Source organism: Rhizobium sp. BR 250 (assembly GCF_047445855.1).
Lineage (GTDB): Bacteria > Pseudomonadota > Alphaproteobacteria > Rhizobiales > Rhizobiaceae > Agrobacterium > Agrobacterium tumefaciens_I.
Genome location: NZ_JARWKW010000015.1, coordinates 57,375 through 140,730, shown reverse-complemented (window position 1 = coordinate 140,730; position 83,356 = coordinate 57,375). Strand labels below are relative to the sequence as shown.

General features: G+C 60.1%; 71 protein-coding genes and 1 tRNA gene. 29 read left to right on the top strand and 43 right to left on the bottom strand.

The window, feature by feature from the left end:
- The first annotated feature begins 559 nt into the window (after positions 1-559).
- Entirely contained in the window at positions 560-2,506 is a 1,947-nt protein-coding gene (locus QD336_RS21715) for a M23 family metallopeptidase (protein ID WP_499172149.1), read from the top strand.
- A gap of 68 nt (positions 2,507-2,574) precedes the next feature.
- Here the strand turns inward: QD336_RS21715 and clpB are convergent, their stop codons facing one another.
- The 6 genes from clpB to QD336_RS21685 form a co-directional block, all read right to left on the bottom strand.
- Positions 2,575-5,199, bottom strand: a complete 2,625-nt coding sequence (gene clpB, locus QD336_RS21710) for an ATP-dependent chaperone ClpB (protein ID WP_499172148.1) — start codon at positions 5,197-5,199, stop codon at positions 2,575-2,577.
- Between the two features lie 363 nt (positions 5,200-5,562).
- The gene (locus QD336_RS21705; protein ID WP_499172147.1) at positions 5,563-6,348 is read right to left on the bottom strand and encodes a DUF4167 domain-containing protein; all 786 of its coding nucleotides are present in this window, start codon (positions 6,346-6,348) and stop codon (positions 5,563-5,565) included.
- A gap of 396 nt (positions 6,349-6,744) precedes the next feature.
- Positions 6,745-7,614, bottom strand: coding sequence for a peptide chain release factor N(5)-glutamine methyltransferase (gene prmC / locus QD336_RS21700; RefSeq protein ID WP_499172146.1), 870 nt, complete (start codon positions 7,612-7,614; stop codon positions 6,745-6,747).
- Positions 7,611-8,690 (bottom strand): peptide chain release factor 1, encoded by a 1,080-nt coding sequence (prfA, locus tag QD336_RS21695; RefSeq protein ID WP_269347267.1) that lies wholly within the window; start codon positions 8,688-8,690, stop codon positions 7,611-7,613. Before prfA ends, prmC begins: the two co-directional genes overlap by 4 nt.
- A gap of 29 nt (positions 8,691-8,719) precedes the next feature.
- Entirely contained in the window at positions 8,720-10,987 is a 2,268-nt protein-coding gene (gene ptsP / locus QD336_RS21690; RefSeq protein ID WP_269347269.1) for a phosphoenolpyruvate--protein phosphotransferase, read from the bottom strand.
- Between the two features lie 175 nt (positions 10,988-11,162).
- Positions 11,163-12,440, bottom strand: a complete 1,278-nt coding sequence (locus QD336_RS21685; RefSeq protein ID WP_003508761.1) for an aspartate kinase — start codon at positions 12,438-12,440, stop codon at positions 11,163-11,165.
- 390 nt (positions 12,441-12,830) lie between these two features.
- Here QD336_RS21685 and QD336_RS21680 point away from each other — a divergent pair, with 390 nt between their 5' ends.
- The gene (locus QD336_RS21680) at positions 12,831-14,678 is read left to right on the top strand and encodes a DEAD/DEAH box helicase (RefSeq protein ID WP_269347271.1); all 1,848 of its coding nucleotides are present in this window, start codon (positions 12,831-12,833) and stop codon (positions 14,676-14,678) included.
- Positions 14,679-14,977: 299 nt separating this feature from the next.
- On the opposite strand, the gene QD336_RS21675 is transcribed toward QD336_RS21680, so the two are convergent.
- Both QD336_RS21675 and nspC read right to left on the bottom strand, forming a co-directional pair.
- On the bottom strand, positions 14,978-16,216 hold the full coding sequence (locus QD336_RS21675) for a saccharopine dehydrogenase family protein (protein WP_499172145.1): 1,239 nt from the start codon (positions 16,214-16,216) through the stop codon (positions 14,978-14,980).
- Positions 16,217-16,275: 59 nt separating this feature from the next.
- A complete protein-coding gene (gene nspC / locus QD336_RS21670) occupies positions 16,276-17,373 on the bottom strand; it encodes a carboxynorspermidine decarboxylase (RefSeq protein WP_499172144.1) in 1,098 nt (365 codons plus the stop codon).
- Positions 17,374-17,654: 281 nt separating this feature from the next.
- Between nspC and QD336_RS21665 the strand changes: the two genes are divergently transcribed.
- From QD336_RS21665 to galE, 3 genes are all read left to right on the top strand, one after another.
- Positions 17,655-17,999 carry an ElaB/YgaM/YqjD family protein gene (locus tag QD336_RS21665; protein ID WP_499172143.1) on the top strand — a complete coding sequence of 115 codons (345 nt, stop codon included), beginning with the start codon at positions 17,655-17,657 and terminating at the stop codon, positions 17,997-17,999.
- 10 nt (positions 18,000-18,009) lie between these two features.
- The gene (locus QD336_RS21660) at positions 18,010-18,447 is read left to right on the top strand and encodes a hypothetical protein (protein WP_499172142.1); all 438 of its coding nucleotides are present in this window, start codon (positions 18,010-18,012) and stop codon (positions 18,445-18,447) included.
- 171 nt (positions 18,448-18,618) lie between these two features.
- The gene (galE, locus tag QD336_RS21655; RefSeq protein WP_269347281.1) at positions 18,619-19,602 is read left to right on the top strand and encodes a UDP-glucose 4-epimerase GalE; all 984 of its coding nucleotides are present in this window, start codon (positions 18,619-18,621) and stop codon (positions 19,600-19,602) included.
- 99 nt (positions 19,603-19,701) lie between these two features.
- Here galE and QD336_RS21650 read toward each other — a convergent pair whose 3' ends face one another.
- Positions 19,702-20,286 carry a PRC-barrel domain-containing protein gene (locus QD336_RS21650; RefSeq protein ID WP_499172141.1) on the bottom strand — a complete coding sequence of 195 codons (585 nt, stop codon included), beginning with the start codon at positions 20,284-20,286 and terminating at the stop codon, positions 19,702-19,704.
- A gap of 237 nt (positions 20,287-20,523) precedes the next feature.
- Here QD336_RS21650 and QD336_RS21645 point away from each other — a divergent pair, with 237 nt between their 5' ends.
- A complete protein-coding gene (locus tag QD336_RS21645) occupies positions 20,524-22,248 on the top strand; it encodes a sensor histidine kinase (RefSeq protein WP_269347285.1) in 1,725 nt (574 codons plus the stop codon).
- A 282-nt stretch (positions 22,249-22,530) separates the two neighbouring features.
- Here the strand turns inward: QD336_RS21645 and QD336_RS21640 are convergent, their stop codons facing one another.
- Both QD336_RS21640 and QD336_RS21635 read right to left on the bottom strand, forming a co-directional pair.
- The gene (locus QD336_RS21640) at positions 22,531-23,514 is read right to left on the bottom strand and encodes a sensor histidine kinase (RefSeq protein ID WP_499172140.1); all 984 of its coding nucleotides are present in this window, start codon (positions 23,512-23,514) and stop codon (positions 22,531-22,533) included.
- Between the two features lie 100 nt (positions 23,515-23,614).
- Positions 23,615-24,409 (bottom strand): response regulator, encoded by a 795-nt coding sequence (locus QD336_RS21635; RefSeq protein ID WP_269347288.1) that lies wholly within the window; start codon positions 24,407-24,409, stop codon positions 23,615-23,617.
- Between the two features lie 138 nt (positions 24,410-24,547).
- On the opposite strand from QD336_RS21635, the gene QD336_RS21630 reads away from it, so the two are divergent.
- Positions 24,548-24,754 carry a NepR family anti-sigma factor gene (locus QD336_RS21630; RefSeq protein WP_499172139.1) on the top strand — a complete coding sequence of 69 codons (207 nt, stop codon included), beginning with the start codon at positions 24,548-24,550 and terminating at the stop codon, positions 24,752-24,754.
- Entirely contained in the window at positions 24,754-25,320 is a 567-nt protein-coding gene (locus tag QD336_RS21625) for an RNA polymerase sigma factor (protein ID WP_080828265.1), read from the top strand. Before QD336_RS21630 ends, QD336_RS21625 begins: the two co-directional genes overlap by 1 nt.
- 65 nt (positions 25,321-25,385) lie before the next feature.
- Here QD336_RS21625 and QD336_RS21620 read toward each other — a convergent pair whose 3' ends face one another.
- Positions 25,386-25,856 (bottom strand): Lrp/AsnC family transcriptional regulator, encoded by a 471-nt coding sequence (locus tag QD336_RS21620; protein WP_080828267.1) that lies wholly within the window; start codon positions 25,854-25,856, stop codon positions 25,386-25,388.
- A 175-nt stretch (positions 25,857-26,031) separates the two neighbouring features.
- Here QD336_RS21620 and putA point away from each other — a divergent pair, with 175 nt between their 5' ends.
- Positions 26,032-29,706, top strand: coding sequence for a trifunctional transcriptional regulator/proline dehydrogenase/L-glutamate gamma-semialdehyde dehydrogenase (putA, locus tag QD336_RS21615; RefSeq protein ID WP_499172137.1), 3,675 nt, complete (start codon positions 26,032-26,034; stop codon positions 29,704-29,706).
- Positions 29,707-29,944: 238 nt separating this feature from the next.
- On the opposite strand, the gene amaB is transcribed toward putA, so the two are convergent.
- A complete protein-coding gene (gene amaB / locus QD336_RS21610; RefSeq protein WP_499172136.1) occupies positions 29,945-31,474 on the bottom strand; it encodes an L-piperidine-6-carboxylate dehydrogenase in 1,530 nt (509 codons plus the stop codon).
- 214 nt (positions 31,475-31,688) lie between these two features.
- Between amaB and QD336_RS21605 the strand changes: the two genes are divergently transcribed.
- The gene (locus QD336_RS21605; protein ID WP_499172135.1) at positions 31,689-32,591 is read left to right on the top strand and encodes a LysR family transcriptional regulator; all 903 of its coding nucleotides are present in this window, start codon (positions 31,689-31,691) and stop codon (positions 32,589-32,591) included.
- A 12-nt stretch (positions 32,592-32,603) separates the two neighbouring features.
- Here the strand turns inward: QD336_RS21605 and QD336_RS21600 are convergent, their stop codons facing one another.
- Positions 32,604-33,584, bottom strand: a complete 981-nt coding sequence (locus QD336_RS21600) for a glutathione S-transferase family protein (RefSeq protein WP_499172134.1) — start codon at positions 33,582-33,584, stop codon at positions 32,604-32,606.
- Between the two features lie 105 nt (positions 33,585-33,689).
- Complete coding sequence (locus tag QD336_RS21595) at positions 33,690-34,577, bottom strand: DMT family transporter (RefSeq protein WP_499172133.1); 888 nt, start codon at positions 34,575-34,577, stop codon at positions 33,690-33,692.
- Positions 34,578-34,959: 382 nt separating this feature from the next.
- Here QD336_RS21595 and QD336_RS21590 point away from each other — a divergent pair, with 382 nt between their 5' ends.
- On the top strand, positions 34,960-36,291 hold the full coding sequence (locus QD336_RS21590; RefSeq protein WP_499172132.1) for a UDP-glucose dehydrogenase family protein: 1,332 nt from the start codon (positions 34,960-34,962) through the stop codon (positions 36,289-36,291).
- An 84-nt stretch (positions 36,292-36,375) separates the two neighbouring features.
- Positions 36,376-37,398, top strand: a complete 1,023-nt coding sequence (locus QD336_RS21585; protein ID WP_269347304.1) for an NAD-dependent epimerase — start codon at positions 36,376-36,378, stop codon at positions 37,396-37,398.
- A gap of 2 nt (positions 37,399-37,400) precedes the next feature.
- On the opposite strand, the gene QD336_RS21580 is transcribed toward QD336_RS21585, so the two are convergent.
- The 3 genes from QD336_RS21580 to QD336_RS21570 are packed head-to-tail and all read right to left on the bottom strand — an operon-like array spanning position 37,401 to position 41,163.
- Positions 37,401-38,447, bottom strand: a complete 1,047-nt coding sequence (locus QD336_RS21580; protein ID WP_499172131.1) for a glutathione synthase — start codon at positions 38,445-38,447, stop codon at positions 37,401-37,403.
- Between the two features lie 11 nt (positions 38,448-38,458).
- A complete protein-coding gene (locus QD336_RS21575; RefSeq protein WP_499172153.1) occupies positions 38,459-40,336 on the bottom strand; it encodes a flavohemoglobin expression-modulating QEGLA motif protein in 1,878 nt (625 codons plus the stop codon).
- Positions 40,333-41,163: an N-formylglutamate amidohydrolase gene (locus QD336_RS21570; protein ID WP_269347306.1), complete on the bottom strand. Its 831-nt coding sequence runs from the start codon at positions 41,161-41,163 to the stop codon at positions 40,333-40,335. Before QD336_RS21570 ends, QD336_RS21575 begins: the two co-directional genes overlap by 4 nt.
- 293 nt (positions 41,164-41,456) lie before the next feature.
- Between QD336_RS21570 and QD336_RS21565 the strand changes: the two genes are divergently transcribed.
- Genes QD336_RS21565 through QD336_RS21540 form a run of 6 tightly spaced genes read left to right on the top strand, consistent with a single transcriptional unit; the run spans position 41,457 to position 45,337 of the window.
- Entirely contained in the window at positions 41,457-41,678 is a 222-nt protein-coding gene (locus QD336_RS21565) for a hypothetical protein (protein ID WP_269347307.1), read from the top strand.
- Positions 41,679-41,696: 18 nt separating this feature from the next.
- A complete protein-coding gene (locus QD336_RS21560; RefSeq protein ID WP_269347308.1) occupies positions 41,697-42,257 on the top strand; it encodes a type 1 glutamine amidotransferase domain-containing protein in 561 nt (186 codons plus the stop codon).
- A gap of 59 nt (positions 42,258-42,316) precedes the next feature.
- Positions 42,317-42,757 (top strand): PPC domain-containing DNA-binding protein, encoded by a 441-nt coding sequence (locus tag QD336_RS21555; protein ID WP_269347310.1) that lies wholly within the window; start codon positions 42,317-42,319, stop codon positions 42,755-42,757.
- Between the two features lie 55 nt (positions 42,758-42,812).
- Positions 42,813-43,673 (top strand): TIGR02587 family membrane protein, encoded by an 861-nt coding sequence (locus QD336_RS21550; RefSeq protein ID WP_269347311.1) that lies wholly within the window; start codon positions 42,813-42,815, stop codon positions 43,671-43,673.
- 7 nt (positions 43,674-43,680) lie between these two features.
- Entirely contained in the window at positions 43,681-44,091 is a 411-nt protein-coding gene (locus QD336_RS21545; protein ID WP_269347313.1) for a TIGR02588 family protein, read from the top strand.
- A gap of 19 nt (positions 44,092-44,110) precedes the next feature.
- Positions 44,111-45,337, top strand: coding sequence for an NAD(P)/FAD-dependent oxidoreductase (locus QD336_RS21540; protein ID WP_499172130.1), 1,227 nt, complete (start codon positions 44,111-44,113; stop codon positions 45,335-45,337).
- Between the two features lie 6 nt (positions 45,338-45,343).
- Here QD336_RS21540 and QD336_RS21535 read toward each other — a convergent pair whose 3' ends face one another.
- The gene (locus QD336_RS21535; protein ID WP_035239298.1) at positions 45,344-45,829 is read right to left on the bottom strand and encodes an MgtC/SapB family protein; all 486 of its coding nucleotides are present in this window, start codon (positions 45,827-45,829) and stop codon (positions 45,344-45,346) included.
- Between the two features lie 172 nt (positions 45,830-46,001).
- Here QD336_RS21535 and QD336_RS21530 point away from each other — a divergent pair, with 172 nt between their 5' ends.
- Positions 46,002-46,502, top strand: a complete 501-nt coding sequence (locus QD336_RS21530; RefSeq protein WP_065657331.1) for a YciE/YciF ferroxidase family protein — start codon at positions 46,002-46,004, stop codon at positions 46,500-46,502.
- Between the two features lie 70 nt (positions 46,503-46,572).
- On the opposite strand, the gene QD336_RS21525 is transcribed toward QD336_RS21530, so the two are convergent.
- From QD336_RS21525 to QD336_RS21465, 13 genes are all read right to left on the bottom strand, one after another.
- Positions 46,573-48,909, bottom strand: coding sequence for a glucose/quinate/shikimate family membrane-bound PQQ-dependent dehydrogenase (locus tag QD336_RS21525; RefSeq protein WP_269347318.1), 2,337 nt, complete (start codon positions 48,907-48,909; stop codon positions 46,573-46,575).
- A gap of 103 nt (positions 48,910-49,012) precedes the next feature.
- Entirely contained in the window at positions 49,013-49,354 is a 342-nt protein-coding gene (locus tag QD336_RS21520; protein WP_269347320.1) for a flagellar basal body-associated FliL family protein, read from the bottom strand.
- A 75-nt stretch (positions 49,355-49,429) separates the two neighbouring features.
- Positions 49,430-49,819 carry a hypothetical protein gene (locus QD336_RS21515; RefSeq protein ID WP_269347321.1) on the bottom strand — a complete coding sequence of 130 codons (390 nt, stop codon included), beginning with the start codon at positions 49,817-49,819 and terminating at the stop codon, positions 49,430-49,432.
- A gap of 31 nt (positions 49,820-49,850) precedes the next feature.
- Positions 49,851-50,894, bottom strand: coding sequence for a helix-turn-helix domain-containing protein (locus tag QD336_RS21510; protein ID WP_499172129.1), 1,044 nt, complete (start codon positions 50,892-50,894; stop codon positions 49,851-49,853).
- 118 nt (positions 50,895-51,012) lie between these two features.
- Positions 51,013-51,798, bottom strand: coding sequence for a 3-hydroxybutyrate dehydrogenase (locus QD336_RS21505; protein ID WP_269347325.1), 786 nt, complete (start codon positions 51,796-51,798; stop codon positions 51,013-51,015).
- 4 nt (positions 51,799-51,802) lie between these two features.
- Positions 51,803-53,758, bottom strand: a complete 1,956-nt coding sequence (locus QD336_RS21500; RefSeq protein ID WP_499172127.1) for an acetoacetate--CoA ligase — start codon at positions 53,756-53,758, stop codon at positions 51,803-51,805.
- Positions 53,755-54,639: a 3-hydroxyisobutyrate dehydrogenase gene (gene mmsB / locus QD336_RS21495; RefSeq protein WP_269347329.1), complete on the bottom strand. Its 885-nt coding sequence runs from the start codon at positions 54,637-54,639 to the stop codon at positions 53,755-53,757. Before mmsB ends, QD336_RS21500 begins: the two co-directional genes overlap by 4 nt.
- 13 nt (positions 54,640-54,652) lie before the next feature.
- The gene (locus QD336_RS21490) at positions 54,653-56,248 is read right to left on the bottom strand and encodes a GMC family oxidoreductase (RefSeq protein ID WP_499172125.1); all 1,596 of its coding nucleotides are present in this window, start codon (positions 56,246-56,248) and stop codon (positions 54,653-54,655) included.
- A gap of 75 nt (positions 56,249-56,323) precedes the next feature.
- Complete coding sequence (locus tag QD336_RS21485) at positions 56,324-57,331, bottom strand: branched-chain amino acid ABC transporter permease (protein ID WP_499172124.1); 1,008 nt, start codon at positions 57,329-57,331, stop codon at positions 56,324-56,326.
- A gap of 1 nt (position 57,332) precedes the next feature.
- A complete protein-coding gene (locus tag QD336_RS21480; RefSeq protein ID WP_269347335.1) occupies positions 57,333-58,220 on the bottom strand; it encodes a branched-chain amino acid ABC transporter permease in 888 nt (295 codons plus the stop codon).
- Positions 58,221-58,222: 2 nt separating this feature from the next.
- On the bottom strand, positions 58,223-58,924 hold the full coding sequence (locus QD336_RS21475; protein WP_464017005.1) for an ABC transporter ATP-binding protein: 702 nt from the start codon (positions 58,922-58,924) through the stop codon (positions 58,223-58,225).
- 1 nt (position 58,925) lies between these two features.
- Positions 58,926-59,711, bottom strand: a complete 786-nt coding sequence (locus tag QD336_RS21470; protein WP_499172122.1) for an ABC transporter ATP-binding protein — start codon at positions 59,709-59,711, stop codon at positions 58,926-58,928.
- Between the two features lie 29 nt (positions 59,712-59,740).
- Positions 59,741-60,949 carry an ABC transporter substrate-binding protein gene (locus QD336_RS21465; RefSeq protein ID WP_269347339.1) on the bottom strand — a complete coding sequence of 403 codons (1,209 nt, stop codon included), beginning with the start codon at positions 60,947-60,949 and terminating at the stop codon, positions 59,741-59,743.
- Positions 60,950-61,161: 212 nt separating this feature from the next.
- Between QD336_RS21465 and QD336_RS21460 the strand changes: the two genes are divergently transcribed.
- Positions 61,162-62,079 (top strand): LysR family transcriptional regulator, encoded by a 918-nt coding sequence (locus QD336_RS21460; RefSeq protein ID WP_499172121.1) that lies wholly within the window; start codon positions 61,162-61,164, stop codon positions 62,077-62,079.
- A 136-nt stretch (positions 62,080-62,215) separates the two neighbouring features.
- Entirely contained in the window at positions 62,216-63,238 is a 1,023-nt protein-coding gene (locus tag QD336_RS21455) for an LLM class flavin-dependent oxidoreductase (RefSeq protein WP_269347343.1), read from the top strand.
- 50 nt (positions 63,239-63,288) lie between these two features.
- Here the strand turns inward: QD336_RS21455 and QD336_RS21450 are convergent, their stop codons facing one another.
- Complete coding sequence (locus QD336_RS21450) at positions 63,289-64,407, bottom strand: mandelate racemase/muconate lactonizing enzyme family protein (protein WP_499172120.1); 1,119 nt, start codon at positions 64,405-64,407, stop codon at positions 63,289-63,291.
- A 229-nt stretch (positions 64,408-64,636) separates the two neighbouring features.
- Here QD336_RS21450 and QD336_RS21445 point away from each other — a divergent pair, with 229 nt between their 5' ends.
- Together QD336_RS21445 and QD336_RS21440 are read left to right on the top strand one after the other, a co-directional pair.
- Positions 64,637-65,311, top strand: coding sequence for a GntR family transcriptional regulator (locus QD336_RS21445; protein ID WP_499172119.1), 675 nt, complete (start codon positions 64,637-64,639; stop codon positions 65,309-65,311).
- A gap of 123 nt (positions 65,312-65,434) precedes the next feature.
- Positions 65,435-66,904 (top strand): mannitol dehydrogenase family protein, encoded by a 1,470-nt coding sequence (locus QD336_RS21440; RefSeq protein WP_499172118.1) that lies wholly within the window; start codon positions 65,435-65,437, stop codon positions 66,902-66,904.
- A 100-nt stretch (positions 66,905-67,004) separates the two neighbouring features.
- Here the strand turns inward: QD336_RS21440 and QD336_RS21435 are convergent, their stop codons facing one another.
- The 8 genes from QD336_RS21435 to QD336_RS21400 form a co-directional block, all read right to left on the bottom strand.
- On the bottom strand, positions 67,005-67,850 hold the full coding sequence (locus tag QD336_RS21435; RefSeq protein WP_269347350.1) for an ATP-binding cassette domain-containing protein: 846 nt from the start codon (positions 67,848-67,850) through the stop codon (positions 67,005-67,007).
- Positions 67,847-68,686: an ABC transporter ATP-binding protein gene (locus QD336_RS21430; RefSeq protein WP_499172117.1), complete on the bottom strand. Its 840-nt coding sequence runs from the start codon at positions 68,684-68,686 to the stop codon at positions 67,847-67,849. The genes QD336_RS21435 and QD336_RS21430 overlap by 4 nt, the downstream gene beginning before the upstream one ends.
- Before the next feature lie 3 nt (positions 68,687-68,689).
- A complete protein-coding gene (locus tag QD336_RS21425; RefSeq protein WP_499172116.1) occupies positions 68,690-69,604 on the bottom strand; it encodes an ABC transporter permease subunit in 915 nt (304 codons plus the stop codon).
- Complete coding sequence (locus QD336_RS21420) at positions 69,601-70,608, bottom strand: ABC transporter permease subunit (protein ID WP_499172115.1); 1,008 nt, start codon at positions 70,606-70,608, stop codon at positions 69,601-69,603. The genes QD336_RS21425 and QD336_RS21420 overlap by 4 nt, the downstream gene beginning before the upstream one ends.
- Before the next feature lie 61 nt (positions 70,609-70,669).
- Positions 70,670-72,274 carry an ABC transporter substrate-binding protein gene (locus tag QD336_RS21415; RefSeq protein WP_269347359.1) on the bottom strand — a complete coding sequence of 535 codons (1,605 nt, stop codon included), beginning with the start codon at positions 72,272-72,274 and terminating at the stop codon, positions 70,670-70,672.
- A gap of 118 nt (positions 72,275-72,392) precedes the next feature.
- The gene (locus tag QD336_RS21410; RefSeq protein WP_499172114.1) at positions 72,393-73,580 is read right to left on the bottom strand and encodes a M24 family metallopeptidase; all 1,188 of its coding nucleotides are present in this window, start codon (positions 73,578-73,580) and stop codon (positions 72,393-72,395) included.
- A 540-nt stretch (positions 73,581-74,120) separates the two neighbouring features.
- Positions 74,121-74,870: an SDR family oxidoreductase gene (locus QD336_RS21405; protein ID WP_499172113.1), complete on the bottom strand. Its 750-nt coding sequence runs from the start codon at positions 74,868-74,870 to the stop codon at positions 74,121-74,123.
- Complete coding sequence (locus QD336_RS21400) at positions 74,867-75,481, bottom strand: nucleoside 2-deoxyribosyltransferase (RefSeq protein WP_499172112.1); 615 nt, start codon at positions 75,479-75,481, stop codon at positions 74,867-74,869. Before QD336_RS21400 ends, QD336_RS21405 begins: the two co-directional genes overlap by 4 nt.
- Before the next feature lie 163 nt (positions 75,482-75,644).
- Here QD336_RS21400 and QD336_RS21395 point away from each other — a divergent pair, with 163 nt between their 5' ends.
- The 4 genes from QD336_RS21395 (at position 75,645) to QD336_RS21380 (ending at position 79,746) form a co-directional block, all read left to right on the top strand.
- The gene (locus QD336_RS21395; protein WP_499172111.1) at positions 75,645-76,271 is read left to right on the top strand and encodes a ribonuclease D; all 627 of its coding nucleotides are present in this window, start codon (positions 75,645-75,647) and stop codon (positions 76,269-76,271) included.
- Between the two features lie 83 nt (positions 76,272-76,354).
- Positions 76,355-77,584 carry a hypothetical protein gene (locus tag QD336_RS21390; RefSeq protein WP_499172110.1) on the top strand — a complete coding sequence of 410 codons (1,230 nt, stop codon included), beginning with the start codon at positions 76,355-76,357 and terminating at the stop codon, positions 77,582-77,584.
- A gap of 48 nt (positions 77,585-77,632) precedes the next feature.
- Positions 77,633-77,941, top strand: a complete 309-nt coding sequence (locus QD336_RS21385; RefSeq protein ID WP_499172109.1) for a hypothetical protein — start codon at positions 77,633-77,635, stop codon at positions 77,939-77,941.
- Positions 77,942-78,207: 266 nt separating this feature from the next.
- Positions 78,208-79,746 (top strand): hypothetical protein, encoded by a 1,539-nt coding sequence (locus tag QD336_RS21380; RefSeq protein ID WP_499172108.1) that lies wholly within the window; start codon positions 78,208-78,210, stop codon positions 79,744-79,746.
- A 237-nt stretch (positions 79,747-79,983) separates the two neighbouring features.
- On the opposite strand, the gene rpsA is transcribed toward QD336_RS21380, so the two are convergent.
- On the bottom strand, positions 79,984-81,684 hold the full coding sequence (gene rpsA, locus QD336_RS21375; protein ID WP_269347375.1) for a 30S ribosomal protein S1: 1,701 nt from the start codon (positions 81,682-81,684) through the stop codon (positions 79,984-79,986).
- 149 nt (positions 81,685-81,833) lie between these two features.
- Complete coding sequence (cmk, locus tag QD336_RS21370; protein WP_499172107.1) at positions 81,834-82,514, bottom strand: (d)CMP kinase; 681 nt, start codon at positions 82,512-82,514, stop codon at positions 81,834-81,836.
- A 199-nt stretch (positions 82,515-82,713) separates the two neighbouring features.
- On the opposite strand from cmk, the gene QD336_RS21365 reads away from it, so the two are divergent.
- A complete protein-coding gene (locus tag QD336_RS21365) occupies positions 82,714-83,100 on the top strand; it encodes a TIGR02300 family protein (protein WP_063947181.1) in 387 nt (128 codons plus the stop codon).
- A 152-nt stretch (positions 83,101-83,252) separates the two neighbouring features.
- Positions 83,253-83,328 (top strand) — tRNA-Ala (locus QD336_RS21360).
- Positions 83,329-83,356 lie beyond the last annotated feature (28 nt).

Genomic DNA, 83,356 nt, shown 5'->3' with positions numbered 1-83,356 from the left:
CCCACGTTTCTCTTTCTTCTCATATTCAATTGTCAAAAAACAGACCACTCAAAGCAGTCAAAAAATCAAACCCCCAAGGCTCAAAACCCCGGAAACCAACAAGCATTCAGCTCATCAACTTGATTTATTTAGAACGAAAGACTTCGTCGCCAGCAGCGCCGCCGCCCTCGTTCAGTGAGCGGACTTATAAGAGAACCGCACCGAACAAGTCAACAGCCCAAATTCGAAAAACTTACAAAAACATACAAAGAACTGAAATTAAAAGGTAATTTCGTTTTTTAGTGATTGCTGCCCTTCCATACCCCCCTGACCGCCGGGGTTTTGCACAGGAGAAGAGCACCCGGACACCCAAGACAGGTGGCGCGCCTTCTTTTGGCCCGGTTCCTCACTAATTGCTTTGTCAACGAAGCGTTAATATCGGGCCGGCCTGCGCATGCCCTTATATAGAGCGTTGCGATGTATCTGCCGCCGCGTCGATGGATTTGACTCACGGCTTTGAAAGTTGCACATCTTCGCCTGAAGTTTCTGGAGAGCGCATGACCGACGGGGCACAGCTAGTATGATTGCGGATCGCAATGTGATCCGGTCGCTAGGCACGGAACCGCCAATTCTGGCGGAAGGGCGCCGTGCACCCGATCGTCGCGAAATTTCGCTCCGATGGCTCTCCGGCACGTTCCTGACCGGCATTACCTCTTCCATATTGATGGGGGTTGCGCTGTTTGCCGCTCTCGACGGTCGCCAGCAGCTTGCCATTCCCGCCGAAGCCTTCGCCAAGGCGGATATGGGCAACAATGCCACGGAAGCCGCGCGTCGCGGCACACGCCTTGTCGCACCGAATATAGCGGCCCGACCGTCCGACCGGTCGATCATGGAAGTTTCCACCGTCATCAACGAAGGCGACAAGGAAGTGGTCCGCAAGGTTCCCTTCTCTCACGTCAAGATTCCGCTGGCGGCAAATTACGCCAAGCAGGACGACTATCCCGCCTTCGATCCTCTGAACATCTTTGCGAGCAATGACGACAAGGATGCGCCCGCGCCGGCCGCAAGCCGAACGGGAACGATCTATGGCTCCGAAGTGGAATCCGAAGTCAGCCTGAAAACCGTCGCTTTTCCCGTCCAGCATTCCAAATATGCCTTTGCCGGCTCCCTGAGCTTCGATGAGGTCGAGGAGGCGGTACGTTCCAACGGCTCGATCCTGACGGACGGTAACGAGCAGGTTGCGGCCCTTTATTACATCGACCCGCGCCGTTTCGATAATGATGAGGGTGATGTCGATATTACCGCCGGCCTTGCCGCCCGTGTTGTCGAACAGAACATGTCGGTTTCGACCCCGCAGTCGGCCTCGGTGCCCGTCAAGGAATATGCCGACGACGTGATCCCTGCCCGTCAGACCGAGACGATCGAGGCCGCCCTGTTCGGCGCCGGCTATTCGAAGGTACAATCGTCGGAAATCGCCGGGTTGCTGTCCCCGCAAATCCAGTCGAACAATGTCGAAAGCGGCGATGTGCTGCGCGTCGGCATTATTCAGGAAGACGAAAAGAGCGACATTGTCCGCGTGAGCCTTTATCGCAAGGGCCGCCACATGGTTACCATGGCCGTCGATGACCGCAAGCGTTTCATCAAGGCCAGCGAACCGCCGAAACTCGATGCGGTTGCGACCGCCTTCGACAGTACGCCGGCACCTGCCGCCGGGCGCGACCTGCCGAGTGTCTATGACGGCGTCTACCGGGCGGCTCTGGCCTACGGCATGAACCAGAGCATGGTTTCGCAGCTCATCAAGCTTCTGGCCAGCAGCGTCGATTTTCAGGCGCAGCTGAAGCCGGCGGATACGCTGGAAGCCTTCTTCTCCGTGGAAGATGCGGATGGCAAGGCGACGGACAAGTCGGAACTGCTCTACGTCAACGCCAAGTTCGGCGACAATGAAACGCGGTTTTACCGATTCCAGAGTCCGGAAGACAATAGCGTCGATTATTTCGACGAGAACGGCAAAAGCATCCGTCAGTTCCTGCTGCGCAACCCGGTTCCGAACGGCCGCATGACATCCGGTTTCGGCATGCGCCGCCACCCGGTTTTGAAATTCAGCCGCATGCACACCGGCACCGACTGGGCGGCCGCGCGCGGCACGCCGATCATCGCGACGGGCAACGGCACGGTCGAAAAGGCCGGCTGGGCCTCGGGTTATGGCAACCAGACCCTGATCCGCCACGCCAATGGCTATGTTTCTTCCTATAACCACCAGAGTGCGATCGCCAAGGGCGTCACCGAGGGTTCCAAGGTCCGCCAGGGCCAGGTGATCGGCTATGTGGGATCGACCGGGCTTTCGACCGGCGCACATCTGCATTACGAGCTGATCGTCAATGGCACGAAAGTGGATGCGATGAAGGTGCGCCTGCCGGGTGGCAAGTCCCTTTCCGGTGAGGCGCTGGCACGGTTCTCCGACGAGAGAAAACGCATCGATAATCTGCTCAACATCGATGAAAAGCCCAATCAGGTGGCAAGCCGCTGATCTGCGGAAAATACCGGATCGACTTCCACGCCATATGAAAAGGGCTCCGTTTCCGGAGCCCTTTCCTTTTATGCCGCGTCGGCGGTTTCGGCTTCGGCTTCACCCTTGGCGGGCTTGACCTTGAAGAGCAGCCGGTCGGTGCCCGAGGTCACCTTGACCCGCGAACCATCCGGGACTTCGCCACCGAGGATCATTTCGGCCAGCCGGTCCTGAACCGATTTCTGGATCACCCGCTTCAGCGGACGTGCGCCATAGGCCGGATCGTAACCCTTGTTGGCAAGCCAGTTGCGGGCGTCCTCATCCAGTTCCAGCGTGATCTTGCGATCGGCCAGAAGCGATACGAGGCGCTTCAGCTGGATTTCCACGATCGCACCCATCTCGTCGCGCCGCAGGCGGTGGAACAGGATGATATCGTCGATACGGTTGAGGAATTCCGGCCGGAAATGCGACCGAACCCGCTCCATGACCAGTTCACGAACCGAATCCACATCGTCATTGTCGCCCATCTGCGTCATGAATTCCGAACCGAGGTTCGAGGTCATGATGATGATGGTGTTCTTGAAATCGACGGTGCGGCCCTGGCCGTCCGTGAGGCGGCCGTCATCCAGCACCTGCAGCAGGACGTTGAAGACGTCCGGATGCGCTTTTTCGATCTCGTCGAACAGCACGACCTGATAGGGCCGGCGGCGTACCGCTTCCGTAAGCGCACCGCCCTCTTCGTAGCCGACATAGCCGGGAGGCGCGCCGATCAGCCGGGCAACGGAGTGTTTCTCCATATATTCCGACATGTCGAGGCGAACCATCGCGGTTTCATCGTCGAACAGGAAGCGGGCGAGCGACTTGGTCAGCTCGGTCTTGCCCACGCCCGTCGGACCGAGGAAGATGAACGAACCGATCGGCCGGTTGGGATCCTGCAGGCCCGCGCGCGAACGGCGAACCGCCTTGGACACCGCCTGCACGGCCTCACCCTGCCCGACAACGGACTTGGCAAGTTCGTCTTCCATGCGCAGCAGCTTTTCGCGCTGACCTTCCAGCATCTTGTCGACCGGAATACCCGTCCAGCGCGACACGACATGGGCGATATTGTCCGCCGTCACCACTTCCTGCACCATCGAACCGGCACCGCTGCTGTCGCGGGCTTCCGCCGCAGCCAGTTCCTTTTCGAGACCGGGAATAATGCCATAGGTCAACTCGCCGGCGCGCTGGAACTGGCCGTTGCGCTGAGCAATCGCCAGTTCGTTGCGGGCCTCGTCGAGCCGCTTCTTGAGGTCTGCGGCATGGCCGAGCTTCTGCTTTTCCGCCTGCCAGCGGGCTGTCAGCGCATCTGCCTTTTCTTCGGTATCGGCCAGCTCATCCTCGAGCTTCTTGAGGCGGTCGACGGAAGACTGGTCGGTTTCCTGCTTCAGGGCTTCGCGTTCGATCTTCAGCTGAATGATGCGGCGATCCAGTTCGTCCAGTTCTTCCGGCTTGGAATCCACCTGCATGCGAAGACGCGAGGCGGCCTCGTCCATCAGGTCGATTGCCTTGTCGGGCAGGAAGCGGTCGGTGATGTAGCGGTTGGAAAGCGTCGCAGCCGCAACAAGGGCCGAATCCGAGATGCGGACCTTGTGGTGCTGTTCGTATTTTTCCTTCAGACCGCGCAGGATCGAGATCGTGTCCTCGACGTTCGGTTCATCCACCAGCACGGGCTGGAAACGGCGGGCAAGGGCCGGGTCCTTCTCCACATGCTTGCGATATTCATCGAGCGTGGTGGCGCCAACGCAGTGCAGTTCACCACGGGCAAGCGCAGGCTTCAGCAGATTGGACGCATCCATTGCGCCATCGGCCTTGCCGGCGCCGACCAGCGTGTGCATCTCGTCGATGAACAGAATGATGCCGCCATTTTCGGCCTGCACCTCGTTCAGCACAGCCTTCAGGCGCTCTTCAAATTCACCGCGATATTTCGCGCCGGCGATCAGCGCGCCCATATCGAGCGCCATCAGTTTCTTGTCCTTCAGGCTCTCAGGCACGTCGCCATTGACGATGCGCAGCGCAAGGCCTTCGGCGATCGCCGTTTTACCGACGCCCGGTTCACCGATCAGCACGGGATTGTTCTTGGTGCGGCGCGAGAGGACCTGGATGGTACGGCGAATTTCGTCGTCGCGGCCGATCACAGGGTCGAGTCTACCCTCGCGGGCTTCCTCTGTCAGATCGCGCGCATATTTCTTCAGCGCGTCAAAGCCCTGTTCGGCATTGGCGCTATCAGCCGTGCGGCCCTTGCGAATGTCGTTGATGACCTGATTGAGCGCCTGCGCCGTCACGCCCGCCTTCTTCAGGGAAGCCGAGGTGGAAGCGGAGCTTTCAATCGCAAGCGCCTGCAGAAGACGCTCGACGGTGACGAAACTGTCGCCGGCCTTCTTGGCAAGGTCTTCAGCGGTTGAAAATACCTTGGCGAGCGGGGCCGTCAGCGAAAGGCCGCCATTGCCGCCGGAAACCTTGGGCAATTTTGCAAGCGCCGCATCATTGGCAAGACGCGCTTCCTTGGCGTCGCCGCCCGCACGCTCGATCAGCGATGCAGCCATGCCCTGCTCATCATCAAGCAGGACCTTCAGAACATGTTCGGGCGAAAACTGCTGATGGTTTTCGGCAAGCGCAAAAGTCTGCGCCGATTGCAGAAAACCGCGAACGCGTTCGGAGTATTTTTCAATATTCATAGTCGAACCTCCATAGACCGGCCCGCCCGCTTTCGGCACGGATCCGGGTGTTAGGGTTGAGGCTCCCTCAAAGGCAAGCCCCGCTACGACAGCCGTGTTTTAAGGATTTCACGATCGCCGCCTCTTGATGGCCGGTCACCGGCGAATGCGGCTTCCGTCCTTCCTGCACGAATATGGGAGGCATTTTCATGGGTTTAAAGGGGCGAGAATTCGCCGTGCGGGAAATTTTCGCCGGATTTGACCGGCATCAATTCCGCCCTGCGATCAAGCAGGGGCGACAGCCCGTCTCTCATCGACCGCCAAAAACAAAAAACTCCGGCAAGCCGGAGTTTTTCGATCGCGTAGCTGATTTGCAGACGCTGCTTATTCAGCGGCATTCTCAAGCGTGGCAGCGGGGGCCTCTTCACCGGCCGGCGCATCTTCGCCTTCGGCACCTTCCGCCGCCGCGGTGCGGCGCGGGCGGCGCTGGCGCGGACCTGTTGCCCGGCGCGCCTTGGGTGCGCGTTCGGCCGGAGCTTCCGCCTGCTGCTGCTCTTCCTCGACGGCCACTTCCATGGGCGTGCCTTCGATGACGGGCTGCGGCGCCTGGCTGGCGTCATAGACCGGCGGCTGCTGTTCGGCGGCCACCTGCGGCTGGCGCGGCTGGCGCTCCTGCCGTTCGCGGCGTTCGGGACGCTCACGACGTTCCTGGCGCTGCTCGTTCCGCTCAGTACGCTCCTGGCGTTCCGGCTGCTGCACGCGCTCGGCCTGTTCGGCCTGCTGCTGCGGTGCAACGACGCCTTCATCGCCGTCGTTCACATCCATGTCGTCGCCATCGGCAGCGTTATAGTCGCCGCGGTCGTCGCGCTGGAAGCGTTCCTGCATCTGGGCCTGAGCCGAGGCGATGATGCGGTTGTAATGTTCAGCGTGCTGCAGATAGTTTTCAGCGATCACGCGGTCGCCGGAACTCTGCGCGTCGCGCGCCAGAGCCGCGTATTTTTCCGCTATGTGCTGGGCTGTGCCACGGATTTTAACATCGGGGCCGGAACTGTCATAAGTCCTGGTAAGCGGATTGCCGCCCTTGCGGTTGAAGTTGTTGTTACCGCCACCATTGTTATTGTTGTTGTTTCCACGCCCCCGGCCGCGCTTGTTTTGCTGTCCTGGCCTCATCAATTGCTCACCTGAATTCTGTTTTGCTGACAATCTGGTTGTTTTCATGCAATTCCGGGCGGAAAACCGCTGGAAATTTTTCCTGAAATTGCTCCATCACGCGCCTTGCCGAAGATAACCCCAGGGCAAGACCTCGCGTATGACGACCGGCTGCGCAAATGCTGCACCGAGCCGCCTGCGAACAAAGTTTACTGATTCACATGCCGGAAACGCCCAGCCTTTCAGGGCTCTCAAAAGAACCCGCTTCGGGACTGACCCATACCCTGACGAATCTGTGTTCGTCCTCAGCCACCCGGCATGTGGCCGCAAACTATCCCGCTTCCTGCGGAAATCCAAGCCTTTTCTTTTGCTGTGCAAAATATCCTTGCAAAAAATCCGCAGACATATCGCGAACAACTATCTCCGGAAGGTCAAAACTCTGTCGTTGCCACCATAATCCTTCACGGCATCCAGAAGAGAGAAACCGTGGGAAGCAAATATAGCGGAAACATCAAGCCTTTGATCGAAACCGATCTCCACACCGACAATCCCGTTTTCCACAAGAAAGCGGCCTGCATCGGCAGCAATAAGGCGGTACGGTGCAAGGCCGTCCTGACCTCCGTCCAGCGCCGCCATCGGATCGTGGTTACGAACCTCTTGGTCGAGCGTTGCGACGATATCTGTTCTTATATAAGGCGGATTCGACACAATTATGTCAAAGCGGCCAGAGATTTTTTCAAACCAGTCGCTGCGAATGGTTTCGAAGCGCCCGGCGAGACCATTTCGGGCAGCATTCCTGGCCGCCGTTTCCAGCGCATCGGCGGAAATATCGCTGCCGATACCGGTGGCGTCCGGACATTCCTTCAAAAGTGCGAGAGCGATCGCCCCCGTGCCCGTGCCCATATCCAGGATGCGGGCGCTTCCCCTGGCTAGAACCACTTTTTTCAGCGCCGGCAGCAGCGTATCGACCAGAACTTCCGTATCCGGCCGGGGTTCGAGCGTTTCCTTCGACAAAAGGAGATCGAGGCCATGAAACTCCCGGTGGCCGAGGATGCGATGAACGGGTTCGCCGCTGGCCCGTCGCTCGATCATGGTGATGATACGGGTGTTTTCTTCCACGGTAACGGGCCGGTCGGGCTTCATCACGAAATCGGTCAGTGAAAAATCGACGACTTCCGCAATCAGGAGCCGCGCATCGAGAAGCGGATCGTCGATCCCGGCGGCCTGCAGCCTTTTGCGGGCAGCGGCAAGCGCGTCCGCAATGGTTGCTTCAGCCCCCGTACTCAAAGCTGCTCGCCGAGCTGCGCCAGCTGGCCGGCCTGATAATCCGCGATCAGCGCATCCACCAGCTCATCGATCTCGCCTTCGATCATGCGGTCGAGCTTATAAAGCGTGAGATTGATGCGGTGATCTGTGACGCGGCCCTGCGGAAAGTTATAGGTGCGGATGCGTTCGGAACGGTCGCCGGAGCCCACCTGGCTCTTGCGGTCGGCGGAGCGTTCGCTCTCCACCTTCTGCCGCTCGATGTCATAAAGGCGCGAGCGCAGAACCTGCATGGCCTTGGCGCGGTTCTGATGCTGCGACTTTTCCGAACTGGTGACGATCAGGCCCGTCGGAAGATGGGTGATACGAACCGCAGAGTCGGTCGTATTGACGTGCTGGCCGCCCGCGCCCGAAGCGCGCATGGTATCGATGCGGATATCTTCCGGGCGGATTTCAACGTCGATGTCCTCCGCTTCCGGAAGTACTGCGACGGTGGCGGCCGACGTGTGGATGCGGCCGCTCGCTTCCGTTTCCGGCACGCGCTGCACCCGGTGCACGCCGGATTCGAATTTCAGCTTGGAAAACACCCCTCGCCCGCTGATCGTGGCGATGATTTCCTTGTAACCGCCCGCTTCACCTTCGCTGGCGGAAAGCACTTCCACCTTCCAGCCCTTGGTCGACGCAAAACGCTCATACATGCGGAACAGATCGCCGGCAAAAAGCGCGGCCTCGGAGCCGCCGGTGCCGGCACGGATTTCGAGGATCGCGCTTTTTTCATCCGCCGCATCCTTGGGAAGCAAGAGGACCTGCATGTCCTTTTCAAGCTCGCCGATGCGGGTCTCGATCTCCGGCAGCTCCATTTCCGCCAGATCGCGCATATCCTTGTCGGTCGACTTGTCGGCCAACAACGCTTCCAGATCAGAGGCCTCGGAAACCGCTTTTTCGTATTCGCGGATTTTCTTCACCACGGGCTCGAGTTCGGAATATTCCGAAGCGAGCTTCACATAGACATCCGCCGCCGGGCCGGCCGACATGCGCGCTTCGATCTCACCGAAACGTCTTTCCAACTCACGCATTTTTTCGACGGGAAGCTTCGCCACCAGTCACTCCAATAATGAAACAGGTCTTTTTAAATGGGAATGGAATGCGTCGCGGCAAAGCGTAACAACACCTCGCGCGCGCTTTCCAGCGAATTATGATCGTCCAGCGCCGCATTCAGCTCTTCGGCAAGGTTTGCGGCATCAAGCCCGAGCAGCATGGCCTTAACCGGACCGATCGCCGTCGGCGACATGGAAATCGAGCGGAAACCAAGCCCGATCAACGCCATGGCCGAAAGTGGCTTGCTCGCCATCTCACCGCACAACGTCACCGAAGTGTGGTGTCTTTCGCCGGCGCGCACGATATCACGCAGAATGCGCAGGAACGGCTTGCCGAGATTGTCGAAACGATCCGAAACACGCGCATTGCCACGATCGACCGCCATCGAGAACTGGAACAGGTCGTTCGAACCGACGGAGACGAAATCCACCTCCTGCATCAGTTCGTCGAGCTGCCACATGAGCGACGGCACTTCCAGCATCGCGCCGAATTGCAGCTTTTTCGGCAGCGCATGGCTGAACTTCGAAAGATGCTGCACTTCCTTCTGCAACAGGTCGCGCGCAGCGCGGATTTCGGAGACTTCCGTCACCATCGGCAACATCATGCGCAGTTCAGCACCGGAGGCGGCGCGCAACAGCGCGCGCATCTGCGTGCGCATCAGGCCCGGGCGGTCGAGCGACAGGCGGATGGCCCGCCAGCCGAGCGCCGGATTTTCCTCTTCCTGGCCGCGCATATAAGAAACGACCTTGTCGCCACCGATATCCAGTGTGCGGAAGGTAACGCTCTTGCCCTTGGCCTGCCGCAGAACCGAGCGGTAGAAAGCCTCCTGCTCCTCGCCCTTCGGCATGTTGGAGGCGATCATGAATTGCAGCTCCGTGCGGAACAGGCCGATACCATCGGCGCCGGATTCCTCCAGCTGCGGCAGGTCGACCAGCAAGCCCGCATTCATCTTCAGATTGACCTTCTGGCCATCCTTAGTGATCGGCTCGACATTGCGCAGCGCGCGGAATTGCTCCTGCCGGCGGGCGCGCAGCCGCACCTTTTCTTCATAGGCGCGCTGCAGATCCGACATCGGCCGCAGATGCACCTGGCCGTCATCGCCATCGATGATGATGGGATCGTTGTTTTCGGCAAGCGCAACGATACCGGTCGCCTGCCCGATGATCGGAATGCCCATGGCACGCGCCACGATGACGACATGGCTCGTCACCGCGCCGTCTTCGAGCACCAGACCGCGCAGTTTTTCGCGCGGATAATCGAGCAACTCGGCAGCGCCCATGGCGCGGGCCAGCACGATGGCATCGAGCGGAAAATCCTGCTCGGGACCACGACCGCCAAAACCGATCAGCTGCCGCAGCAGGCGGTTGGCGAGATCGTCGAAATCATGCATGCGTTCGCGCAGATAGGGATCGGTCAGGCGCATCATGCGCGCCTTGGTGTCGCTCTGCACCTTTTCGACCGCCGCTTCCGCCGTCAGGCCGTTGCGGATCGCCTCTTCCATGCGCCGCACCCAGCCCTGATCATGGGCGAACATGCGGTAGGTTTCCAGAACCTCGCGGTGCTCACCTTCGGTCGGCACATCGCGACGCTGCAGCATGTCATCGATGGACAGACGAAGAGAACCGATGGCATCGGCAAGACGCCGGATTTCCGTATCGGCATCTTCATTGAGCAGGTTGGTAACGACGATGCGGGGATCGTGCAGCACGACGTGGCCAAGACCGATGCCTTCGCCGTAACCGTCGCCATCTATGGAGACGGCACGCGTCAGATCGAGTTCCACACCGGGGCGGGTGATCTTCTTCAACTCGCCGCTCGCCACTATTTCGGCAATGAGCATCGCGGTTGTCTCAAGCGCTTCCACTTCATCCTCCCGGTATGTTCGGCTGGCCTTGTTCTGGACCACAAGAACGCCAAGAGTGCGACCGGAGCGCAAAATCGGCACGCCGAGGAAGGAATGATAAATTTCCTCACCGGTTTCAGGAAGATAGCGGAAAGCGGGATGCGCCTGCGCATCCGAAAGATTGAGCGGTTGGGCGGAAGCGGCAATGGTGCCGACAAGACCCTGCCCCATTTTCAGCTGGGCAAGATGCACGGCATCCTTGTTGAGACCTTCGGTGGCATAAAGCTCCAGCACGCTGTCGGAGCGCAGCACATAGACCGAGCAAACCTCCGCCACCATGTTGCTGGCAATCTGACGGACGATCTGGTCCAGACGATCCTGCGGTTCAAGGTGCTCCGCCATCATTTCGCGCAGCCGCTTGAGCAGGACGCGCGGACCTGCGGAAAGGTCTCTCATCGCGTTTGCTCCCCGACGCTTCCGATCCGAATGTCATAATATTCGAGAATCAAAACGTCATTTAAAAATTTATAGCGCGAGAAGCGCGTCCCGCAAGGGACACGCTTTCATGAAACGCCACATCGGAAGAACGCAACTCCGAAGAATCGGAGCATCGGGAACCGATGTCTCGAAATCAAGCCTTATCGAGGCCGTAGGCGGAATGCAAAGTGCGAACAGCAAGTTCGGCATAGGCACCGTCGATCAGGATCGAAATCTTGATCTCGGAGGTGGTGATCGCCTTGATGTTGATGTTCTTCTCGGCCAGTGCCTTAAACGCGCTGGCGGCAACGCCGGCGTGGCTGCGCATGCCGATACCGATGACCGAAACCTTGGCGAGACCCGTCTCGTTCTGCGCGACATCGAAGCCGATCTGAGCCTTGTTGTCGTCGAGAACCTTGAGCGCCTTGGCAACGTCGCCCGAAGGAACGGTGAAGGTCATGTCGGTGCGCGAACCGTCTTCGGAGATGTTCTGCACGATCATGTCGACATTGATATGCGCTTCCGCCAGCGGACCGAAGATCGCGGCGGAAACGCCCGGACGGTCGGCCACGCGGCGCAGCGAGATCTGTGCTTCATCCTTGGCATAGGCGATGCCGGTTACGACTTCCTGTTCCACGATTTCATCCTCGTCACAAATCAAAGTACCGGGCGGGTTGATGAGGTCGCCCATGCCCGGCGCATCGGGATCCTCGAAACTGGAGCGAACGAAGGTGCGCACCTTGTGTACCATGGCAAGCTCGACCGAGCGAACCTGCAGAACCTTCGCGCCGAGAGAGGCCATTTCGAGCATTTCCTCGAAGGCGATCTTCTTCATGCGGCGAGCCTTGGGCTCGATACGCGGATCGGTCGTGTAGACGCCATCGACATCGGTATAGATGTCGCAGCGATCCGCCTTGACGGCAGCAGCGATGGCAACGGCCGACGTATCCGAACCGCCGCGACCGAGTGTCGCGATGCGGTTATCCGGACCGATTCCCTGGAAACCAGCAACGACGGCAACCTGCCCCTCGCCCATGCGGTGGACGATATCCGAACCGTCAATTTCGAGAATGCGGGCAGCGCCGTGCGCATTGTCGGTGCGGATCGGGATCTGCCAGCCCTGCCAGGAGCGCGCATTGATGCCCATGGATTGCAGCGTGATCGCCAGAAGACCCGACGTCACCTGCTCGCCGGATGCGACGACCGCGTCATATTCGCGTGCGTCGAAAAACGAGGCGGCGTTGGCGCCGGCCACCTTGGCGGCGTTCTGCACCCAGTCCACCAGCTCATTCGTTTTGCCGGACATGGCGGAAACGACCACGGCCACTTCATGGCCGGCATCCACTTCGCGTTTCACATGCCGTGCGACATTATGAATGCGTTCGAGGTTCGCGACGGACGTGCCGCCGAATTTCATGACAATGCGAGCCATAGCCTTGACCAGTACCATCCCATTTTCCCGCCGGCTCCTTCAGGATACGGACGGACAAGAACAAACCCAGTCGGCCCTTCCTGATAAAGAGCCTCAAGTTGCGGGTCTCTTAGCGAAAAGGTGGGGGGCACGCAATGGCGTTTATGAACCATGCGGTACGCCTTTTTCGGGAGTGCAGGCCCGGAACAATGGCGGGATGGAACGGCGGCAGGATAAAGCACCCGCAAAAGAGCGTACCGCAGTGCACTGTACAAACCGGCCCATTCGCAGTATGAGCGCGGCAATGCAACCGGCCAGATGGCCGAAATGGCCCGTATCGGCTGCCCCGGAGACTTTAGGACCTATTGGTTTCGGGCGGATGCGGGCAGCTTCATATCCGAAAGACGGTAGATGACAGACACCCAGGGTATCGCCCCGGCGATCGCGCAGGCGTTGGAAAAACGCGGCTACAAAGACTTGACCCCCGTGCAGCAGGCCATGCTTGCGCCGGAACTGGCCGACAAGGACGCGCTGGTTTCCGCGCAGACCGGTTCGGGCAAGACGGTCGCCTTCGGCATTGCGCTCGCACCGACGCTTCTGCCGGAAAATGGCCGTTTCGGCCAGGCTTCCGCGCCGCTGGCGCTGGCCATCGCGCCGACCCGCGAACTGGCCATGCAGGTGAAGCGTGAGCTGGAATGGCTCTACGAATTCGCCGGCGTGTCGATTGCTTCCTGCGTCGGCGGCATGGATGTGCGCAACGAACGCCGGGCGCTGGAACGCGGCGCCCATATCGTCGTCGGCACGCCCGGTCGCCTTTGCGACCACATCAAGCGCGGCGCACTCGACCTGTCGTCCATCCGCGCCGTGGTGCTGGATGAGGCCGACGAGATGCTCGATCTCGGTTTCCGCGAAGATCTGGAATTCATTCTCGAAGAATCCCCGGAAACCCGCCGCACGCTGATGTTCTCGGCCACCGTTCCGCGCAGCATCGCCAAGCTGGCCGAAAGCTACCAGAAGAACGCCGTGCGCATTGCCACCGCTTCCGAACAGAAGCAGCATGTGGATATCGAATATCGCGCCATGCTGGTCACCCCGGCCGACCGCGAAAACGCCATCATCAATGCGCTGCGCTTCTATGAAGCCCGCAATGCCATCGTCTTCTGCTCCACCCGTGCAGCGGTGAACCATCTGACCGCGCGGCTGAACAATCGCGGCTTTGCCGTCGTGGCACTTTCCGGCGAACTGACCCAGAACGAACGCACCCATGCGCTGCAGGCCATGCGCGACGGCCGCGCCCGCGTCTGCGTGGCAACCGACGTTGCCGCCCGCGGTATCGACCTGCCGGGCCTCGAACTCGTCATCCACGCCGACCTGCCGACCAATTCCGAAACGCTTCTGCACCGCTCCGGCCGTACCGGCCGCGCCGGTCAGAAGGGCGTCAGCGCCATCGTTGTGCCGGTCAACCAGCGCCGCAAGGCCGAACGCCTGCTGGAAGGCGCCAAGGTCAGCCCGGCGTGGGTTCGCCCGCCTTCCGCCGAAGAGATCGTCGAGCGCGACGGCGCCCGGCTTCTCGCCGATCCGTCGCTGACCGAAGCCGTGGCCGAGGACGAACGCGATTTCGTCACCAAGCTGCTCGAACAGCATGGCGCTGAAAAGGTCGCCGCCGCTTTCGTGCGCCTCTACCACGCCGGCCGTTCGGCACCTGAGGACATCACCGAAGTCTCGCTGGACAACAGCCGCAAGCCGCGCCGCGACAGTTTCGAGACGGTCGAAAACAATGCACCGCGCCGCGAGCGTTCCGATTTCGCCGACAGCGCCTGGTTTTCGCTGTCCGTCGGCCGCAAGCAGAGCGCCGAGCCGCGTTGGCTCATCCCCATGCTCTGCCGCTTCGGCAAGATCACCCGCCAGGATATTGGCGCGATCCGCATGCAGCAGACGGAAACCTTCGTGGAACTGGCGGCCGACGCCGTCGACCGTTTCACCTCCGCCATCGGCAAGGACATGACACTCGAAAAGGGCATTCGTCTTAAGGCGCTGGAAGGCAAACCGGAAATGACCGGCGGCTTTCGCGAAGACACGCGCCCGGCCAAGGCCCAGCGCAAGTTCAGCAAATCCGACAATGCGGCGGGTCCACGCGATGACCGCAAGGGCGACGACAAGCCCTGGAAAAAGAAAAAGCCCTTCGGTGACAAGCCGAAATATGAAGGCAAGAAGGACAAGCCTTTCGAGAAGCGCGGGCCGAAGCCGACAAAGGGCTGAGGGCGGCTCTGAGCAAATCTCGGTAATTTCGGGTCCGGTTCATCCGGGGCTTGAGGCCGGTGACAAGGTTTCCTCCATCATGCCGGCCCCGAGCCGGCATCCAGCCACGGCGCGTCTGCGCCGTGAGAAGGCTCTCTCGCGATCAAGGACTTGATCGCGCCGGACCCCGGACTAAATCCGGGGTGACGGTGAGGATGCTACGAAATCGCCAAATTTTTTGTGTCGGCAGACGTCGCCACCAACAAAAAAGCCCCGCTTTCGCGGGGCTTTTTTGTCTCTATCCGTCAAGAACGCTGCGCTCAGAATTCCAGCGCGCGATCGCCGTTTTCGTCCTTGATGCGGTTCGGAAGGCCGATCTTGTTCAGGATGTTCAGGAACGGCTTCGGCGGCAATTCTTCCACATTGGCCATCTGCTTCACGTCCCACTCGCCTGTCGCGATCAGCATGGCGGCAGCGACCGGGGGAACGCCGGCGGTGTAGGAAATACCCTGCGAGCCGACTTCTTCATAGGCTTCCTTGTGGTCAGCCACATTGTAGATGAAGACTTCGCGCTCCTTGCCGTCCTTGATACCCTTGACGATATCGCCGATGCAGGTCTTGCCGACATAGTCAGGCGCCAGCGAAGACGGATCGGGCAGCACGGCCTTCACCACCTTCAGCGGCACGACTTCGAGGCCTTCAGCGGTCTTGACCGGCTTTTCGGACAGGAGCCCAAGGTTCTTCAGCACGGTGAAGACGTTGATATAGTGATCGCCAAAGCCCATCCAGAAGCGCACATCGGCACCGTCCATGTTCTTGGACAGCGAATGCACTTCGTCATGGCCGGTCATATAGGCCTTCTGTTTGCCGACGACAGGCAGGTCGAATTCCTGGCCGACTTCGAACATCTGGTTCGTCTGCCACTCACCCTTCTGCCAGGAATAAACGACGCCGGTGAATTCACGGAAGTTGATTTCCGGGTCGAAATTCGTGGAGAACCAGCGGCCATGGCTGCCAGCATTGATGTCGACAATATCGACCGAGGTGACCTTGTCGAAATAATCATCCTTGGCAAGGCGGGCATAGGCATTGACCACGCCCGGGTCGAAACCGACGCCGAGAATGGCGGTAATGCCCTTTTCCTTGCACTCTTGCGCGCGCTTCCACTCGTAGTTTCCGTACCACGGCGGCGTCTCGCAGATCTTGGTCGAATCCTCGTGGATCGCCGTATCCATATAAGCAACACCCGTGTCCATGCAGGCACGAAGAACGGACATGTTGACGAAAGCCGAACCGACATTGATGACGATCTGAACGCCGGTTTCCTTGATCAAGGCTTTCGTCGCCTCGATATCCATCGCGTCAAGCGCATGGGCCTCAAGTTTCACATCTGTCTTGAGGCTCTTCTTTTCGCGTACGGACTCGACAATCTTGCGGCACTTTCCCAAAGTCCGTGACGCAATATGAATGTCTCCCAATACATCGCTGTTCTGGGCGCATTTATGCGCCACGACCTGTGCTACGCCACCGGCGCCGATGATCAGAACGTTCTTCTTCATTTCAGGTGATGCCTCCTTTTCCCCGCAGGGATGAGCTTCGTTGATGTTAAAAACAGGGTTTAAGACAGGCTTTGCTCGAAATCGGCAAAGTCGAATTCACGAACGGCGCGTACCGAACCGTCCAGTTCCTTGATGGCAATCGCCGGCATCTTCACGCCGTTGAACCAGTTCTTCTTGACCATGGTGTAACCGGCCGCATCCTGAAAGGAGATGCGATCACCGACCTTCAGCGCCTTGTCGAAGCGGAAATCGCCGAAAATATCACCGGCGAGGCAGGACTTGCCACAGACCATGTAAGGATGTTCGCCCTCATTCGGCGCAACCTTGGCGCTTTCGCGATAGATCAGGAGATCAAGCATATGCGCTTCGATGGAGCTGTCGACGATAGCGAGGTTCTTGCCATTGAACAGCGTGTCGAGAACCGTCACTTCGAGCGTCGTGCTCTTGGTGATCGAGGCTTCGCCCGGCTCCAGATAGACCTGCACGCCGTATTTTTCCGAGAATTCCCGCAGGCGGTCGCAGAACTGGTCGAGCGGATAATTATCGCCGGTAAAATGAATGCCGCCGCCGAGGCTCACCCATTCCGCACGCGACAGCAGCGATCCGAACTTCTCCTCGATCTGGGTCAACATGCGGTCGAACAGGGAAAAATCGCTGTTTTCGCAGTTGTTGTGGATCATGAAACCGGAAATACGGTCCATGACCTTGTCGACCTTGGCGACATCCCACTCGCCGAGACGGCTGAAGGGGCGCGCAGGATCGGCAAGATCGAAGCTCGAGGAGCTGACCTGCGGATTGAGGCGCAGGCCACGGGTGATGCCAGCGGCCTTGTCGGCGAAGCGCTCCAGCTGGCCGATCGAATTGAAGATGATCTTGTCCGCGTTCGAAATGACTTCGTCGATCTCGTAATCGGCGTAAGCCACGGAATAGGCGTGGGTCTCGCCGCCGAATTTCTCGCGGCCGAGACGGACTTCATAAAGCGAGGACGAGGTGGTGCCGTCCATATATTGCGACATGAAATCGAACACCGACCATGTGGCGAAGCATTTTAGCGCCAGGAGCGCCTTGGCTCCGGATTTTTCCCGCACATAGGCAATCTTCTCCATGTTGCGAAGAAGTTTTGTCTTGTCGATAAGGTAATAGGGCGTCTGCAGCATGTCGTTTCACATATTGATTGAAGTCAAGGTCCGTCTCGATGATGGGCCTTATATGATGCTTGTGACAGGAAAACAAATGTCCGGCACCGAATTCCCTGAAAATCACCCCCGAGGGGAAATGGCTGCGAAGAAAACACATGTCCGCGCGGAACCAAGCCGGCATGGGCGCGTTTGAATGACGGACAGGCGGGTGTTTCGACCGCCGCAACGAAGGTTCATGAACGGCGGCGATCAATGACATGCCGTCGTTCCGTCAATGATGTTCAGGAAGGACTTCCCTTATGGCAAGCGTGCGCAGCAACGTGAGTGACAAGATTCAGCAATCCCTCGAAAACGGTGATGCGGCCGATGTGGCGGCTCAGCTCGCCCAGCTTCGCGAAGATCTGGCAAATCTTGCCAAGAGCGTGAAGGCGCTCGGCGTCGGAGCATCGCACGAACTGAAGGCGCAGGCTGCCCGCGTCGCCGATGACGCGCTTACCGCTTCCGGCGAGATGGCCGACAGCGTGCGCAGCGAAATCTCCACGCTGAACGACAATCTCACCGACCACGTCCAGAAAAACCCGCTGCAGTCACTCGGCATCGCCGTTGGCGTCGGTTTCGTGCTCGCCCTTTTGACGCGTCGATAAGGCAGCGCCCATGCTTGAGGCATTGCTGGTCTATCTGGGGGAGACCCAGCGCGAAGGACGCGTCGTCACACGGCGATTGCGCGCGACCATAATCCTGTCGGTTCTGACCGCGATCTTCTTCCTGATCGCCTTCGTCGCCGCCGTGGTGGCGGGGTCGATCTATCTCGCCGAACATGTCGGCGCGGGCCCTGCGGCACTCGTTGTCGCGGGCGCTGCCTTCCTGCTCGGCGTCATCATGCTGGTGGCACTCGCGATCGTCAAACGTCCGAGGGTCTATGCCGCAAGGCCCACCGTGGCGCCTTTGACGGCGGCACCGCTTACCGCTGCACCTCTCGCCCTGCAATCGCTGCTGACGCTGGCCATTCAGGCGCGCCCCTATGCGACGCTTGCGGTGGCTGTCGCGGCGGGTTTTCTGGCGACCAGAGTCAATACCAAAAAGACCAAGTAATTTCTTGGCGACGCGATAAGGCAAACCGCGCATCCAGACCATGGATGCGCGGTTTTTTTTATGTTACCCGCGAAGGATAGACTGGTTGATGGCATCCTGCGCCACGCCGCCCTTATTTGAACAAAGTGACATACAGTCTCGGCGCGTCCGTAATTTTCTGAAAGGCAATTGATGAAGAAGAAAGTCCTTGTCGTCGGCGGTGCCGGCTATATCGGTTCGCACACCTGCCTTCTCCTGTCTGAGCGAGGATATGAACCGGTCGTTTTCGACAATCTGTCCAACGGGCACGAGGAATTCGTCCGCTGGGGGCCTTTCGAACAGGGCGATATTCGCGACCGGGCGCGGCTGGACGAAGTTTTCGCCAGGCACAAGCCGGAAGCCGTTCTCCACTTCGCCGCGCTGATCGAAGTCGGCGAATCGGTCAAGCAGCCGGTCGCTTTTTACGACAATAACGTCATCGGCTCGCTCAACCTGCTTTCCGCCGCCATCGATGCCGGCGTCACGTCATTCGTTTTCTCCTCCACCTGCGCCACCTACGGATTGCCGGAACAGGTGCCGATCGACGAGACGCACCGGCAGGCACCGATCAACCCCTATGGCCGCACCAAATGGGTGGTGGAGCAGGCGCTGAAGGATTACAGCACCTATAAGGGGCTGCGCTCGGTGATGCTGCGCTATTTCAACGCCGCAGGTGCGGATTTCGAAGGCCGCATCGGCGAATGGCACAAGCCGGAGACCCATGCGATCCCGCTCGCCATCGAGGCCGCACTCGGCCGGCGTCAGGGCTTCAAGGTGTTCGGCACGGATTATGACACGCGCGACGGCACCTGCGTTCGCGACTATATCCACATTCTCGACCTTGCCGATGCGCATGTGCGTGCGGTGGATTACCTGCTGGAAGGCGGCGAAACCGTCGAGCTCAACCTCGGCACCGGCACCGGCACCACGGTGAAGGAACTGCTGGCGGCGATTTCCGAAGTCTCCGGCCGCCCCTTCCCCGTCGAATATACCGGACGGCGCGATGGCGATTCCACGACGCTGGTGGCCAATAATGACAAGGCCAGAGAGGTTCTCGGTTGGGAACCGCGTTACTCCCTGTCGGATATCATCAAATCCGCCTGGGCCTGGCATTCCTCCCGCAACGCCGGGGACTGACCGGACGTGACAAACAAAAGGCACCGGCCAACTGGCCGGTGCCTTTCGCGAGACGGCTGATCAAAGCCTGTCCCGCTCCTGCCTCCCCAGGTATGGGGATTAAGGCTTGGTTGCGGATGTGGTCGTGCTGTCCGGAGCCGGCGGCATCGCCGCATTCCTTTCACTGGCCTTCTGTTCCAGCGTCTTGAATTCCGGTGCGCCCTTCAGCGTTTCCGCCGTTTCGGTCGTCGTCAGACGAATGGTCCCATCCTGCGCGTTGCGGGTCATCGTCACCTTGTCCATGGGAACGGCCACGTCCTTGGCGCCGATGCCCAGGAAGCCGCCGACACCGATCACGGCTGCAACGAGGCCACCATCTTCTTCCATGATCAGGTTGGTGACGTTACCAATGCTTTCATCGGCTGCGGTATAGACCGCCTTGCCGATATAGTCGTTGGCGCTGACCTGGGTTTCGCCCTGTTCGGTCAGATAGGCGCCGCCTGTTGTTGTGGCCGCACTGTCATTGGCCGAAGGTGCCGCCGGAGCCGCAGGCGTCATCGGGGTGGCGGGCGGGGTTGTCGGTTCCGTCTGCGCGCCCGGATTTGCCGGTGCGGGCTGGGTGGTGCCTTGAGCGATGGCCAGTGGCGCGAAAGCCGTCGTGCCCATCAGGGCGGCGGCGACGAGTATCGTGAGTTTCTTTGCCATTTCGTACCTTCCTTTCATCGTTCTCAACTGGCCGGCGGTGATGAATGTCGTGTCCGCTCCTCGGCCGGTTCGTCTGGCAAACGGGTTGGTCGTTGAAATAGTTCCGATTTTTTCAACGATACGGATGCAATTGCGGCGCACCGCCGCGGCCGGCGGCAAGAAATCAGGCATTGCTAAAGGGGGACGGCACGGTATTATCCGTGCCGTAACAATGCCATAACTGCCGGAGTTTTTTGTATGCCTCGACCCGGCGACAGACTGAAAGACATGATCTCGGCCTTGCGGCGGCGCAGCGCGAATTTTTTCCCTACTGCCTCCATCGGTACCTATCTGGTGGTGATGGCAACCGTCATTACCCTGCCGCTCATTCTTTTCGGCGGCTATTTGATGCTGCGTCTGGAAGCCGAAAAGCGCGATGACCTGCAACGGGAAACAATCGAGGATGTGCGGGTGGTCTCCCGCAACATCGACCGCCGCCTGCAGGAAATCGCCACCTCGCTCAATCTTCTGTCGCAATTTCCGGAACTCGAAAGCGGCAATCTCGCCGCGTTTCAGGGACGCGTCGCCGACAGTCTGAAACGGGAAGGCCTCTACGCCATTCTCGCCACCAAGGATGGCCAGCAGCGTCTCAATACGCGCGTGCCCTATGGCCAGCCGCTCGGCAAGGTGCCGGCGGAAGCCAATTTGGGGAGGGCGATCGACTCCCGCCGTATCACCGTCTCGGACATGTTTTTCGGCTCAACCAGCAAGGAATGGGTGTTCAACGTCACCATGCCGCTCGGCCCGGACCTGGACCCCGCCGGAGACGCCCTGATCCTGACGCAGAATACCAGCGATTTGAGCCGGCTCATCCCCACGGAAAACCTGCCGCGCAACTGGGCGGTCGCCATCATTGACGGCACCAACCGTGTCGTCGCTTCAAGCGCGCCCGATGAGGCGGAAGTGGGCAAGCCGTTTGTCACCCCCGACGTCCTTTCGGAAATGCAGGCCTTCAGCGGCAATTTTTTTGACGGCAAGGGAAATCTCTATGCCTATGCGCAATTGCCGGGCTGGCAATGGAAAACGGTGATGTGGGGTCCGCTTGCCGCAAGCCAAGCGGCGCTGATAGACACCTGGCGGCAGATGATGATCGGCAGCCTGATGCTGGTGCTGATTGCCATCGGTGGCGCTTATCTGGTCGGCCGGCAATTGCGCAGCTCCATTCGCGACCTGACCCTGATGGCCGAACGCATCGGCGAAGGCGAGATCGTCGCCCCCGTCGATACCAAGATAAAGGAAGCCAACCAGGTCGCCATCGCCCTTTCCAATGCCTCCTTCGACAGGAGCCAGACGGAAGAGCGCCTGCAACTGCTGCTGCATGAGCTGGTGCACCGCTCCAAAAACATTCTGACACTGGTTCAGGCGATGATCCGGCAGTTGGGACGGGAAAATAAGAGCATTCCGGAATTCCAGAAGGAAGTGGATCACCGCCTGCGCGGTCTTGGCATGTCGATCCGGGCCTTGGCGGAGGTTCAATGGCAGGGCCTGCCGATCCGCCGGCTGATCGAGACCCATCTCGATGTTTTTGGCACCGTGTCACAGCGCTTCGTGCTGACGGGAGATGATTTCATGCTCTCCCCGGAAGCGGCGCAGAATTTCGGCCTGGTGATCCATGAGCTGACCACGAACTCCATCAAATATGGTGCACTGTCGGTTCCCTACGGAAAAATCACCCTGCGCTGGCAGTCGCTCGAAAAAGACGGAAGGCAGATGCTCCATCTCGTCTGGACCGAAACCGGCGGTCCACCGGCGCGCGAGCCGAGCCGCAGCGGCTTCGGCACCACGGTCATCAAACGGCATGCGGAAGGCGCCTTCGGCGGACAGGTGGTAACGGAATATCGCGAGACCGGCTTCGAATGGTCGCTGGAAGCACCGCTACGCTATTTCATACCCAAACGATCGGAACAGACAGGCACGCATTGAGGCCGCCACTTTCGGACCGAGGTCGCGCGAACGAGAGAAAAATCGCGCGAAAAAGGGCCGCACCCTGCGAAATGTTAAAAAAAAATGCATTTTTCGGGAACCAAATCCGATCAGGCGTGTTTTATCTCAGGCCAAGCAATTCCCCCGTCCCCGCCTGAAGCTTGGCTGAAAATAAACAGGTTTCACCCCTGAAAACCTGTCATAAAAATAGCACGGCTCCCCTGTGGGCCGTGCTTTTTGTTGCGCCCACGCAAGAGGCCAAGCCCGCGCGGCGCCATGACCTCACGAATCCGCACCGTCACCGGAGGGAAATGTCAGCCGGTAGACGATCCGCTCCGGCGTCAGCTGATATTCGGCACTTCCCCCCAATGCGGACGGAACGACCTTTTCCAGCACGACGCTGCCAAAGCTGCCGCGCCGGGCCTCCGCCGGTTCTTTCGACGGCATCATCGGCTCATTCCATTCGACCACATAAAAATCACCCTCCTGGCGACACTGAAGAGAGATCGGCGGGTGATAGGCAAGATTGCCGCTATGGCTGACGGTGTTGACGACCAGCTCATGGAAGGCAAGCCCGATATAAAGCGCGCCATTCGGGTTGAGCAGCAGGTTTTCGCCTTCCATATGGATGAGGTTCGGATATTCCGGCACATAAAGATCGAATTGCTGGCGCAGAAGTTCGAATATGCGCGCGCCCCGCCAGTCCGAATCCGTGATGAGATCCTGGCTCTGGGCAAGGGCATGCAGCCGGCCGCGGAACTTGCGCAGAAAATCATCCTTGGTGAGGCTGAAGCGGGCCGTCTGGCCCGCAAGGCTCTGGATGATCGCGAGAAGGTTCTTGGAACGATGGCTGACCTCGCGCAGCAGCGAGCGCAGAAGCTGCTCGCGCCGCCTTTCCGCCGTCACCTCGCGGATGGTGGTTTTCATCACCATCTGGTTCGACTGGTTGAAGGTGGAATGAACATGAAACTGGAAGACGCGATCATTGCCGGCATTGACTTCCAGCATGCCGCGGTTGCCCGCCGTGTTCATGTCCTTCTTGAGCTCGGTCAGCCGGGCGGAGAGATCGTTGCCGAACAGGTTTTCATCGGTCGGGCGCGAATTCGTCGGCAGTTTCCAGACATCCGGCAGGTTGGCCACGAAGATATAGTCGCGGTTCCAGTCCTGCAGCATCACTGTCTCACCGGAATCGAGCAAGGCGAGGACGAGCGAATCGTGAAGTTCGCTTTCGTCCCTCTCCGCATTATGCCACGCCAGCCGATGCAAATTCGTCTCCTTGCAGAAAGCCGCGGGAAGCCCCACGACCGTAACCGCCAACGCCCGGGCGCCACACTGGTTCCCGGTCAGGCTGCGGTTTCGGCAGATTTCACGCCGCGACGCGTGAGCTTTCGTTGAAAAACAGGGCCTGGCTGATAAGTGCTTTCACCATGTCCGGGTTGAAGGGTTTCGTTACAAGGAACGTCGGCTCCGGCCGCTCACCCGTCAAAAGGCGTTCGGGGAAAGCCGTGATGAAGATCACCGGCAGGGACGTCATCTGCAGAATATCCTTCATCGCATCAAGACCGGAACTGCCGTCTGCGAGCTGGATATCGGCCAGGATCATCTTCGGCTGGGTGCGGTGGAAGAGATCGAGCGCTTCCGTATGGGTGCGGGCGATGCCCGTGACGCGGTGGCCGAGATCGGTGACCATCTGCTCTATATCCATGGCGATCAGAGGTTCGTCCTCGATGATCATGATATCGGTCGCAACCTGCCGGGCGATTTCCGATGCCGCCTCGTCGATCAGTCCGCCGACCTGATCCTCGGAGACCTTCAGAACCTCTGCGGCTTCCGCAGGCGTGAACTCTTCGACGGTCGTTAAAAGGAAAGCCTGGCGGGCTAGCGCCGGCACGGCCGCGAGGTTGGCCGAGGCGCGTTTTTCCCATCCCGAGAGGTTTTCATCGGTCTTAATATTGATCGTGACGGAACTAAAGATCGATACGAACAATTGATAGAGCGAAACGCGATCGCTGCTTGTCTGCGGGAAAATGCTGATATCGGCGATCAGAGCTTCAAGCGTTGCCGCAACATAGGCATCGCCCGTCGATTGTGAGCCGCAAACGGCACGCGCGAACCTGCGAAGATATGGCAGGTGCGGTGCGATGCGTGTAGAAACTGACATGGAATTCTCCCCTTTCATGCGGTCTGCAACGCAAACCCGAGATAGCAACGTGCGCATCGCAAAAAAAGTTCCGGACGGCCGGAACTATTTTTTTTACCGCGCATTCTTTGCCACGACACAAAAGGAATACCGGACGTTATGAGCATATTTCAATCGGACCAAGATTCGCCGGACAATTCGGCGCCCCCCCAGGTTCCAAACTCCGGGCGGGCGGTGATTTCCCGCAAACTCAGGGAGCTGTATGATGCCGTTCAGGATGAAGGCATCCCTGATAAATTCCTCGACCTTCTCGAAAAACTCGATGAAGCCGAAAGCAAAGCCAAGATGAAGGCTTCGGAGGAATGATGGCGAAAGAGCCGGAGCAGACAGAATATAATTTCAAGCGGGAAATGCTGGCGGCGCTGCCGAACCTGCGCGCCTTCGCTATTTCGCTCATCCGTTCGAGAGACCGCGCAGACGACCTCGTGCAGGACACGATCATGAAGGCTTGGGCGAAACAGGACAGCTTTCAGCCCGGCACCAATATGCGGGCATGGCTGGTGACGATCCTGCGCAACGAATTCTACAGCCAGATTCGCAAATCCGGCCGTGAGGTACAGGATACGGACGGGGTCTACACCTCGCGCCTGTCGGTTCCGCCGGAACAGCATGGATCGGTTGATCTTCAGGATTTCCGGGCTGCACTTGCAAAACTGCCCGACGACCAGCGCGAAGCCATCCTGCTGATCGGCGCCTCGGGTTTTGCCTATGAGGAAGCCGCCGAGATTTGCGGTTGCCCGGTCGGCACGATCAAGAGCCGCGTCAGCCGCGCAAGGCTGCGCCTGCAGGAACTGCTGGGCATCGAAAACGAAAACGAATTCGGTCCGGACGCACAGATGAGCGCGGTCACCGCCGCCGCCACGGCGCGCTGAGAGAACTGAATTTGGACAATGACGAACGGGCAGGCCTGCGTCTGCCCGTTTTTTATGTCCGCTTTTCAGATACCGGTTTCCTTGACCGATTGCATGACCACGAAGGTGGAGGTGTTGGCAACGGAGGGCAGGCTCGATATTTTTTCACCGAGCACCCTTCGGTATTTGCGGATGTCGCTGGTGCGTACCTTCAGGAGATAATCGAAGGCGCCGGCGATCATGTGGCACTCCTCCACCTCCTTGATTTTGCGCACCGCCGTATTGAACTCCTCCAGCGCCTTTTCCCGCGTATCGGACAGTTTGACTTCGGCAAAGGCAATATGATCGACGCCAAGCTTCTGCGGATTGAGCATGGCCCGGAAGCCAAGAATATAGCCCTCATCCACCAGCCGTTTCAGCCGCGTCTGGCATGGCGTCTTGGAAAGACCGACCCTTTTTGAGAGTTGCAGCACGGACATGCGCCCGTCTTCGCTGAGCGCCTCGAGAATCTTGAGATCGAAGTGATCCAGACCGTCTGTTTTTTGACTATTTGCCATGCGATTTCACGCCAATCTCGAATTATAAAAGTTCATATTGCCTGTTTTATCCTGAAAATAAGGCCATAGCAATTTTTGCGACGATGATATTGTAAGCGCCAGAACGACAAGCGGTGGGCGGAGGACGTGCTGCCGCCGATGGTCTGCCTTCAACAGCGTTTTCAGGATTTTCAGAATGGCCGATGGTGCAAGCAACGCCGGTGTAGCGGTGAACGGTATCTTCCAGAATTTTGCACCGCCGGTGCGCGAACAGAGCCTGTTGCGCAAGGCGATTACCGCCGCCTATCGCCGCCCCGAAGAGGAGTGCCTGGCGCCGCTCATCGAGGCAGCGACGGTAACATCCGAACAGGCGAAAGCCATTCGCGCCACGGCCCGCAAGCTGATCGAGGCGCTGCGCTCCAAGACCAAGGGCACCGGCGTCGAGGGGCTGGTGCAGGAATATTCGCTTTCCAGCCATGAGGGCGTGGCGCTGATGTGCCTTGCCGAAGCGCTCTTGCGCATTCCCGATACCGCCACCCGCGATGCGCTGATCCGCGACAAGATCGCGCGCGGCGACTGGAAGTCCCATATTGGCGGCGGCCGCTCGCTCTTCGTTAATGCCGCCACCTGGGGTCTCGTCATCACCGGCAAGCTGACCTCGACGGTGAATGACAGCGGCCTTTCAGCGGCGCTGACGAAACTGATCGCGCGCGCCGGCGAACCCGTCATCCGCCGTGGTGTCGACATGGCCATGCGCATGATGGGCGAGCAGTTCGTGACCGGCGAGACGATCGGTGAAGCGATCAAGCGGTCGAAGCCACTGGAGGAGCAGGGCTTCCAATATTCCTACGACATGCTGGGCGAGGCTGCGACCACCGCGAAGGATGCGGAGCGTTATTACAAGGATTATGAAAACGCCATCCACGCCATCGGCAAGGCGTCTGCCGGCCGTGGCATTTATGGCGGACCGGGCATTTCCATCAAGCTTTCGGCGCTGCATCCGCGTTACTCCCGCGCGCAGGCGGAGCGGGTGATGGCGGAGCTTTTGCCGCGCGTCAAATCGCTGATGCTGCTCAGCAAGACATACGATATCGGCCTCAATATCGATGCCGAGGAAGCCGACCGGCTGGAACTGTCGCTCGACCTTCTCGAGGAACTGGCGCTCGACAAGGACCTTGCGGGTTGGAACGGCCTCGGTTTCGTGGTGCAGGCCTATGGCCGCCGCTGCCCCTTCGTTCTGGATTACATCATCGATCTCGCCCGCCGCTCGGGCCGTCGCATCATGGTGCGTCTCGTCAAGGGCGCTTACTGGGATGCGGAAATCAAGCGCGCGCAGGTGGAGGGGCTGGAAGACTTCCCGGTCTTCACCCGCAAGGTGCACACGGATGTTTCCTATATCGCCTGTGCCCGCAAGCTGCTCGACGCGCGCGATCTGGTCTTCCCGCAATTTGCGACCCATAACGCGCAATCCATGGCGACGATCTATCACCTCGCCGGACCGGACTTCAAACTTGGCGACTACGAGTTCCAGTGCCTGCATGGCATGGGCGAACCGCTTTACAGCGAAGTCGTCGGTAAAAAGAAGCTCGACCGGCCCTGCCGTTTCTACGCCCCGGTCGGCACCCATGAGACGCTGCTGGCCTACCTCGTTCGCCGTCTTCTGGAAAACGGTGCGAACTCCTCCTTCGTCAACCGCATTGCCGATCCAGCCGTGCCGGTGGATTCGCTGCTGGAAGACCCGGTTGCCGTGGTCAAGGCCTATGCGGTTCCCGGTGCCCAGCACGACCGCATCGCTGCCCCCGCTGGCCTGTTCGGCCCGGAGCGGAAAAATTCCGCCGGCCTCGACCTTTCCAGCGAAACGACGCTTTCTGCCCTCGACAAGACCCTGAAGGCAGGTGCCGCAACGGAATGGAAGGCTGCCGCGCCACGGGCGGGCGGCCAGACGCGCCCGGTCTTCAACCCCGGCGATCATACCGATATCGTCGGCCAGGTGACGGAACCCACCGAAGCCGATGTTGAAGCGGCGATGCAACGGGCGGCGGCCTCACGCTGGCCCACCACCCCCGTGGAAGAACGCGCCGCCTGCCTGGACCGCGCGGCCGACGCCATGCAGGCCGAAATGCCAGCACTTCTCGGCCTCATCATGCGCGAGGCGGGAAAATCCATGCCCAACGCCATTGCCGAGGTGCGCGAGGCCATCGACTTCCTGCGTTATTACGCGGCGGAAGCCCGCAGGAATTTCAAGGCTGGCGAGACGCCGCTCGGCCCGATCGTCTGCATCAGCCCATGGAACTTCCCGCTCGCCATCTTTATCGGCCAGGTCACGGCGGCGCTGGTTGCCGGTAATCCGGTTCTGGCAAAACCCGCCGAAGAAACGCCGCTGATCGCCGCGCAGGGCGTGCGCCTGCTGCATGAGGCAGGTGTGCCGGCGGATGCCGTGCAGCTTCTGCCGGGCGACGGCAAGACGGGTGCCGCTCTTGTCGGTTCGCCGCTGACGGCGGGCGTGATGTTCACCGGCTCCACCGAGGTGGCGCGGCTCATTCAGGGCCAGCTTTCCGGCCGGGTTCTCGCCAATGGCCAGCCGATGCCGCTGATTGCCGAGACCGGCGGCCAGAACGCCATGATCGTCGATTCCTCGGCTCTTGCCGAGCAGGTCGTCGCCGACGTCATCGCATCCGCCTTCGACAGCGCCGGACAGCGCTGCTCGGCACTGCGTATCCTCTGCCTGCAGGAAGACGTGGCGGACCGCACGCTGACCATGCTGAAAGGCGCGCTGCATGAATTGCGGATCGGCCGCACCGATCGTCTCTCCGTCGATGTCGGTCCCGTCATCACCGCCGAAGCCAAGGGCATCATCGAAAAGCACATTGATGGCATGCGTTCACTCGGCCACCGCATCGAGCAGATCACGCTTGCCGGCGAGACCGGCAAGGGCACCTTCGTGCCGCCGACCATCATCGAGATGAAATCGCTCGCCGATCTGAAGCGCGAGGTCTTCGGGCCGGTGCTGCACGTCATCCGCTTCAAACGCGATAATCTCGACCGGCTGATCGACGAGATCAACGCCACCGGCTACGGCCTGACCTTCGGCCTGCATACGCGTCTCGACGACACGATCCAGCATGTCCTCTCCCGGGTTGCGGCCGGCAATCTTTATGTGAACCGCAACATCATCGGCGCGGTGGTCGGTGTGCAGCCCTTTGGCGGGCGTGCCCTTTCCGGCACCGGCCCCAAGGCCGGCGGCCCGCTTTACCTCGGCCGCATGACTGAGAAAGCGCCGAAGATCGACCGCATCGCCAGCCAGCAGGATCAGGCCGCGGTGGATCTCGCCCGCTGGCTGGATGAAAACGGTGAAACCATCGCCGCCGAAGCCGCACGGCAGGCGGCAGCGCTTTCCGGCCTCGGTTTCGAGACCGAGCTGGCGGGGCCCGTCGGCGAACGCAACGTCTATGCGCTGCATCCGCGCGGCAAGATCCTGCTGGTGCCCGCAAGCGAACAGGGGCTTTACCGCCAGCTTGCGGCAGCACTTGCCGCCGGAAATGCGGTCGTCATCGACAATGCCTCGGGACTGGAAAAATCGATCTACGGCCTGCCGGCAACCGTCACCTCACGCATCGTCTGGGCGGATGACTGGGCAAAGTCCGGCCCCTTTGCCGGTGCACTGGTTGAAGGTGACGCGGAGCGCGTGGTTGCGGTCAATAAAAAGATCGCCACCCTGCCCGGCCCGCTGGTCCTCGTTCAGGCCGCAACGACGGACGCGCTTTCCGGCGAAAGCCAGCCCTACAACCTAGACTGGCTGGTGGAGGAAGTCTCCGTCAGCGTCAACACCACGGCCGCGGGCGGCAATGCCAGCCTGATGAGCATCGGGTGAGGGACTTGAAACGGATCGACGCGGAAAAATCCGCGTCGGCCAGACTTCGGGCAAATCCTGCCCGCGACGTCATCCCTGGGCTTGTCCCAAGGATCTGAACAGGTCAATTAAATCAATTGGTTGCAGATGCTCGGGACAGGCCCGAGCATGATGGAGGAGAGATTTTCGGACTTCGCCATCACCCTCACCGATAAGAACCAGCAACCAGAAACCATCGCCGCTACCCGAGCGGCCCATATCATTCGATATCGAAGGACACGCCCTGCGCCAAAGGCAGCGCCTTGGAATAGTTGATGGTGTTGGTGGCCCGGCGCATATAGGCCTTCCAGGAATCCGAACCGGATTCACGGCCGCCGCCGGTTTCCTTCTCGCCGCCGAAGGCGCCGCCGATTTCCGCACCCGACGTGCCGATATTGACGTTGGCGATGCCGCAATCCGAGCCTTCCGACGACAGGAAACGTTCCGATTCCTGCAGGTCACGCGTGAAGATCGACGAGGACAGACCGGCGGCAACCGCATTATGGGCGTCGATCGCCTGATCGAGATCGTTATATCTCATGACATAGAGGATCGGCGCGAAGGTTTCTTCCAGAACGGGGCCAACCTGCTTCGGCATTTCGACCAGCGCGGGCTTCACATAATAGGCATCCGCCGCGCCGGTATCCACGCGGCCGCCGCCATTCACCACACCCCCGGCCGCCTTGGCAGCCTCGAGCGCCTTCTGCATGCCGTTAAAGGCCGCCTTGTCGACCAGCGGGCCAACGAGTGCGGAGCTTTCCAGCGGATTGCCGACGGAGACGGAGGCATAGGCCTTCTTCAGGCGCGGCACGAGTTCGTCATAAACGCTGTCATGCACGAAGAGGCGGCGAAGCGTGGTGCAGCGCTGACCGGCAGTGCCCATGGCGCCGAAGGCGATGGCGCGCAATGCCATGTCGAGATCGGCAGACGGGCAAACGATGCCGGCATTGTTGCCACCAAGTTCCAGAATGGCGCGGGCGAAGCGCTTCGCCAGACGCGGGCCGACATCGCGGCCCATGCGGGTGGAACCGGTGGCGGAGACGAGCGGCACCCTGGCATTGTCCACCAGGGCCTCACCCACGGCACGATCGCCGATCAGCAGCTGGGACAGACCTTCCGGTGCATCGCCGAAGCGAGCGACGGCGCGCTCAAAGATGCCCTGAACGGCAAGGGCCGTGAGCGGCGTCTTTTCCGAAGGCTTCCAGACCACGGAGTTACCGCAGACGATGGCGAGCGCGGCATTCCACGACCAGACGGCAACCGGGAAATTGAAGGCCGAGATGACGCCGACGACGCCAAGCGGATGCCAGGTTTCCATCATGCGGTGGCCGGGGCGTTCGGTGGCGATGGTGAGGCCGTAAAGCTGGCGGGAAAGACCGACGGCGAAATCGCAGATATCGATCATCTCCTGCACTTCACCGAGACCCTCGGACGGAATCTTGCCCGCTTCCAGCGAGACGAGACGGCCGAGATCGGTCTTGAAGGCGCGCAGTTCTTCGCCAAGCAGGCGGATCAATTCGCCACGACGGGGCGCCGGCACGTTGCGCCAGGTCCTGAAGGCCGCGTCAGCCTTGTCGACCACGGCTGCGACGCCCTCGACCGAAACGGTCTTGAGGCTCGCGATCTGCTCACCCGTGACAGGGCTGAAGGACGCCATGTCGCCGCCGGTATAAAGATCGCGGGCAACACCCATCCTGTCGAGCAGAGCCGCGGCTTCCTGTTTCACGTCAAGCTTCGTCATCGCATCCATGTCCATCGTCCTTTTGGCTAAAAGGGGAGGAAAGACCGTTTGGAAACGGCGCTTTCAACTCCCGTCACTCTTCTTTCCCCGAATTTTTCATTCGTTCTTTGAAACTGGGCCCGGCAACGCCGGAAAAACACCGTTCCATTCTTTCCCGTAATCATATATGGGCATAACAACCCTTTTCCAATGAGGAAAGCGGGTAAGTTGATGCGAGAATGGAATGGATCCGCGCAGAAGACTGGTCCCCGATATCGTCACCCTGCAGGCGTTTGAATGCGCGGCACGGCATGGCAATTTTACGCGCGCGGCCGAAGAACTCAACCTCACACAGAGCGCGGTGAGCCGGCAGATCGGTGAGCTGGAAGCCCAGACCGGCATGCAGCTTTTCGAGCGCATCCGCAGGCGGGTCGTGCTGTCGGAGGCCGGGCGCAAATTCCTGCCCGATGTGCGGCGCCTGTTGCAGCAATCCGAACAGCTGATGGTGCGCGCGGTTTCCGCCGGAACATCGCATGCATCGCTCTCCGTCGCGACGTTGCCAACCTTTGGCAGCCGCTGGCTGATGCCGCGCCTCCATCGCTTCATCGATGCCAACCCGGAAATGACGATTACGATCGGCTCGCGCTCACACCCCTTCGATTTCGATGAGGAAGGTTTCGATCTCGCCATTCATTATGGCCAACCGGTCTGGGCGCATGGCACCTGCACGTTCTTATGCAATGAGGTGATCGTGCCGGTCGCGAGCCCTTCCCTACTCCGCCGCGCCAGCGTGAACCGGGCGCAGGATCTGGCCGGGCAACCGCTGCTGCATGTCACGACCCGGCCGAAACTGTGGACTGAATGGCTGGAAATGAACGGGGTGACGGCCGAAAATGCCTATCAGGGCAGCCGTTTCGACCAGTTTTCGATGATCATCGAAGCCGCCGCAAGCGGCATCGGTTTTGCCCTTCTGCCGAAATATCTCATCGAGGCGGAACTTGCCTCCGGCCGCCTCGACATCGTCTTCGACATCCCCCTGCAGACCGACAAGAGCTATTATGTCGCCCTGCCGGAAGGGCGGCAGGACAATGCGCTTGCCCGCGCCTTTCAGGCCTGGTTGCTCGATCAGGTCGGCAAACCGGTCTAGGCCGTCACCGGCTCAATTCGCGGGGCGGAGGGAAACCTCATCCAGCCCCGGAAGATCGGGACCGACGGGCACGATCCGGGTCGGGTTGAGCGCCTTGATGGAATAATATCCATGCTTGATGTGATCGATATTGACCGTGTCACGCACGCCCGGCACGGTCAGCACCCGCATCATATAGGCCTGCAACGCGGGATAATCGGCGATGCGGCGGAGATTGCATTTGAACAGGCCATAGTAAGCAGCATCGAAACGCACCAGCGTCACGAAAAGCCGGACATCGGTTTCGGTCAGACGATCTCCGAACAGGAAAGGCCCACCGGTCGCCAGCCGCGTCTCCAGCTCATCGAGCGTCGCGAAGACGTCGGCGAAGGCTTCCTCATAGGCAACTTGTGTGGTGGCAAAACCGGTTCTGTAAACGCCGTTATTGAGGCGGGGATAGATGTGATCGTTGAGGGCGTCGATCTCATTCCGCAGCGCCTCCGGATAAAGGTCGATCGCATTATCGGCGAGATCGCCGAAGCCGGAATTCAGCATGCGCAGAATATCGGCGGATTCATTATTGACGATGGTTTTCGTTTTTTTGTCCCACAGCACCGGCACGGTGGCGCGGCCGGTATAATGCGGGTCGGCGCTGGTATAGACCTTGTGCATATAGGTGAAGCCGTTCAGCCCATCGCGATCCGCACCCGGATAGTCGCCGAATTTCCAGCCTTCATCAGAGAGCGCCGGCTCGACTACGGAGACGGAAATCACATCCTCCAGCTTCTTCAGCTTCCGGCCGATCAGCGTGCGCGACGCCCAGGGGCAGATCAGCGCGACATAGAGATGATAACGGCCGGCTTCGGCCGCAAAACCGCCCTCGCCCGTCGGTCCGGCCGAACCATCCGGCGTTACCCAGTTGCGAAAACCGGAGGTCTGGCGAACGAAGCCGCCCTTCTTGTCGGTTGCCTGCACCGGATGCCATTCGGCCGTCCATTTTCCATCCACGAGCATTGCGGCTCTCCGTTCATCTATCGATGAAAGCCTTATGAGCCGATTGGCCATCGAGCCACAAGCTGCGCTTCGGTTGACGCACTGTTTCCGATCGGAGAATGGAGGTTAGAGGCGATTGCGGAAAAACGGGTTCCAGCGCACGGTGCCGAGCCTTACCTTTTCGCGTATCATCGTCAGCAGCCCCGATGCGGCGATGACGGCGAGCCCCAGCACCGCAATCGCATCGGGATATTCGTGAAAAAAGGCCATGCCGATCGCCACGGCCCACAGGATTTGCGAATAATGCGACGGCGCGATCTGGCTCGCCGGCGCAATGCGGGTCGCGACCAGAAGTGTGATCTGCCCCGTTGCGGTGCAAAGGCCGATGAAGGCGAAAGCCAGAAGCTGGTGCAGGTTGGGCATGACGAAATCGGGAATGGAGGCAATGCCATTGAAGGTGAGGCCGTAAATCAACAGCACACCCATGATCGACGTGCGCTTTTCCTTGCCCGCAAGCGAGCGCAGCAGCACGATGGTCATGGCCGCCAGGAACGCGACACCGATGGCGGCGATATGCCCGAGTTCCAGCGTCTTGAAGCCCGGCCGCACCACGAGGATAACGCCGACGATGCCGGCCAGAACCGCCGCCCAGCGCCATGGGCCGATATTTTCCTTGAGGACCACGGCGGAAAGCACGGTCACGAAGAGCGGCGACAGGAAGATCAGCGCATAGGCTTCCGCCAGCGGAATGGTGGTGAAGGCATAGATGCCGAAAATGCCGGCGAAGAGGCCGGAAATGGCGCGCCCATGCACTGCGAAGGGCCGACTCATGCGCCAGAATTCGCGCCACCTTTCCTCACGCGGTTTGCTGAAGAAGATGAAGATGCCGGAGAAGAGGATGCTGAAAAAGCCGATCTCGAAAACGCTGACCTGTGAGCCAAGCGACTTGATCGTGGCATCGCCCAGGGAAAAGGTCGCATAAGCGAACAGACCGAGCAGAAAACCCTTTTGCATTTGAACTTCCCCGAACATCGACCGCAATGCAAAGCATCCCCCGGCCGCGTGGTGCAACCCGAGCGCCCCATCAAAAGGGCAGACAGTCTGGCAGATTTGATCCTCACCCCTATGGCTAGACCCGGCTACCTATGAGTGCAAGCCGCAAAAGGGGCAAAAAAGCGCGATCTCGCCACATCGGTGCAATCGGCTGCAAGGTGCGGCAAATTTGTCCCGCCACGGCCATCACATCACCGTCATGGAAAGAGGTTAGCCGGTGTTGATCGTGGCGCTTGGCGACGGGCGCGAAGGCGGCTAAATATTATCATGCGATTTTCACCCGCCGATTTCCCCGGCCGGTGCTGCTGCGTTAACATGGCCTCACTAACCGAAAGGAAAAAGAATGCGGATTGTGATGATCGGTTCGGGTTATGTCGGCCTTGTGTCCGGCGCGTGTTTTGCAGATTTCGGCCATGACGTGGTTTGCGTCGACAAGATGCCGGAGAAGATCGAGGCCTTGAAAAGCGGCCATATCCCGATCTTCGAGCCGGGCCTGGAGACCATCGTCGCCAACAATGCCAAGGCCGGCCGGCTGAGTTTCACCACCGATCTGACTGCGGCCGTCGCCAATGCGGATGTCGTCTTCATCGCGGTCGGCACGCCCTCGCGACGCGGCGATGGCCACGCCGATCTCGGTTATGTCTACGCGGCGGCAAAAGAGATCGCCCATGCGCTCGACGGCTTTACCGTCATCGTCACCAAATCCACCGTTCCCGTCGGCACCGGTGACGAGGTGGAGCGCATCATCCATGAGGAAAACCCCTCGGCCGATTTCGCCGTCGTCTCCAACCCGGAATTCCTGCGCGAAGGGGCGGCCATCGAGGATTTCAAGCGGCCGGACCGCATCGTCGTCGGCCTTTCGGATGAGCGTGCCCGCCCCGTCATGACCGAGGTTTACCGCCCGCTTTACCTCAACCAGTCGCCGCTGCTCTTCACCACGCGCCGCGCCTCCGAACTCATCAAATATGCCGCCAACGCCTTTCTGGCCATGAAGATCACCTTCATCAACGAAATGGCGGACCTGTGCGAAAAGGTCGGCGCCAATGTGCAGGACGTCTCGCGCGGCATCGGGCTGGACGGCCGTATCGGCCCGAAGTTCCTGCATGCCGGCCCCGGTTATGGCGGCTCCTGTTTCCCGAAGGATACGCTGGCGCTCGCCAAGACCGCGCAGGATTACGACGCGCCCGTGCGGCTGATCGAAACCACCATCGCCATCAACGACAACCGCAAGCGCGCCATGGGCCGCAAGGTCATCAATGCGGTGGGCGGCGACGTGCGCGGCAAGAAGATCGCCGTACTGGGCCTCACCTTCAAGCCGAACACTGACGACATGCGCGACAGCCCGGCGATTGCCATCATCCAGACCCTGCAGGATGGCGGCGCGAAGGTGGTGGGTTACGATCCCGAAGGCATGGCGAATGCGCGCCATCTGATCGAGGATATCGACTATGCAACGGGCCCCTATGAGGCCGCCGAAGGGGCGGATGCCGTGGTGATCGTGACGGAGTGGAACCAGTTCCGCGCGCTCGACCTGCCACGCCTCAAAGCCATCATGAAAAGCCCGGTGCTGGTGGATCTGCGTAATATCTACCGCTCGGATGAGGTTGCCGGCCATGGCTTCATCTATGCCGCGGTGGGCCGCCCGCATGACGGCAGCCCGGGTAACGACGCTTAAAGGCTCATTTTCGCAATTTCATCAAAAGTTTTTCGCGCTTCGGTCAGACCGCAAACGCACCAACGGATTCGGGATATAATCATCATGCGTTATCTGGTTACCGGCACCGCAGGCTTCATCGGCTTTTACGTTGCAAAACGGCTGCTGGATGCCGGCCATTTCGTGACCGGCTTCGACGGCATGACGAAATATTACGATGTCAGCCTCAAGGAGAAACGTCACGCCATCCTCTCCCGCTCCAATGGCTTCCGGGCCGAGATCGGCATGCTGGAGGATACGGATGCGCTGAAGCGGGCCGCCGAGGCCGCCGAACCGGAAATCATCATCCACCTCGCCGCACAGGCGGGTGTTAGATACAGCCTTGAAAATCCGCGCGCCTATGTCGATTCCAACCTCATCGGCTCGTTCAATATGCTGGAACTCGCCAGGAGCCTCCATGTCAAACATCTGATGCTGGCGTCGACCTCCTCCATCTATGGCGCCAATGAAAAAATCCCGTTTGCGGAAAGCGACAAGGCCGACGAACCGATGACGCTTTACGCGGCCACCAAAAAATCCATGGAGCTGATGGCGCACAGCTATGCCCATCTGCACAAGCTGCCCACCACCGCCTTCCGCTTTTTCACGGTCTATGGCCCGTGGGGACGGCCGGACATGGCGCCGATCAAATTCGTCGATGCCGTTTCCAACAGCCGGCCGATCGATATTTACGGGCAAGGCAATATGAGCCGTGATTTCACCTATATCGACGATCTGGTGGAAGGCATCGTCCGGCTGAGCGCAATCATCCCCTCGGAGGAAAACCGCGTCAGAGAGGAAGGCGTCATCGACACGCTCTCGCATCACGCACCTTTCCGCGTTGTCAATATCGGCGGCGGGCAGCCGGTGGAGCTGATGCATTTCGTCGAAACGATCGAAAAGGCGGTTGGCAAGCCTGCGATCCGCAACATGCTGCCGATGCAGCAGGGCGATGTGCCGCGCACCTTCGCCTCTCCCGATCTTCTGAGGGCGCTCACCGGTTACGTGCCGCAGACCTCCGTCGAGGAGGGTATCAAAGCCCTCGTCGCCTGGTATCGCGAGATGCACCCGGCCGAATTACGGGAATAATCTTACAGCGTCGCCAGCAGGCGATTGGCGAGCACGCCGCCCGAGGCGCTCTGCATGGAGATCTTGATTTCCACGGCCTCGATGATCGTATCGCTGAAATCGATGGTGGTGAGGTCGCGAATATTGGAAAGGCCACCCGGCGAAAACACGTTCACCTCCAGTATCTTGTCGCCGACGATATCGAGCCCGACGAGGAACATGCCGTCCTCGACGAGCTTCGGCCGCACCATCTCGGCAAGCGCCACGATTTCGTCCGTCACCGTCGCGGCCTCCGCCGTGCCATGGGCGTGGATGTTGGAGCGAAGATCGCCTTTGGCCGGCACACGACGAAGGGCGGCATATTGCCCGTCGCGCATCAACGGCCGGCCATTCATCATGAAGAAGCGGATATCGCCATCCTTGGCGGCCGGCAGATAGGCCTGCGCGATCAGATAGCCCTCAAGGCTGACCGCCTCGAAAATCTGGTTGAGATTGGCCTCCTTGCTGGAGCCGATCTTGAAGACGTTCTTGCCACCGGATCCCTGCAGCGGCTTGACGATGATGCCCTTGGGATGGGCATCGGCAAAGGCGCGGATTTCCTCGACATTGCGCGAGATGATCGTGGTCGGACGGACGATTTCCGGAAAGCTCTGAAAATAGAGCTTGTTCTGCGCCAACGCCAGGCCCTCGGGATCGTTCAGCACCACCACGCCCCGCTGTTCGGCGAGCCGCCCGAACAGGATGCCGGCATGGACCGCCCATGGCCGCGTCGTCTGGTCGAGCGAGGGGTCGTTGCGCAGCATCAAAGCATCGATTTCCTCGACATCCATCGTCCGCCGCTCGAGCGCCTTGTCCAGAAGGGCGGCGTGAAAGGCTTCCGATTTCTTGTATTTCGTCTTCGGCAGCATGGTGGCATGGATGGTCAGGCTATCATCCGAGCGCAGGGTAAAATCGCCGGGCGTCAGATAGACCACCTCATGACCGCGATTGAGCGCAGCCATGGCCAGCAGGCCGGTAGAGTAATGCGGCCCTTCGGTCTCGATCGAATTGACGAAAAATGCGATACGCATGAAGCCCCCTCCTATAATGTCGCCAGTTCGGCAATGGATAATCCCGAGCGTATTTTTTCCAGCCGCTCATTGGCCCTCGCGGGCAGCAGAAATGCGGGCCTGACACCCGGCGGACGCAAGAGGCCGCGCAGGGCAAGCTCCTGCATGACCGGGAAATGGGCGGCAGCAATCTTGCCCATCCAGAAGGGATCGAGCGCGCCGCCCTTGCGCAGATGCTCCAGCACCTCGGCCAGCCCGCGCAGATAGATCGCATCCTTGGAAAGACCGCCGCCACGATAGATGCGCAGCACCATGTTGAAGGCGCCGGCCTCGTCAAAACCGTGATCGCGGGTCATGATACGGAAGGTCTCCACGAAAGTCGCGCCGCCCAGCATCGCGGCGCAGCCGACGACGCGGCCGGCGATCAGCCGCAGGCGCTCGCGCGTCATGCCTCCGGCCAGATATTCCGCCAGCACCGCCAGCCCCTCCTGCACGCCCTCGTAACCGGAAAGGCCGGTGCGGAAGAGCCTGAGCCCCTGGAACGAGCCGTTGAAATAGGTGAGAAGATGCACGCCGATCTCGTGCGATAACAGCGCCTCCACACGGCGCTGTTCCATCACGGTATGACGGGAAATCAGTAGCTTCTCGCCCGTCACCATCAGGCCGGGCGGCAGGTCGTCGCGGATTTCGACGCGGGCCTTGAATTCCGGGGCCTCCGCCAGATAGGTCTCGACCATTTCCCGCGACTTCCTGGCGACCACGTAACAATCGACCATGGCAATTTCGCCGCTCTCCGCCTTGCGCGGACAATCCTCGAGCACACGAAGCGCCAGCGTCAGGAGCGCCGGTTCGACGGCGCCATAAAGGGCGCGTGAAAAATCGGTGAAGGTGCGATGGTGCAGGCTCGCCAGCATCGTCAGTTGCAGATCGATCTCCTGCTGTTTCTCCCGGTAGAGGTGATAAAGCACCGGGTCCTCCAGATGATCGAAAACCACGGAATAGAGCTTGCGTTTCTGCTCTTCGACATCGACGCCGAGCGGCCGGTACAGCAGGCGCGGCGCAAACTGGAAACTGCCGTCGCGAAACTCTTCATAGGCGCGGTGCGCATTGATGGGCGTGACGGAGAGAAGAAAATCGAAGGACGAGACAATGTCGTCGATCGAACGATCCGCGCGTCTGACGGCATCGACAAAGGCCTTGCGGCCAAGCGCCCGGTGGCTGGTGACCTTCAGCGCATCCATGCCGGAAGAAAAGGACGAAAAGGCCTGCAGACCGGCATCGAAGAGATCGGCGATCATCCTCACGCGCAGGCCGGGATAATCGGCACCGGATTCCGGCTGGCGATAGATCGGCGCGAAGCGCACGCTGATGCAGGGAAAATCGAGGCTGGCATTCTGAAAACGGAGGACCGGGTCGGATTCCGGCTCCGGCCGGGTGATGCGCGGCGTGCGAAAACGCACTTCGGCATCACAGACGGCCTTGATGAAGATCCGGCGGGCTTTCTGGGTTTCCGGTTCGGGCGTGGCCGAGACGGAAACCTCATAATGCGGCAGGAAAGGGGAATCGTCGGCGAGCAGGATGTCATGTTCCAGCTCGCCGATATCGAGCACCATGAAGGCACCGAAACGCCGCATCATGGCCAAACCAACCGCCTCGATCAGCGGCGCAGCCTCCTGAATGGTCGAAGCGATGAGATAGGAGGCATGGGCGGCGGCGATATCGCGCGCGGCAAGATTTTTCGTGCCCCCTGTCAGATGCAGGCAAAGAAACGGCAGCGGCCGGTCTATATGCAACCTGCCATCTTTTCCGACATCCCGGCGGATCGCCTTGCCGGCCTCGAGGCACGCCACCACGTCATCGGCCAGATCGGCGATGAGGGACGGCGCGCTACGGGCGGAAGAGAGGTTCATCGTCGCGACCTCAGACACTCTTCGAGAACCGGCTGAAGCGCGGCCATCGTATCCCGGATATCCGCCACCACGCGCGCATCCGCCTCTCCCGTCCACTCATCCATGAAGAATTTCTTGAACTCGACCGCGATCGCACAGCCATTTTCGGCAAAACGCTCGTGAATGAAGCGTGTCTGCTCCCCCTTGCCCTGAAACGCCACATTCTCGCGAACATCGAGGCGGCGTCCGCCGACGGTCGCGGAGGCGAAATGGTGGCCGACCGCGCTGACGATGTCGCCCCAGCGGCTGCGGTCCATGGAAAAGGTGCCTATGTTGATATCAGGCGCTTCCACCTGCGCCGTCGGCGGCGCGGCAGCACCCTGACGGCGATGATTGTAGCTATGCACGTCCAGCACCACGAAAGCCCCATGCCGCCGCTCGACGGCTGAAAGGACGGTCTCGAGCATCGCGTAATAATCAGCATGGAAATCGAGCGACTGACGGACCGCTCCTTCGGGCGGCTCTTCCTTCCAGACCTCAAGGCCCCAGGACTGTTCCGGCCGCAGATAGATCGCCTGATCGGCGGCGCGGTTGAGATCGACTTCGAAACGCGAATGGTGAACGACGATACGGTTCGTCATGCCCGCAACCATCTCGGCGGTGAAGGGATCTTCCTCCCTCAGCCTTTCGTCCGGGGAAAGGGCCATCAACCGGGCGATGTCGGGGCGAATGAAATGGCCGTCGTGAATGGCCGTGCCGATGACCGGTGAAGCGCCGAAGTCGATCGACCAGAAACCCTTGTTTTTGCTGTTACCGTGGTATTCGCCGTCACTCTGTCTGGCTGCCATGCTGCCTCCCCTGCATCGGGAATAAAACAGCGGGACCTGCCCGTTTGTTCCGGTAAAAAATTGCGCGCGATACATTCGGCTTCGGCAACGAGGCCGCGGGAAAAAACTGCGGAACCTTACCGGAAAGCTCACGTTGTTCCAGCAGGAGGGGCCGCCGTGTCAAACGGACGCGATGGCGCTGAAGAACATCGGGATTTTTCCGTTTTCTCCCGGTGGCCAACGAAATGGCAGCCGAGCTTCTTACCCATCCGGCACCCCTCCGTTCCCGCTTTCCACGCACAAGGAGCCGCGACATGGAAAAGACCAAAACTCGCAAACTTGCGGAAGAATATTTGCGTCTCGGCGGCACGCGTCAGGTGATGATCGATGACAACAAGACCTTCGTGCGCCAATGGCAGCACGAACCGGCGGAAGCCGAACGGTTCTGGCAAACGCATATCGAAAATCTCGACGCGAAGCGCCTCAAGGACGTGGAATTTTTCCTACCCTCCATGAATTCCGACAAGGACAAGTGAACCCAGAAGGAGACAGACATGACTGCCATCAACGCTGCAAAAATCCTCATTCTCGCAACCGACGGCTATGAGCGTTCCGAATTGCGCGTGCCCTATGACCGGCTGAAGGCCAAAGGTGCGAGCGTCAAGATCGCCTCCATCAAGGAGGGCGAGATCAGGAGCTGGGACAAGAAGGACTGGGGCGACAGCATCGCCGTCGACCTTCCCGCCAAGGCCGTAAAAACGGAAGATTTTGACGCGCTGGTTCTTCCCGGCGGCCAGATCAATCCGGACGTTCTGCGCCATGACGAGGATGCGATGCGGGTGGTCCGCGATTTCATCAAATCCGGCAAGGTGGTTGCCGCCATCTGCCATGCGCCGTGGCTGCTGGTCGAAGCGGACGCCCTGCGTGGTCGCGACGCCACCTCCTATTGGTCGATCAAGACCGACCTCCAGAATGCCGGCGCCAACTGGAAGGATGAAAAAGTGGTGACCGACAAGGGGATCATTACCTCCCGCAGCCCTGACGATCTCGATGCCTTCGTCGCCAAGATTGTGGAAGAGGTCGAGGAAGGCCGCCACGAACGCCGCGCCGCTTAAGACACGTATCATATTCGTGCCGCCGGTTTCCCGGCGGCACTTCTATTTGGGAGGAAGACATGAAAAGCAGATTGCTGGCAAGCGGCGCGGAACGCACCTTCATCCTCGTCATCGATCCAGAGGAAGAAGCCTTCGAGGCCATCAGGCGCTTTGCCAGGGCCGAGAACATCAACGCCGCCTCGGTTACCGCAATCGGTGCCTTCGCCACGGCGACGCTCGCCTTTTTCGATCTTTCGACAAAGGACTATAAGGAAATACCGGTCACCGACCAGAGCGAGGTTCTGAGTCTGCTCGGCGATATCACCCTTGACGAGAACGATACGCCCAATCCGCACCTGCATGTGGTTCTGGGCTTTGCCGATGGCTCCACGAAGGGCGGCCATTTTCTGAAGGGCACGGTGCGGCCGACGCTGGAAGTCGTCATCCGCGAAACACCTGCGGAATTGCGGCGCAGCTATCGCCCGGAATTCGGCATCGCTCTCATCGATCCCGCGAAATAAACGAACGGAACCGGAAAAACGCCATTGCGTTATCTCTTCGCACGAAAGGGATGGCATGGCGGTGGCGGTCAATCGAAAAGGCGGGGAAGATGGCGAAGTCAGACGGTTCCTGATCGGTCTCGCGCGCGGCACGGCGGGTGCATTACTGTTTGCCCTGCCCATGCTGATGACCATGGAAATGTGGTTTCTCGGCCTTTACGCCAATTCCTGGCGGCTTCTCCTGCTCTGCATCCTCAACCTGCCGCTTCTTCTTCTTCTCGCCCGCCGCATCGGTTTCGAAAATGTTCACTCCTGGAGCCAGGCGCTGCGCGACGCGATAACGGCCTATGGGCTGGGCATCGCCGTGAGTGCCGCCGTGCTCGTGCTGTTCGGCATTCTGAGCGATCAGATTACAGCCTCCAACATCGTCGCCAAAATTGCGCTGCAATCCGTTCCAGCCAGCATTGGCGCACTACTCGGGCGCAGCCAGCTTGGTCAGCATTCCGACACAGAGGATGAGGAGCAGGGCGAATATTCCGGCGAGACCGGTTATCTGCACGAACTGTTCATGATGGTTGTCGGCGCACTTTTCCTCAGCCTCAATGTCGCGCCGACGGAGGAAATGATCCTGATCGCCTACAAGGTGACGCCCTATCACATTCTGGCGCTTTGCCTGCTGTCGATCGCCATCATGCATGGCTTCGTTTATGCGCTTCACTTCAAGGGCTCACATCAGCTGCACGAAGGGCAGAAGTGGTGGCAATCCTTCATCCGCTTCACCCTGCCCGGCTATGTCATCGCTATCGCCATCAGCATCTATACGCTCTGGACCTTCGAGCGCCTCGACCACACCTCGCTGTCGCAGATCATGAATGCCGCCGTCATTCTTGGCGTTCCCGCGTCGATCGGCGCGGCTTCTGCCCGGCTGATCCTGTGAGGACAAGATGACGATATCCAAGGGCCGTAGACATATGGAAAGCCCCGAGCCCCACTGGGTGGAATGGCTGACGGGCGCCATCTGCACCCTTCTTGTCGCCGCCATGCTCGGCTGGATCGGTTATGACATTTATCGCTACAGGCCGGAGGATGCCCGTTTCGAAATCGCCGTTACCGGTGTGGAGGCGCAGGCCGGGCAATACCGGGTGCGGTTCGATATCCGCAACCTTTCCATGACGACGGCGGCGCAGGTGCAGGTGCGCGGCGACCTGCAGCAAAACGGTGCGACGCTGGAGAGCGCTGATGTGACGTTCGATTACGTCGCCTCGGAGTCTCGCGACACCGGCACGCTTTTCTTCCGCAACGATCCCCGCAGCGCAACAGTCACCATCAATGTCGCCGGCTATACCGAGCCGTGAGACCTTTCAGGATGATTTCATGCCGACATCGGAACTGACGAAAGAACGCGACCTCAGGGATTCAAAGCCCGTGTGGGTGGATACGCCACGCATCGGCGTCCGCAGCAGGCACACGCCGGAAGCAGACCATTACGACACGATCGTGGTCGGCGCCGGTATCAGCGGCGCGCTGGTCTCCCATGCCCTGCAACGGCCGGGTCAATCCATGCTGATCGTCGACCGGCGCGAGCCGGTAATGGGCAGCAGCGTTGCCAGCACCGCGATGATCCAGCACGAAATAGACACGCCGCTGACGCAGCTCAGAAAGATGATCGGCAAGGATGCGGCCGACAGGGCATGGCAGCGTTCCGCCCGCGCCGTCCTGCGGCTGGAGGAAATCGCTTCTTCGCTCGGCATCTCCTGCAGCATGAGGCGCAAACAGGCCCTTTATCTGGCGGGAGACGAAATGGGATCGCGCGCGTTGAAGGCTGAAGCGGCAGCCCGGAAGGAAGCGGGCATCGAGGCCCGCTTTCTCACCGCCGCGGAGCTGAGAGATCAATACGGCATGCACCGGACCGCGGCCATCCTCAGCGATATTTCGGCCTCCGCCAATCCCGCGCAGCTGACGGCCGGCCTGCTGCGCCACACGGCGGGCACCGACGCCGAAATCGTCTCGCAGCTTGAAATCACCGATCTCAGAAACCTCGGCGACGAGGTTGTCCTCGCCACCGCCGGCGGCAAAATCCTTTCCGCACGCAATGTCGTTTTCTGCACCGGCTATGAATTCCTGAAAATGCTGGAGAGCCCGAAACACCAGATCGTTTCCACCTGGGCGCTGGCGAGCAGAAAGGGGCTGGACCTCCCCGACTGGCTGGAGAACCATATCATCTGGGAGGCCTCCGATCCCTATCTCTACCTGCGCACCGACCGGGAGGGGCGGATGATCGCCGGAGGCGAGGACGAGGAAAACCCCACCGCCTACCAGTCGGAGCGCAAGCTCGCCGTCAAGGCGGAGTTGATCCGCCGCAAGATCGAGAAGCTTCTCGGTATCGATATGGGAAAGCCGGAATATCGCTGGGCGGCGGCCTTCGGCTCGACCACCACCGGCCTGCCGCTGATTGGTGCGGTGCCCGGAATGAACAACGTCTATGCCGTGATGGGTTTCGGCGGCAACGGCATCACCTTCAGCCAGATCGCCGCTGAAATCGTGGCCGCCGCCATCAATGGCGGCAAGGACCCCGACGCCGATTTTTTCCGCTTCGGCTGATGTCGTTCATTCCTCCTTGATGCCCGCCGCCACCTGTATGCGGCGCAGCGTCCACAGGACGACAATGCCCATTCCCGAAGCAAGAAAAGCAAGCGGCCACATGCCAAGACCGGCCGAGAGGCCGATTGCCGCCGAAAGCCACATGCTGGCGCCCGTCGTCAGGCCTTTGACATCGCCCCTAGTATAAACGACCACACCCGCCGCGAGAAAGGCGATGCCCGCCGTCACCGCCTCCACCAGGCGGATGGGATCGAGCCGTGCGGCCTCATGGCCTTCCGCCATCGTCTCCATCATGTGAATGGTGATGACGCAGAAGGTGACGGCGGCAAGGCCGATCAGCATGTTGGTGCGCAGGCCGGCGGTGTTCTTGTGAAACTCCCGCTCCAGACCGATCAGGCCGCACAGGATGACCGCGCCGAACACACGCACCAGCAGCACCTCGAAGGGGATGGAGATATTCATGGAAAATTCTTCTGCAAGGCTCTGGGGCACTGTCGCGTCTCCTCCCGAAATTTCTTCACACTAAGTTCGCAGAGGCGTCTTGGTTCCGCGCGGCAATATAAACGTTGCGCGCAACCGAGCCGGAACCATGGGCGCAGCAAAGGGTTTGTCTCCCGTGCGCATGGGCGCACATCATGTATTTTCACACATGGGAGAAGGACCAATGGCCGAGAAGAAACTCGATGATCTGTTCTACGACACGCTGAAAGATATCTATTACGCCGAACGGCAAATCCTGAAAGCCCTGCCGAAGATGGCACGGGCGGCGACCGATCCGAAGTTGAAACAGGCTTTTGAAAAACACAAGGAAGAAACCCAGGGGCACGTCGAACGCCTGCAGGAGGTGTTCGAGATCATCGGCAAGCGGGCGCAGGGCAAGACCTGCGAAGCCATTCAGGGCATCATCGCCGAGGGCGAGGAAATCATGGAGGACTTCAAGGGCACGCCCGCCCTCGACGCCGGTCTGGTTTCCTCGGCACAGGCGGTCGAGCACTATGAGATCGCCCGTTACGGCACGCTGAAGGCATGGGCGGAAAAGCTGGGCCACACGAAAGCAGTTTCGTTGCTGGATGCCACGCTCAAGGAAGAAGCGAAAACCGATGATGCGCTGACCGCGCTCGCCAAGACTTCGGTTAACGCCGCCGCCGAGAAAAAGGCGGCTTAATACCCTCCTTCGCAGCAAAAACCGGAATGGTCGCCCATTCCGGTTTTTTGTATCTTGAAACCTGCAGAGATTACGGCAGGGTATAAGCGATCACATAGTCGCCCGGTTTGGTTCCGACGGAGCCGTGGCCACCCGCAACCATCACCACATATTGCTTGCCGTCATCCAGCGCATAAGTCATCGGCGTTGCCTGGCCGCCGGCTGGCAGGCGCGCTTCCCAAAGCTGTTTGCCGGTCGTCAGGTCATAGGCGCGCAGGTAGTTGTCGACGGCCGCACCGAGGAAGGCGACGCCCCCCTTGGTGATCATCGGCCCGCCAATGCCCGGCACACCCACCTTGAAGGGCAGCGGCAGCGGCGTCATGTCATGGACCGTGCCGTTTTTGTGCTTGTAGGCGATATCGCCGGTGCGCAGGTCAGCACCCGCGACATAACCCCATGGCGGGGCCTGGCAGGGAATCTGCAGCGGACCGAGGAACGGACCCATGAACACGCCGTAGGGCGCGCCGTCATTGCGGTTCAGGCCCTGTTCGCTACCCTTTTCGTCCTGACCCTTCGGCGGAATGTCGGCGCGCGGCACGAGCTGCGAAGTGAAGGCAAGATAGGTCGGCATGCCGAACATCACCTGGCGTTCGGGATCGACCGCCACGCTGCCCCAGTTGAAGGTCCCGAAATTGCCGGGATAGATGATCGAGCCGGTGAGCGAAGGCGGCGTATAGCGGCCCTTGTAGTTCAGCTGATGGAAGCGGATACGGCAGGCAAGCTGGTCGAACATGGAGACGCCCCACATGTCCTTTTCCTGCAACGGCTCCGGCTTGAAGGACAAGGCCGTCGTCGGCTGCGTCGGAGAGGTGAAATCCTCCGGGATGGCGCCGCCTGGCGCGGGCTCTTCGGTGATTGGCAGAAGCGGCTCGCCGGTGCGCCGGTCGAGAACGTAGATATCGCCCTGCTTGGTGGGGCCGACGAGGGCCGGCACGGTCTGGCCGTCCTTGGTGATGTCGAGCAGCACCGGCTGGGCCGGCACGTCCATGTCCCAGAGATCGTGATGAACCGTCTGGCGCACCCAGCGATCCTTGCCGGTGTTGATATCCAGCGCGACGATGGAGGAGGAATATTTCTCCACATTCTCGCTGCGGCCCATGCCGAGCTGGTCCGGCACCTGATTGCCGAGCGGGATATAAACGAGGCCGAGGCCTTCATCATAACTGAAGACCGACCAGCTGTTGGGCGAATTGGTGGTGTAGGTTTCACCCGCCGCAATCGGTTCGGTTTTCGCCGGGTTGCCGGAATCCCAGTTCCAGACGAGCGCGCCGCTGTTCACATCGAAAGCGCGGATGACACCGGACTGCTCCTGCGTGGAATAGTTGTCGTTCACCGCGCCCCCGATGATGATCTTGCCCGCCACGATGACGGGGGGCGAGGTCGAATAATAATAGCCGGCAGGATTGTATTTCATGCCCTGTTCCAGATGCAGCACACCCTGATCGGCAAAGGAGGTGCAGACCTGACCGGTGGCGGTATCGAGCGCGATCAGCCGCGCATCCGAGGTCGGCAGGTAGACGCGCTCGGCGCAGGCCGTGCCTTCAGCGGCATTCGGCTCGGCATAATAGGAAACGCCGCGGCAGGTCTGATGCTGGCGGTCCGGATTAAGACCGACATTCGGGTCGTATTTCCATTTTTCCTTGCCGGTGGCGGCATCGATGGCAATCGCCCAATTATGCGGCGTGCAGATATAAAGCGTGTTGCCGATCTTGAGCGGCGTCACCTGATAGGTGGTTTCACCCACATCATCGGGCAGCTTCACATCGCCCGTCTGGTAACGCCAGGCTTCCTTGAGCTGCGAGACATTGTCGACATTGACCCGGGTCAGCGGCGAATAACGCTGGCCATAGGGTGTGCGGCCATATTGATGCCAGTCACCGTCAGGCACGTTGCCGCCATAGGGGGGCGTAGCCGAGGCGGTTTCCTGGGGCAGGGAACCTGCCGTATCGTGCGGATCCTGCGCCATGGAATATCCCGCCACGACGATGGAGGCGAGCACGGAAAGGGCAAGCGGCCACGCATTCGGCCCGTAGCTAAGCCCGGTCGGGCTCGAAAAACCAAGCGGCTTTCTGACCCCTGGAGCCAGAAGCCAGAGGCCGATGAGAATGATGATGCCGCCGCGCGGGCCAAGCTGCCACCAGTCGAAGCCGACTTCCCAGATGGCCCAGGCGAGTGTGGCGACAATGAAGACGGCATAGACGTGAAGGGCTGCGCGATTGCGCTTGAACAGCAGAATGGCCGTCAACAGAAAGGCCAGTCCGGAAAGCACGTAATAAAAGCTCCCGCCCAGCATGACGAGCTGAGAGCCAAAACCGAACAGTGCAAGACCGATCAGCGTGAGAACAACTGCAGTGACGGTGACTGCCATGAATGAAACCCCCGATTCCTGTCACTTTGCGTGAAATGAAATCGGGCGCAATCTGGTTCCATGAAAATTATCATCGGCGCGAAAAAACTTCACGCCATGGTGGTCACGGGTTTTTCGGCGCTCCGGTCGAATCCTGCGGCGCGGGATTTGACTCTGTCGATGACGGCGGCTGGGCGCGGCCATTCGCCGGATTATTGTCGAAGCTTCCGGATCCGGAGGGCTGCTGCGGCACGGGCGCAGTCTCGGTCTGCGGGTTCTGCGGCAGGTTCTCGTCGGGTTCGAAAACCGAATATTCGACAACGGCCCAAACCACCAATGCAAGAAGCACACTGACGATCAGAATGACAAGGACGGGACGTCCGCGCGACCCCTGCCGCGCACGCGTTGTCGTTTCGCTTTTCGGAGCATCCCGACCGTCGAGATAGCTGGAATTTTCTCTGGCCATGTCGTTCACTCCCTGTGACCCTGTTGATCTAATTCCCGGGGTCATTGTTTTGTTCCAGACCACCGGAGAACGACTTTAGCCGCACTCGGTCGGTAACCGAGACCTCTCCGAGCCGTCGCAGCCTGCCACATCCACCGCGCTAAAGCTTTGCCCGAGGCCGAGCCAGGAGACCGGCGGGCGTGCTCCATCCGTTTCCCATGGGTCGTCTGGGAGGTTGTCGGAATTCGCCGAAGGCAGGGGCGATGTCGCCGCATGAAATCCGGTGCCCGAAAAAGAAAGATATTTTTTCACCGCATGGCGCCATCCGCGCCACAGGTCGGGGAAAGCAGGAATTTTCAGCATCATGATTGTCAGGCAATATATCGATAAAAATAACGTCTCCTGTTTGGCACGTCTGGAGGACAGGTGCATCCCCGTTGCGGCGCAACCGCAGCGAATGGTCGAATTGTGCCAAGAAACCGTCATGAAGTGTCAGATCGAGCCCGACTAGGCGTGATCAGCGGCCGAGCTGCACGATCCAGCGTGTCCATTCCGCGCTATCGGGCTTCAGAATATCCGACGTGACGTCACGGTTTTCCGACGCAAAATGCCGCATCTGGCGCGGTGAGAGGCCGAAGGTCTTCTTGAAGACGCGGCTGAAATTTTCCGGATTGGTGAAACCATAAGTGGCCGCCACCTCGGCAATCGTCATATGGCCCGATTGCGGTGCCCGCAGGAAATCCATGGCGCGCTCGAGACGCCGATGGGTGATGCAGGCCGAAAACCCGCCAAGCGGCTCGAAGAGCCGGTAGACCGTACGCCGCGACACGCCGAATTCGCCCATCACCCGTTCCACCGAAAGGGCGGGATCGAGAAGGTGATTGTCGATGTAACGCCGGATGGAGGCCCGCAGCGCACGCTGAACGCCCTGCGCATTGTCTTCCCGGACATGGTTGTTGATGGCCGCCGTGGCGAGTTCCAGAAGCGGTGAAACCGTGGCTGCGCCGTCATTCGCGTTCATGACGTCAAAATGGAGGTAGATGCTCGTCATCGTTTCCCGCAGGAGCGACACCAGCGGCAGACCGGCCGGCAGCACACGTTCATGATGATTGCCGGAACCGATAAGCCTGCCCTCCAGCAACCGGCGCGGCACAACGAGGCTCAGATGATCGTGATCGGTCGTCGCGGTGGCGAGCGGTTGCGCCATATCGATGATGTAGAGATCTCCCGGGCCGGCGGTCTCGCCCGATCCGCGCCGCGACATGCTTTGCCCGCTGGCATAAAATTGCAGGAGAAAACCGTCCATGCCGTCGCGGGCAAGCTTATTGCGCGAGCGATCAAAATCCTGCGCGGAGGATTGCGTGCGGCCAAGCGCGACATTGCCGATGAAAGCGGCGTCCACGCTGGCGAAGAAACCGTCATCCTGCGAACGGCGCAGCCGGGCATCGAACAGCACGTTGATAGAATCCCGCCACAAGCCCATGGCGTCACGTTTCGGCACCTGGCGCGTATCGAAGCGCGATCGCGCCAGCGGCGCTTCAAAAGACCCTGTGTTCATCATGCCGTTTTTCCGTGAACACGGCGCTTACTCCGCCGCACACGAAAACTATACAGAATTGAAATCGCCTAACAATGCCGGAAGGCAGCGAGACGGTTCGCCGAGGGCAGACGCGTGAAAATTATTTCGCCGTCCAGCCGCCATCGATGGAAATCGTCGTGCCGGTGATGGAGCGCGCCATATCGCCTGCGAGATAAAGCGCCATTTCCGCCACTTCCTCCGGCTGCACGAAACGTCTCGTCGGCTGCGGCGCCAGCATCACCTTTTTCACCACCTCTTCCTCGCTCATGCCATGCACCCGCGCCTGATCGGCCACCTGGGCTGCGACCAGCGGGGTCCAGACATAACCGGGGCAGATGGCGTTGCAGGTAATGCCGAGTTCGGCCACTTCCAGCGCCACGCTTTTTGTCAGGCCCACTACCGCATGTTTGGTCGCCACATAAGGCCCCTTGAAGGGCGAAGCCCGCAAACCATGAGCGGAGGCGATATTGACGATGCGGCCCCAGCCCCTTTCCTTCATACCCTGCAAGGCAGCGTGGATCGTGTGGAAAGCGCTGTCGAGCGAGATCGCGACGATGCGGGAAAAATCGGCAAAATCGAATTCGTCGATTGGCGCAACCTTCTGGATGCCGGCATTGTTGACCAGCACATCGATACGGCCGAGTTCGGCGATGACGGTTTCCGGCAGATGCGCGCTTTCATCGTAATTCGCAAGGTTGGCGGAAAAATAGACCGGCCGATGCCGCGCCACTTTCGCAACCGCCTCAAGGGCCTGCGCGCCCTCCTCCGCCGTTTCCACGCCGTGGACGGCGACCAGATACCCGGCTTCAGCAAAACGTTTGGCGATGGCGAGCCCGATGCCGCTGGTGGAACCCGTGACCAGCACGGTTTTTGGTTGATCCTCCATCGGCCTAGTCCTTCAGCTGCGGCAGGTTGCGGAAAAGTTCGAGCGCTTCGGGATTGGCGAGTGCATCGGCATTCTTCACCGGCCGACCATGGATGGTATCGCGCACCGCGATTTCGGAAATCTTGCCGGAACGGGTGCGGGGAATGGCGCTGACGGCGATGATCCTTGCCGGCACATGCCGCGGCGTGGCGCCGGAACGGATACGGCTGCGGATGGTCTTTTCCAGTTCCTCCGTCAGGGCCACGCCGCCCCTCATGCGCAGGAAGAGGATGACCCGCTGGTCTCCATCAATATCCTGCCCGACGGCAATGGCCTCCTCGACATCAGGCACGGTCTCCACCTGGCGGTAGATTTCGGCTGTGCCGATGCGCACCCCGCCCGGATTGAGCGTCGTGTCCGAACGTCCATGGATGACATATCCGCCGGATGGGCGCATTTCGGCGAAATCGCCATGCGCCCAGATACCGGGGAAACGATCGAAATAAGCGGCCTGATACCGTGAACCATCCTCATCGCCCCAGAATTTGACCGGCATGGAGAGATGGGCATTGCGGCAGACGAGTTCGCCCGCGACACCGCGAACGGAATGTCCTTCATCATCCAGCGTATCGATATCCATGCCGAGCATCGCGCCCTGCAATTCACCGCGATGAACCGGCTGCAACGGATTGCCGCCGAGGAAACAGGCGCAGATATCCGTGCCGCCGGAAATGGAGGCAAGATGCACATCCGCCTTCCATTCGCGATAGATATAATCGAAGGATTGCGGGATGAGCGGCGAGCCGGTCGAGAGAATGGCCCTCAGCGAAGACAGATCGTGGCTTTCACGCGGCTTCAGCCCGGCCTTCAGGCAGGCATCGATGAACTTCGCCGAGGTTCCAAAGGTCGCGATCCGTTCGGCATCGATGAGATCGATGAGCCGCCCGGGCGTCGGATAACCGGGATTGCCGTCATAGGTGACAAGCGTCGCGCCGAGCGCCAGGCCGGAGACCTGCCAGTTCCACATCATCCAGCCGCAGGTGGTGAAATAGAAAAAGCGCTCCCCCTCCTGAATATCGCATTGCAGCTTCTGTTCCTTCATGTGCTGAAGAAGCAGCCCGCCACCGGAATGGGTGATGCATTTCGGCTTGCCTGTCGTGCCCGAGGAATAAAGGATCGCCAACGGCGCCTTCACGGGCAGACGGTTAAAGGCAATCTCCCCCGCCTTATAGGGCGCGACGAAATCCGAAAGCGTCACACAGGCGAGATCGGCAAGGCTTTCGGGAACGGCGTCACCGATCAGCACGATCTCTTCAGGAGCCGCACTTTCCGCCACGGCGCGGATGGTCGGGCCGACATCGATGCGTTTGCCGGCATAACCATATTCCGGCACGGCGATGAGGATTTTCGGATCAATCTGCGACAGGCGATCGGAGGCACCTGCCGGGCCGAAATCCGGCGAACAGGAGGACCAGATGGCCCCGATGGCGCTCACGGCCAGATAGCTGACAATCGCTTCGATATCGTGGGTGACGATCGCACCGACGCGGTCGCCTTCCTGCACGCCCGCATGAACCAGCGCCTGCACCATGCGGGACACCTCGTCATAAAGCGCCCTGCGGCTTATCTCGCGCCGTGTGCCATCATCGCGATGGGCGATGATGGCAAGACGCTCATCGGCATCGCGCAGCAGGTTTTCGGCATAGTTGAGCCGTGCGCTGGGATAAAACTCGGCATCCCGGATCGTCGCACCGGCTTTGAAGGCCGTTTCACCACGCGTGCCGGTGATACCGAGCTCGTTCCACAGCGCATCGTAAAAGGCGTCCGGCGCGTTGATGGACCAGCGCAGCAGGCCGGCATAATCATCGGCGGCCAGCCCGTGCAACGGCGCGGTTTTCGCCGCGAAAGCAAAAAGCGCCGAGCCCTCCAACCTTTCCCGCGACGGCACCCACAGAATATCGGACGACGTGGCCTCCATCATGCTTCGCCTCCGCGCAGCATCTCGACAATGGCGGAAAAATCACGTCCGCCACCACCTTCGCCGACGAAGCTTTCATAAAGCGCCGACGCCGCAGCCCCAAGCGGGGTGGAAACACCCGTGCCATTGGCCGCCGCCTGCGACAGCTTCAAATCCTTAAGCATCAAGGCCGCCGCAAAGCCGGGCTGGTAATCCTTGTTGGCGGGCGATGTCGGCACCGGTCCCGGCACCGGGCAGTAGGTGGTGAGCGACCAGCATTGTCCCGAAGAGGTGGAGGCAACATCGAACAGCGCCTGATGCGAAAGCCCGAGTTTTTCGCCGAGCACGAAGGCTTCGGAAACCGCGATCATGGAAATGCCGAGGATCATGTTGTTGCAGATCTTCGCCGCCTGGCCGTTGCCACCCTTGCCGCAATGCACGATTTTCTTGCCCATTGCCTCCAGCACCGGCTTTGCCGCCGCGAAAGCTTCGGGCTCACCGCCGCACATGAAGGTCAGGGTGCCGGCCGCAGCGCCACCTGTGCCGCCGGATACGGGGGCGTCGACCGAGGGGCAGCCGGCGGAAGCGGCCAGTTCATGCGCTTTCAGCGCGCTTTCCATATCCACCGTCGAGCAATCGATGAGCAGCGTTCCGGCGGAGACCTTTCGAACCAGATCGCCATAGACCGAAACGACATGTTCGCCCTTCGGCAGCATGGTGATGATCACATCCACCGCGTCGGTCGCTTCGGCAGAATCCACTGCCACGGGAATGCCGGCCTCCTTCGCCGCCGCACGGCAGGCTTCGGCAAGATCATATCCCCTGACGGTGTAACCCGCCTTGACGAGATTGGCGGCCATCGGCAGGCCCATATGTCCCAACCCGAGAAAAGCGACGGTCTTCATGGGAGCGCTCCTTTCAGCGATTATCCGCAAGGATCATGTCGGCAGCTTTTTCGGCAATCATGATCGTCGGGGAATTGGTGTTTCCGGAGGTGATGCGCGGCATCACCGAAGCGTCGGCGACGCGCAGTCCGGCGAGCCTGCGAAATTTCAGCCGCGCATCGACAACGCTCTCCACATCCGACCCCATGCGCAGCGTGCCAACGGGATGGAAGATGGTGGTGCCTATGTCGCCCGCCGCCTTCGCGAGATCATTATCGTTTTCGAAAGACGGGCCGGGCCGGTATTCCTGCGGGTTGAAGCGGGAAAAGGCTGGCTGGGCGACAATGCGGCGCGTCAGCCGCATCGCGTCGATGGCCACCTGACGGTCGCCTTCGGTGGAGAGATAGTTCGGGCGGATTTCCGGCTGCATGGCGAAATCCGGTCCTTTCACATGCACTGAGCCCCGGCTTTCCGGCCGCAGATTGCAGACACTTGCGGTAATGGCCGGAAAAGTGTGAACCGGATCACCGAACTTGTCGAGAGAAACCGGCTGGACATGATATTCCAGATCGGCGGTTTCCTTTTCCGGCGAGGAGCGGGTGAAAACTCCGAGCTGGCTCGGCGCCATCGACATCGGGCCGGAGCGGGTCAGCGCATATTCAAGGCCGATCCGCGCCTTGCCGAACAGGGTGGAGGCCCTTTCATTCAGCGTCAGCACGCCGGAGACCTTGTAGACCATGCGCAATTGCAGATGGTCCTGCAGGTTCTCGCCCACGCCCTGAACCTCCGCCACGGTGTCGATACCGGCGGCCTGAAGCACGTCGCCACGGCCGACGCCGGAAAGCTCCAGAATGTGCGGCGAGCCGATCGCGCCTGCGGACAGCACCGTCTCGCGCCGTGCGCGCATCTTTTTCAGGACGCCGTCATGGTGGAACTCGACACCCGTTACCCGGCCCTCCTCGATGATAAGCCGCTTGACGTGCGCCTTGGTGAGAACCGTCAGGTTCTTGCGGCCGAGCGCCGGTTTCAGAAATGCCTTTGCCGTGTTCCAGCGCCAGCCCGAGCGCTGGTTGACGTCGAAATAACCGGCGCCCTCATTGTCGCCGCGGTTAAAATCATCGGTCGCGGGAATGCCCGCTTCGCCCGCTGCCTTCTGGAAGGCATCGAGCACGTCCCAGCGCACCCGCGCCTTTTCCACCCGCCATTCACCGCCGGCGGAATGCAGGTCGCTTTTGCCGCGATAAAAATCCTCCGACTTCAGGAAATAGGGCAGGATATCGTTCCACCCCCAGCCCTCGCAGCCGAGCTGCCGCCACATATCGTAATCGCGGGCCTGGCCGCGCATATAGATCATGCCGTTGATGGAGGAGCAGCCGCCGAGAACCTTGCCGCGCGGATAGATCAGCGAGCGACCGTTGAGCCCCGGCTCTTCCGCCGTCTTGAAACACCAGTCGGTGCGCGGATTGTTGATGCAATAGAGATAACCGACGGGAATATGGATCCAGTGGTAGTTGTCATTGCCGCCCGCCTCCAGAAGCAGGACACGGTTGTTCGGATCCTTCGAAAGGCGGTTGGCGAGAACGCATCCGGCACTTCCCGCTCCGATGACGATATAGTCATAGTCCCCCATGTTTTTCTCCATAAGCCGCCCTTGCCGCGTCGTCCCGGACGCGGAGGAGGCCTTTTCCTGTGTTTTCAAAAATACCTAGCCGCGATGCTGGAAGCCGAGTTTTCTCCCAAGCCGCGACGCGTAAAATTCGCCGATCAGACCGCGCCGGAACACCAGGACGCAGGCCATGAAGACAAGACCGGTGATGATGGTGACCGGGAAATCCGATGTCGCGAGATAGTTCTGCAAGGTGACCACGAGACCTGCGCCAAAGATCGGGCCGATCATGGTGCCAATGCCGCCGAGCAGCGTCATCAGGATCACCTCGCCGGACATCTGCCAGGTCACATCCGTCAGCGTCGCGAACTGGAAGACCAGCGCCTTCAGCCCGCCCGCAAGACCGGCCAGCGCCGCCGACATGACGAAAGCGCCGAGCTTGTAACGCTGCACGCTGTAGCCCAGCGAAATGGCGCGCTGCTCGTTCTCACGGATGGATTTCAGGATCATGCCGAAGGGCGAGTTGACGAAGCGCCAGATGACCAGCAGTGCCAGAACGAAGGTGACCAGCACCGTGTAATAGATGTTGAGCGGCGCATTGAGGTCGAGAAGACCGAAGAGGTGGCCACGCGGCACACCCTGCAAACCGTCCTCGCCATGGGTAAACGGTGCCTGAAGGCAGAAGAAATAGAACATCTGCGACAAGGCCAGTGTGATCATGGCGAAATAGATGCCCTGACGGCGGATGGCGAAGAAGCCGATGACGAGGCCGAGAAGGGCCGCACCCGCCATGCCGATGATGAGGCCGATCTCCGGCGTCACGCCCCATTCCTTCACCGAATAGGCGGTGAAATAGGCAGCACCGCCGAAGAACGCCGCGTGGCCGAAGGAGAGCAGCCCGGTGTAACCGATCAGCAGATTGAAGGCGCAGGCAAACAGCGCAAAGCACAGGAGCTTCATCAGAAAGATCGGGTAAACGAACATCGGCGCGGCGATGAGGACGGCGAGCCCCGCCAGAATGAGCATGGTCTTGATGGTTCCGGCAGTCGCCGAAACTTCCGTCTGCGGCAGCGTACCGGCGGTGGGACTATGGGTGGCTTTGGACATATCAGGCGTCCTTTCCGAAAAGTCCGGCGGGGCGGATGAGCAGCACAAAGGCCATGATGACGAAGATGACGATGTTGGAGGCTTCCGGGTAGAACACCTTGGTCAGTCCTTCGGCGACGCCCAGCATGTAGCCGGTGACGATGGCGCCCATGATCGACCCCATGCCGCCGACGACCACCACGGCGAAGACGACGATGATGAGGTTCGTGCCCATCAGCGGCGAGACCTGATAGATGGGTGCGGCGAGAACCCCAGTGAACCCGGCAAGACCGGCACCCAGCGCATAGGTCAGCGTCAGCAGCACCGGCACATTGATGCCGAAAGCCTGCACCAGCGTCGGGTTTTCAGTGGCCGCCCGCAGATAGGAGCCGAGCCGCGTCTTTTCGATCAAAGCCCAGGTGGCGATGCAGACGATAAGCGAAATCACGACAACGAAAGCGCGGTAATTCGGCAGGAACATGAAGCCGAGATTGGTGCCGCCGGCAAGCTCGCGCGGCACCGAATAGGGCTGCCCGGCAGCGCCATAAAGCCAGCGGAACGTGCCTTCCACCACCAGCGCCAGGCCGAAGGTGAACAGCAGCCCGTAAAGCGGATCGAGATCATAAAGCCGCGACAACAGGAAACGTTCGATTATCGCGCCGAACAGCGCCACGACGAGTGGCGTGACGATGAGCGCCACCCAGAAATTGATGCCGAAATATTGCAGGCCGAGGAAAGCGACAAAAGCGCCGAGCATATATTGCGCGCCATGGGCAAAATTGATGACGCGCAGCAGGCCGAAAATGACGGCGAGACCGAGCGACAGCAGCGCATAGAAGGAGCCGTTGATAAGGCCGACCAGCAATTGCCCGAGGAGCGCCTGAATGGGAACGCCGAAGATCATCGTCATGGTTAAACCCCCAGCACCTTGTTGAGTTCACCCATGCGGGCGGAAAGCTCGCCGACCGGAAAATCGCTAACCATCTGGCCGTGATCCATAAGGTAGAAACGGTCTGCAATGCGGCTTGCAAAACGGAAATTCTGCTCGACCAGAACCACGGTCATGCCACGGCTCTTCAGTTTCTGCAGCACCTCGCCGATGCGTTGCACGATGACGGGGGCAAGTCCCTCGGTCGGTTCGTCAAGCAACAGCACCTTCACACCGGTACGCAGAATGCGCGCCATGGCCAGCATCTGCTGCTCGCCGCCGGAAAGCTTGGTGCCGGGGCTGGTTCGGCGTTCGTAAAGATTGGGAAACAGCTCGTAGATTTCATCCAGCGTCATGCCGCCGGAAGCGACCACGGGCGGCAGTTTCAGATTTTCCTCAACACTTAGCGTCGCGAAGATGCCGCGCTCTTCCGGCACGAAACCGAGACCGTATTTCGCCGTGCGGTGTAGCGGCACCGGCATCAGATCCTTGCCGCCGAGCTTGATGACACCCTTGCGGTTGCGGATGATGCCCATGATGGTGCGCAGCGTCGTGGTCTTGCCCACGCCATTGCGCCCCAGAATCGTGATGGTTTCGCCTTCGCCGACGGTGAGATCGACGCCGTGCAGGGCCTGGCTTTCGCCATACCAGGATTTCAGGTTGGAGACTTCGAGCATTGCCGCCATATCAAGCCTCCTCCGTACCCATATAGGCCGTGCGCACGCGTGGATCGGCGGAAACCTCGGCATAATCGCCTTCCGCCAGAATTTCACCACGTTGCAGAACCGTGACGTGGTGGCAGATATCCGCCACGACTTTCAGATTATGTTCGACCATCAGCACCGCGCGGGTTTTGGCCACCTCGCGGATGAGTTCGGCGACATGGGAGACATCTTCCCCGCCCATGCCGGCCATCGGCTCATCCAGCAGCAGCACCTTCGGATCGAGCGCCAGCGTGGTGGCGATTTCGAGAACCCGCTTGCGGCCGTAAGAAAGATCGGCCGCAAGCGCATGTTTTTCCCGTGTCAGGCCGACCATGGCGATCAGCTCCTCGGCACGGGCGTTCAGCCTGTCGAGCGAAGAGAGCGGCAGCCAGAACTGCGTTGCAAGGCCACTCTGCCGCTGCAACGCCACCCGCACGTTTTCCAGAACCGTCAGATGCGGAAACACCGCCGATATCTGGAAAGAGCGCACGAGGCCGAGACGCGCCACCTTGTCCGGCGGCGTCCTTGTTATATCCGTTCCCATGAAGGTGATCGCCCCGCCCGTCGGCTGGAGAAACTTGGTCAACAGATTAAAGACCGTAGTCTTGCCGGCGCCGTTCGGACCGATCAGCGCATGCACGCGGGCATGATGCACGTCGAGATCGACGTTTTTCACGGCCGCGAATGCGCCGAAAGTTTTGCTGAGACCACGCGCCGAAAGAACGACGCGAGGTTCGGCCTGCCCGGCGGGGGCGGGAGCGATCGTCATGAAACTTTCCCCTTTATTACGTCAGTCTTTTATTGCGTCACCAGCGGGCAACCGCTCTTTGCGGGGTCCATGAAGGCTTCCTTGCCGGGGATGGTGGCGAGCACCTTGTAATAATCCCACGGCTGCTTGCTCTCATCCGGCTTCTTCACTTCCATGAGATACATGTCGTGGATCATGCGGCCGTTCGCTGCCACATGACCGTCCTTGGAGAAGACGTCGTTAACGGGCATTTCCTTCATGGCCTTTGCGACGGCATCGGCATCGTCGGTGCCTGCCTTTTCGATCGCCTTCAGATAATGCAGCACGGCGGAATAGGTGCCGGCATGCACCATGTTCGGCATGGCGCCGGTGCGTTCCTTGAAACGCTCGCCGAATTTGCGCGATTCATCGTCGCGGTCCCAATAGAACCCTTCCGTCAGCGTCAGGCCCTGGGCTGCCTCAAGACCGAGGCCATGGACTTCGGCAAGCGTGAAGAGAAGAGCGGCAAGCCGCTGGCCGCCCGCCACGATGCCGAATTCGGACGCCTGCTTGATGGCGTTGGAGGTATCGAGGCCGGCATTGGCAAGACCGATGACCTTTGCACCCGAGGACTGCGCCTGCAGCAGGAAGGAGGAATAATCCGTCGTCGCGAGCGGATGGCGCACGGAGCCCAGCACCTTGCCGCCGTTGGCCTTGACGAAATTGGAGGTGTTTTCTTCCAGCGAATAACCGAAGGCGTAGTCCGCGGTCAGGAAGAACCAGCTGTCGCCGCCCTGCTTGACGAGTGCGCCGCCGGTGCCGACCGCCAGCGAATAGGTGTCATAGGCCCAATGGAAACCATAGGGGCTGCACTGCTTGCCGGTCAGCTCGGTGGTTGCAGCACCTGTATTGACGGTGATCTTCTTCTTGTCCTTGGAGAGCGCCTGCACGGCAAGACCCACCGACGACGAGGTCAGTTCCATGATCGAATCGACCTGTTCGGTGTCGTACCATTGCCGGGCAATGTTGGATGCCACATCCGCCTTGTTCTGGTGGTCGGCGGTCACCACTTCCACCGGCGCATTCAGCACCTTGCCGCCGAAATCCTCGACCGCCATCTTCGCGGCTTCGTAAGAGTATTTGCCGCCGAAGTTGGCGTAGACGCCCGACTGGTCATTCAGGATGCCGATCTTGACCTTACCGTCCGAAATCTCGGCGGCATAAGCGGCAGTGCCGGCGGCCAGTGCCATGGCCGTGGATAAAACGATACTCTTGCGCATGACTTCTCCTCCCAGAGATGATTGCGAGCCTCAGATTGTCTGTGCAGCGGTGAACGAAACCGTTGCACCCGAATGGCCGCACCGCCCTCCTCAAAGCGATGCATCCTGAGCCTAGACTTCTCGAATTCGGCCGTTGACACAAGAGCGGGGCATCATCAAATTGCGAACAGGAACTGTTCATTTTTGAACAGAACTCTTGACGGGAGACAAATATGGCCACCCCTTTCACCTGGGACGACCTGCAATATTTCCTGGCGGTGGCGCGCACCGGACAGCTCTCATCGGCCGCCCGCAGCCTGCGCACCAGCCACGCCACGGTCTCCCGCCACATCGACAGGCTGGAATTCTCGCTTAAAACCAAGCTGTTCGAGCGAAACCCGCGCGGTTATGAGCTGACGACGGTCGGGCGGCGGCTGGTGGATACCGTCGAGCGCATCGAGGCGGAGGCTGAACGGCTGCAATCGGATATATCCGAAAGCGGCAGCCTGCTACGCGGCGTGGTGCGCTTGAGCGCCCCTGAAGGTTTTTCCAATTTTTTCTTCGTGGAAAGGCTGAAAGACTTCGCCGTGACCCATCCCCACATCATGGTGGAAATGGTGACGATCCAACAGATCATGGCGCTTTCCCGAAAGGAAGCGGATGTGGCGGTGACGCTCGATCCGCCAAAAGCCGGTCCCTATATCAACGAACAGATCATCGATTACACGCTGCATATCTATGCCTCGCGTTCCTATCTCGCCGGGCGGCCGAAAATCCTGAAGCGCGAAGACCTGCTCGATCACTTCTTCATCGGTTACGTGCAGGGTCTTATCTTCTCGCCGGGCCTTGATTATATGCGCGACGTGCTGCCGGGTCTCAGACCCAACTTCCAGTCATCGAGCATTTTCGCGCAGCTGACAGCGACGCTCAGCGGCCGTGGCCTCTGCATATTGCCGAACTTTATCGCCGCGCGGTTTCCGGATTTGCAGATGGTGCTTGCCGGCGATGTCGAGCTGCGGCGCGGTTACTGGCTGACCAGCCATCAGGATTTTGCCAACGTGCCGCGTGTGCGCTCGCTGATGGATTTCATTCTCACCACCGCGCGCGCGCATGAACATCTCTTCATCCTCGATCGCAAGACGATCGTCTGAAACGGCCATCGTTCACATTTCGGCGACACCGTGTCTATGGATGACCGGTTGGAGGAAACGCGCCCCTGCCTATATGACTGACAACAACGAAGCCGGTTTGTGCAAACCGGCATCCTCCGACATCTGGAAGGTCATCATGAAAAAGATCGGATTCCTATCCTTCGGCCATTGGACGCCCTCGCCGCAGTCGCAGACACGCTCCGCGGCCGACACGCTGCTGCAATCGATCGACCTCGCCGTGGCTGCGGAAGAGCTGGGTGCCGATGGCGCCTATTTCCGCGTGCACCATTTCGCCCGTCAACTCGCCTCGCCCTTTCCGCTTCTGGCTGCCGTCGGCGCCCGCACGAAAAATATCGAGATCGGCACCGGCGTCATCGACATGCGCTATGAAAACCCATTTTACATGGTGGAAGATGCCGGCTCGGCAGACCTCATCGCCGGTGGGCGCCTGCAGCTCGGCATCAGCCGCGGCTCGCCGGAACAGGTGATCGATGGCTGGCGTTATTTCGGCTATCGCCCGGCCGAAGGCCAGAGCGAAGAGGACATGGCGCGGCAGCACACCGAGGTTTTCCTCGAGCTTCTGAAGGGCGAAGGTTTCGCCGAGCCGAACCCGCGGCCGATGTTCCCGAACCCGCCCGGCCTTTTGCGTCTGGAACCGCATTCCGAAGGACTGCGGGAGCGCATTTGGTGGGGCTCGAGCTCCAATGCAACGGCGGTATGGGCGGCAAAGCTTGGCATGAACCTGCAAAGCTCCACCCTGAAGACGGATGAAACGGGAGAGCCTTTCCATGTTCAGCAGGCGCAGCAGATCCGCACCTTCCGGGAAGCCTGGAAGGAGGCCGGTCATACGCGCGAGCCTCGTGTCTCAGTCAGCCGCAGCATCTTCGCGCTCGTTAATGATCGCGACCGGTCCTATTTCGGTTACGGCAACGAAGGCGACGACAAGATCGGTTATATCGACGACAAGACCCGCGCGATCTTCGGACGCAGCTATGCCGCCGAGCCTGAAAAGCTGATCGAACAGCTGAAGGCCGACGAAGCCATCGCCGAAGCCGATACGTTGCTTCTGACCGTGCCGAACCAGCTGGGCGTCGATTACAACGCCCATGTAATCGAGACGATCCTGAAGCAGGTGGCGCCGGCTCTCGGCTGGCGATAACGGCTGTTCCCGAAAATGAGCAAGGCGGCGCATTCCCTGCGCCGCCTTTTTTATTTCACCGCCTTGCCATAACGGGAGAAGCTTTCAGCCAGCGGCGTGGTGCTCGCACCCGGCTGCTCGGGCCGTTTGTAAACACCATCACGCACATGGATCGGCTCCTCGAAATGGTCCTTGATCCACGGAATATATTCGAGAATGGTCGATGCCGGATGCCAGTAGCTCAGATGCACATGCACCTGGCTCATCTCCCCCGCATGCGGCACCACCGGCAGGCGGTGCGCAAGCGCCAGATCGGCGACCTGGATATATTCGGTGATGCCGCCAAGCCGCGTCACATCCGGCTGGACATAGGCAACCGCGCCGGCATCGATGAAGGAACGGAACGCATCCACCGTATAAAGCTGCTCACCCAGCGCAATCGGAATGGAGGTGTTGCGCGCCAGCCGGACGTGGCTCGTCACATCGTCATACCAGAGCGGCTCCTCGAACCAGTAGATATCCAGATCTTTCGCCCCTGCACAGAAACGCTGGCATGTCGGCAGGTCCCACTTGCCGTTGCCGTCAATGGCAATGCGGATCGTGGAACCGACACGTTTGCGGACGGCGGCAAGGCGGGCAATATCGATATTCGGATCGTCATGCCCGACCTTGACCTTCAGGCGCGTGAAACCGTCTTCCTCCACCGCCCTGACGCTGCCCGCCAGCAAGTCTTCCAGCGTGAAGGACAGCCAGCCGATATCGGTATTATAAGCCTCCACCGCCGCCGTGCGGGCGCCACCGAGAAGATGCCAGAGCGGCACGCCTGCCTTTTTCGCCTTGATGTCCCAGAGCGCCACATCCACTGCGGCGAGCGCCAGATGGGTGATGCCCGCGCGGCCGACCCATTGCAGTGCCGGATAACGGGCAAGTTTCGTCCAGAGCCTTGAATGGTCGGATGCATCCTCACCCAGAAGCAAGGGGGCGTAACAATCGCTGATGCAGGATGTGATCAGCCTGTCGGAGGGCAGATGTGCGTGGGTGCCGGTAAAACCATAACCCTCGATCCCGTCGCTCGTCGTGATTTTCGCACCGACAACGCCCCAATGGGTGATGCTGTGAGTGGAATCGGAAATCGATTCCGAGGTCAGCGGCAGATGCAGGATGAAAGGTTCGACAGCGGTTATTTTCATGATCGGTCATTCCTCATTGCTTGAACGGCTTGCGAGGAGGAACGGACCAGCCTTCCGCGATCCATGGGCACGGTGACGGTTTTCTGGGGAGCGACCGCCCGCCCTCCTCCGGCGGTTGGTTTCCAATGGGGGATAGAGCTAACCGAAAAACAGCCTTTGTAAATAAAAAATTTTTTATTTTTAATATTCAGCCATTGCCTGCCCTGCGAAGCTGGGTGATGATGCCGGCATGAACACGCTGGTCAAAGTCACACTCGCCGATCAGGCGCATCGGGAACTTCGCGCCCGCATCGTCAGCGGCAAATTGCGCGGCGGCGAACGGCTGCTGCCCAATGAGCTTGCGGCCGATCTCGGCATCAGCCCCACGCCCGTCAAGGAAGCCTGCCTGAAGCTCGAGGCTGACGGGCTGGTGGTCAATTCCTCACGGCGCGGCATCGTGGTGCGCGATTTTACCGTCGAGGATGTGGAAGAACTCTACGCCGCCCGAATGCTGCTCGAAAAAGGCGCGGTGGAAGTGGCTTTTGACGCCGGGCAGTTGAACGAGGCGCTGCATGCGCAGCTGCTGCAAAGCCTGGCGCAACACCGCGCATTCGCCAAAGGTTCAACGCTGGACGAATTATCGAAGGCGCTTTTTCATGACCGCAGCTTCCACGCGGCTCTGGTTGCGGCGGCACACATTCCCGTCATTTCCGGCTCACATGAACGTATTCTCGACCAGACGCACACGGTGTTCGTCTCGATCCTCGGCGATTACGCCCGCTCGGTCGAGGAGCACCAGAATATCGCCGACGCCATCGCCGCCGGCAGCAAGGCGCAGATCGTCGATGCCCTGTGGCGGCATCTCGAGCGCAGCCGGCAAAATACGCTGCGTCAGGTCCGGCTGCTCAAAGAGACCCGGGGCTGATCTATCGAAATATGACCGGTTCAGGAACAGGGGAGAAATTGACATGATGTGCGAAAACCAGAACGCCGTGATGGACGCGGCACGAACCATGGATTTATCCTTCGAGACAGGGATTTCGTATCGATGACAGACCGGCTTTCCGCTGCCACCCTTACCCGCCTGCCGCAATCCGTCGCACCGCCCGCCTATGATCGCCAGACCGTCACGCCGGGCATCGTGCATCTCGGCGTCGGGGCCTTTCACCGGGCGCATCAGGCGGTTTTCATCGATGATTGCCTCAATCGCGGCGAAACCCGATGGGGTATCGTTGCCGCGTCGCTGCGCAGCCCGGATACCCGCGACGCCATCGAACCGCAGGACAATCTCTACGCATTCTGCCTGCGAGACGGCCAGAGCGAGCGGCTGCGGATCATCGGCTCCATTCTGGAAACCATCGTCGCACCGGAAGCCCCCGAACGGCTGGTGGAGCGGCTGTCCGGTCCGGGTGTCCTCATCGTCACGCTGACGGTGACGGAAAAGGGCTACCTGACCAATCTCGCCTCTCGCAGCCTGTTGCGCGATCATCCCGATATCGTCCATGACCTTGAAAACCCCGACCGACCACGCTCCATCTTCGGTTTCATCCTTGCAGCCACGCGGCGCAGGCGCGATGAAGGCTCGCTGCCGCTGACGCTTCTTTCCTGCGACAACCTGCCTGCCAACGGCCATGTGCTGCGAAAGCTGCTGCTGGAATTTGCGGAACTGGCCGATCCGGAGCTGGCCTCGTTCATCGAAGCCAATATTGCCTGCCCCTGCTCGATGGTGGACCGCATCGTGCCCGCCACCACCGACGCGGACCGGGATGTGATCTCGGCGGCGCTTGGCCTGCGCGATGTCTGGCCCGTGGTGGCCGAGCCCTATTTCCGTTTTGTCATCGAGGACCGCTTTCCGCATGGAAGGCCGGCGCTCGAAAGATCGGGCGTGGAATTTGTCGGCGATGTCGAGCCATACGAACATATGAAGCTCAGAATGCTGAACGGCGCCCACAGCGCCATCGCCGCCATCGGCCAGATCGCCAGCCTTGCGACGGTGGCCGACGCATGGGCCGAAAAAACCGTGCGCGATTTCATCGATGCCTATTGGCACGAAGTCGACCGAACGCTGGACCCCGCCGTCGACGGTGCGGAATTCGTGGCAGGCCTGCGGCAGCGTTTCGCCAATCCATCGCTGCAGCACAGGACCATGCAGATCGCCTCCGACGCCTCGCAGAAGGTGCCCTTGCGCATTCTTGCTCCGCTGCGCGAATTGCTGGCGGAAAAGGCCGAAAGCAGGGCCATCATTTTTGCCGTCGCCCTGTGGATCAGATCCTGCGCGGTCAGGGATGAAAAGGGGCAGCCGATCACCATTCTCGATCCCGCTTTCAAGGAATGGGATGCGCCGGACCAGCTGGCAATGGCACCGGATGATGTGGTCGACCGTTTTCTGACTTTCGAACGCACCTTTGGCAAGGACCTGCCGAAAAACGAGACTTTCGTCTCCAGCCTGAAAGCCGCCTATCGCGACATTCGGGAGCAAGGTGCGCTGGCGGCCATCGAGCGTTTTTTGAAGTCCTGAAACGAGCTGGCGGGAAACGCGCCATCGTCATGCTCGGGCCTGTGAGAGACGGTTATCGGCAGCCTGGCGAGGCTTAGGCTGCCGATACTAATCTCACCGCTCAAGCCGTAACGGCCAGCCGCGCCGCCTTGCGGCGTTCCACGCGGGCGCGGATGGCATCGACATCCGTGATAGGTGTCGCAGCAAAAAGCTGGCGCGTATAGGGATGTTTCGGGTCGGCGAAGAGTTCCTCACGCGTGCCCTGCTCGACTGCCTCACCCTTGGAAATGACCAGCACGTCATCGGCGATGTAGCGCACCACCGAAAGATCGTGGCTGACGAAAACATAGGTCAGCTCGAATTCTTCCTGCAGATCGCGCAGCAGGTTCAAGACCTGCGCCTGCACCGAAAGATCGAGTGCCGAGACCGGCTCGTCCAGCACCAGCAGCGCCGGGTTCAGCATCAATGCGCGCGCAATGGCGATACGCTGGCGCTGGCCACCGGAGAACATGTGCGGATAGCGGTTGAAGTGCTCAGGGCCGAGGCCGACCTTCACCAGCATGGCTTCGGCCCGCTCGCGACGCTCCGAAGCCGGTATTTTGGTGTTGATGACGAGCGGTTCCATCAGCACGTCCCCCACCTTCTGGCGCGGGTTGAGACTGCCATAAGGGTTCTGGAACACCATCTGCACCTTGGAGCGCATCTGTGTGTCCGGGCGACGCTTGGCGATATCGACCGGCTTGCCTTCGATCTTGAGCTCACCGCCGGATGCCGGGTCGATAAGCGCGATGATGCGGGCAAGCGTCGACTTGCCTGAACCGGACTCGCCCACGATGGCGAGTGTCTTGCCGCGCTCGACGGCAAAATCGATACCCTTCAGGGCCTGAACGGTCTTGGCACCGCCGAACAGGCCGCCGGGAACGTGATAATGGCGGGTAATGCCCTTGCCTTCGACAACAATGCTCATTGAACGCCCTCCTTGCCGAAGAAATCGGAGACCGTGGGCAGACGGTCGCCGGTGGCATTTTCCGGCAGGGCCGAAAGCAGTGCCTTGGTATAGGGATGTTGCGGAGCCTCGAACAGGCTCAGCACATCCGCCTCCTCCATCTTGCGGCCCTTATATTGCACAACGACGCGGTCGGCGGTTTCTGCCACCACGCCCATGTCATGGGTGATGAGGATCAGCGCCATGCCATACTCTTCCTGCAGCTTCATCAGCAGGTCGAGGATCTGCTTCTGGATCGTCACGTCGAGCGCGGTCGTCGGCTCGTCGGCGATCAAAAGCCGCGGTTTGGAAGCAATCGCGATGGCGATCATCACGCGCTGGCACTGGCCGCCCGACATCTGGTGCGGGTATGCCTTGAGCTTGGTTTCGGGATCGGGAATGCCGACAGCGCGGAACAGTTCCAGAGCGCGGGCACGGGCGGCAGCGCCGCTCATGCCGAGATTGAGGCGCAGGACCTCCTCGATCTGGAAACCGACCGTGAAGGACGGGTTGAGCGAGGCGACGGGTTCCTGGAAGATCATGGTGATCTCCCGGCCGATCACCCTGCGGCGCTCCTGCGACGACATGTTCAAAAGGTTCTTGCCGTCGAAGGTCATCTCATCGGCGGTGATCTTCGCCGTATCGGGCAAAAGCCCCATGACGGCGAGCATCGATACCGACTTGCCGGAACCGGACTCGCCAACGATCGCCAGCACCTCATGCTTGTCGACGGAGACATCGATGCCGTTGACGGCCGTGAAGGCGCCGGTGGCGGTGGCGAATTTGACCGTGAGGTTCTTGATTTTCAGCAGGCTCATCGCTCAGCTCCGCTTCAGTTTGGGATCAAGCGCATCGCGCAGGCCGTCACCCACAAGATTGATGGCGAGCACCGAGATCAGGATCGTCAGGCCGGGAAGCGTCACAACCCACCAAGCGCGCAGCATGAACTCACGCGAGTCCGCCAGCATGGTACCCCATTCAGAGGCGGGCGGCTGCGCGCCCATGCCGAGAAAGCCGAGGGCAGCGGCATCGAGGACCGCAGACGAGAAGGACAGGGTCGCTTGCACGATCAGAGGCCCAAGGCAATTCGGCAGGATGGTCTTGAACATAAGCCGGAAATTACCGGCACCGGCCACACGGGCGGCAGTGACATATTCGCGCCTGAGCTCACTCATCACGGCAGCCCGCGTCAAGCGGGCGAAATGTGGTTGATAGACGATGGCGATCGCGATCATGGCGTTGGTCAGACCCGGGCCAAGGATCGCCACCAGCACCAGTGCCAGAAGCAGGGAGGGAATCGCCATAATGACGTCCATCACCCGCATGATGACTGTATCCACCCAGCCGCCGAAGAAGCCAGCGACGAGGCCGATGACGATACCTCCGACAAGCGCGATGGAAACGACGACGATGCCGATAAACAGCGAATATTGGGCGCCATAGATCAGGCGGGAGAGTATGTCGCGGCCCACCGCATCAGTGCCGAAGAAGAAGCCGGCACGACCACCTTCCTGCCAGATCGGCGGGACGAGCAAGGCATCGCGATATTGCTGGGTCGGATCATGCGGTGCAAGAATGGGCGCGAAGATCGCGACCAACACCAGAAGAAGGAAGACCGCAAGGCCGATGACGGCGCCGCGGTTCTGGCTGAAATAGAACCAGAAATCGGCGAACATCCGGCGGCGGATGGCGGCGTCCGAAAGGCGGACGCCGGGCGTGGTGGTCACATCGGTCATTTGTGACGGATCCTCGGATTGATGAGGCCATAGGTCAGATCGACGAGCAGGTTGACGATCATCACTATGCCTGTGATGAGGAGGAGGCCGCTCTGTACAGATGGATAGTCACGACGCGAGATGGAATCGATCATCCACTTGCCGATGCCCGGCCAGGAAAAGATGGTTTCGGTCAGGATGGCGCCGGCCATCAGCACGCCAATCTGCAGGCCGATGGTGGTGATGACCGGGATCATCGCATTTCGTAGTGCATGGATGCCTACGACGCGCGCCGATGACATGCCTTTTGCACGCGCAGTGCGTACGTAGTCCTCGCCCAGAACCTCCAACATCGCAGATCGTGTCTGTCGGGCGATCACGGCAAGCGGGATGGTGGCAAGCACCACGGAGGGCAGAATGAGATGTGACACAGCCGATGCGAAGGCACCCTTCTGTCCCGAAATCAGGCTGTCGATCAGCATGAAACCGGTGACGGGGGGGAAGAAATACATCAGCGAGATTCTTCCCGTAACAGGCGTCCACTGAAGGGTGCTAGAGAAGAGGACTATGAGTTGCAAACCCCACCAAAAAATCGGCATGGAAAAACCGACAAGCGCGGTCGTCATAGCGATCTGGTCTAACCAGGAGCCGCGACGAATGGCGGCGATGACGCCGACCGGCACGCCGATCAATGTTGCGATGATGATGGCGACAAGGCCAAGCTCGACCGTCGCGGGGAAAAGCGACAGGAACTCGGTGAGAACGGGTTTCTTGGTGACCAGCGAATTGCCGAGATCGCCCTGAAGCAGCCGTCCGAGGAAATGCAGATATTGCTGCCAGATGGGCTGGGCGAAGCCGAGCTGTTCGGCAAGCAGCGCATGCCGCTCTGGCGAAATGCCACGCTCGCCCGCCATCAACAGCACGGGATCGCCCGGCAGGACGCGCACGAAGGCGAAGGCGACGAAGGTAATCCCGAGAAATGTCGGAACGAGGTAGAGAAGTTTGCCGAGAATGAACCGGATCATGGCTTTTTCCTGAAAAGACGCGCGGAAGAACAGGGTCCTTCCGCGCGTCCGTTGTTTGGGATTATTCCGCGATGTCGACGTTTTCGAAGGTGTAGTCGCCAAGCGGGCTCATGGTGAAGCCGGAAACCTTGGCGGACATCGGAACGAACTGCGTGGAGTGCGCAAGCGTCGCCCACGGAGCCTGTTCCTTGAAGATCACCTGCGCCTGCTCATAAAGCTTGGTGCGCTCGGCAACGTCCGTGGACTGCTTCGCCTTGGAGATCAGCTCGGAGAACTCCTTGTTGCACCATTGCGCACGGTTCGTGCCGCCTTCGCCTGCGGAAGCGCAGGAGAGCAGAACGCCCATGAAGTTGTCCGGGTCACCATTGTCACCCGTCCAGCCGAGAATGACGGCGCCGTCGCGGTTCACTTCGGTCGACTTCTTGAGGTATTCGCCCCATTCGTAGGACACGATCTCAGCCTTGACGCCAACCTTGGCGAAATCCGCCTGGATCAGCTCGGCCGTGCGGCGTGCGTTCGGCATGTAGGGACGCTGAACCGGCATTGCCCAGATCTTCATCGAAAGATCCTTGACGCCAGCGGCTTCGAGAGCCTTCTTGGCCGCTTCCGGATCGTAGGAATCGTCCTTGATGCTGTCGTTATAGGACCACATGGTCGGCGGGATCGGGTTCTTGGCAACCTGGCCTGCACCCTGGAACACGGCGTCAATGATCGCCTGCTTGTTCATCGCCATGTTCAGCGCCTTGCGCACTTCCGGCTTGTCGAAAGGTGCAACGGTGGTGTTGTAGGCGAAATAGGCGACGTTCAGACCCGGCTGCTCGTCGAGCTTCAGGGTTTTGTCGGCGCGGATGGCGGCCAGATCAGCCGGTGCCGGGTAAGGCATCAGGTGGCATTCGCCGGCCTTCAGCTTCTGCAGGCGAACGGCGGCGTCCGGCGTGATTGCGAAGATCAGGTCGTCGATCTTCGGTGCTTCACCCCAGTAGTCGGCGTTCTTCTGGTAGCGGATGACCGCGTCCTTCTGATAGGCGACGAACTTGAACGGGCCCGTGCCGATCGGCAGGTTGTTGAAGTCTTCCTTGGTGCCGGCCTTGTCCAGGGCATCGGCATATTCCTTCGACACGATCGAGGCGAAAGGCATGGCGATGTTGGCGAGGAACGGGGCTTCCGGACGCGTCAGCACGAACTTGACGGTGTAATCGTCAACCTTGACGATGTCCTTGATCAGCGACGGCATTTCCATGGAATTGAAATATTCGTAGGTGATACCTGCGATATATTGGTTCCACGGGTTCTTCGCGTCACGCTGGCGGTCGTAGCTGAAAATCACGTCATCGGCGTTGAAATCGCGGCTCGGCGTGAACTTGTCGTTGGAGTGCCACTTTACACCCTTGCGCAGGTGGAAGGTGTATTCCAGACCATCGCTCGAAACGTCCCATTTTTCGGCAAGGCCGGGCTCAACTTCGGTCGTGCCCTTCTTGAACTCGGTCAGACGGTTGTAGACCGGATGCGCGGAAGCGTCGAAGGTGCCGCCTGCGGTATAAGGCGACGGATCGAAGCCTTCCGGCGATGCCTCGGAGCAATAAACGAAGGTCTTTGCCATGGCTGGCATGGCGGAAGCCATCGCAAGCGCAGAGGCGATAAGCAAACTGCGGGTCAGCGTTTTCATCTGGTGGTCCTTTCCCTCTTTTTCTGAGTTCCTGCGGCCCCGTTTGGGGGCCTACCTCTTCTGGTCAGCGGCGACGCGGAAACCCGTGTCGCCATTCGGTCCTTTGCCTCCCGACCAATTACCCGGCGACCGGCTGAAACAGCCGGTCGAGGTTCTTCTCCGGTGGGCAGAACCAGCGCGGCCCCGCCTCCGTCATATAGGCTATATCCTCGAGACGGACGCCGCATTCGCCATAAACGCACAGCATCGGCTCGATGGAAAAACACATGCCCGGCTCAAGCGCCGTGGTATTTCCTGCAACGATATAGGGTTCTTCGTGAATATCCAGCCCAAGCCCGTGACCGGTGCGGTGTGGCAGGCCGGGAACCTGGTAACCAGGGCCGAAACCGGCCGCTTGCAGGCTGTCGCGCGCCGCCTTGTCGACATCCTGACAGGCAGCGCCGAGGCGGGCAGCCGCAAAGGCCGCAGCCTGCGCGTCGCGTTCGGCGTTCCAGAGAAAACGCTGGCGCTCCGTCGGCTTGCCGAAGACATAGGTGCGGGTGATATCGGAACGATAGCCGTGGAGAATGGCGCCGAGATCGACCAGCACCATATCGCCTTCGTTCAGCGTCTGCGCATAGGGCACGCCATGCGGATAGGCCGTCGCCTCACCGAACTGCACAGCCACGAAAAGCGGTTTCAGGCCGAGCGCAATATGGGCGGCGTTGACGAAATCGGCGACTTCCGTGGTGGAGATACCCGGACGCAGCCCTTCGAAGACAGCCTTCTGCACGCCATAGCTTGCATCCATCGCCGTCTGGATGAGGGCGATTTCGGCCGCGGACTTGACCTGCCGCTGGGCGACGATCATCGTCTGGGCGGAAATGATCCGGCCTTCCAGACGCTGCATCAGGGCAGATGCGAAGACAAAGGGGGTTGCGGGATCGATGGCGACAAAATGACCGGGAGCGGAAAGTGCGCCGATCCGTCTTGCCATCAGGTCGAAGGGACTTTCATCCTCTTCCCAGACGGCGACTTCACCCGGAATGCGGATGAGCGTCTGCAGTTTCGGCTCTTCGAAGGTCGGGCTGATATAAAGCGGTGCGCCTTCGGCCGGAATGAGAGCACCGTGAATGCGCTCGGAAAGGCCAAGCGACAGGCCGGTATAATAGGTCAGCGACGATGATGCATCGAGCCAGACCGCCTTCACATTGTGCTGGATCATCCGCGCCTGAAGGCCGCGTAGTCGCAATCTGAACTCGTCTTCAGCGATCGATGAAACCGCGATCGGCTGAAATCGCTTCAGCGCCTCTTGAAACTCTGCCATTCTCTCCCCGCCGCTTTCGGGCGCGCGGACACAGACGTGCCGGCACCTCCCAAGCGTTCTTTTCGACATGCTTAAACACAGGCAGGGGCCTAAGCAATGGGCCGACAGGGCGCAGCGCCACAAAACTGTGCATATTCATCTAGACATAACGAAATCGTGATCGACATACGCCCGATTCCCGCACAGCTTGCCTTGACGCAGAAATCTAAAACCCCCCGGAAATCCAAGGGGTATAGCGGCACTTTCCGCGAAAAGCCGGACCGACGCAAAAAACTTCCAAAGGAAAAGATGTCCTGAAAAGGAAAAAGCCTGCCGCGGGAGGAGGTGCGGCAGGCTTCAAACTTGATCGGTGATTGGGAGGAGGAGTACCACCGATCCACATCGAGCGACACTGGGAGGAGGAGTGCGTCGCGTCGATGATTGGAATATAGCGGTCTCCGCATTTTTTTCCAGAGCAAGTCTCGCAATGCAGCATTGCATTTCTGCATAGCTCCCGGAGGCCTGCCCGGTTTTTCAGCAATCCCGAAAAGGAAAGATAAATCAGCTTTCCCGATAGACCTGGAAACCGGCGAAGGACTGGTTGACCGGCATCAGTTCAAGGCTGTTGATGTTGATATGCTTCGGCTGCGAGGCGACCCAATAGATCGTATTGGCGATATCGTCGGCCGTGATCGGATTGACGCCCTTGTAGAGATTATCCGAAGCTTCCTGGTTGCCGCCGGTGCGCACCAGCGTGAATTCCGTTTCGCACATGCCGGGTTCGATCGAGGTTACCCTGACGCCCTTGCCGTGCAGGTCTGAACGCAGGCCAAACGAAAACTGCCGCAGGAAGGCTTTGGTGCCGCCATACACATTGCCGCCCGTATAGGGGTAATGCGCGGCAACAGACGAGAGATTGACGACGATGCCCTTCTGCTTGATCAGCGTCGGCAGCAGATGGTGGGTAATGTTCAGGAGACCGGTGATGTTGGTGTCCACCATGGTCTGCCAGTCCTTCAGCGCGATCTGTGGCGCGGGCGCAGTGCCGAGCGCCAGACCGGCATTGTTGACGAGAATGTCGATATCCCTGAAACCATCAGGCAAAGCCGCCAGCGCCTTTTCGGTTGCGTCCTCGTCGGTGATGTCGAAGGCGACACCGTGAAAAGCAGGGCCGAGTTCAGCCGAAAGAGCCTCCAGCCGTTCCGCCCGCCGGCCCGTGCCGATGACCTTCCAGCCTTCCTTGACGAAACGCCGCGCCGTGGCCTGCCCGAAACCGGATGTCGCGCCGGTGATGAGAATGGTGCCGCTCATGATGATGCCTCCACTAAAGTCGTTTTTTCAGGGTCAGTCTGTGTCAGTAATTTTTCAGCCGCCGCCGCGAGACAACGCCGGTAGGCGGTCAGATCCGTATAAAGCGCGTCTTCGGGCGCATCACCCACGATGATGACACCGCCGCGCCGCAAAATACCGCCATGCAGCATGAGATTGTCGACCATGTCGAAATTCTCGATCGAAAGCCCGTCCGGGCCGCGATACCGGCCCGTTTCATCCAGCGTGGCGACGCCGTCATAATGGGCCTTGATGCGGGTGAAATGATTGGCCGCGACATTGGTATAGGCGAAAACCGGTTTGCCCAGCGCGCACATGAAGCCCAGTTCATAGCTCGTGCCGGTATCGGCGGCGACACCGCGGAACGGCGTGAGATTGGCAATCACCGCATCCGCCTCCAGCATCATCCGCTCGTCAATCTCATTGATGTTGCAGCCATGGCCAATCCTGGTATCCGCCGGCGGAATCTGCAGGTCGCCCGGCGAAAGCGGGATAAAGCCGGCTTCCCGCGCCAGTGACGCCTTGAGGTCGAGCATTTCACGCGCATTCGGGAGGAAGACTTCCGGGCCGGCGAGATAGATTTTCTTTGTCATCGGGAATTCATGCGATCTGTCAGGAAAGGATGTTGCGAACCTAACCCGGGCTGTTTCGCAAAGGCAAGCCGCAGCGGCACGGAAACGGCCCATAAAACGGTATCGTCCAGACGCTCTTTCCTTTATAGCCGGTGCCACAGACAGGAAATTTCCGGAGCAAGACATGGCAGCCACCATCCGTTATCACGAAGGCGATATTTCCGCCGAAGATGCCGCGCGCTACAAGGGCGCCATCGCCATCGACACGGAAACGCTGGGGCTGGTGCCGCGCCGCGACCGTCTCTGCGTCGTGCAGCTTTCCTCCGGCGATGGCACGGCTGACGTTATCCGCATCGCCGCCGGCCAGAAGCAAGCGCCGAACCTCGTCCAGATGCTGGCCGACCCCACCCGCCAGAAGATTTTTCACTATGGCCGTTTCGACATCGCCGTTCTCTTCCACACCTTCGGGGTCACGACCACGCCGGTTTTCTGTACCAAGATCGCCTCGCGTCTCTGCCGCACCTATACCGACCGGCATGGGCTGAAGGACAATCTCAAGGAAATGCTGGAAGTCGATATCTCCAAGGCGCAGCAATCATCCGACTGGGCGGCCGAAACGCTGTCGCCCGCACAGCTCGAATATGCCGCCTCCGACGTGCTCTATCTGCATGCCCTGCGCGACAAGTTGACGGCACGCCTCATCCGCGATGGCCGCATCGAGCATGCAGATGCCTGTTTCGCCTTTCTGCCGACGCGTGCGAAGCTTGATCTTCTGGGTTGGGAAGAAACGGATATTTTCGCCCATAGCTGAGCATTTCGGCGCCTGGTTTAAGCACTGATTTACCAGAACTGCCTATTCTCGGCCGCAACTTTGGGCGGCCGGGGACTTTCCAGATGATTACTCCGCTACAGCAGACGGCGGGCATTGCAGTCAGCGACCTGATGCGGTCGATGGTGGAAGCCATCGAGGAACGCCAGCGCGAAGAGCAGGAAAAAGCAAGCGGCACCAAAAAGGACGATGCGGTCAAGACCCAGCCGCAGCCGGACGAAAGCCATCGCGTCGCTAATGAAAAGATAAGTTCCTACCTGTTCGGCATCATGAAGCCGGACGCCGATGCTTTCGCCTCCCTCGTCTCGCGCTTTTCCTCCGCCCTCGGCGTCACGCAGGAAGCAGACGAGTCGAGTTTCTCCTTCGCCCGGCGGCTTCAGGATGCGCTGACCCTCACCGACAATTTCGAAAAGACCGATGGGCAGGGAAAAGCCACCACGATTTCCCTGACCTCCTTCGGCGTTTCGGAAACGCAGGTCACGGACGTGCTGAACAATGGCGTCACCGCCAAGACCGATCCCATGGCCGCCCTCGCCGCCCGTATCGCAAAGGGTGCCGGCCTGACGGGCAAGGAAGAGGATTTTGGCGAGCAGATGTCAAAAGCCATCATGGCGATGCGCGCGACCTTGCCGAAAAATGTCAGCGAACTCGAAGAATCCACCGGCCTCAAACAACTCGGCATCTCCGCCCGGCAGATGATCGCCGCCATCGCCAACCCCTATGGAGATGAGGCGCGCGCCGTGAAGGATGCCCTGAACGATCAGGCGCAGGGTACCCGCTTCATGACGCGGGAAACCCTGAAGATCATCCAGCGCCTCGAAGATGTCGCGGACCCGAAAACCAAGGAAGAGTTGCAGGCCGAACGTGGTGAAGAACGCATCGGCGAAATCAACGATGCCGAAGTGAAGGCCGAGCGCGAAAAAGATATCAAGGCCCTCGATGTGCAGGGCAAGCTTGAAGACGTGCAGGAACTTCAGGACGTCGTGAAGGAGCACATCGATGCCTCCACCGGGGAAAAAACGGACGATGCCGAGGGACAGGGCCCGGTCGATATTTCATCGGAAATCGCCCTGATTTCCGTGCTCGCCTCCGCGCCGGCACAGGAAGCCGCCCCGGCTGAAAACGACAATGAACCCGCCCAGACAGACGCGGCCACCAATCCGGCCGATGCGAAGGATGACGCCGAAAAGCTGCTCGATGCGCATGCAATTGTCGAAGGCGACCGCGCCGCCATTCTGCCGATCTCGATCGACGACAATGGCCTTTATGAACTGCTGAAGAAAAAGGCGGCATGATTGCCGCTTATGATCGTCCCTTGAGCGAAACATGATGTGAGTTCAGACATGACAGATATTTCCGGCCTCTCCGGCAGCGCCGGCCACGACACCGAACCCAATGCTGCGCAGGCGCTGCTATCCATGGCCGCCCCGCCGCTCGTTCCGGATGATGCCGTCTTCATCGCGCCCGGCGAGGAGGACAATCTCTTCGAGCCGGTGGAGATGCAGCCGGAGCGAAGCCTTCCCAAGGCAAGCTGGCTCGATGCCATGCCGCCAGAGGCTTTTGAGGCGACAACCAGCGATCCCGACCATATTTCCTCGGTCAACTCCGACGATAACGGCCTTTACCGCATGTTTCTCGGCGTTTCTCCCTGATCGGCATCGGCCGGCCGCAATGCGTTGGTTAGCCAAATATTAATATCTGCAAGCCAAGATTGAGTTCGATGATTCTGTATGCGCAGAAAAGAGCTGGCATTCGGACCAGAGGCGCATACGGCGCTCCCGCATGAGCGGGCGAGATGACACCTGTACATCACCGGCGCGGCGATTTTTCAACATTCGAGCCAGATGCGGATCAGAGAGCCAATGGGGATTGGTCCTTTCGCAGCCAGCGGCGGTCACCGATAGGAACGGAGCGCAGCATGTTACCGCCTGTACCGAAAATTGCGGCAAGCGATGCCGCCTATGGAACCACGGTCCCGCTGACACCGCGCACGCAGGTCAAAGAGGCCGTGCCGCCGCAAACGAACAATCCTCTTCCTGAAAATGGCAGCAGCCTTTTCGCCCGCGCGACAATCGCCTCCCTCACCAGCGAATTCCAGCTTTCCCGTAGCACCGCGGTTCTTGCGGAAGCGCTCGGAAAGCTGATGAACCTGCCCCGTCGTGACGGTGAAGCCATAGAGGCCTATGTGTCACGGCTGACGCAGGCCCTGCGCACCCTGCCGGCATCACAGCGGCTGGCACTGGAACAGCAGGTTGGCAAAGCCCTGCAGGGCCTGAGCCTTTCGATGCTCGCCGAAATCCTGAAACAGCCGACCGGGCCGGATGCCGCCCGTCTGGCTTTGCTGATCGAGCTTTCCCGTTACCGGGGAACGGATCTTGCGGCAAAGGCGGTGGTTTCCTCCTATCAGCAGAACAATTCCGCCAATCCCGCTCCCGTGCAACCGCCGAAACAACAGAACGCCCCGAGCCAGAATGCGGAAGGTCGTCCGTCTCCGGCCGCGACGGCGCAGGTGGCGAATTCCGCGACCGTCAGCCGGCTCCTGCCTCTGCTCACCAGCCCACTCGCCCTTGGCGGTGCAGCGGTGAAAGCCACGGTGGCGGCGCTAACAGCGCAGCTCGATCCCCGGTCCACACTTTCCACTCCGACTGCCGATACACATGATGTGCCGACCAATGCCGCAAAACCGGATGGAAAGACCGAAAACACCGCACGTCCGCTTCCGCCACAAACCGGCAGCGTGGCAAAGGAGGCATCGGCAGAAACCCGCACGGCAAATCCGCCTCGCGCCGAAACCGGCGAGATACGCCCTGCCCTTCCGCATCGGGACATGGTGAAGACGGAGCAGAAAGACGTCCGCACGGGCCTTACCCCGCCATCCGGCACGCTTGCAGACGACGCCGAAACCATGAACACCCTGCTGCTTGCCGCTACGGCCGGCAAACTTCCGGCCAAGGCGACCGGCACTCAGCAGCTCCCACCCGCGCCGCAGGATGTTGCGCAGCAAACGCCCGATGATCAGCCCACCGAAAAATCGGCCCTTGCAACCGCTGCTGCCCGCCCCTCGGGTGAGGAAGCGGAGACGGCGGCCCCTCGCCCCGATGCCCAGCCGTTGCCCCGCGGCGCACTGGCCCCGGAGACAAGAATGGCGATGCTGGAGCAATCGGCCTCGCAATCCTTGATCGCTGCGGCTCTGGCAAAAGACGGCACACCGTTGCCGCTCGTCGCCTATCCGCCGGCGGATGAGGACCATGAATCGGAAACGCCGCCGCGCGGCGGCGGACCTTTTTCCGAGGAGGAAGCGGAAGGCGAGGCGGAGGCTGAGGGTTCCGACGGTCAGGACGATACGGAAGAACGCATCGCCGCCAATGATGAGGGCGACGGGCAGGAAGGCACGCCCGCAGCGGCTTCCGACGACAGCGCGGAAAATTATTATCTCAAGATGAGCGGCATGCTCTGAATTCCGCGTCGTCAGATGAGAAGGCGAGCCGCGTTAATTACGCCGACGTCATCCTCGGCTCATTCCTAGGACCTATAACATCTTGATTTTGTAGACGTGTTTAAATCCTGGGACAAACCCAAGGATGGCGTCGAGAAAATCCAGCCCCTTGGCGCTCAAGTCAGCAAGGCCAGTCGAGCCAACAAAAAACCCGCCGGAAAATTCCGGCGGGTTCTTCATGTCGAAAGATCGGAGCGATTATTCGCCGCGGTTCTTCAGAGCCGCGCCGAGGATGTCGCCGAGCGAAGCGCCCGAGTCGGACGAGCCGAACTGTGCGACGGCTTCCTTCTCTTCAGCGATTTCCAGAGCCTTGATCGAAAGCATGACCTTGCGGTCCTTCTTCGAGAAGTTGACGACGCGGGCGTCGACAACCTGGCCAACCGAGAAGCGCTCGGGGCGCTGCTCGTCGCGGTCACGGGAAAGGTCAGCGCGACGGATGAACGAGGTGAGGTCTTCGTGGTTGACGAGCTTCACTTCGATGCCGCCATCGTTGACGCCGATGACTTCAGCGGAAACAACTGCGTTCTTGCGCAGGTCGCCGGAAGAAGCGGCTTCGCCGACAGCGTCCTTGCCGAGCTGCTTGATGCCGAGCGAGATGCGTTCCTTCTCAACGTCAACGTCGAGAACGACAGCCTTGACGACGTCACCCTTGTTGTACTCTTCGATGACCTGCTCGCCCGGACGGTTCCAGTCGAGATCCGACAGGTGAACCATGCCGTCGACATCGCCTTCGAGGCCGATGAACAGACCGAATTCGGTCTTGTTCTTGACTTCGCCCTCAACTTCAGTGCCGGCCGGATGGCTGTAAGCAAATGCCTGCCACGGGTTTTCCAGCGTCTGCTTGAGGCCGAGCGAGATACGGCGCTTGGACGGATCGACTTCGAGAACAACAACGTCGACTTCCTGGCTCGTGGACAGGATCTTGCCGGGATGTACGTTCTTCTTGGTCCAGGACATTTCGGAAATGTGGATCAGGCCTTCGATGCCCGGCTCCAGCTCAACGAATGCACCGTAGTCGGTGATGTTCGTGACCGTACCGGAGATCTTCTTGCCAACCGGGTACTTGGCGGAGATGCCATCCCACGGATCGGACTCGAGCTGCTTCATGCCGAGCGAGATACGGTGGGTTTCCTGGTTGATGCGGATGATCTGAACCTTGACCTGCTGGCCAATGTTGAGGATTTCCGAAGGATGGTTGACGCGGCGCCATGCCATGTCGGTGACGTGCAGCAGGCCGTCGATGCCGCCGAGGTCAACGAACGCACCGTAATCGGTGATGTTCTTGACGACGCCGTCAACAACCTGGCCTTCTTCGAGGTTCTGAACGATTTCAGAACGCTGCTCGGCACGCGACTCTTCAAGAACCGTGCGGCGCGAAACAACGATGTTGCCACGGCGCTTGTCCATCTTGAGGATTTCGAAGGGCTGCGGGTTGTGCATCAGCGGGGTAACGTCGCGGATCGGACGGATGTCGACCTGCGAACGCGGCAGGAACGCAACAGCGCCGTCCAGATCGACGGTGAAGCCACCCTTGACCTGGTTGAAGATGACGCCTTCGACGCGCTCGCCAGCTTCGAACTTGGCTTCGAGCTTGACCCAGCTTTCTTCGCGGCGAGCCTTCTCGCGCGACAGAACGGCTTCGCCGAGAGCGTTTTCGATGCGCTCGACGTAAACTTCGACTTCGTCGCCGACCTTCAGCGTGCCGTCCTTGGACTTCGCGCCGAATTCCTTGAGCGGAACGCGACCTTCGACCTTGAGGCCGACGTCAACGATGGCGACGTCCTTCTCGATTGCCGTTACGATACCCTTGGCAACATAGCCTTCGGCAAGATCGTTAGCGGCAAAGGATTCTTCGAGAAGCGCTGCGAAATCGTCGCGCGTGGGGGTAGATACTGACATGAAATCTCCTGAATGCATCCGCGCAGGGGCGAATACAAAGCGCCGGTGGGCTAGTGTTGTTGATACCCGAACCCATGCCCGCCTTTTCAAAAGGCTTTCCGGCGCAAGGACATGTCTTCAGGCAATTCCGGACTAAACGCGGACCGAATTCAAGCGGTTCCGCGAGAAACCTGTTTCTTCAGGGCGGCGTCGATGATCGTGCGCGCGGCCTGAAACGCCGCCTCTATACTCATTTCCGACGTATCTAGCAAGTGCGCGTCTTCGGCTGGCTTCAGCGGGCTGTCGGCGCGGCCCATGTCGCGCTCGTCGCGTTTTTTCACTTCGGCGAAAATGGCATCATAATCACCATTGCCGCCATTGGCCAGAATTTCATCATAGCGGCGCCGCGCCCGCACGTCGGCAGAGGCCGTGACGTAGAGCTTCACCGGCGCCTGCGGGCAGACCACCGTGCCGATATCGCGGCCATCCAGCACCGTGCCCGGCTCCCTTGCGGCAAAACGCTGCTGCGCCTTCACAAGCGCACGCCTGACCGGCGTCATCACCGCAATCTTCGACGCCGCCTCGCCAATGTCGTGCCGGGAAAGAACGGAACGATCGAGCCCCGCAAGATCGACTTCCAGCGCCATCTTCTCAGCCACCGTCTCGTCATCGAGCGGCAGGCCGGCATCCAGAAGCGCCTTGGCGGTCGCCCTGTAGGTCAGGCCGGTATCGAGATGATGAAAACCATAGGTCTCCGCAATCCTGCGCGAAAGGGTTCCCTTGCCCGCCGCAGCCGGCCCGTCTATGGCGATCGTGAAGGTCATGAAACTATCCGCCTGTGCATCCGTCATTTATATAATAGAGTGTGCAAAGCCTCCCCTTTTATATCAGCATTCACAAATAGGGCTTGCGCCAGGGGAGGCGGCACCCAAAGTTTGTCTTTGACACGAAAGAGCGCAACGATTAAGGGGACCGGCTATAAATTTTACCGTCTATGCCGGTTTTACGGCGTACACACCGAAACTCATTCGACAATTTGAGGCTTAGACAGTGGCAAAAGCGGAACTTGGTACCAAGCGCACAGACCCCGATACCGGCAAGAAGTTCTACGATCTGAACCGCGATCCGGTCGTTTCTCCCTACACCGGCAAGTCCTGGCCGCTCTCCTTCTTCGAGGAAAGCACGGCTCAGGCCAAGATGGAGCAGGCTGAAGAAGAGGAAGTGGCGGAAGTCGATACCGAAAACACGGAAGTCGAACTCGTGTCGCTGGAAGATGCCGATGGCGACAACAGCGGCGACGACATCCCGGATCTGGGCGACGACGACGACGTTGAAATCGACGACGACGACGACACCTTCCTCGAAACCGACGACGAAGATGATGACGACGACATGTCCGGCATCATCGGCGTACCGGGCGACGACGAAGAAGCTTGATTTTACTTAATAATTCGGCCCGACGACAAAAAAATGACGCCGGGCCGTTTTTTATGCTTGCACTCGTCGGAAAGCCGCAGTAGTAAGCCGCCACCGAACGGAACAACAACCGCTTCGGTTCCCGGAACCGGAAGAAATGCCGGAACCCTTATGGGGCTATAGCTCAGCTGGGAGAGCGCTTGCATGGCATGCAAGAGGTCAGCGGTTCGATCCCGCTTAGCTCCACCAAACACCTCCAGACAATTTAGTACGTTAC

Excerpts from the sequence above, each read along its gene's own strand:
- mmsB (WP_269347329.1), bottom strand. The coding sequence starts at position 54,639 with ATGAAGACCGTCGCTTTTCTCGGGTTGGGACATATGGGCCTGCCGATG.
- QD336_RS21550 (WP_269347311.1), top strand. The coding sequence starts at position 42,813 with ATGGCGGTGGCGGTCAATCGAAAAGGCGGGGAAGATGGCGAAGTCAGA.
- QD336_RS21520 (WP_269347320.1), bottom strand. The coding sequence starts at position 49,354 with ATGGCCAGAGAAAATTCCAGCTATCTCGACGGTCGGGATGCTCCGAAA.
- QD336_RS21485 (WP_499172124.1), bottom strand. The coding sequence starts at position 57,331 with ATGTCCAAAGCCACCCATAGTCCCACCGCCGGTACGCTGCCGCAGACG.
- QD336_RS21625 (WP_080828265.1), top strand. The coding sequence starts at position 24,754 with ATGGCGAAAGAGCCGGAGCAGACAGAATATAATTTCAAGCGGGAAATG.
- QD336_RS21645 (WP_269347285.1), top strand. The coding sequence starts at position 20,524 with ATGCCTCGACCCGGCGACAGACTGAAAGACATGATCTCGGCCTTGCGG.
- QD336_RS21620 (WP_080828267.1), bottom strand. The coding sequence starts at position 25,856 with ATGGCAAATAGTCAAAAAACAGACGGTCTGGATCACTTCGATCTCAAG.
- QD336_RS21490 (WP_499172125.1), bottom strand. The coding sequence starts at position 56,248 with ATGGGGGACTATGACTATATCGTCATCGGAGCGGGAAGTGCCGGATGC.
- QD336_RS21500 (WP_499172127.1), bottom strand. The coding sequence starts at position 53,758 with ATGATGGAGGCCACGTCGTCCGATATTCTGTGGGTGCCGTCGCGGGAA.
- QD336_RS21685 (WP_003508761.1), bottom strand. The coding sequence starts at position 12,440 with ATGGCTCGCATTGTCATGAAATTCGGCGGCACGTCCGTCGCGAACCTC.
- QD336_RS21650 (WP_499172141.1), bottom strand. The coding sequence starts at position 20,286 with ATGGCAAAGAAACTCACGATACTCGTCGCCGCCGCCCTGATGGGCACG.
- QD336_RS21570 (WP_269347306.1), bottom strand. The coding sequence starts at position 41,163 with ATGGCAGCCAGACAGAGTGACGGCGAATACCACGGTAACAGCAAAAAC.
- QD336_RS21385 (WP_499172109.1), top strand. The coding sequence starts at position 77,633 with ATGACAGATATTTCCGGCCTCTCCGGCAGCGCCGGCCACGACACCGAA.
- QD336_RS21595 (WP_499172133.1), bottom strand. The coding sequence starts at position 34,577 with ATGCAAAAGGGTTTTCTGCTCGGTCTGTTCGCTTATGCGACCTTTTCC.
- nspC (WP_499172144.1), bottom strand. The coding sequence starts at position 17,373 with ATGCTGCAGACGCCCTATTACCTTATCGACAAGACAAAACTTCTTCGC.
- QD336_RS21400 (WP_499172112.1), bottom strand. The coding sequence starts at position 75,481 with ATGACAAAGAAAATCTATCTCGCCGGCCCGGAAGTCTTCCTCCCGAAT.
- rpsA (WP_269347375.1), bottom strand. The coding sequence starts at position 81,684 with ATGTCAGTATCTACCCCCACGCGCGACGATTTCGCAGCGCTTCTCGAA.
- QD336_RS21465 (WP_269347339.1), bottom strand. The coding sequence starts at position 60,949 with ATGCGCAAGAGTATCGTTTTATCCACGGCCATGGCACTGGCCGCCGGC.
- QD336_RS21680 (WP_269347271.1), top strand. The coding sequence starts at position 12,831 with ATGACAGACACCCAGGGTATCGCCCCGGCGATCGCGCAGGCGTTGGAA.
- QD336_RS21675 (WP_499172145.1), bottom strand. The coding sequence starts at position 16,216 with ATGAAGAAGAACGTTCTGATCATCGGCGCCGGTGGCGTAGCACAGGTC.
- QD336_RS21460 (WP_499172121.1), top strand. The coding sequence starts at position 61,162 with ATGGCCACCCCTTTCACCTGGGACGACCTGCAATATTTCCTGGCGGTG.
- QD336_RS21405 (WP_499172113.1), bottom strand. The coding sequence starts at position 74,870 with ATGAGCGGCACCATTCTCATCACCGGCGCGACATCCGGTTTCGGGCAG.
- QD336_RS21510 (WP_499172129.1), bottom strand. The coding sequence starts at position 50,894 with ATGATGAACACAGGGTCTTTTGAAGCGCCGCTGGCGCGATCGCGCTTC.
- QD336_RS21565 (WP_269347307.1), top strand. The coding sequence starts at position 41,457 with ATGGAAAAGACCAAAACTCGCAAACTTGCGGAAGAATATTTGCGTCTC.
- QD336_RS21545 (WP_269347313.1), top strand. The coding sequence starts at position 43,681 with ATGACGATATCCAAGGGCCGTAGACATATGGAAAGCCCCGAGCCCCAC.
- QD336_RS21635 (WP_269347288.1), bottom strand. The coding sequence starts at position 24,409 with ATGTCAGTTTCTACACGCATCGCACCGCACCTGCCATATCTTCGCAGG.
- QD336_RS21515 (WP_269347321.1), bottom strand. The coding sequence starts at position 49,819 with ATGACGGTTTCTTGGCACAATTCGACCATTCGCTGCGGTTGCGCCGCA.
- QD336_RS21530 (WP_065657331.1), top strand. The coding sequence starts at position 46,002 with ATGGCCGAGAAGAAACTCGATGATCTGTTCTACGACACGCTGAAAGAT.
- QD336_RS21555 (WP_269347310.1), top strand. The coding sequence starts at position 42,317 with ATGAAAAGCAGATTGCTGGCAAGCGGCGCGGAACGCACCTTCATCCTC.
- QD336_RS21420 (WP_499172115.1), bottom strand. The coding sequence starts at position 70,608 with ATGATCCGGTTCATTCTCGGCAAACTTCTCTACCTCGTTCCGACATTT.
- QD336_RS21445 (WP_499172119.1), top strand. The coding sequence starts at position 64,637 with ATGAACACGCTGGTCAAAGTCACACTCGCCGATCAGGCGCATCGGGAA.
- QD336_RS21470 (WP_499172122.1), bottom strand. The coding sequence starts at position 59,711 with ATGACGATCGCTCCCGCCCCCGCCGGGCAGGCCGAACCTCGCGTCGTT.
- amaB (WP_499172136.1), bottom strand. The coding sequence starts at position 31,474 with ATGGATGCGATGACGAAGCTTGACGTGAAACAGGAAGCCGCGGCTCTG.
- QD336_RS21435 (WP_269347350.1), bottom strand. The coding sequence starts at position 67,850 with ATGAGCATTGTTGTCGAAGGCAAGGGCATTACCCGCCATTATCACGTT.
- QD336_RS21630 (WP_499172139.1), top strand. The coding sequence starts at position 24,548 with ATGAGCATATTTCAATCGGACCAAGATTCGCCGGACAATTCGGCGCCC.
- putA (WP_499172137.1), top strand. The coding sequence starts at position 26,032 with ATGGCCGATGGTGCAAGCAACGCCGGTGTAGCGGTGAACGGTATCTTC.
- QD336_RS21525 (WP_269347318.1), bottom strand. The coding sequence starts at position 48,909 with ATGGCAGTCACCGTCACTGCAGTTGTTCTCACGCTGATCGGTCTTGCA.
- galE (WP_269347281.1), top strand. The coding sequence starts at position 18,619 with ATGAAGAAGAAAGTCCTTGTCGTCGGCGGTGCCGGCTATATCGGTTCG.
- QD336_RS21425 (WP_499172116.1), bottom strand. The coding sequence starts at position 69,604 with ATGACCGATGTGACCACCACGCCCGGCGTCCGCCTTTCGGACGCCGCC.
- QD336_RS21390 (WP_499172110.1), top strand. The coding sequence starts at position 76,355 with ATGATTACTCCGCTACAGCAGACGGCGGGCATTGCAGTCAGCGACCTG.
- QD336_RS21560 (WP_269347308.1), top strand. The coding sequence starts at position 41,697 with ATGACTGCCATCAACGCTGCAAAAATCCTCATTCTCGCAACCGACGGC.
- QD336_RS21480 (WP_269347335.1), bottom strand. The coding sequence starts at position 58,220 with ATGACGATGATCTTCGGCGTTCCCATTCAGGCGCTCCTCGGGCAATTG.
- QD336_RS21605 (WP_499172135.1), top strand. The coding sequence starts at position 31,689 with ATGGATCCGCGCAGAAGACTGGTCCCCGATATCGTCACCCTGCAGGCG.
- QD336_RS21440 (WP_499172118.1), top strand. The coding sequence starts at position 65,435 with ATGACAGACCGGCTTTCCGCTGCCACCCTTACCCGCCTGCCGCAATCC.
- QD336_RS21715 (WP_499172149.1), top strand. The coding sequence starts at position 560 with ATGATTGCGGATCGCAATGTGATCCGGTCGCTAGGCACGGAACCGCCA.
- QD336_RS21475 (WP_464017005.1), bottom strand. The coding sequence starts at position 58,924 with ATGGCGGCAATGCTCGAAGTCTCCAACCTGAAATCCTGGTATGGCGAA.
- QD336_RS21395 (WP_499172111.1), top strand. The coding sequence starts at position 75,645 with ATGGCAGCCACCATCCGTTATCACGAAGGCGATATTTCCGCCGAAGAT.
- QD336_RS21705 (WP_499172147.1), bottom strand. The coding sequence starts at position 6,348 with ATGAGGCCAGGACAGCAAAACAAGCGCGGCCGGGGGCGTGGAAACAAC.
- QD336_RS21415 (WP_269347359.1), bottom strand. The coding sequence starts at position 72,274 with ATGAAAACGCTGACCCGCAGTTTGCTTATCGCCTCTGCGCTTGCGATG.
- QD336_RS21410 (WP_499172114.1), bottom strand. The coding sequence starts at position 73,580 with ATGGCAGAGTTTCAAGAGGCGCTGAAGCGATTTCAGCCGATCGCGGTT.
- ptsP (WP_269347269.1), bottom strand. The coding sequence starts at position 10,987 with ATGAGAGACCTTTCCGCAGGTCCGCGCGTCCTGCTCAAGCGGCTGCGC.
- QD336_RS21600 (WP_499172134.1), bottom strand. The coding sequence starts at position 33,584 with ATGCTCGTGGATGGAAAATGGACGGCCGAATGGCATCCGGTGCAGGCA.
- QD336_RS21455 (WP_269347343.1), top strand. The coding sequence starts at position 62,216 with ATGAAAAAGATCGGATTCCTATCCTTCGGCCATTGGACGCCCTCGCCG.
- QD336_RS21590 (WP_499172132.1), top strand. The coding sequence starts at position 34,960 with ATGCGGATTGTGATGATCGGTTCGGGTTATGTCGGCCTTGTGTCCGGC.
- QD336_RS21540 (WP_499172130.1), top strand. The coding sequence starts at position 44,111 with ATGCCGACATCGGAACTGACGAAAGAACGCGACCTCAGGGATTCAAAG.
- QD336_RS21660 (WP_499172142.1), top strand. The coding sequence starts at position 18,010 with ATGCTTGAGGCATTGCTGGTCTATCTGGGGGAGACCCAGCGCGAAGGA.
- QD336_RS21585 (WP_269347304.1), top strand. The coding sequence starts at position 36,376 with ATGCGTTATCTGGTTACCGGCACCGCAGGCTTCATCGGCTTTTACGTT.
- QD336_RS21380 (WP_499172108.1), top strand. The coding sequence starts at position 78,208 with ATGTTACCGCCTGTACCGAAAATTGCGGCAAGCGATGCCGCCTATGGA.
- QD336_RS21450 (WP_499172120.1), bottom strand. The coding sequence starts at position 64,407 with ATGAAAATAACCGCTGTCGAACCTTTCATCCTGCATCTGCCGCTGACC.
- QD336_RS21430 (WP_499172117.1), bottom strand. The coding sequence starts at position 68,686 with ATGAGCCTGCTGAAAATCAAGAACCTCACGGTCAAATTCGCCACCGCC.
- clpB (WP_499172148.1), bottom strand. The coding sequence starts at position 5,199 with ATGAATATTGAAAAATACTCCGAACGCGTTCGCGGTTTTCTGCAATCG.
- QD336_RS21575 (WP_499172153.1), bottom strand. The coding sequence starts at position 40,336 with ATGAACCTCTCTTCCGCCCGTAGCGCGCCGTCCCTCATCGCCGATCTG.
- QD336_RS21580 (WP_499172131.1), bottom strand. The coding sequence starts at position 38,447 with ATGCGTATCGCATTTTTCGTCAATTCGATCGAGACCGAAGGGCCGCAT.
- cmk (WP_499172107.1), bottom strand. The coding sequence starts at position 82,514 with ATGACGGATGCACAGGCGGATAGTTTCATGACCTTCACGATCGCCATA.
- QD336_RS21505 (WP_269347325.1), bottom strand. The coding sequence starts at position 51,798 with ATGGAGGATCAACCAAAAACCGTGCTGGTCACGGGTTCCACCAGCGGC.
- QD336_RS21665 (WP_499172143.1), top strand. The coding sequence starts at position 17,655 with ATGGCAAGCGTGCGCAGCAACGTGAGTGACAAGATTCAGCAATCCCTC.